Origin of the sequence: Rhizobium fabae, from assembly GCF_003985135.1 — a bacterium.
In the GTDB taxonomy this organism is placed as follows: Bacteria; Pseudomonadota; Alphaproteobacteria; order Rhizobiales; family Rhizobiaceae; genus Rhizobium; species Rhizobium pisi.
In genome coordinates this window covers 1-115,343 of the sequence record NZ_ML133647.1, presented here as the reverse complement: position 1 = coordinate 115,343, position 115,343 = coordinate 1, and the positions used below count along the sequence as shown (strand labels likewise).

Sequence of the window (115,343 nt, the reverse complement as noted above, 5' to 3'; positions counted from 1 at the left end):
TCAACCTCATCTGGATCTGGGGTCATCCGGAGGTCTACATTCTCGTGCTGCCGGCCTTCGGCATCTTCTCGGAAGTGGTCGCCACCTTTTCCGGCAAGCGCCTGTTCGGTTATGCTTCCATGGTCTACGCCACCTGCGTGATCATGATCCTGTCCTACATCGTCTGGCTGCACCACTTCTTCACGATGGGCTCGGGCGCCAGCGTCAACTCCTTCTTCGGCATCACCACGATGATCATCTCCATCCCGACGGGGGCGAAGATATTCAACTGGCTCTTCACCATGTATCGCGGCCGTATCCGCTTTGAGGTGCCGATGCTGTGGACGGTCGGCTTCATGGTAACCTTCGTCATCGGTGGCATGACCGGCGTCATGCTGGCCGTGCCGCCGGCCGACTTCGTGCTGCACAATTCGCTGTTCCTCATCGCCCACTTCCACAACGTCATCATCGGCGGCGTTCTCTTCGGCATGTTCGCCGGCGTGAATTACTGGTTCCCCAAGGCTTTCGGCTTCAAGCTCGATCCCTTCTGGGGCAAGATGAGCTTCTGGTTCTGGCAGATCGGTTTCTGGTTCGCCTTCATGCCGCTCTACGTGCTCGGCCTGATGGGCGTCACCCGCCGCATGAGCCAGTTCGAGGATCCGTCGCTGCAGATCTGGTTCATCATCGCCGCCTTCGGCGTCGGCCTGATCGCGCTTGGCATTGCCAGCTTCCTGATCCAGATCGTCGTCAGCTTCATGAAGCGCGAGGAATTGCGCGATGACAGCGGCGATCCGTGGGACGGCCGTACGCTGGAATGGTCGACTTCCTCGCCGCCACCGGACTACAATTTCGCCCTCACGCCTGTCGTGCACGACCATGACAGCTGGTACGACATGAAGAACCGTGGCTACGAGCGTCCGCTCGGCGGCTTCAAGCCGATCCATATGCCGAAAAACACCGGCACCGGTGCGATCCTGTCCGCCATCAGCGTCGCGCTCGCCTTCGGCATGATCTGGTACATGTGGTGGCTGGTCGTCGTCTCCGTCGTCGCCCTGCTCGTCGTCGCGATCGGCCATACCTTCAACTACGGACGCGACTTCTACATTCCCGCCGAAGAAGTGACCGAAACGGAAGGCAAGCGCACCGCGCTGCTTGCCGAGCAGGTGTAATGACCATGAGCGATCAAACTATCGACACGGCCGAAAAGCCTGAATTCTACCTCACGGAAGATCATCATCCGGAGAACAGCACCAATCTCGGCTTCTGGCTCTACCTGATGAGCGACTGCCTGATCTTCGCGGTGCTGTTTGCGACGCACGGCGTGCTCGGCCGCAATTATGCCGCCGGTCCGTCGCCGGCCGTTCTCTTCGATCTGCCGATCGTTGCCCTCAACACCTCGATGCTGCTCTTCTCCTCGATCACCTACGGCTTCGCCATGCTGCAGATGGAGCGGAACGCAAAGGCGGAAACGCTGTTCTGGCTCGCCGTCACCGGCCTGTTCGGCGCAGCCTTCATCGGGCTCGAGCTCTACGAGTTCATCCACCTGATCCATGAAGGCGCCGGGCCGACGCGCAGCGCCTTCCTTTCCTCCTTCTTCACGCTCGTCGGTACGCACGGGCTGCACGTCACCTTCGGCATCATCTGGCTGATCACGCTGATGGTGCAGGTCTCGATGCACGGGCTGATCGAGGCCAACCGCCGCCGGCTGATGTGCCTTTCGATGTTCTGGCATTTCCTTGACGTCGTCTGGATCGGCGTCTTTTCCTTCGTCTATCTGCTGGGAGTTCTCGGATGAGTTCGCAAGCACCTGCACATGAGGATGCCCACGAGGCTCATCACGGCCACAGCCATGGTCATCAGGCCGGCCACGGCACCTTCCGCAGCTATGTGACGGGCTTCGCGCTCTCCGTCATCCTGACCGCAATCCCCTTCTGGCTGGTCATGTCAGGCGTAATCGCGAGCCCGACATTGACGGCGGTGCTGGTGATGGGCCTCGGCGCGATCCAGATCGTCGTTCATATGGTCTTCTTCCTGCACATGAACCCGAGGAGCGAGGGCGGCTGGACAATGATGGCGCTGATCTTCACCATCGTTATCGTCGCCATTGCGCTCTCCGGCTCGCTCTGGGTCATGCATCATCTCAACACCAACATGATGCCGATGAGCCCTGAGATGATGAAGAACATGCCGTGACCGTGACGAAAGAGCGGCGGCAGCGCCGCCCGTAGCGGTTCAGCCAAACACCGGTTCACCATGAGCGAGGCTCCCTCGGAAAAATCGGAAAGGCGGCGTCACCAGGTAAAACGCGCGATCTTCGCCGTCTGCCTGCTACTGCTTGCCGCGGCACTTGCCGTGCTCGGCAGCTGGCAGGTGCAGCGCCTCGCCTGGAAACGCGATCTCATTGCCCGCGTCGATCAGCGCGTGCATGCAGCACCCGTGCCGGCGCCGGCCGACTGGGATAAGGTCAATACCGCCGACGACGAATATCGGCGGGTGACCGCTGTGGGGATGCTGGCGAACGACAAGGAGACGCTGGTCTATGCCTCGACCGCGCTCGGCCCGGGTTATTGGGTGATGACGCCGCTGAGGCTTGCCGACGGTACTTCAATCCTCGTCAATCGCGGCTTCGTGCCGACCGACCGGCGTGATCCGGCCTCGCGTCGCGAGGGCCAGCCGTCAGGCCCGGTCGAAATCACCGGGCTGATGCGGATCACGGAGCCGAAGGGCTCGCTGCTGCAGTCCAACAACCTCGCCGCCGACCGGTGGTATTCTCGCGATGTCGCCGCGATCGCTGAAAAGCGCGGCGTCAGTGCGATCGCGCCTTATTTCATCGACGCGGATGCCACTCCCAACCCGGGCGGCCTGCCGGTCGGCGGCCTGACCGTGATCCATTTTCCGAACAACCATCTCCTCTATGCCATCACCTGGTACGGGCTGGCGGCGATGGTGCTGATATTGCTGGTGTTCATTCTTCGCGCCGAGAGGGGTAGCCGAGATCCGGCGGAACGCTCACCGAACCGCTTATGAGGCGACCCGGCTGATCGCCTCGGCGAGTTGTGCCTGCGAAAAGGGCTTGCCGAGACGAGGCAGGTTTGTCACACCGGCGCCCTCTGGAAGCTCCGCGTAACCGGTTGCGAGGATGATCGGCATTTCAGGCCATTCGTCGCGGATCGCCTGGGCGAGTTGCGCGCCCGTCATGCGCGGCATGGCGTGGTCGCAAATCACCAGATCGACCGGTTGCTTATGCAGAATGTCGAGCGCCTCCGAACCCGCCATCGCCTCGAATACGGTGTGGCCGAGATCCTCGAGCATCAGCGTCGTATTCATCAGGACCAGGCCGTCATCATCGACAGCGAGGACACGCAGGCTGTCCGGCGCGCTTTGCTCACGCTGCGGCAGCTCGACAGTTGTTCGGGTCCGCCGTTCGACAATGGCGACCGGAAACCACAATTCGACCGTCGTGCCTTCGCCTGGCTTGCTCTTTAGGAAAAGACGGCCGCCGGACTGGGTCGTCAGCCCCTGCACCATGGAAAGGCCGAGGCCGGTGCCCTTGCCGACACCCTTGGTGGTGAAGAACGGGGTGACCGCCTGATCGAGTGTCTTTGCATCCATGCCCTCGCCTTCGTCCGTTATCGCGATGCGGACGTAGCGGCCGGGTGACAGCGGACTCTTGCTTGGCGGCGCCGGCTCCTCGGAAGCGCGCAGCACGATCCGGCCGCCTGATGGCATGGCATCGCGAGCGTTGACGACGAGGTTCAGGATGGCCATCTCCAATTGGTTCGGATCGGTGAGGATCGTCGGCAGCCTGACCGGAAAAGACGTATCGATTACGGTGAGGGGGCCGAGCGAACGGCTCAGCATATCCATCATGCCGCGGACCAGACCGGAGACGTCGATAGGCTCCACATGCAGTTCCTGCCTTCGGGAAAAGGCAAGCATGCGCTGCGTCAAGGCTGCGCCACGCTGGGCGCCCTGCATGGCGTTATCGACCAGCGACGTCAGCGAGAGATCCTGCGGCATGCGTTTCTTCAGGATTTCGAGGCTGCCGAGCACGGCCATCAGCAGGTTGTTGAAATCATGCGCGATGCCGCCGGTCAATTGACCGATCGCCTCCATCTTCTGTGACTGGAAGAGTTCTTCGCGAGCCTGCTCCAGCGCCCTCTGGGTCTCCATCTTCTCGGTAATATCACGGGTAATCTTCGCAAAACCAAGCACTTGGCCGTCGTCGTCCCGGATGACGTCGATGACGACGCTGGCCCAGAAACGGCTGCCGTCCTTGCGGACGCGCCAACCCTCCCTCTCGAACCGGCCCTCGGCGCGCGCGACCTTGAGCGCGGTATCAGGCACGCCGGCTTCCCGGTCCTCCGGCGTATAGAAGGTCGAGAAATGCCGGCCGATGATTTCCTGCGGCCGATAGCCTTTGATGCGCTCGGCGCCGAAATTCCAGCTGCTGACATTGCCCTCGGGGTCGAGCATATAGATCGCATAGTCCGAAACGCCCTGGATGAGCCGGCGGAACTGCTCTTCGCTCTGGCGGATCGCGTTTTCAGCCGCCCTGCGCTCGGTCAGGTCGCGGGTGATCTTGGCAAAGCCGATGAGTTCGCCAAAGGGATGGCGGATCGGGTCGATGATCACATGAGCCCAAAAGCGGCTGCCATCCTTGCGCTGGCGCCAGCCCTCACCCTCGAAGCGGCCGGTCTCCGCCGCCGTGGCGAGAGCCCGCTCGGGAATTCCCGCGTCGCGGTCCTCTTGCAGATAGAAACGGGAAAAATGCTCACCCAGAATTTCGGAAGGCTTGTAACCCTTGAACCGCTGAGCGCCGGTATTCCAGCTGATTATGATGCCGTCGGGGCTCAGCATATAGATAGCGTAGTCGGTGATGGCATCGACCAGAAGGCGAAAGCGTCCCTCTCCGGTAAGAGACGTATCATGTCGATTCAGCGCTTCCATCGGCCCCTCTTAACCACCAGCGCTTTATAACGCGACGACGGGCAGATGGTTCCGAAATGGCCGCCGATTTCAGACGGCTTTCACCTGCGGATAAAACCGTTCCCCCACCCGCTCGGCGGCGGCATAGGCCTGCGAGACGATTTCGGGCACGAGATCGATATCGGGCAGGCTGCCAAGGCCGAGCGGGCCGACGGCAAAGAGCCCGGCGACGGTCGAGCCGTCCTCCAGGAAAGGCTCGCCCCGCGCGTTGACCGCAAGCCCGAGCGAGAGCTCATCCGGCATGGCAAGGCCGGCGGAAATCAGGCTCTGCATCAGCGGGGCTGAAAGATCGGGCGCCTGACAGCGGCAATCGATGATGCGCTCGGCATGCATGACCTCCTCGACAGAGGAGCCGGCCGGCGTGAAGAACAGACCGCTCAGGCCCCGGCGGCCGGCCCGGCCGCGGCGCAGCACGGTGCGGCCTTCGGCAAGCTCGCGTTTCAGCCGCAAATGCATCGCCTCGGGCAGGCGGTTGCGGTGGCTGTCGTAGATTGCCCTGAGGTGCCGGTTGAACTGATGTTTGTCGCGCGCCGGCAGCGAGCGCCAAAGCAGGCGCGCATGTTTCCTCAGGCCGTTCATCACCGATTGCCAGCTTCGGCCCTCATCTTCCGCCTCGCGACAGGCCTGGCGGATAAAGCGCACGATGTCAGGCAGGCTCTGCGGCAGCGCTTCGGCCGGGAAGACCGGATCGGCGGAATTCGGCGTATGGCTCTGAGGCAGGAAGCCACGCCGGGAAATGATCGTAATCTGGCCAGCATAACCGGAATCGCGCAGCCGCAGCAACTGGTCGACCACGCGGATGCCGCTGCCGAGCAGCACGGCATGCGGCCGGGCGACGAGGCGCTGGGCCCTGACCGGCGAAACGTCCGGCCCGCCGGCGTCCGGCTCGGTCAGACCATAGCCGGTGGCAAGGATGACGGTATCGAACAGCGGATTGGCGGGATTGGCGCTTTCGAGCAGGAAACGGTTACCGTGGCTCCTGCGGATCGCCACGACAGGATCGTTGCAGACTTGGACGGTGATGTCCCGGCGGGCGGCGAGCGCTTCCGAAAAGCGCTGATAGACATAGTCGCTGAAGATTTCCTTCGGCACGAAGATCTGCCGGAAACCGGGAATGGCGGCCGGCACGGCGGCGCGGAAGGCGGCGTTGCTACAGAGCCAGTCGTTGAAATCGTCATTGTCGCCGAGCGAGACCGAGAGATCACGCACACGGGTATTGAGGATCGTCGAGGAGCGGACTGAGGCCAGCGCCTGGCCGCCGCTGACCGACGAATTCGGATCGAACAGTTGCAGGTGGAAGGGTGCGCGCACCGTCTTCATCAGCGCGATCGCCGTCATCATGCCGGAAAAACCGCGCCCGACGATCGCAATGCGCGGCACGGCAGAAATCTGCGCCGCCGCACTGGCTCTTGCGGAAAAAAGTCCCTGAACCGTCATCGCAACTCCTTTGCGGGTTCATCCGCACCGTGTGTCGATCGAGGTTTCAACGCATAAAAGCCGATCACGCGTTGTTGAGGTTCATGCGGCCATTCACAAACACTGCCGCTGCATCGGGGTCCGTACCAGCGGTCCCGCAAGGAAACTCGGCGAGCGATCACGCTCGTCCATAGTCTATTAAACTAGTCGTGTATGAAAGCGCTAAAAGCCTGATGTGGCAAGAGGGTTTGTTGCTTCGGTTGGTAAGCCATTGGGATAGCAATGGATTTTCCGCGAGAGAGGCTTCCAGCGGCATGGATCCCTCCGGTAATGGTTGCCTGACAGGGTCTCCCCACGCTGCAACCCACCCGTGTACCGGTTGTTCCCGAAGGGATGCGAGGCGGCCTCACGTAAAAATAACCAGATGGTGAATTGTTTACTTGAACCCCCCGGTCGAATCGGCAAAAGTGACGGTGCTATCAATCCCTTCATGGATTTGCCGTCTTTTCGGGCCAGCGTCCGAGCACCACATCTATTGGAAAAATACCGTGAGCAGCGAAGCGTTAACACGCGCGACGAAGCCTTCGGCTTCGATGGCGCTTGCAACTGCGGCAGGCTGGGGCCAAGGCCTCTACACACTGGTGCGCATCACCGTGATGGCCTTCCGACACCCCTGGCAGGCGGGCCTTGCCATCGGCGCTACCTTGATCGCCTCCACCTTCCAGCTTCTGATCCCCCGCCTTCTCGGCCAGGCCGTCGACCATACCCAGGTGGCGCTTCATGGCGGCACGATCGGACAACAGGCGCAGGATGCGCTGCTGACGACGGCGCTGCTTCTGCTCGGCGCCAGCGTGCTGCGCGGCATCTTCACCATGGTGCAGAACTACTTCAGCGAATCCGTCGGCCACCATATGGGATATGAGCTGCGACTAGCCTGCTACGAGAAGATCCAGCGCCTCTCCTTCAGCTTTCATGACACCGTGCATTCCGGCGACCTGATCACCGTCGGCCTGCTCGACCTTGAAGGCGTGCGCATGTATTTCTCGACGGCCCTCGTGCGCGTCTTCCTGCTTTCCATGCTGATCGGCATCGGCGCCTATATGCTGCTTTCGACCGACGTCGTGCTCGGCCTGCTGGCGCTCTCCTTCGTGCCCTTCGTCGGTTGGCGCTCGTCCGTCACCCAGCTTCGCCTGCGCGCCACCTGGCTCGATCTTCAGCAGCGGCTTTCAGTGCTGACCCGCATCATGGAAGAAAATCTCGGCGGCATCCGTGTCGTGCGCGCCTTCGCGGCGCAGGAGCACGAGCTTTCGAAATTCGAGAAGGCGTCGAAGAGCGCGCTGGAACTCGCCCATCAGCGCGTCGGCATCCGCGTCGTCAATACCAGCGCCATGACCTTCTCCTTCTTCATCGCCATGGGCCTGGTGCTGTGGGTCGGCGGCGGCAAGGTGATGTCCGGCGAGATCACCGTCGGCACGCTCGCCTCTTTCCTCACCTTCATGACCATCCTGCAGATGCCGGTGCGTCAGCTCGGCCTGATGGTGAACGCCTTTGCCCGCGCCTCGACCTGCGGCACGCGCCTCTTCGAGCTGCTGGACCTCGAAATCGCCGTGCGCGATGCGCCCGATGCCAAGGCATTGAAGGTGACCGACGGCACGCTGCGCTTCGAAAATGTCAGCTTCGCCTATCCGAGCTCGCCGATGCGCGAGGTGCTGCGCGATGTCAGCTTCGAGGCTAGGCGTGGCGAAACGATCGGCATCGTCGGCCCGCCCGGCAGCGGCAAGACGACGCTCGCGCATCTGATCCCCCGCTTCTATGACGCGACCGGCGGCAAGATCACCATCGACGGGCAGGATATTCGCAAGGCGACGCTGCAGTCGCTGCGCCGCTCGGTTGCCGTCGTGCAGCAGGATTCCTTCCTCTTCACGACGACGATCGAAAACAACATCGCCTATGGCGATCCCTGGGCCAAGGAAGGCCGCATCGAACGCGCCAGCGAAAGCGCGCAGTTGCACAATTACGTGCTCGGCCTGCCCACAGGCTACGGCACGGTCGTCGGCGAACGCGGCGTTTCGCTTTCGGGCGGCCAGCGACAGAGGCTTTCGATCGCCCGCGCGCTGATGCTCAAACCCGCCGTGATGGTGTTCGACGATTCGACTGCAGCAATCGATGCGGCAACCGAGCAGCGCATCCGTAGCGCGATGCGCCGCTATGCCGCCGACCGGGTGACGATCATCGTCGCCCATCGCCTGAGCTCGCTGATGCATGCCGACAAGATCTTCTTCATCGAGGACGGCCGCATCGTCGAACAGGGCACGCATGACGAGCTCCTGGCCCTCGGCGGACGATACAAGGCGCTTTACGATTTGCAGGTGCGACCGGGCGACGACGCTTTGAGCGCGTGAGAAACCGGCGCTGGAGGAAACAACATGGCCGAGGAACTGGAAGCCGAGCGTGCTGACGTTCGCGAGGATGGCAGGCGCCCGCCACGGGCGGTCGTCGGCTCGCAGCGCGTCGAAGAGGAGATCTTCGGCAAGGTCTTCGATTCCAACATCGTCAAGCGCATCTGGGCCTTCGTGCATCCCTACCGGCGCGATGTCGTCCTGTCGGTCATTTCGGTGCTTGTTTTCACCGGCATGCAGCTCCTCATTCCGCTGATCATCCGCTATGCCATCGACCACGGTATGCAGCCGGGCGGCAGCCATTCGGCGCTGACCCTGGCGATCGTCGCCTTCCTAATCGCCATCCTTATCAATTACGGCGCCAGCTATTTTCAGGAAACGCTGGTCGGCGGCGTGGCGGAAAACGTGCTCTTCGATATCCGCAAGGCGATGTTCTCGCATCTCCAGCGCGTTTCGCTCTCCTTCATGGACAAGACCGAGGTCGGCCGGCTGATGTCGCGCCTGCAGGGCGACGTCAATTCGATGCAGGAATTTCTCGAAACCTGCGTACTCTCGGTCGGCGATATCTTCCTGCTCTTCGGCATCGTTTTCGTGATGCTCTATCTCGACTTCAAGCTCGGCCTGCTGACGCTGTCCGTGCTGCCGGTGCTCTTTGTCGTGCGCCTGTTCTGGCTGCCGCTCGCCCGCAAGTCCTTCATGGCCGCGCATGAGACGAACTCGGTTGCGAACGGTGCGCTTGCCGAAGCGATCCATGGCGTCCGCGCCGTCCAGAGCATGGATCGGCAGGACGTCAACTTCACGCTCTACGATGACAAGGCGCATGCCAACCTGCTGACGCACCTGACGGCGGCGCGTTACGCCCAGATCATGGTGCCGATCGTCGATTCACTGACCGGCATCGCCATGGCGCTCGTCATCGTCGTCGGCGGCGCGCGCGTGTTGAACCAGGCGCTCGACGTCGGCGTGCTCGTCGCCTTCCTCTTCTACATCCAGCGCTTCTTCGACCCGATCCGTTCGCTGACCCTGCAATATTCGGTCATGCAGCGTGCCATGGCGTCGGGCCAGCGTCTGACCGATGTGCTCGACGTGCCGGTCGATATCAAGGATGCGCCCGACGCCGAGGTGCTGTCGGCCGAGATGGACGGCTCGGTGGAATTCCGCGATGTCGTCTTCGGCTATAATCCGAAGCATCCAGTGCTCAAGCATGTGAGCTTCAGGGTCAACCCCGGCGAGACGGTCGCCCTCGTCGGCCCGACGGGATCGGGCAAGTCGAGCTGCATGTCACTGATCCACCGCTTCTACGAGGTGCAGCAGGGGCAGGTTGTGGTCGGCGGGCATGACGTGCGCGAACTGACGCAGGATTCGCTCGGGGCACAGATCGCCATGGTGCTGCAGGAACCCTTCCTCTTCACGGGCACCGTCTTCGAAAACATCCGCTATCACAAGACGGAAGCGACGCGCGAGCAGGTGATCGAAGCCGCCAAGGCCGTTGGCGCGCATGACTTCATCATGCGCCTGCCGGAAGGCTATGACGGCATGCTCGGCGAGCGCGGCGGCAATCTTTCGCTCGGCCAGCGCCAACTCCTCTCCTTTGCCCGCGCGCTGGTGGCCGACGCCAAGATCCTCGTGCTCGACGAGGCGACGGCCAATATCGACAGCTATACGGAGATGCTGATCCAGCGGGCGCTGGTGAAGCTGCTCGAAAACCGCACCGGCCTCGTCATCGCCCACCGGCTTGCGACAATCCGCGAAGCCGACCGCATCATCGTGCTGCAGAATGGCGAGATCGTCGAGAGCGGCAATCACCAGCAGCTCATGAAAAACGGCAAGCTCTATTCGAAGCTCTATAACCTCAATTACGCATCCTTCGACGATATTCCCGAAAACGTACTCGAAGAGACGACGGTAACCGAATCGGCGACCTGATTTTGGGTGCCTGGGCTCGGCGAGGCCGATCCGAGGTGTTTGATGCCAAACGCCAAAACTGATGTCTCCTGCGCCGTTTTATGTATTCTCTGCAACAGCGGCGGTCGATTTGCCTTAAAAGGCGCAAAATTTGAACGAACAAACGCCGTGCTGCGGCATTTCTCCTTTATAGGGGGCGATGTGCCAGCCACTGAGGAGAATGTTATGAAGAGAATTATTAGCAGCCTGTTGATCGCAACGGCCCTTATGGGATCGGCCATTCAGCCCGCTGCCGCGCGTGACCATCACCACCATAACAACACCGGCCGCATTATCGCAGGCGGCGTTGCGGCAGGTGTCGTCGGCGGTCTGATTGGAGGCGCCCTCGCCAACAGCGGCCCTCGCTATGTTGATGGTCCGCGCTATGTTGAAAGCCCTCGCTATGTCGAACCCGCGCCGAGATGCTGGTATGAGGACCGCGACGTCCGCAACCGCTATGACGGCGGTTATCACACCGAAACGGTTCGCGTCTGCGAGTAGCGGGTCAGAAGACCACCTCGTCTCGCGGCTGATTTTCGTCTCCCGACCGAGGTTGCCTCCGGCAGCCTCGGTCTTCTCTTGCACTGAATTATTGTCCGCACCGGATGTCAACTTGCTGCCATCGCTCCGCCATGGAGCTGGAGCGTGCAGAATTGCCAAATCGCGTCAATCACAGTTCTTCCATGCTTGTTCCGGCACGCTTTTCATGCTGATCGTCGAGCATTCCTGAGGGCAGGTATTCTGTCGCGCGTGGAGCATTGAGGGAAAGTCGATGAACGATGGTCCGGTGAAGGACGGCAAGGCGCCGAAGAAAGAACGCATGCGCTTCGTCAGCGCCGAGCAGGTGGCGCAATTGGCGGGCGTTTCGCGCTCGGCCGTTTCGCGCACCTTCACCCCGGGCGCAAGCGTTGCCCCGGCGACGCGCGAAAAGGTGCTGCGGGCGGCGCAAGACCTCGGTTACCACGTCAACGACCTGGCGCGCGGCGTGCTTGCCAATCAAAGCCGCCTTGTCGGCATCGTCGCGACGCGGCCGGAAGTGGGTTTTCGCGCACATCTGGCGGCCGCACTTGCCAAATTACTGATCCGGCGCGGCAGCATTCCGATCCTCATCAACACCGGCCAGACGGAAGACGAGCTGCTCGCCGCCCAGAAGATGCTGATCGGCCACCGGGCCGAGGCCATCATCATCCTGTCCGGCTCGCCGCCGGCGAGTTTCTTCGAACTCGCGCAGCGAAACGGCCAGCCGCTCGTCGTCATCGGCCGTTCGGAACCCGACGCCGACCATGTCCGCGTCGGCAACTCCGAGGCTTCGCGCAAGGCAGCGACGGCCTTTTACGAAAGCGGCAGACGACGGCTGGCGGTCATCGGCTCCAACACGGGAACGCCGAGCATCGTCGAGCGTGAAAGGGCTTTCCTTTCTGCGGCAGAGGCGCTCGGCGCATCCGTCGTCGTCGGACGCGGCGGAGATTCCGACTACGACGGCGGCGTTACCGCCGGGCGCGCGCTGTTTTCGGGGAAGACAAAGCCCGACGCGGTCTTCTGTGCCAACGACCAGATCGCCTTCGGGCTGATGGATGTCGTGCGCCAAGAGGCGCGGCTGCGCATCCCCGAGGATGTTGCCGTCATCGGCTTCGACGACGTTCCGGAATCCTCCTGGCTGAGCTACCAGCTGACCACTTTCCGCCAGGATCCGCTGACCATGGCGCTGCGCGCCGTCGAGCTGATGGAGCGACGGCTTGAAAATCCGGACGCGCCTGCGGGTTACGAACGCGTCATTCCGGAACTCGTCATCCGCCAGAGCTTCAGGCCCTAACCTCCCCCACGGCTTTTCGCAGGCGCAATCCTGTGGCAAGAAAGAGCAAATGCGAACCGACAGGGAGGAAAATCGTCGCAGATGAAGGGGATCCGCCAGCTTGCAGAGCATCTCGACATCTCGATCGGGACGGTGTCCCGTGCGCTGAACGGCAAGCCCGACGTCAACGACGAAACCCGCCGGCGCGTGCTCGCCGCCGCCGAAGAGCTCGGCTATGTCGCCAACCAGTCGGGCCGCAGCCTTCGCCAGGGCATGACCAACGTCATCGGACTGATGCTCGAAGTGAGCCGCGAGACGGTCGAAAACAGCGACGACTTCTTCCTTGGCGTTATCGACGGCCTGCAGAGCGTCTTTTCCCGCCACAAGCTCGATCTGGTCATGCTGCCCTGCCCCGATGACGAGGATCCGCACGAATATCTGAAGCGCATGGTGGCGCGTCGGCTCGTCGATGCGCTGATCATCTCGGCGACACGACGCACCGACCGGCGTATCGAGCTTCTGGAAAAGGCCCGCATTCCCTTCGTGGCGCTCGGCCGCAGCGCATCCGGCGGCAGCTACACCTGGATGGATCTCGATTTCGAGGGCGTGGCGGCGCGCGGTGTCGACCGGCTGGTCGCAAAAGGCCACCGGCGGATCGCGGTGGCCGCCCCCTCCTCCGACATCAATCTCGGCTATATCTTCCTCGACAGTTACCGCCAGGCGCTGAAGCGCCACGATATTCCCTTCGATCCGGCTCTCGTCATCCGTGTCAAGTCGAGCGAACAGGGCGGTTATCAGGCCGGCCACGAACTTCTGATGATCGAACAGCGGCCGACGGCGATCATCCTGATCCACGAACTGATGGCGATCGGGCTTTACCGGCGGCTTGCGGAAGGAGGCATCGTGCCTGGCCGCGACCTCGCCGTCGTCGGTTTCCGCGACGAGCCGCGCACCCATTTCCTGCAACCGACGCTGACATCCTTCCGCATGTCGCTGCGCGATCTCGGTGCCCAGCTCGGCGAAACCCTGCTCGCCACCATGCCGGCCTATGCCGAGCACTACCCGCAGGGCGCCCGCAACAGGATCTGGCCAATGGAACTCGTCCCCGGCGAAAGCGACGCTCTCACGATTAAAGTCTAGATCTAAGGGCTGTGGCGCACGACCGCACCCGGAGACCGGGTGCGGCCTGTCTCGATCATTCGGCGGCAGCGACGGCGGCGCGGCGGCCGATCGTTGCCTGCGTCAGCACGAAGGCTGAGAAGGCGCAGAGTGCGATGCCGGCGGCCATCGGAACCGCGGTACCATCGAAGAAGATGCTCGATATGACCATGGCGACGGCGGCGATCACGAAGTGCAGCGTTCCCATTAGCGACGAAGCTGTGCCGGCGATCTCACCATGGTCCTCGAGGGCGAGCACCGCGCTCGTCGGGATGACGAGGCCGAGGAAGCCGTAGCCGATGAACAGGAAAGTCGCCAGAACAGGCAGATGGTTGAAGCCCGAGGCCATCACCACCGCCATGACGACCATGGCAAGCGCAAAGGCGCTGACCGCAATGCGCATGACGCGCACGAGGCCGAAACGCTCGCCGAGCCAGCCCGTCGCCTGCGACACCGTGAAGAAGGACACGGCGTTGATCGAGAAGGCGAAGCTGTATTGGGTCGGCGTCAGCCCATAATGCTGGATCAGCACGAAGGGCGAGTTGGCGAGGTAGACGAGGAAGCTCGAAATGCCCAGGCCGCCGATGAAGGTCAGCGTCAGGAAATTGCGGTCGGTCAGCAGCAGGCGGTAGGCCGCCATGGCGCTCCTCAGACCGCTGCCGCTGCGCTCCTTGGTCGAGCGGGTTTCTTCGAGCTGGGTGGCAAGCAGGACGAGGCCGATAAAGGCGGCGATCATCACGGCCCAGAAGACGCCACGCCAGCCGTAGAACTCGATGACGGCACTGCCCGTCAGCGGGGCCAGGATCGGAGAGATCGAAAAGACCAGCATCAGCAGCGACATCAGGCGCGCGGCCTGCACGCCGGTGTGCATATCGCGGACGATGGCGCGCGGAATGACCATGCCGGCGGCACCGCCGATACCCTGGACAAAACGGAAGGCGATCAGCGTTTCGATGTCGGTCGAAAGCGCGCAGCCGATCGAAGCGACGGCGAAGAGGCCGATGCCGAGATAGAGCGGCAGCTTGCGACCCCACATATCCGACAGCGGACCGTAGACCAGCTGGGCGAGCGCAAAGGAGATGAAGAAGGCGAGAAGGGTCAGCTGGGTGACGCTGTTATCGGCATGCAGATCCTGGCCGATGGATGGCAACGCAGGCAGATACATGTCGATGGCGAAAGGCCCTATGGCCGAGAGAAGGCCGAGAATGAGGGCAATGCGAAAGAAGGGAGCCGTCATAAGGGTGATCTTTCATAAAAGCGCAGCGGAGGCGTCGGATGATCGCTCCGCCGCATTGCTCTCGGGTTGAATGATGATCATTCGCGCGAAGACGAAGTTGGGAGCTCATATCTCCAACGGCGAACCAAGAGTGTCAATAAATTTGGACACGCTTGTAAAATTAGACGCCATTGTCTAAAACGTCAAGACGTCTTATCTTCGTTCTCATGAAAGATCGCATGACACCCGCAGCCAGAATGACGGGGCATACGCAGCGCGGGCAATGCGCCAAGCGCATGTCGATCCTAGATGCCGCCGCCGACGTCTTCTGCAGCCAGGGTTTTGCCGGGGCCAGCATCGACGAGATCGCCGCCGCCGCCTGCGTTTCCCGCCAGACGATCTACAATCACTACCGCGAGAAAGAGACGCTGTTCGTCGCCGTCGTCGAAGACGTCATGAACCGCGCCAACACCATGCTCTTCTCCATGTTGTCGACCTTCCCCGACAGCGCCGACAATCTGGAGGACGACCTGACGGCCTTCGTCGTGCGCCTCAACAAGAACTGCATCTGCAACCACGACGGAAAATTCCTGCGCAAGCTCGTGCAGACCGAGGGCGAGCGCTATCCGCATCTCTTCGAGAGCTGGCGCCTGCATGGACCGGGCAAGCTGACGACGGCGCTATCGGCACTTTTCGCGCGGCTTGCCCACAAGGGAGCACTCGTCATCGACGATTTCGACGTCGCCGCCCGGCAGTTCGTGGCGCTCGGCAATGCCGATCTGCAGATGACCGTCCTTTTCGGCGGGGTGCCCACCGACGAGGAACTGGAAAAGGCGGCGCGAAACGCCGTCCGCACCTTTCTCAAGGCTTATGGCAGGCCGGCGGCGGAAAAGGCCGGCCCTCAATCGCAACTTGCCGTCATTTCGGGCTGATCCAAGCCCGTCCAATCAGGCAAAAACCGTCATCTGCTTGGGAACGACCGCGAACAAGCCGACACGGCGCGCGGCAAGATATTTCACCAGCTGTTCGACGACCGCAGGCATGACCGGCTTCTGAACCACGCCGACCGCACCCTTGACACCATGTGCGACAACCTCCGGATTGGCGGTCATGAAGACGACGGCAATGCCATGCTGTGCGGCCAATTGCCGGCCGATGTCAGGCCCGGTCGGACCATCGGCGAGGTTGACATCGACGAAGGCGATATCGGCAAGCGGCGCCAGCCGCAGCGCCTGCTCGCGATTGTGCGCAAGGCCGGCGACCTGCATGCCCATGCCTTCCACCGTCGCTTCGAGATCCAGTGCGATCAGGAATTCATCTTCGACGATCAATACTCTCTGCTTCATGAGTTCATCTCGTTGCCAGCGCCGCACGACATTGGTGGCCATGATACGTCCCCTTGTTACGCGCATACTTCGAAAGAGGGATCCGCTCCGGCAGCTGTCCCTGCTCGAAACTCATTGTTGTAACGGGCAACTTGACGATATGTTCCGCGCTGAAACGTGATTTTACCAATTTAAGATATTGTTAACATTGACGAATTCTTAATCATGAAGAAGCTGAGCGAAAAAAGGCGGCACCGTGACCGCCCTAAAATGCCAGGATCGATAAGGATTAATCAGCCCTTAGCCTTCCTGACGAGAACCGGCTGGCTGCGGTAGTCGGCGGGGAAAAGCGACTTCAGGTTCTCGATCTTCGGCAGGTCGTTGTAGACGATATAGGGATAGTTCGGATTGAGCGTCAGGAAATTCTGATGATAGGCTTCGGCGGGATAGAAGCCGGTCGTTTCGGTCACCTTGGTGACGATCGGCTGCGGGAAGACATGCGCCTTGTCGAGTTGGCTTATATAGCTTTCAGCAACTTTGCGCTGCTCCGGATCGGAGACGAACAGCGCCGAACGGTACTGCGTTCCTTGGTCCGGCCCCTGGAAATTCAGTTGCGTCGGGTTGTGCGCCACCGAGAAGAAGATCTGCAGCAACCTGCCGTAGCTCACCTGTTTCGGATCGAACCGAACCTGGACGGACTCGGCGTGACCTGTCGAACCGGTACTGACGGTTTCGTATTGCGCCGTTCCGGCGTCGCCGCCGGCATAACCGGAGACGGCGCTCTCCACACCTTTTACATGCTGGAAAACGCCCTGGACGCCCCAGAAACAGCCTCCGGCGAAAATGGCAGTCTCCGTGCCCGAGCTTGCGGCCTCGTCAACGGCCGGCGGCGGAATGACGACGGCATCCTCGGCGGCACTTACGGTACCCGGGCCGAACGAGAGAACGGTGGCTGCAAGGAGTGCGACAAGGCTCCCGCGGCTGAAAGATATGGACATTGCGCTACCTCCTGCGATCGCCCAAATCCTTGCTCATCCTCGCAAAAGCCGCAAATCACAAGGCGATCACTCACGCCGATGTGACAACTATACGAAAGGTTTTGTACGGAGATGAAACAACGCTTGAGTTGAGTTGACAATGTCGCGAGGAGTGAGGAGAGTGCCCGCCGGTCAGAGCCAGTATCCTGTGGGGGGAACCTATGTCCGTGCGCTCGTTCTTTGCCTTTGCCGTCATCGCATTTTCCACGATCGCCGTCAGTTTTCCCGCAGCCGCTGCGGACACCAAGCGCGACATCCAGACGATCAAGGACGCCGATTTCTTCGGCTTCGATCTTCGCACCGAGCAGAATGTTTCTCTCGATCAGTGCAAGACCTCCTGCATCGGCGACAAGAGCTGCAAGGCCTTCACCTACAATCCCAAGGTGAAGTGGTGCTTCCTGAAATCCGATTTCAAGACGATGAACGCCTTCCCCGGCGCCATCGCCGGCAAGATCGTCGAGACATCAGCCCAGCAGGAGCCGGATATCGGCGCCGCGCCGCGCCTGACCTTCCTGACGAACGACCTCATCCAGCAGGCCCATGATTTCAAGGACAATCTCGAACTCGCCGACGACCAGCAGGGCCAGGGCGTCGACAGCCTGACGGCCAATGCCCGCATCGATCTCACCGGCAATAATCTTGCCGACGCGCTGAAGTCCTTCCATGGCGCGCTGTCGATCACGCCCGGCGATGCCGATCTCTGGCTCGAAACCGCGCGTGCCGCAGCATCGCTCGGCAGCACCGAGAACAGCACGACGGGACAGGCCGTGCTCGACGCCCTGAACGGCTACGAGCTGACGCGCACCACGGCCAAGCGCGCCGAGGCGCTCGCCGTCCTCGCCAACGCTCTGGAGCGAAACGCCAATTACCGCCCGGCGCTCGACGCTTACAAGGCGAGCCTGGCACTCGTCAGCGCCAAGGACGTGCAGGCGGCCTACCTGCAGCTGAAGTCGACGCAGGGTTTCCGCATCACCGAACACACGGTCGATGCCGACAGCGCTAACCCGCGCGCCTGCGTCACCTTCTCCGAGGCACTCGTCAAGACCACCGACTACACGCCTTTCGTGACGCTGAACGGCGCAGCCCCCAAGGCGCTCGAAACCAAGGACAAGCAGATTTGCGTCGAGGGCCTGACGCATGGCGAGACCTACAAGATCGCGTTCCGCACCGGCCTGCCGTCATCAGTCGACGAAGTACTCGAAGCCCCCGTCAGCATCGACGTCTACATCAAGGACCGCACCCAGATGGTGCGTTTCACCGGCGACAGCTTCGTACTGCCCTCGACGGCGCGCCGCGGCATTCCGCTTGTCTCGGTCAACCTGACCTCGGCCAATCTCAAACTCTACCGCATTGGCGACCGGGGCATCGCGCCGCTGCTCACCAACTCCCAATTCCTCAGCCAGCTCGACGGCTACAGCGCCCAGAATATTGAGGATCAGAGCGGCGAACTCGTCTGGCAGGGTTCGATCGACATCGCCAACGAGCTGAACAAGGATATCGTCACCAGCTTCCCGGTCGATGAAGCGCTGCCCGAGCGCAAGCCGGGCATCTATGTGATGGTCGCAACGCCAGCAAGCGGCCCGGCGCAGGAGTGGGATTCGCAGGCGACACAATGGTTCCTCGTTTCCGATATCGGTATCACCACCTATGCCGGCACGGATGGCCTCAACGTCTTCACCCGTTCGCTCGCCTCGGCAAAGCCGATCGCAGGCGTCGAGCTGCAGCTGCTCGCCAAGAACAATGAAGTGCTCGGCACCGCGACGACCGACGAAAACGGCCGCGCCACCTTCACCGCCGGCCTCATCCGCGGCACGGCGGCGCTCACACCCGCCGTCATCACCGCCAGGAACGGCACGTCGGACTATGTCTTCCTCGATATGACGCGCGCCGGTTTCGACCTGTCCGACCGCGGCGTGACCGGCCGCGCCGCACCCGGCGCGATCGATGTGCTGCCCTTCACCGAACGCGGCATCTACCGCGCCGGTGAAACGGTGTATGCGCAAGCGCTCGCCCGTGACACCGACGGCAATGCGATCGAGAACCTGCCGCTCACCTTCATCTTCAGCCGCCCCGACGGCGTCGAAGACCGGCGGATCGTCAGCCAGACCAGCAATCTCGGCGGTTACACCGTCGATTTCCCGACCCAGGAAAACGCCATGCGCGGCACCTGGACGATGAACATCTATACCGATCCCAAGGGCAGCGCGATTGCCACCAAGAGTTTCCTCGTCGACGATTTCGTGCCGGATCGCACCGACATGGAGATCAAGACCGAGGCCAAGGAAATCGGTCCGGATACGCCGGCGACCATCACCATCTCGGGCAAGTATCTCTACGGCGCCCCGGCCGCAGGCCTGACGCTCGAAGGCGACGTCGTCGTCAAGCCGACGCGCGAAAGCGCCGCCTACAAGGGCTTCCTTTTCGGGCTTGCCGACGAAGAGGCGAGCGAGGATTCGCGCCTGCCGATCGACGGCCTGCCGGAACTCGACGAGAACGGCGAAGCCTCGACCGACCTCACGGTCGGCGACCTGCCGGCAACGACCCAGCTGCTCAACGCCACCGTCTATATCAGGATGCAGGAGGCGGGTGGCCGCGCCATCGAGCGCTCTTTGACCATCCCGGTGAAGAACCAGGGACCTTCGATCGGCATCAAGCCCGAATTTTCCGACGACCTGCCTGAGAACGCGATTGCCAACTTCACGGTGATCGGCGTCGATGCCAACGGCCAGAAGCAGGAGACGAAGGGCCTTCGCTGGAAATTCTACAGCCTCAACCGCGAATACCAGTGGTATCGCGAGGGAACGGCCTGGAAATACGAGCCTGTTTACACCGCCGAGCAGGTATCAACCGGCAGCGTTGATGCGACGACGGATGGCGGCAAGATCTCCGTGCCGGTGACCTGGGGCCGCTATCGCCTCGAAGTCGAAAGCCCGGATGCCGACGGCCCGACCTCCAGCGTCGAATTCGACGCCGGCTGGTTCGTCACCTCGACCTCGACCGAGACACCCGACGGGCTGGAGATCGCCCTCGACAAGGACAGCTACAAGATCGGCGAGACGGCGAAGCTGAAGGTTACTTCGCGTTATGGCGGTGAACTGATGGTCACGGCCGGAACCGAAAAGCTGGTCGCCGTGCAGAACGCCACAATCGGCGAGACCGGTGGCGAGGTCGACATTCCCGTCACATCAGATTGGGGTGCGGGCGCCTACGTGACCGCGACGCTCTTCCGCCCCGGCGACGCGCAGGACAGCCACATGCCGATGCGCTCGATCGGCATCAAATGGCTGAAGGTCGATCCCGAGCAGCGCGCGCTGCAGGTAAAGCTCGACACGCCGGAAAAGATGCTCCCGCGCGGATCGCTCGACATCAGCCTGCAGGTGGCCGGCGCCGGCGCCAATGAGGACGCCTATGTGACGGTCGCTGCCGTCGATGTCGGCATTCTCAACCTGACGCGCTACGAGCCTGCGAATCCGGAGGACTGGTATTTCGGCCAGCGCCAGCTCGGTCTTGAAATCCGCGACCTCTATGGCCGCCTGATCGACGGCTCGCTGGGTGCGACCGGCAAGCTCAGGACCGGCGGTGACGGGGGTGCTGTGGCGCTGCAGGCAAGCCCGCCGACCCAGAAGCTCGTCGCCTTCTTCTCCGGTCCGGTGAAGCTCGACGCCGAAGGCAAGGCCAAGGTCTCCTTCGACATTCCGCAGTTCAACGGCACGGCGCGCGTCATGGCGGTCGCCTGGTCGAAGAGCGGTGTCGGCCACGGCGTGAAGGACGTCATCATCCGCGATCCTGTGGTAGTGACCGCGAGCCTGCCGAAATTCCTGGCTCCTGGCGACAAGGCCAATCTACGCCTCGACATCGCCAACACCGATGCACCGGCCGGCGATTACAAGCTGCAACTGACCGGCAATGACGCCGTTGGCATCGAGCAGGCTTCCGCCTCGCAGACGATCCGCCTCGAAGCCGGCGCGAAATCCGAGCTGACGCTTTCGCTCATCGGCAAACAGCCGGGTAGCGGCAGCGTCTCGATCAACCTCTCCGACGCCTCAGGCCTTTCGCTCGACCAGACCGTCGACGTGCCGGTGCGTCCGTCATCGCTGCCGATCACCGAACGGCGGGTACTGGCGCTGAAGCCGGGAGCAAAGCTTACCATCGACAAGAACCTGCTGGCCGACAGCGTGCTGCCCGGCGCCTCGATCAGCGTCAACGTCACCCGCTCGGCGGCGTTCGACATTCCCGCACTGCTGATGACGCTCGACCGCTATCCCTTCGGCTGCGCCGAGCAGACGACCAGCCGGGCGCTGCCGTTGCTCTACCTCGCTGAAGTGGCGAAGCAGGCGGGCATCGAAAACGACGACGACGTGCACAAGCGCGTGCAGGATGCGATCTACCGCGTGCTCTCCTATCAGGCTTCGGCCGGCAGCTTCGGCCTCTGGGGACCGGATTCGGGCGATGTCTGGCTCGATTCCTACGTCACCGATTTCCTGACGCGAGCCCGCGAGATGAAATACGACGTGCCGGAAAGAGCCTTCGTGCAGGCGCTGGAAAACCTGCAGAACACGCTGTCCTATACGACAGACATCAAGGGCCAGGGCGACCAGATCGCCTATGCCGTCTATGTGCTCGCCCGCAACAAGAAGGCCGCGATCAGCGATCTGCGTTACTATGCCGATACGATGATCAACGACTTCCCGACGCCGCTCGCCAAGGCGCATATCGCCGCCGCACTGGCGCTCTACGGCGACGCGCAGCGTTCAAAGAACATCTTCCTCGACGCACTGCAGATGTCGCAGCAGTCGATGGTATCCCGCGTAAACCTCTCCCGCACCGACTACGGCACGATCCTGCGTGACGGCGCGGCGATCCTGGCGCTCGCCGCCGAAAGCCGGCCGGTACCGCCTGTCATCCCGGAGCTTGCTAAGGCCGTCACCAAGGAATGGGGCCGCAGCAAATATAAGAGCACCCAGGAAGAGGCCTGGATGCTACTCGCCGCCCGCGCCATCCAGGGCGGTGACGACGGCCTCAAGGTCGACGTCAACGGCGCGCCCCACACCGGCGCCTACATGGCAAAGATGATGGGCGATGCGCTGAGCGATCATCCGCTGACGCTGACCAACCAGACGAACGACGCGGTTTCCGCCGTTGTCACCACGGTTGCCGCGCCCACCGTGCCGTTGCCGGCCGGCGGTGACGGCTTCACCATCGAGCGCAGCTATTACACGCTCGACGGCGAGGAGGCGAATGTCAGCGAGGCGAAGCAGAACGAACGCTACGTCGTCGTCATCCATGTGCGGGAAAGCAACACCTGGCCGTCGCGCATCGTTATCACCGACCTTCTGCCGGCCGGCTTCGAGATCGACAATCCGAACCTCGTCGACAGCGCCCAGATGACGAATTTCGACTGGATCGGCGAGATCTCGGCTGCCCATACCGAATTCCGCTACGACCGCTTCGTCGCCGCCTTCAACCGTTCCGAAGGCGACGACCGTGAACTCAATGTCGCCTATGTCGTGCGCGCCGTCACCCCCGGCACCTACGACCATCCGGCCGCAAGCGTCGAGGACATGTACCGGCCCGAGCTTTCGGCTCGCACGGCGACCGGCAAGATGGAGGTCGTAACGGCGCAATAATGAGGCTGTGGCGTAAGTTTGCGATCGGATCCGCCGCCGGCGTCATTCTCGCCGGTGCGGGTCTCTTTGCGCTCGATGCCGCCGACCGGGCCTTTCCGCCACCACTCGAGAAGGCGGATCTCGTCTCCGCCGAAGTGCTCGATGCCGACGGGCAATTGCTGCGTGCCTTCGCGACGTCGGAAGGCCGCTGGCGGCTGAAGACGACGGTTGCCGACGTCGATCCGCAATTCGTGCGCATGCTGATCGCCTATGAGGACCAGCGCTTCTATGACCATGGCGGGATCGATCCCTGGGCGCTCGGTCGCGCGAGCCTCCAATTCATCAGCAACGGCCGCATCGTCTCCGGCGCTTCGACGCTTTCGATGCAGGTGGCGCGGCTGATCGAGCCGCGTGCGGAACGCACGCTCTCGGCGAAGCTGCGGCAGCTCGCCCGCGCCTTGCAGATCGAGCGGCGGCTCTCGAAGGAGCAAATCCTCGACCTTTATCTGACCCATGCGCCTTATGGCGGCAATCTGGAAGGCGTGCGCGCCGCAAGCCTTGCCTATTTCGGCAAGGAGCCGCGGCGCCTGACGGTCGCCGAGGCCGCCCTGCTCGTCGCCCTGCCGCAATTGCCGGAACGGCGCCGGCCGGACCGCAATCTCAAGGCGGCGCAGGAGGCGCGCAAGCGCGTGCTCGATCGCGTCGCGGTGGCTGAAGCCGTCGGCGACGGCGAGGCGGAGCGGGCCGAGGCTGTTCCGGTTCCGCCGCGGCGCATGCAATTGCCAGCCCTTGCCGCCCATGTCGCCGAAGCCGCGCTTCGCAAGGAGCCTGATGTCATCAAGCACCAGACAACGTTGAAAAAGCAGGTGCAGCAAGGCTTGGAATCGGTCGCGCGGGCGGCGGCCATGAAGCTCGGGCCGAAGCTTTCGCTCGCCATGGTCATGGCCGATGCGCAAACGGGTGCGATCGTCGGCGAGGTCGGCTCGGCTGACTATTTCGATGCCAGCCGCTCTGGCTGGATCGACATGACGCGCGTCAACCGCTCACCGGGCTCGACGCTGAAGCCCTTCATCTACGGCCTCGCCTTTGAGCAGGGTCTCGTATCCCAGGAGACGATCATCGAAGACCGGCCCGCCGATTTCTTCGGTTATCGGCCGCGCAATTTCGACATGAGCTATCAGGGCGACGTCACCGTGCGCGAGGCGCTGCAGCTTTCGCTGAACGTGCCTGCTGTCAAGCTGCTTGACGCCGTCGGTCCGTCGCGGCTGATGGTGCGCTTCCGCCGCGCCGAAGTGCGCCCGGTGCTGCCACCGAATGAGACGCCGGGGCTGGCGATCGGTCTTGGCGGCGTCGGCATGACTTTGAAAGATCTGGTGCAGCTTTATACGGCGCTTGCCAATCGCGGCCAGCCGGCAAGGCTCGGCGACGGTGTCACCGGCACACCCGGCAAGATCGATGGGGAGCCACTGCTGGAACCGGTCGCGGTCTGGAATGTCGCCGACATTCTCTCGGGCGTCATTCCGCCGGCCGGCGCGCCGCAGCGCGGCATCGCCTACAAGACCGGCACGAGCTACGGCTATCGCGACGCTTGGTCGGTCGGCTATGACGGGCGCTATGTGCTCGGCGTCTGGGTCGGACGACCGGACAACAGCGCCGTACCCGGCCTGACCGGCTATGGCACCGCAGCGCCCATCCTGTTCGAGGGTTTTGCCAAGTCAGGCATCGCAACGACGCCACTACCCCGGCCGCCGGCGAGCGCCGTGCGCATAGCCCAGTCCGACCTGCCGATCAGCCAGCGCCGTTTCGCTGTCAATGCCAGTGGCCTGCTGGTCGCCTCCGGCCGCGAGCCCGCGCCTGCAATCGTCTATCCGCCCGAGGGTGCGCATATCGATCTCGGCGCCAGCGGGGGCGACCTCTCGCCGCTGATGCTGAAGCTCCAGGGCGGTCGCGCGCCCTTCCGCTGGCTCGCCAATGGCAAGCCGCTGCCCGACCTCTCCCGCCGGCGCACTCAGCAATGGCTGCCCGACGGTGGCGGCTACTCGAAACTGACCGTCATCGATTCGGCCGGACGCGCCGCAAGTGTGGGCGTTTTCATCGACTAGCGCATCGTCCTTTGCACGTCTGAAAAAGAGGCGCGGCGCTGTAAGGGAACAAAAAACCGGCCACAACCGTTGAGGAAAGTCTCCCTCCAACGTCAGACGGCCCATGACCCTTCCGACAGCGACCTACCGGATACAATTCCGCAACGGCATGACCTTCGATCGCGCCCGCGGCCTCCTCCCCTATCTCAAGACCCTCGGCATCAGCCATCTCTACGCCTCGCCGATCTTTACCGCCGTCAATGGCTCGAACCACGGTTATGACGTCACCGATGCCAACGAAATCGACCCCGCGCTCGGCGGCCGGGCGGGATTCGAGCGTCTGACGGAAAGTCTTGCCTCGGCGGGCATGGGGTTGATCCTCGACATCGTCCCGAACCATATGGCCGCCTCGCCGGAGAACGGCTGGTGGCGCGACGTGCTGGCATTCGGCCGGCACAGCGCCTATGCACACCATTTCGACATCGACTGGAGCGAGCCGCTGACCCTGCCGCAGCTCGGCCAGGATCTCGATGAGGCGCTCGCGGCAGGCGAGTTGCGGATCACACTCGACGAAACGCATGGCAATTTTTCCTTCGGTTATTTCGAGACATTGTTGCCGCTGAACCCCAAGAGCTACGGGGCAATCGCAAACCGGCTCGACGATCCTGTTGCAACGAGAATGGCGGAAGCTGCGGCCGTGACATCAGGCGAGGACTTCCACCGCGCGATGCGCGACATCCTCTTCGAAGGCGGCGATCGGGCAGTCCTGCGGCAAAAGCTTGATGACATCTCCTCCGATCGCGATTTCCTCGGGAGCCTGCATGAGGGACAGCATTGGCGGCTGACCCATTGGAAGGAGGCGGCGCAACGTCTGAGCTATCGCCGTTTTTTCGAGGTGACCGGACTGGTCGGCACCCGCGTCGAAGATTCTGATGTCTTCGACGATATGCACCGGCTGGTAATCGAGCTGGTGCACCATGGCAAAGTACAGGGCCTGCGCATCGACCATGTCGATGGCCTCGCCGAACCCAAGGCCTATCTCGACATGCTGCGGGCGGCGGCCGGACAGGACACCTATATCGTCGTCGAAAAGATCCTCGGAGTTGGTGAGATCCTTCCGGACAACTGGCCGGTCGCCGGCACCACGGGATATGAATTCATCGCCGCGCTGAGCGAGCTCTTCATTGACGGCGCCGGCCTGCGCATATTGGACGATGCCTATCGCGGCCTCGCCGGCGAAGCGGGTGATCTCGACGAGGGCCGGCGGATTGCCAAGCGACTGATGGTGGAACGCAATTTCGCCGGCGAGACCGGCAGGCTGACGGCGATGGCGGCCAGCATCTTTCCCGAGGAGAAAAGAGACGAGATCGCCGGCGCATTGCGCGAATTGCTGATCGCCTTTCCCGTCTACCGCACCTATGGCGACGGCGGCCCGCTCTCATGGCAGGATAAGGCAGTGCTCGCTACAACCGCATCGCAAGCCATGGCGCGGCTCGATGAGCGGCGTGCGCTCGACCATGTGCTGAAGCTTCTCGAAGGCAAGATTGAAGGCAACGCTGCCCGCGAGTTCCGCATCCGCTTCCAGCAACTGAGCGGTCCGGTGATGGCAAAGGCGACGGAAGATACGCTGTTCTACCGCTATAACAGGCTGCTTGCCGCAAACGAGGTGGGCGGTGAGCCCGGAAGGGCGCCGGGCGGTCCCGAGGAATTTCATCGTCGCATGGCGGAGCGGGCGCGGCTGCAGCCCCATGGACTGTCGGCAAGCGCCACCCACGACACCAAACGCGGCGAGGATGGGCGCGCCAGGCTCTATGCGCTGAGCGAGGGCGCTGATGTTTTCGTGCAGGCAGTGGCGCGTTGGCGTGAAATGAACCGGCCCTGGCTCAAGGATCTGCCGGATGGTCCCGCCCCGGAGCCGAATGTCGAATGGATGCTCTATCAGGCGCTCGCCGGCGCCTGGCCGGAGGATTTCGACAGAGGGCGGACGGAAGAGCTTCGCGAACGCTTCATCGATTATGCGCGGAAGGCAGTGCGCGAGGCGAAACTGCGCAGCGACTGGACGGAACAGAATGCTGCTTATGAGGAAGCGGTCACAGCCTATGCGGCGGCGCTGGTCTCGCCTGACAACGACGCCTTCCTCGAGGATTTCGAAAGGGTGCTGCAACCCTTCATCGCCGCAGGTTACCTCAACAGCCTGTCGCAGACGCTCCTCAAGCTGACGGCCCCCGGCATTCCCGACATCTATCAAGGCGCGGAGGCTTTCGACTTCAGCCTCGTAGATCCCGACAACCGCCGGCCGGTCGATCATGAACAGCTGATGGCGTGGCTTTCTGAAGTCGGACCGATCGCGAAGCTGCAGGCGGCGGCATTGAAGCAGCGCATCGTCGCAATCGGCCTGCAATTGCGCCGGCGGCAGCCAGCCCTCTTTGCCAAAGGCGATTATCTGCCGCTGAAGGCGACGGGCAGCCGGCGCGATCATGTCCTCGCCTTTGCCCGCGTGCATCAAGGCGATTTCACACTCGTCGCCACGCCGCGGCTGATGTTCGGCTGGCTCGACCCCGGCGTGCTCTTTGCCGGCCCGGAATTCTGGGAGGATACCGCGATCGCCGTCCCCTCCCCCCTTCACGGGCTGAAGGCGGATCTGGTGACGGGAAAGACGATCGAGCCCGGAGGCAGCATCTCCGTCGCCGCCCTGCTCGGGAGCCAGCCGGTCGGATTGATCAGCCCGATCTGAGTGTCGGACTTCGCATGCGGCTCAAAAATTCGATCTCGCCGAATTAGTGCTTGACCTTCCAGTTGCTGGAAGGTGGATAAGCTATCCAAATGCCCTCCGGGCACAGGAGATAGTCATGGATATCAAGCACGATCACGATCATCATCACAACCACGCCCCCGGCGACGATCATTGCCATTGCGGCCATGATCATCAGGAGAAGGCTGCCGATGCCGTAACTCGTGACCCTGTCTGCGGCATGACCGTCGAACCGCAGGCCGGCAAGCCATCACTCGATCATGCGGGCCGGACCTATCATTTCTGCTCGGAGGGCTGCCGGACGAAATTTGCGGCGGCGCCGCAGGATTATACCACCGCGAAGGACCCGGTCTGCGGTATGGCCGTCGATCGCTCGACGGCGAAACACTTCCTGAAATTCGAGGGTGAGAAATTCTACTTCTGCTCGGCCGCCTGCCAAGCGAAGTTCGAAGCCGATCCTGCGGCCTATCGCGACGGTAAGCGCCCGGCGGCAAAGCCCGCGCCGAAAGGCACGCTCTATACCTGCCCGATGCACCCGGAGGTGATAAGCGACCGTCCTGGCGACTGCCCGAAATGCGGCATGGCGCTGGAGCCGATGGGCGTTCCTCCTGCCGATGAAGGCCCGAACCCGGAACTCGTTGATTTCAGCAGGCGGCTCTGGGTGAGCGCTCTCCTTGCCCTGCCGCTGCTCGCACTCGGCATGGGGCCGATGCTTGGGCTGCCGCTTCGGGAAGCGGTCGGCGAACCGTTGGCGACGTATCTCGAACTCCTGCTGGCAAGCCCTGTGGTGCTCTGGGCCGCCCTCCCCTTCTTCCGCCGCGCCTGGGCGTCTGTCGTCAATCGCAGTCCCAATATGTGGACCCTGATCGGCCTCGGCGTCGGCACCGCCTATGTCTATAGCGCGATCGCCACGCTTGCGCCCGGCATCTTCCCAATGAGCTTTCGCGGCCATGGCGCGACCGTGCCCGTCTATTTCGAGGCGGCAGCCGTCATCGTCGCGCTCGTCTTCGTCGGCCAGGTCCTGGAATTGAAGGCGCGCGAGCGCACCGGTTCGGCAATCCGCGCCCTGCTCGATCTTGCGCCAAAGACGGCGCGGCGCATCGATGCCGATGGCAGCGAAAACGACGTGCCGGTGGACGAGATCCAGACTGGCGATCGGCTGCGCGTGCGTCCTGGCGAACGGGTGCCGGTGGATGGTTCCGTCCTCGAGGGCCAGTCGACGATCGATGAATCGATGATTTCAGGCGAGCCGCTACCCATCGAGAAGTCGAAGGGCGATGCGCTGACCGGCGGCACGATCAACAAGAACGGCACCCTCGTCATGTCAGCCGAGAAGGTTGGCGCCGACACGGTCCTGTCTCGCATCGTCGACATGGTCGCCAAGGCGCAGCGCTCGCGTGCGCCGATTCAGGGTGTTGTCGACCGCGTATCCGCGTTCTTCGTGCCTGCCGTGGTGGTCGTCGCGATCCTTGCCTTCCTCGCCTGGGCCGCGATCGGACCGGAGCCGCGCATGGCAAATGCGCTGCTTGCCGCCGTCGCCGTCCTGATCATCGCCTGCCCCTGCGCACTCGGCCTTGCAACGCCGATGTCGATCATGATCGCGACGGGACGCGGCGCTCGGGAAGGCGTGCTGATCAAGGATGCCGAGGCGCTGGAACGCTTTTCCAAGGTCGATACGCTGATCGTCGACAAGACGGGCACGCTGACCGAGGGCAAGCCGAGGCTTACCGACGTCATCGCCTTGGGCAGCCTCGAGGAAAGCCGCCTGCTGTCGCTGGCGGCAAGCCTGGAGCGCGGTTCCGAACATCCGCTGGCCGAAGCGATCGTTTCCGGCGCCGAGGAGCGCGGTGTCGCCTTCGTCGAGGTCACCGGCTTCGAGGCAAAGACCGGCAAGGGCGTCCAGGGCCTTGCCGGCGGCACGCAGGTGGTGCTCGGCAATGCGGCGATGCTCGCCGATCTCGGTATCGATCCAGCGGTACTTGCCGAGAAGACAGAAGCCTTGCGCGGCGACGGCAAGACGGTGATGTTCGTGGTGTTCGACGGCGCGCTTGCCGGCCTCGTTGCCGTCGCCGACCGGATCAAGCCGACGACGGCTGCCGCCATCAAGGCGCTGCATGAAAGCGGGCTGAAGATCATCATGGCAACGGGCGACAATGAACGCACGGCGCGGGCGGTGGCAAAAAGCCTCGGCATCGACGAGGTCCGCGCCGACGTGCTTCCGGAAGGCAAAAAGGCGCTGATCGATGAGCTGCGGGCAAGAGGCGCCATCATCGCCATGGCCGGCGACGGCGTCAATGACGCGCCTGCACTTGCCGCGGCCGATGTCGGCATCGCCATGGGCACCGGCGCCGACGTCGCGATGGAAAGCGCCGGCATTACCTTGGTGAAAGGCGACCTCAACGGCATCGTCAGGGCGCGGCGGCTGGCGGAGGCGACGATGCGCAATATCCGGCAGAATCTCGGCTTCGCCTTCGGCTATAATGCGCTCGGCGTGCCGGTCGCAGCCGGCGTACTCTACCCGGTCTTCGGGCTGCTGCTTTCGCCGATGATCGCGGCGGCAGCGATGAGCCTCTCGTCCGTCTCGGTAATTTCAAATGCGCTGAGACTGCGTTTTGCAAAGCTGTAGGAGATGGCGATGAATATAGGCGAAGCATCGGAACGATCGGGCCTGCCTTCGAAGACCATCCGCTACTACGAGGATGTCGGCCTCATTCGCCCCGAAAGAGGTGGAAACGGCTATCGCGACTATGCCGCGACCGACGTCCATAAGCTGCGCTTTCTGCAGCGCTCGCGCGGCCTCGGCTTTTCCGTCGAGGAATGCCGGCAATTGCTGGCGCTCTATGAGGACAAGGATCGGGCGAGCGCCGACGTCCGGGATATCGCCCAGACCAAGCTTGCCGAGATCGACCGCAAGATCCGCGAGCTGACGGACCTGCGCCGGACGCTGGAACACCTGGTGCATGCCTGCCACGGCAACGACAGGCCGGACTGTCCGATCCTCGAAGAGCTTTCGGACGGCAGCTGATCATTTCAAAAGAGCAGTCGTCGCGTTTCAGACGACCTGCATCAGGACAGCTGCGGCATGTTCTGGTTCGCCGCCTGCGAAGATTGAGCTCGCTCTTCGGGCTCCTCGTCTTCGCCATCATCCAGCACACCGTCATCCAGCCGATGCTTGATCGCCAGTGCATAGATCACGTCGAGAATATTGCGGTCCCTGAGATGAGGATCGGTCAGGGCGAGAAGCGAGGCCCGGACAATCTTTTTGCTGGTGGCTTTCGGACAACGCGCCTTGACGAAATCGTAGAGCGCCTGATCCGTCAGTCCTTCCATGGCGCCGTCCACGAGAGCTTCGTAGACCCGCTTCTTTTCCTTCATGCTTTATTTTCCCCTGCAAATCAGCGGCGCCATGATCTGTCATGCAATCGTCATAAACAATCGCCGATTTACGGCGCCTGTCCACTGAAGAAGAATGCTGATGACGATCAGGGCAGCATTTTTTTCGCCTCATCGACTTTTTTGCCCTCAGCCGGGAATAAAATCCGCCGCACGCGCGTATACTCAGTCATGGAACGCAAAGAACGCCCCTTCGACGTCATCGGACAGCTTGCAGCGCTGAGGCGCTATGCTCGCTCGCTGGTGCGCAATTCGGACGAGGCGGAGGATCTGGTGCATGATGCACTGGTGCGCGCCTATGAGAAGCGGAAGAGCTTCCGCAGCGGCGGCAACCTGCGCACCTGGCTTCTTTCCATTATGCACAACGCCCATATCGACCGTCTTCGGCGGAACCGGTCACTGACGCGCCGGCACGACGAGGCGGCGGTCGAGGCCGAGCAGTCCCTGCCGGCCGGTCAGGAACATGCCGTGCGCCTGCAGCAGGTGCGCGACGCCTTCTTCGATCTGCCGGAGGAACAGCGCGAGGCGCTGCATCTCGTGGCGATCGAGGATCTTTCCTACCAGGAAGCCGCCAATGCTCTCGGCATTCCTGTGGGGACGCTGATGTCGCGCATCTCGCGTGCCCGCGCCCAGCTGCGCGAATTTGAGGAGACGATGCCGCGCGTTTCGCATCTGAGATTGATCGGAGGAAACAGCAATGAAGGCAATTGATCCGATCATCGACACCGATCTCGACGCCTATGTGGATGGCGAGCTCGATGTCGCCCGCCGCATCCAAGTGGAATCCTATCTTTCCGAGCATCCGGCGATTGCCGCCAAGGTCATGGCCGATCTCAGCATGAAGGGCGAGCTGCGTCTGGCGCTCGCCGGTGAAAGCGCTTTCGGCCGTCCCGAAACGCGCGATGCCGCTCGCCGGCTGGAACGTGGCCTTTCCTACGGCCGCATCTTCCATTCCATGCAGCGCATCGCCGCAATCGGCATTCTGATCGCCGCCGGCTGGGTGGCGCACAATTCTTTCGGCGCCTTCTCGGCGACGGAGGTCGCGGCTTCCGTTCCGGCGCCCGCCTATGTCGAGGATGCCGTGCGCGCCTATCAGACCGCGGCGCTGCGCCAATCAATGCCTTCGCAAACATCAACCATCTACAACGCTGACGATATTCGCGCCGCCACCGCCATTGTGATGCCCGAGCTGCCGAAGGACTGGAAGGTGGCCGACGTGCAGATCTTCCCTTCCGAATTCGGCCCCAGTGTCGAGATGGCGATCGAGGAAACAAATGGAAAGCGGCTTTCGCTTTTCGCCGTCCGGCCGGGCGCCTTCGAGGTCCAGCCGGTCAGCCATCTCGCACTCGAAAAAACGGAAGCTGCCTATTGGCAGATCGGCGAGGTCGCCTATGCGCTGATCGCCGACGATAGGAGCGTCAATCTCGACCAGGCGGCCGAACGGCTCGCCCGCTCGCTTTACTAGTTCAAACCGAGGAGATCAGTATGAACCCGATCAACCCCCGCTACGGCGCTGTTGCCGGCTCCCAGGCCCTCTTCGACGAGGGCCTGCGCCAGCACATGCTGCGCGTCTACAATTATATGGCGCTTGGCCTCGTCATAACAGGCATCGTTGCCTTCATCGTCGGCTCGACGCCGGCGCTCTATGTGCCGATCTTCAACTCGCCGCTGAAATGGGTGGTGATGCTGGCGCCGCTCGCCTTCGTCTTCTTCTTCTCGTTTCGTATCCAGACGATGTCCGCCAGCACCGCGCAGATCACCTTCTGGGCCTTCTGCGCCGTGATGGGCCTGTCGCTCGCCTCTGTCTTCCTGGTCTTCACCAAGACGAGCATCGCACAGACCTTTTTCATCACCGCGACGATGTTCGGTGCCATCAGCCTCTACGGCTATGCGACGAAGCGTGATCTCTCGAAGATGGGCTCGTTCCTGATGATGGGCCTTTTCGGCATCATCATCGCCGGCATCGTCAACATCTTCCTGGGTTCGAGCGCGCTGCAGTTCGCCATCTCCGTGATCGGCATCGTCGTCTTCGTCGGCCTCACCGCCTACGACACGCAGAACATCAAGGAACAGTATTCGGAAAACTACGATCAGGAATCGAACCAGAAGCTCGCCGTCTTCGGTGCGCTCTCGCTCTATCTGAACTTCGTCAACATCTTCCAGCTTCTGCTCAACTTCACGGGCGAGCGGGAATAGGGACTGCGCTTCTGGGGGCAATGGAAGCGCAAGAGCGCCTGGTCTGCAATCCGTGACAGGATGGCGGATCGGGTGCTCACCTAAAAGGAAACGGCCGGGTCAACGCCCGGCCGTTTTCGTTTCAGATGATGCCCCAGGCGCGATAGCGGCCACGGCCGGTGATTTCGCGGATACCGATCTCGTTGACAAGGTTCAACGCGCCGCGCGGCGTGATGCGAAGATGGCGGGCGATCATCGCCGCCGAGACCATCGGCCGCGACAGGATGAAATCGGCAAGCTCCGGCAGACTGCTGTTCGAACGGCGGCCGCGAAAGCGCAGCTCCATTTGCGTGCGCGCTAGCGACAACCGGTCTATTTCCTTGAGGCCGGCCACGGCACCCAGATGCATCGCCTCCAGAAAGGCTTGCAGCCGTGTCGCTCGGTCGCGCGCCCGGCGGCGCTCATGGCGCACCAGCTTCAGCCCGCCATAAAAGGAAAAGAGATGCGAAGCGACCTTGCCGCGGGCGCGCAGATGGCTTGCGACCAGAAGCCCCCCAAGCCAGTGCTGACGCCGCAACGGCTCGATCCTTTCCCAGGCTTCGAAGAGGATGGCCGCTCCGAGAACCGGTGGAAGGCTATCGGCCAATGGCTGCACGCTTCGCCACTCTGCAAGCCGTTGTTCCTCGTCCCATTCGTCATCCCCGAGCAAACCAAGAGGATCTTCATTGCGCTTGGCTGGAGTAACGGCAACCGCCTCGCCTGCCGATGTTTTCCCCGTATGGATATCGAGCAGCTTTTGCGAGCGGGCAAGAAGCGCATCGATCTCCGCCATCTCGGCGGCAAGCGGCCCGCCCTCATCGTCGCTCTCCTCGTCGGCGTCCACTGGTACTGGGAGGCTCTTTCCTTCCTGCGCTTTCCCCTCCCCGAGCGTAGCGGTCAAGGTCGCAAGCCCCGACATGCCGAGTGCCCAGGAGGGTTCACCGGTCCAGATGCGCCGGCGTGCCCGCAGCACGGAATGAGCGATCGTCAGCTCGTGACTGGGAGCGCGACTATCCATATGCACATCGTGCAAAACGAGATCCTCGACATGCACGAGTTCGCCTGCCACCCAGAGTGCGCCGGCGGCATCGAAGAAATGGCTGCGTTCGGCAAACCCCTCACCGACCACCGAGCGCAATACCCGCTCGTCCAACCGCGCCATCGCATCCTCCGCCGCAGTAAGGGATGGAAGCAGGGTCTGAAGCATCACACCGTCGATAACGTAGCGCATTGTTAAGCTTTACGGTTTTTCACAAATGGAAGCAAAACGCAGGTTTTCTTCCGTCATGTATGACATGGTTAACGGCGTAATTCAAGAAAACTGCGAGGAAGGGAGAGGCCGTCAAGATGTCTGATTGCCCGGCCGCATATCTTCTACCCGCCGCAACTGGCGCGGAGCTTTCCCTCTTTGTTCATCCGGTTTTCCTCGCCGCCGGACCATTTGCCCGCATCAGCGCCATCAGCATCGGCCCGAGCGAGAACTCACCGCGCTCCGCCCGCCGCGACAGGTCGCGCAGGTAGCCGCCGGCCGAGTTGATATGTCCGCCTCTTTCCAGGATGCAGGCGATCACCGTGGCGGCAATTTCAGGCCCCATGATATCGCAGGCCTCCTGATAGGCGCTGGGGCTGACGCCAAGCGTGGAACGAACAATCACGGCCGCGGCCATCAGATCCCGCCAGCTGCCGATCCCGCCACCCGGCCCATAAGCGATAATCTCTGGGCAGGCCTGCAGCACCATGGCAAGGGGGAAGGATTTCGGCGGCTCCCGCCACGGTCGCGCTTCTTCCTCCGGCTTTGCGCCCTGCTTCGGTTCGAAGCTTGGTTCAAGTTCAGATATGGGGTGTGGGTTTGAATTATGTATGTGCCAACCGTTTTGGCCGTCATTGGCGTCTGTTTTTTCTGTTTTCGTCTTCAATTCCAGCGTCTTGACGATCGTCTCACGGAACGCTTCGAGATCCCCTAGCAGGCTTTCCATCTCGGCGGCGGACGGACGGCGTGGCAGGCTTGCAGAAAGCAGATTGAAATGCTTCTGCATCTCGATCCATTCGCCGGCAATTTCCTCTTCCAGTGCGATCTCGATCAGTTTGGCTATGTCACGCCGGCAAAGCGTCAGCCGCTCTCTCAGGCGCTTCCATTCAAGCCTGTCGGCCATCACCCGAGCCGCTTGTGCCTCGATCTCGCGGGCACGCACGAGGAGCGGCGCGATGCTGAAGCCGAAGGCCTCTCCCAATCCGCCTCCGCCGTTCCGGCGGGCAAACCGTTTTCCGTTCGGGCTATCCCTGCGGATGATCAGGCCGGCCTCCACGAGCATCGCCAGGTTCCGCCGCAGCGTCGTGCCGGCCATACCGTGCGTGCGCAGCGAAAGCTGCTCGTTTGAGGGAAAGACGACGAAGCCGTTGACCTCAGCAATCTCGTTCTTCGGATAGAACGTCAAGAGCGCATTGAGAACAGCCAGAGCACGATCGGATACGCCGATCATGTCCTTTGCTTCGCAGAGCGCGCGAAAGATTTTCCACTTGTCGATCGATGCGTCCGGATCGACCTTGCTGGCGTTTTCCTGACTTGCCAGCATGCCAAGCGTCATCGATCGCCGCCCAAAGGGCGTCGATACATATTGAGGCTCCATGTCCCTCACCTTTTTTCAAGGCAAAAGAAACCTACCACCCAAAAGGATGCCGAAGACGCTTGACAGTGATTCGAGGAAGTGCGATTCTCAGATTGTCCAGATATGAGAAAGGCTTCCGCGGCGGCAACGTTCGGAGGCTTTTTTCTTTTGCGGCCTACTCTCCTGCTTGCAACTTGCCGGCCCGATAGGCTTCGTAAAGCTCATCGAGACGGCGTGAAACGTAAGCGCCGAAATCCGGCGCATCGCCTGTTTTCAACGCGATCGTGAAGGAATTGCCGACGCTCTTGATTCGGCCGGCAATCTTGCCGCCGCTCTTCGGCTTCCAGTCATATTCCGTGGCTTCGGGTTTTGCCTCTTTCCTGGCCAGCTCGGCAACCAGAAGCTCGAAACGGCGGTCGCTCTCTTCCGTCAGGAAACCTTCCGAGGCGATGAGCTTTGTAAGCCGCGTCGCCGTCATCCCATTCCAGTCCTGGGCAAGCGCCATCCATTTGCGTCGCCCGATGCCGGGTGCAGCTCCGACCGACCTCACGATATCGGCCGGTATGGCCTTCGCGACGGATATCAGCTTCGACAGCTCCGTCTTGTCGGTCGACAGCGCCTTCATGATGACGGGACGCTCAAAACCCTTGAGCTCGAGATTGAGGGCAAAGACAGCACGCTCAATATAAGAAAGGTTCCGACGCGCCGAATTCTCGATGCCCTGCGCGATGACGACATCGGTATCGTCAAGCTTACGGACGATCGCCTGCACCTTGCGCCCAAGCAGCTTGATGGCCTGCAGGCGGCGATGACCATAGGCGATCTGGTAACGGTTCTCATCATCGGGATGGCGCCGGACGAGGACCGGCACTTCCTGGCCATTTTCGGCAATCGACTGCACCAGCTCGTCTTCCATATCGAGCGGCTGGTCGGCAAGGCGGTCGCGGACGAAAGAGGAATCGATCAGATCGGGGTCGAGCTCGACGATGCGTTCGCCTGACAGCAGGGCCTCCTGCATCGCCCTGCTCTCTTCTTCCATCCGGCCGAGGGTCAGCGCCATCGTCCGGACCGGACCAGCCGATCCGCGCGAAGACGTCTCCTCGTAGTTGGCCGCGGCCAACTCCTGCGCCGTGTCGTCGAAAAGACCTTTCAGGCGATCGCGTCTGCTCATGTGCGGCCCCAGGCTTTGTGAATGCCGGCAAGAACCTCGCTGTTGGCGGCGGTAACCGATTCCAGCGCCCGGTCATAGGTCGAGCGGCGCACCTGCCCCTTCTCGATTTCGTAGAGCGTCTGCTTGGTCAGGCCGGCATCGGCGATCGCCGTCGATTTGAGAATGGTCGCCGTCAGCACGTCGTCGCTGAACAGGCTGCGCAGCAGTGCGACGATCTGCGACTGCGGCGCATCGAAGGGCTCGTGACGGGTGACGATATATTTGATGAAGTCATGCTGTAGATCGCCGCCGGCCTTGCGCACGACGGAAAGCAGATCCGAAGTCATCAGCAGGAACTGCGACATGGAGGCGACATCGACCATCTGCGGATGGATGGTGATCAACAGCGATGTCGCGGCGCAGACAGCGCCGAGCGTGAGGTAGCCAAGCTGCGGCGGGCAGTCGATCACCACCACGTCATAATCGGCCTCGACCTCGGCAATGGCGACGCCGACGCGGCGGAAAAACAGCTCGGCCGGCTTCTGGCGATCGTTGAGCGCTCGCGGCGTTTCATGCTCGAACTCCATCAATTCGAGATTGCCCGGCACCAGATCAAGCCCGTCGAAATAAGTCTTGCGAACGATCTCTTTCAGCGGCTTGCGACCGGCATCATAGCGGATCGCGCCATAGAGCGTATCGCCATCGGAAAGATCGAATTCAGGCTGGACGCCCAGCATGGAGGAAAGCGAGGCCTGCGGATCGAGATCAATGGCGAGCACACGATAACCTTCCAGCGCCAGATACTGGGCCAGATAAAGCGTTGTCGTCGTCTTGGCGGAGCCGCCTTTGAAATTGGTAACGGCAACCGTCTGCAGCTTCTCGCCGGGGCGCCGCCATGGCAGATAGGAAAGCGCATCCTTCGGCTTTAGCTTGGCCATATAGTGGCGCAATTCATTGATCTGCCCGAGCGTATAGGAGCGTCGGCCATTCTGGGAAAGCTCCGGCTGTGGGCCCTTGCCATCCAGCGACAGCTGGCGAAGATAGCCGTCGGAAACGCCGATCATCTGAGCGGCCTCGCCTGAGGAAAATGTGCGCAGCGTCTTCTGCGAAAGCGGCGGAAACAGCTTGTCGCGGAGGAGCTTCAACTGCCGCGAAAGCTGGTTCGCATGCCGCTCGATCCGTACATCTGTCGTCGATACGCTAATGTTGTCCAAAACACCCAATCCTTTTCGATGCGCTTTTCTGTCAACATAGCGTCAAAAAGCGTATCGAAAATGACACGATTCGGGATTTGCAGCAACAATAGGCCCTGGAGGGTCCTTCCGGCCCGGTTGGCCGCGGCCAACTCACTGCCCTACCCTTGCGATGACGCTGCTTTTTCGGCAAGACCGCCAGGAATCACGGGGAGTATCGGCTTGAAGCACATCCTTATCATCGGCATCGGCACGGGCAACCCGGAGCACCTCACCATACAGGCGATCAACGCGATGAATGCGGCCGACGTAATCTTTCTGCCGGTCAAGGGCGCCGGCAAGGAAGAGCTCGCCGAGGTCAGGCGAGAGATCTGCGAACGCTATGTCACGCGGCCGGGCATCAGGATCACTGAATTCCAGGTGCCGCAAAGACAAACGGCCGAGCGAACTTATACGCAAAGCGTCGACGCCTGGCACGGCGAGATCGCACATATCTACGGAGAGCTGATTTCCAGCCTCCCGGATGACGGCAGCGGCGCCTTTCTCGTCTGGGGCGATCCCAGTCTCTACGATAGCACGATCCGCATCATCGAACGCGTGCAGCGGGAAGGCAGCCTGGATTTCGACTGTCGCGTCATTCCCGGCATCACCAGCATTCAGGTCCTGGCGGCCAGCCACAAGATCCCGGTCAATCTGGTCGGCAAACCGATCGAGATCACCACCGGACGCAGGCTGGCGCGGGACGGGCTCCTAACCGACAGCACGATCGTCATGCTCGACGGCGAACAGGCTTTTGCCAAGATCGACGATCCGGATGCGGAGATCTTCTGGGGCGCCTATCTCGGCACCAAGGATGAGATCGTGAGATCGGGACGGCTTGGTGATATCGCCGCCGACATTTTGACGTTGAGGGCCGAGGCCAGGCAACGGCACGGCTGGATCATGGACATTTATCTCCTGCGCAAAGGACGGGATTTCGAGGGATAGCCGGTCCGAACCGCTTCCATCATGCTTTGCCGCGCCGGGCATGATCATGTAAGAAATGGTCAGAGGATTGAGAATGAGGGTTAAGACCGCTGAGGCGAGCGACAGAACAAGCGAGGCGGATACGCACGGTCGCCCGGCGATGGAGATGCGCAGGCGCGGCGCCTGCCCCGCCCTTGCCGCACCGATGCCGACCGGCGACGGCTTGTTGGTGCGGCTGCGACCGGCCGCTGGCGCGTTGACGCTGCCGCAATTTGCAGGCCTTGCCCGCTCCGCCGCAGCGCATGGCAACGGCATTCTCGAGATCACCGCGCGCGGCAATCTGCAGATCCGCGGCCTGCGGCCCGAGACCGCAGGGCAGCTCGCTGCCAATATCGATGCCGCCGGGATCATTGTGCCGGACGGGCCGGCAATCGAGATATCGCCACTCCACGGCATCGATCCGGAAGAGTTGAGCGATCCGTCCGCAATGGAAATGACATTGCGTCGCACCCTCCACGATCTCATTGCCTCGCCGCGGCTCGCGCCGAAACTTTCGCTTGTCGTCGATGGCGGCGGATCCTTCGGCTTGTCAGCACTTTCCGCCGATATCCGCGTCGTCGCGCAATCCCCGGCAGATTGGCTTGTCGCAATCAATGGCGATGGTGAAACCGCAACGCCGGTCGCAATCGGTCCTGCGGAGGCGGCGATAACAGCCGTCGGCGACATTCTGAGCCTGTTGGCAGCCCTGGGGCAGGGCAGGCGGGCACGCGATATCGATCCGGCGCTTCTGCGGGCGCATTTTCCTGCGATGGATGGCATTCAGTTCACTCCGTCCCGGGCGGCGGGGGTATCGCTTTCCGGCCTGCATCGTCTGGCAGACGGCAGAACCGTGCTCGGCCTCAGGCCCGAGTTCGGACAAATGAGGGCGTCCGATCTTTCCGCTCTGCTCGATCTCGCAAAGGTTCATGGCGCAACAGCCATCCGACTTGCGCCCGGTCGCGGTTTCTTCCTTATCGGGCTTCCGGCAGATGCAGTGCCGGCTATGCAGATCGCCGCAGCCAGACTTGGCTTCAGCGCGCAACCCGGCGAAGACACCGAGCACATCGCCGCCTGCGCAGGCGCCGGTGCCTGCGGCTCGGCCTTCTACGAGACGAGAACTCTGGCGCGCCGCCTCATTGCCGCAGCGCCCGCCCTCTTTGACGGTTCGTTGACGCTGCATCTCTCCGGCTGCGCCAAGGGCTGCGCGCATGCTCGGCCCGCCCTGACCCTGACGGGCTCGGCTGAGGGTTACGGCCTCATCCTCAACGGGCTTGCTGCCGATCAGCCGGATGAACGGATCGCTGGCGGTCGGATCGATTTCGCTATAGAGAGGCTCGCCCGAGCCATCGAAGACAACAGAGATGCTGGCGAATCGTCCGCCGCCTGCCTTACACGGCTTGGCACAACCGGCGTTTCCAAGGCGCTGCGACAGGAATAGGAATGCCAGACTACGATTATATCCGCAGCGGCGACGCCATCTACGAGCGTTCCTTTGCGATCATCCGCGCCGAGGCCGATCTTTCGCGCTTTACCGAAGATCAAGCCGAAATCGCCGTGCGCATGATCCATGCCTGCGGGCTGGTCGAGGCGGCGGAGCATTTCCTGTTCTCGGCCGATTTCGTCGGTGCGGCGCGTGATGCACTGAAGAGCGGCGCACCGATCTTCTGTGACGCGGAGATGGTATCCCAGGGTGTGACCCGGGCGCGGCTGCCGGCACTGAACGAGGTGATCTGCACGTTGCGCGATCCCGCCACACCCGAACTGGCGCGTGAGACCGGCAACACGCGCTCGGCAGCCGCCATGCATCTCTGGCTCGACCGGCTCGGCGGAAGCGTTGTCGCGATCGGCAATGCACCGACGGCGCTCTTCCATCTCCTCGAACTGCTGCGCGACGGCGCCCCGAAACCGGCGGCGATCCTCGGCATGCCTGTCGGCTTCGTCGGCGCGGCGGAATCAAAGGATGCATTGGCGGAGAATTCCTATGGCGTACCCTTTGCCGTCGTGCGCGGCCGGCTCGGCGGCAGCGCCATGACGGCTGCGGCCATCAATGCACTGGCGAGGCCAGGCCTATGACGACCGGTCGTCTCATCGGCGTTGGCACGGGTCCCGGCGACCCGGAGCTGCTGACCCTAAAAGCCGTGCGCGCCGTCGAAGGCGCTGACGTGATCGCTTATTTCGCCAAGCAGGGCAGGGGCGGCAATGGCAAGGCAATCGTCGAACCGCTGCTGAGGTCTGGGGTGACGCTACTGCCGCTTTACTATCCCGTGACGACAGAGATCGACAAGAATGACGAACGCTACCAGAGCCTGATCACCCAATTCTATGATCACTCCGCCAAGTCTGTCGCCGGACATCTCGATGCCGGATTGACCGTCGCCGTTCTCAGCGAAGGCGATCCGCTCTTCTATGGCTCCTACATGCACCTGCATGTCAGACTTTCCCATCGCTACCCCACCGAAGTGATCCCCGGCATCAGCGCCATGTCGGGCTGCTGGTCGCTGGCGGGCATGCCGATCGTCCAAGGCGACGACGTGCTTTCCGTACTGCCCGGTACGATGGCCGAGACCGAGCTGACGCGCCGTCTTGCCGATACGCAAGCCGCCGTCATCATGAAGGTCGGCCGCAACCTGCCGAAGATCCGCCGGGCGCTGGCGGCAGCCGGCCGGCTTGCGGAAGCCGTCTATGTCGAGCGCGGCACCATGGCGAATGCGGCAATGGAAAAACTTGCCGACAGGAGCGATGGCGATGCGCCGTATTTTTCGCTGGTGCTGGTGCCGGGCTGGGAGAACAAGCGATGAGCGGCAGGCTTTTCGTGATCGGCACCGGTCCCGGCAATCCGGAGCAGATGACGCCGGAAGCCCTGGCGGCCGTCGATGCGGCGACGGATTTCTTCGGTTACGGCCCTTATCTCGACAGGCTGCAACTCCGCCACGATCAGCTGCGGCACGCCTCGGACAATCGCGAAGAGCTCGGTAGGGCAGGGGCAGCCCTTGCCATGGCGGCTGACGGCGCCAAGGTCTGCGTTGTCTCCGGCGGCGATCCCGGCATCTTTGCCATGGCGGCTGCCGTCTGCGAGGCGATCGAGAACGGCCCTGCAGCGTGGCGCTCGGTCGATCTCACCATCTTGCCCGGCATCACTGCAATGCTGGCTGTAGCGGCAAGAGCAGGCGCCCCGCTTGGCCACGATTTCTGCACCATATCGCTGTCTGACAATCTAAAGCCTTGGAATATAATCGAAAAACGCCTCGAACTGGCTGCAAAGGCAGGCTTCGTGATTGCGCTTTACAATCCCATCAGCCGGGCGCGACCATGGCAGCTCGGCGAGGCCTTCAAGCTGTTGCGCGACCATCTGCCGGCTGCAACGCCAGTTATTTTCGGGCGTGCGGCGGGAAGGCCCGACGAGCGCATCGCAGTGCAGCCTCTGTCGCAAGCGGATGCATCGATTGCCGATATGGCAACCTGCATCATCATCGGCTCAGCCGAAACGCGGATCGTCGCACGGCCCGGCAAGCTTGATTTGGTCTACACGCCACGGTTCATGGCAGGGGGAAACAGGTGATCGATCACCGCCAGTGCCGCCTCAGCTGTCTCGACCGCCGTGACGATGGGTGCCGGTGCGCGCACGACCATCATCACCTCGATACCGAGCAGGCGGGCGGCCTCGATTTTCGCATAGGTAGCGGCGCCACCACTGTTCTTGGCAATGATGACGTCGATGTGGTGCTGCTTCAGCAATTCGCATTCGCCCTCCAGCGAGAACGGACCCCGATCGAGGATGTATTCGACATTCGCAAGCGCAAGCGCCGGTTCGACGGGATCGACGCTGCGGATGAGATAGTGATGTTGCAGCGTCGCTTCCGCATGATGCGCGCCCTGTCGGCCGATCGCCAGAAAGACATGGCGGGGGGAGGGGCCGAGCGCTTCGATGGCAGCCGGAATGCTTTGCACCTCTTGCCAGCGATCGCCGGCCACGCGTTGCCATTCGGGACGGCGCAGAGCGATCGCTGTGATACCGGTGGTCTCCGCGGCAAAGGCGGCATTGGCCGAAATTCGCTCGGCGAAGGGATGCGTGGCGTCGATCAGCAATCCATAGCCGCCGGTTTTCAGGAAATCGGCCAGCGCCGAAGCACCGCCGAAACCCCCAACGCGAACCGGAACAGGCTGTGCGGCCGGTTTTTCAGTGCGTCCAGCGAGCGACAGCAGAACATCGCAATCACCCCGCGCCGCAAGCGCCTCGGCCAGCAGGCGCGCCTCGCCGGTGCCGCCGAGGATCAGGATGCGAGGTCTTACCATGTCTGATGTTTCTCCTGCATCCGGCCAGCGCTGGCTGACTATTATCGGCATCGGCGAAGATGGTCCAGAAGGGCTGGGCGAGGAGGCGAAGAGGCTGATTACATCAGCACCCGCCGTCTTCGGCGGAGCGCGGCATCATGCGCTCGCCGCGTCGCTGATATCAGGCGAGAGGCTTTCCTGGCAAAGCCCGTTCGAGCGCTCGGTCGATGCCGTTCTCGAGAGGCGCGGCACGCCGGTTGTCGTCCTCGCCTCCGGCGATCCCTTCCTTTACGGTGTCGGGGCAACGCTCTCCCGCCATGTGGCGGCGGAGGAGATCCGCACCATTCCCGCGCCCTCGGCCTTCAGCCTTGCCGCATCCCGCCTCGGCTGGCCGCTGCAGGAGGTCGCGACGATCTCGCTGCATGGACGGCCGATTAACCTCGTCCGACCGCATCTGCACCCCGGCCGGCGGATCATTGCACTGACCTCGGACGAAAAGGGGCCTGGGGATCTGGCTGCCCTGCTTGCCGGCGCTGGCTTCGGTCAGTCAGAGCTTACCGTGCTCGAGGCGCTCGGCGGTGCTCGGGAACGGCGGAGAAGTGCTCTAGCGGCGAATTTCGATCTTGGGGATATCGATCCCCTGAACGTCTGTGCAATCGATATCACGGCAGGGGAGGGGGCTCGTATTCAGACGTTCACCGCCGGCCTCGAAGACGACTTGTTCGAGCATGACGGGCAGATTACCAAACGCGAAATCCGGGCGATGACGCTTTCGGCGCTTGCGCCGCGCCACGGGGAACTGCTCTGGGATATCGGCGCGGGCGCGGGCTCGATCGGCATCGAATGGATGTTGGCCGATCCCAGCCTGAAGACAATCGCCATCGAACAGTCGCCGGAACGGACCGCGCGGATTGCTCGCAATGCATCCGCCTTCGGCGTGCCGCATCTCGCCATCGTCGAGGGTTCAGCGCCCGATGTACTGAAAGGCCTGCCGGAACCGGATGTGATCTTCCTCGGTGGCGGCGGCAGCGAAGCGGGTGTTATCGACGCTGCGATTGCCGCGCTGAAGCGGGGAGGGCGGCTCGTTGCCAACGCCGTGACACTGGAGATGGAAGCAATGCTGCTCGGCGAACATGCAAAACGCGGCGGCTTCCTCACGCGGATCGAAATATCGCGCGCACAACCCGTCGGCGGCATGAGCGGCTGGCGGCCGGCCATGCCCGTGACGCAGTGGCGCTGGACGAAAGGATAACGAGATGACTGTGCATTTCATCGGCGCAGGGCCAGGTGCTGCGGATCTGATCACCGTGCGCGGCCGCGATCTCATCGCCCAATGCCCGGTCTGTCTCTACGCCGGCTCGATCGTCTCGCCCGAACTGCTGCAATATTGCCCGCCGGGCGCGCGCATCGTCGATACCGCATCGATGTCGCTTGACGAGATAGAGGCGGAATATCTGAACGCCGCTGCAGCCGGCCAGGATGTCGCGCGGCTGCATTCCGGCGATCTCTCCGTCTGGAGTGCCGTGGCCGAGCAGGTCCGCCGTCTTCAGAAACACGGCATCGCCTATACGATGACGCCGGGCGTTCCGGCCTTTGCTGCTGCTGCCTCAGCCCTCGGGCGCGAGCTGACGATCCCCGCGGTAGCACAGAGCCTGGTTCTGACCCGCGTTTCCGGCCGCGCGTCACCGATGCCGAACGACGAGACGCTCGCCAAATTCGGTGCGACGGGGGCCACGCTGGCAATCCATCTGGCGATCCATGCGCTGAAGCAGGTGGTCGAGGAACTGACGCCCCTTTACGGCGCTGACTGCCCCGTCGCGATCGTCGTCAAGGCCTCCTGGCCGGACGAGCGCGTCCTGCGCGCCACGCTTGCCGATATCGAGGCAAAGGTTGCGGCCGAGCCGATCGAACGCACGGCAATCATCTTCGTCGGCCCTTCGCTCGCTGCGGAGGATTTCCGCGAGAGCTCGCTCTATGATCCGGCCTATCAGCGGCGGTTCAGAGGCCGGGAATAACTTCCGATGATTGGCCGCCGCGGGCGGCCAATCATCGCGACAATCGCTAAGCGGCGCTCCGCCCGGTTCTCAAACCCGCGCTGACAGGTAATCCATGCTGGTACGAAGCGCACCGGCAGGGTCCTTGACCGCATGCACTTCCGCTGCAAAGGGTTCGAAGGAGAACGGACCCTGATAGCCCGCCTGCAGCAACGCCCTGATCTGTCCAGCATTGTCGAGCCGGTCGTCGCCGTCCACGAGCACGCGATGGGAATCGCGCATATCGGCAACGGAGACGGAAGGATCGCTGACGCCGGAGATGTGCACGAGGCCGGCCAGCTCAGGGAAGGTCGCGGCTTCGCCGGCAAGGTGATGGTGGAAGGTGTCGTGAACGAGCTTGAAGGTCGATTGCGCGCCGAGCTCCCTGATTGCCTCGGCCGCCTCGGTCTTCGAGCGCAGCGAGCAGATTTCGAAACCGAGAGGCTCGACGAGACCGATAATGCCGGCTTCATCCAGCATTGGCTTCAGTGCCGACAGGGCTTGGCGCAGATTAGCCTGCCGTTCGCCATCGGCGCGGCCGGTGCCATCGTTCTTCGGAACGAGGACGAGCGCCTTGGCGCCAGATGCGCTGGCATAGTCGATCAGTTCCTGCGCTTCTCGTGCGCGGGTTTCATTCCATTCGTTGAAACGCTGCAAGGCGTTGATCGAAATGATCGTCAGGCCGTGACGGGATGCGGCGTCCTTGATCGTTTCCGGCTTGGTGCCGTCGACAATCGCATTACCGGAAAGATCGTTGCGGATCTCGACGGCGTCGATGCCGAGCGACTTTGCCAGTTTGAAGAAATCATCGATAGTAAGCGACGGGGCGGCCATATGGTTGAGCGCAAAGCGGATCGAAGTCATGACGGAAATATCCTCCTCGTCTCCGCGCCACGGCGGAGCGGTTCCTCGTGAATGGGCAAGCGAATCTCTATCCGAATTCGCCCGGCAAACCATCCGTCATCGCCGGCGCCTGCTTTCATTGCTGAGAGAATTTCAATCGAGATGATGGAATTCTATCATTCTCAGATGTTCTCGGAGATATAGATATCGAATGGCAGGAAGGACTGACCGGGAACGGCAGCCTCACCATGCTCGATCGCACCGACCATCAGCGATAAAAGCTCCTTGCAGAGAGCGGGCAGCGGAGTGGCGACCACCATGGTGACGATATCGTCGGCAAGGCCGGCCTTGCTCTCCGGCGTCAGCTCGTTGACCACGAGCACGATCCGACCGGCGACACCCTCTTCGCGGAAGGCGGAAATCGCCCCCTCCATGCCGCCGCCGCAGACATAGAGGCCAACGAGATCGGAATGTTTCTGCAGAAGCGTCAGCGTCGCCTCGTGGGTGATTTCGGCAGTCTCGAGGTTGATCAGCGTATCGACGACATCGAATTCCGGGGCATTCTCGCGAAAATAGGAGCGGAAGCCGATCTCCCGCAGCTCATGGCCGTGGAAGCGGTGGCTGCCGACGAAACACGCGACCTTGCCGGGCTTTTTCGCCGTCCGCGCAATCGTCCATGCGGCGGTGCGTCCGGCCTTGCGGTTGTTGACGCCGACATAGGCGTCGCGCACCCCTGTGGCGAGATCGGAGAGCAGCGAGAAGACCGGGATGCTGCGCTCCTTCAGCTCCTCGACCGCGGTCGTCACCGCCGGATAATCAGGACCGACGACAGCGACGGCCTGGTTGCGGGCGCCGAGTGCCTTGATCTTTTCGTTGATGGCGGCAGGCGTCGTCGCCGAGGGGTACTCGATCTGGATCTGGAGACGGGCGGTGGTGACCGCGCGCGCCGCCGCTTCGATTTCGCGAGCGAAGGTCTGGTAGAAGGATTGGGTCGGTTTCTGCAGTAAAAAGGCAAGCCGGTATTGCGGCAGATCCTCAAAGACCCGCTGCCTGATGAGGCCGACGGCATGATAGCCGATCGCCTGCGCCGCATCATAGACCCGTCGCGCCGTCTCCTCCCGCACGCGATGGCGAGCATTGAGAACGCGGTCGACGGTGGCGACGCTGACGCCGGAGGCACGGGCGAGATCGGATATGGTGGGGCGGCGCATGGACGTTCCTGATGGATTCAGTCATTGATGCAAGCCATTCATGATGGCTTTTGATAGATTATATCAAGCCTGCATTGAGCGCCTTTCAAAGTCAACCTATCCTCCTCGGCAATAGGCATAGCGGGAGGCGGATGATGGCGATCCAGACAAAGAAACGTGACTACGACCTGCTCGGCGAAAGCGGTCGCACCGCCGTCGAGACGGGGCTGGCGGCAGCCGAATGGTATCATACCGACATTCCGCGCAAGGAGATGAAGGCACTGATGCAGCGCTCCGATGCGCCGGCGATCCGGGACACGATCATCTGGCTCGGCAGCATGGCGGTGCTCGCCGGGCTCGGCATCTATTTCTGGGGCTCTTGGATCGCGATACCCTTCTTCCTCGCCTATGGCGTGCTCTACGGCTCAGCCTCCGACAGCCGCTGGCACGAATGCGGTCACGGCACCGCCTTCAAGACGCGCTGGTTGAACGATGTCGTCTACCAGATCGCCTGCTTCATGATCATGCGCAATCCGGTGACCTGGCGCTGGAGCCATGCCCGCCACCACACCGATACCGTCATCGTCGGCCGTGATCCCGAGATCGCCGTCATGCGGCCGCCGGATCTCTTCCGCCTGATCCTCAATTTCTTCGGCATCCTCGACGCCTGGCATGCGGTCATCGACATGCTGCGCAATGCCTTCGGCGGCGTCAGCGCGGCGGAAAAGACCTTCATTCCCGAGATGGAGCAGCCGAAGGCGATCCGTTTCGCCCGCATCTGGCTGGCGATCTATGTCGCGACGATTGCCACGGCGATCGCCATGGGCTCGATCCTGCCGCTGGTGCTGATCGGCCTGCCGCGCCTCTACGGCGCCTGGCACCATGTGCTGACCGGACTGCTGCAGCACGGCGGCCTTGCCGACAACGTCATCGACCACCGGCTGAACAGCCGCACCGTCTACATGAACCCGATCAGCCGCTTCATCTACTGGAACATGAACTACCACGTCGAACATCACATGTTTCCGATGGTGCCCTACCACGCGCTGCCCCAGTTGCACGAGATGATCAAGCATGACCTGCCGGCACCGAACCCGTCGATCTGGTCGGGCTATCGCGAGATGATTCCGGCCTTCCTGCGCCAGCTGCGCAACGAGGATTATTTCCTGAAGCGCGAGCTGCCGGCAACCGCGCGGCCTTATCGCGAGGAATTCCACAACGAACTGGCCCCGGCGGCACAATAATCACGATCAAGGGAGGACAAGATGAGCGGCAATTGGATTGAGGTTTGCGGCAAGGACGAAATCGACGAAGAGGATGTCATCCGCTTCGATCATGACGGGCGCACCTTCGCTGTCTATCGCAGCCCTGACGACGAATTCTTCGCCACCGACGGGCTCTGCACACATGAACATATCCACCTCGCCGACGGGCTTGTCATGGATGAGATCATCGAATGTCCGAAGCATAATGGCCGCTTCAACTACAAGACAGGCGAAGCCAAGGGTGCACCGGTCTGCGTCAATCTCAAGACCTATCCTGTGAAGGTCGAAGGCGACACCGTCTTCATCTCGGTCTGAAGGAGGCGGACGGTGGTTCATTTCGTCATCCTGGGTGCGGGCGAATGCGGTGCGCGCGCTGCTTTCGCCCTGCGCGAAAAAGGCTTTGCCAGCGAGATAACGCTTGTTGGAGCCGAACCCCTTCCGCCTTATGAGCGGCCACCTCTTTCGAAGGCCGGTCCCACCGATGCCGGCGATCCGAAATTCATCGCCGCGTTCGAAAAATATGCCGACAGCGGCATCCGGCTGCTGACCGGCCTGGAGGCGAGGGATCTCGATACCGTATCCAGGGCCATCACGCTTTCGGACGGTACCGTGCTCTCCTACGACAAGCTCCTGCTCGCAACGGGCGCAGCCGCGCGTTCGTTCCCTGGCGCTCCTTTGGGAAGCCCGCGTATTCGCGCGCTGAGAACGCATGACGATGCGGCGGCGCTGCGCGATGCCATGAAGCCGGGACGGCATATCGCCATCATCGGCGGCGGCTTTATCGGGCTGGAACTTGCGGCAACAGCTCGGCAGCTCGGCGCCGACGTCACCGTCATCGAGGGGCTGGAACGCGTATTGAAGCGCGGCGTGCCGGAGGCGATCGCCCATCTGCTCACGGAGCGTCATCGCGCCGAGGGCGTCGATATCCGGTGCGGAGTCTCCATCGAAGCGCTGACCGAGGAAAACGACAAAGCCCGGATCCGATTGTCGAGCGAAGAGGTCATAGAAGCCGATCTTGCCCTCGTCGGCATCGGCGCGCGGCCGAATGTCGAGATCGCCGAAAGGGCAGGGCTGACGATCGACAATGGCATTGCCGTCGACGCCTATCTGCAGACCTCCGCACCTGATGTCTTTGCCGCCGGCGACTGCTGCTCCTTTCCGCTGTCGATCTATGGCGGCCGCCGGGTGCGGCTCGAATCCTGGCGCAATGCTCAGGAACAGGGCACATTGGCCGCGGCCAATATGCTCGGCCTCGAGGAAGCCGCTTCATCAGTGCCGTGGTTCTGGTCCGATCAATACGACATGACGCTGCAGATATCAGGCCTTGCCGAAGGCGCCGTCACCCATCTGCGCCGTGATCTCGGCGCAGGCGCCTTCATTCTCTTCCATCTCGATGCAGACGGGCGTTTGATCGCCGCAAGCGGTATCGGTCCGGGCAATGCCGTGGCGCGCGACATCAGGCTCGCCGAAATGCTGATCGCGGCGCGCGCCCACCCAGACCCGGCCGCGCTGGCAGCCAGCGATATCAAACTGAAATCCCTGTTGGCCGCCTGAGCCACCCTCTATTTTTCAAAGGAATTTGACGATGAAGAAACATAAACGCGCGACGGTCGCCGATCTGCTTGCGGAAAAAGGCAAGCGCCAGCTCACCATGTTGCGCGTCACCACGCTGGAGGAGGCCGAAGCCGCCGAAAAAGCGGGGATCGACATGGTTTCCGTGCCGCCCTCGCTGCTTGGGCCGGTCTTTCGCGAGGTCGCCCCCACGCCTTTCGCCATTCCAGGGCTCGAATATGGCGACCATGTCTCGGCGGAAGACTATCTCCGCGCCGCCTTCGCGGCCTTGAAGGCGGGTGGCGATGCGGTCTATTGCGCCGCAAGCCTGCAGACGATCCGGCGCCTGCGGGACGAAGGCATTCCCGTCTGCGGTCATCTCGGGCTGATCCCTTCGAAGGCGACCTGGACGGGCGGCTTCCGCGCCGTCGGCAAGACGGCGGCGAGTTCGGCAGAGATCTGGCGCCAGACCAAGGCGCTGGAAGAGGCCGGCGCCTTCGCCGCCGAAATCGAAGTCGTGCCGGGAGAGGTCGCCGCCGCCATCAGCGCCAGCACCTCCATGCTGATGATCTCCATGGGAGCAGGCAGCGGCTGCGACGCCCAATATCTCTTCGCCGACGACGTGCTCGGTGCCAATCGCGACCACTATCCCCGCCATGCCAAGGTCTATCGCAACTTCGCCGCCGAACACGACCGGCTGCAGCGCGAGCGCATCGCCGCCTTTACGGAATTCGCCGACGACGTCAGAAGCGGCGCCTATCCGGAAAAGCGCCATCTCGTTGGCATCGATGAAGCGGAACTGAAAATTTTTCTGGACCAGTTGAAGACAGGCAATCGCTAAGCACAACCGCGTTCCGTGCCTGGATGATGTGGGAAGCGCCGCCAAGGCGCTTCTCCTCCATTGGCTTCGGCCATAGCCTGTGCCAGGAATGATCCGTTCGATTCATTCGGAACGGAGTATTCAGTCCCCTGTGACGATCGGCTTTGCGCATGCGGAATTGATTGCTGTGCTCGTCGCGGTGACGGGGGACGAGCCGCGCGTCATGACCATCCGCTCCGGCGACGCGCTGCCTTCAGGCCCCTTCGAGATGGGGCACCGCACCCTGCAATCCGGCCTGCGCGAATGGGTGCAGGAGCAGACGGCACACCCTGTCGGCTATCTCGAACAGCTCTATACCTTCGCCGATCGCGACCGGAACAACGACATCCCGGGCGGACGGACGATCTCGATCAGCTATCTCGGTCTCGTCAACGAGCAGTCGGGCGCCGGACGGCCGGGATGGCACGGCTGGTACGAATATTTCCCCTGGGAAGACCATCGGCACGGACGGCCGGCGGTGCTCGATGAGATCATGGGGCGCCTGAAGATCTGGGCCGATGCCGATCCGGCCAGACGCGACCATCGCCATCGCCGGGCGGATTTCACCTTCGGCCTCGACGGCGGCGGCTGGAACGAGGATCTGGCGTTGCAGCGCTATGAACTGCTTTACGAAGCAAGGCTCGTGGCGGAAGCCGGATGCGGGGCTGACGCTAATCTCGGCCGCGCGATGTTTGCCGATCACCGCCGCATTCTCGCGACCGGGATCGCCCGGCTGCGCGCCAAGATCAAATACCGCCCTGTCGTCTTCGAACTGATGCCTGACAGTTTCACACTGCTGAGGCTCCAGCGCACCATCGAGGCGCTCGCCGGGCTGACGCTGCACAAGCAGAACTTCCGCCGCCTCATCGAACAGCAGGAACTGGTCGAGGAAACCGGCGAGACGGAAAGCGAAACCGGCGGCCGGCCGGCCAAGCTTTTCCGCTTCCGCCACACGGTGCTCGAGGAACGGGCGCTGGCCGGAACGAAATTACCGCTCTCCCGCAATTGACATATGCTCACCGTGAGAATATCTCTTTGCCTATGATATGCTCAAAGAGAGCATAATTAGGAGCCGGTCATGAATCACCCTGTTTCCGCATCCTCGCTCTACGATCGCGTCAGCCGCGTCATTCCCAAAGCCGAATGGATGACGTTCGAAAACGACGTCGACGCGATCCTCGAGCTCAAGCGCCGCCGTAACGCCGTCATCCTCGCGCATAACTATCAGACGCCGGAGATCTTCCACGGCGTGGCCGATATCGTCGGCGACAGCCTGGCGCTCGCCCGCAAGGCGATCGAGGTCGATGCCGATATCATCGTGCTTGCCGGCGTGCATTTCATGGCCGAGACCGCCAAGCTCCTGAACCCAGAGAAAACCGTGCTGATCCCCGATCTCGGTGCCGGCTGTTCCCTAGCGGATTCGATCACGCCCGAGGATATCGCGCTGCTGCGCCATGCCCATCCCGGCGTGCCCATCGTCACCTATGTCAACACCTCGGCCGCGGTGAAGGCCGCCTCCGACATCTGCTGCACCTCGGGCAATGCAAGACAAGTGGTGGAATCGCTCGGCGTACCGAAGGTGCTGATGATCCCGGACGAATATCTGGCGCGCAACGTCGCCCGCGAGACGGATGTCGAGATCATCGCGTGGCACGGGCATTGCGAAGTGCATGAACTCTTCACCGCCGAGGATGTGCGCCAGCTGCGTGAAAACCATCCCGGCGTGACGGTGCTCGCACATCCTGAATGCCCGCCCGACGTGGTGGCGGAAGCCGATTTCGCCGGCTCGACCGCCGTGATGTCGGATTATGTCGGCAGGCAGAAGCCGGCGCGCGTCGTGCTGCTCACCGAATGCTCGATGAGCGACAATGTCGCCGTGCACCATCCCGACGTGGAGTTCATTCGCCCCTGCAATCTTTGCCCGCATATGAAGCGGATCACGCTCAGCAATATCCGTGCAGCACTGGAGGAAAACCGTCACGAAGTCACCGTCGATCCGGCGATTGCAGTGGCCGCGCGCCGTGCTGTCGAGAGGATGCTGGCGATATGACCGAGATCATCGAGCACCTTGCCGGGCGCACGGTCATCGTTGGCAGCGGGCTTGCGGGCTTGATGACCGCGCTGACGCTGGCGCCAGAACCCTCCGTCCTCGTCACCCGCGCATCCCTCGGTACCGAGACGTCAAGCGCCTGGGCACAGGGCGGCATTGCCGCCAGCATGGGCGCGGATGACAGCGCCGAACTACATCTTGCCGATACGCTTGCCGCCGGCGACGGCCTCTGCGATCCCGCGGTCGCCGGCGGCATTATTGCCGGGGCGCCGGCAGCGATTGCCGCGCTGGAACAAGCCGGCGTGCGCTTCGACAGGAATGCCGAGGGCGAGCTTTCGCTCGGGCTGGAGGCCGCGCATTGCCGCCGCCGCATCGTCCATGCCGAAGGCGACGGCTCCGGAGCGGCGATCATCGCCGCGCTGGTGCGGGCGGTGATGCAAACGCCTGCGATCACGGTGCTCGAGGGCTTCGAGGCTCGGCGGATATTGATGGACGGCGAGCGTGTGGCGGGCCTGCTCTGCGCCACCGCGAAAGGCGCCGCCATCCTGCCGACCTCCAAGGTGGTGCTCGCCACCGGCGGCATCGGCGGGCTTTATGACGCAACCACCAATCCGATGGGTAATTTCGGCCAGGGGATCGCGCTTGCGGCAAGAGCAGGCGCCGCGCTCGCCGATATGGAATTCGTCCAGTTCCACCCGACCGCGCTCGACTCGCGCCGCAGGCCACTGGCGCTCGTCAGCGAGGCGGTGCGCGGGGAGGGGGCCTTGCTCGTCAACGAACAAGGCGAACGTTTCATGGCCCGCACATCAGGCGCAGAGCTGGCGCCGCGCGATGTCGTCGCGCGCGCGATCAGCGCCGAAATCGCCCGCGGCGGCAGGGTCTTTCTCGATGCCCGCAATGCACTCGGCAGCCGGTTTGCCGCGCGCTTTCCCGTCATCGCAGCCCTTTGCGGCGAGGCCGGCATCGATCCGGCCAATGACCTTATTCCGGTGCGCCCGGCCGTTCACTATCACATGGGCGGCGTTGCAACGGATGCAAACGGCCGCAGCTCGGTTTCCGGTCTCTGGGTCGCCGGAGAGGCGGCTTCAACCGGCCTGCATGGCGCCAACCGGCTCGCCAGCAATTCGCTGCTGGAGGCTGTTGTCATGGGCATCCGGGTAGCACACGACATATCTGGCATGCCCGCAAGTGCCGCAGGCACCATCTTCGCCGAGAAACTGCCGGTGGCCGCCGATGCGTCGCTTATCCGGCCGATCGTCTCGCGCCATGTCGGCGTGCTGCGCAATGCCGGCGCCATTCAGGGAGCGATTGCAGCACTTCTGCCGCTTGCCGAAGGCAATGGCCCGGCCGCCGATCCAGCCACTGTCGCGTTGCTGATCGCCGTCTTCGCCAGCCTGCGGATGGAATCGCGCGGCGCCCATGCCCGCACCGATTTTCCGCTGAAGCTCGCCGACGCCAACCGGCGCCGCATGTGCCTTTTCGACGTTCTGGAGATCGCCCGCGCGACCCCGCCCTATGCCCTTGCAAGGAGTGCCTGAGATGAGCCTCGTTCCCCTTCCGCGCCTGATCGTCGAGCCGCTGGTGCGGACAGCCCTGCTCGAAGATCTCGGTCTTGCCGGCGATATCACCTCGGCATCGGTCATCCCCCAAGATCATCGCTCGACCGTGGTGATGGCCGCTCGCCAGCCGGGCGTCATCGCCGGCCTCGATGCTGCCGAACTCGCCTTCACCCTCGTCGATCCCGAGATCGTCATGCGGCGAAATCTCCGGGATGGCGACGCGGTCAAACCGGGCGACGTCATCGCCACCATCGAAGGCCCGTCGCGTGGCCTGCTGAGCGGTGAGCGCACCGCGCTGAATTTCCTCGGCCACCTCTCAGGCATTGCAACCGTCACGGCCGAGATTGCCGCCGCCATTCAGGACAGCAAGGCCTCCGTCGCCTGCACGCGCAAGACGACGCCGGGGCTGAGAGCGCTGGAGAAATATGCGGTGCGGGCGGGCGGCGGCATGAACCACCGTTTCGCGCTCTATGACGCGGTGCTGATCAAGGACAATCACGTCGCCATCGCCGGCGGCGTCACCGAGGCGATCCGCCGGGCGCGAGCCGGCGTCGGCCATATGGTGAAGATAGAGGTCGAGGTCGATACGCTCGATCAACTGCGTGAAGCGATGGAGACCGGCGTCGATGCCGTTCTGCTCGACAACATGACGCCGGATCAGCTGCGCGAAGCCGTCGCCATCGTCGACGGGCAGGCAATCACCGAGGCATCGGGCCGCGTCACGCCGGCAACGGCCGCAGCCATCGCGGCTTCCGGCGTCGATCTCATTTCTGTCGGCTGGCTGACACATAGCGCGCCGGTGCTCGATATCGGGCTCGATTTCGTCAAAGCGGCGACGGACGCGGTTCCGAGACGGATTGCGCAGGTACTCTGATCACTCTTCGCCGGACGAGGGTGCAATCCTCAGGCTTCACGGCAATCCTCCCGGCTGGCACTCTATCGACGGCCAGTAACTTAACGTCTCTATATGAACGATGACGTCCGCCTGGGGACCGCGGTGAGATAAATAGCGTGCCGAAATGGCACGCATTCGCATTCGACGGAAAGTGTCGGCAAAGCATTTCCTCGCAAGGCAGCTTGAGAATATGCAAATATTAGATGAAAATTCTTCTTTTTAAAGCAAAGCGGCTATGCGTAGCGGCATTATAGCTCTAACATGCTTTTGACCGCAGGTGCGTTCGCGCGCCTTGGCTTTCAGGGGTGAGAACCGAGATGCAACGGACATCCGGGCAAACGTCGACGAACAGGCTATGCCTGCTCGGAAGACCGCGATTGCTGGCAGCGGGGAGGGAACTTCCCTTGCCAGAGAAGTCGTATTTTCTCCTCGCCATGCTCGCCGCCGAAGCCAATCTCGAACTTGACCGCGAAACCATCAGGCGGCAGCTCTGGCAATCCGAATTGCCGGAAAAGCGGGCGGGCAGCCTGCGCCAGCTGCTCGCGCGCATCGAGCAGAGCATCCCAGCCGATCTTCCACCGCTGCTTGCCGCAACGCGAACCCATATCGGGCTTGCGGACGGCTGGGAGGTCGACGTCCATATTCTGAAACAGAAGGGGCCGCTTGCCCCTGGGGACAGCGAAATCCTCAACGGCGAGTTGCTCGAAGGCGCCAAATCGCCGACGCAGGGCGCCGAGGACTGGCTGACCTACGAACGCCAGCGTGTCGACGAACTGCGCTCTACCCACCTCACCCGGCTGGTCGAGGCCGCCGACGACAGATCTGACGAAGAGCAGGTCGCGCTTGCCAGGCGCCTCCTGGAACTCGACTCCGCCAGCGAGACGGCGTACCGCGCCTTGATGCGCCTCCACGTCGGGATGAACGATCCTGCGGCGGCGCGTCAGGCCTATCTCAAGTGCAAGAGCCAGCTGAAAGACGATTTCGATACCGAGCCGGAGGAGAGCACTACGGCGCTCGCTCGCGAGCTCGGCCTGATACCCCCAGCGCAGGCCGCCGCACCGGAGCGCCCGGCAGCGCCCGGCATGTTCGTCGATCCGGTCGGCCAACCGCGCATCATCATCCTGCCGCCGGAAAGCATCTTCACCGATCCGCTGATGGAGCGCGTCGGCAGGGCGCTTCTCGAAGACGTCACCATCGGCCTCAGCCAGCAGCGCGGCTTCAAGGTGATCGCCGCGCATACGAGCCTTGAGATCCTCAGCCGTGCGGTCGATCCTACGCGCGCCTTGCCCGGCCCGCTCGACCTCAGCTTCGACTACGCTGTTTACGTCAGCATCCAGGGCCGCGACGAGGATGTCTATGCCACTTGCCGCCTAACGCGGACGACGACATCGGAAGTGATCTGGGCCATCGAGCTGCCGCTCGTCATGCAGAAGATCAGCGAATCCTTCGCGCATCTGACGCGGAGGATCGTCTCTTCGCTTGCCGACACGATCGAGCGCCATGAACTGGCGATGCCGATCGGCGAGGCGCCGGCATCCGCTTACCGTCTCTACCTGGAAGGCAAGCGGCTGATCGCCCAGACCGACCTGCAGCATCTGCGCCAGGCTCGCAAATGGTTCAAATCCTCGCTCAACCGTTATGAACACTTCTCGGCCGCCCATGCCGGCGTCTCACGCGCGCTCGGCATGGAATGGCTGATCCGCGGCATGCAGGACACGGAACTGCTCGACGAGGCGAACAGTGCCGCCCGCCTCGCGCAGCAGTCCGACCCGAACAGCGGCCGGGCCTATCGCGAGCTCGGCTTCGTGGCGCTTTATCGTCGCCGGTTCGACGAAAGCCTGGAGCATTTCCAGCAGGCCCAGGATCTCAATCCCAACGACGCCGACATTCTTGCCGATTTCGCCGACGCGCTTTCTCATGACGGCGATTTCGATCGGGCGCTGGAACTCAGCCGCGCGGCCTTCAAGCTCAATCCGCTGCCGCCCGACTATTATTACTGGAACCTCGGCGGCATTCACTTCATGCGCGAAGAGTATGGAAAAGCGATCGAGGCGCTGGAACCGGTAAAGACGAAGCAGGCGACCGCCCGCCTGCTCGCCGCCTCGCATGCCATGGCGGGAGATACCGGCAAGGCTGGGAACTACGCCCGGGTGGTGCTGGAAAACTTCCCGGATTTCCGCAGCGAGGATATCCGCCATTTCGTTCCCGATCGCGATCCCGCCTATACGGAACCGTTGATAAAAGGCCTGCAACTTGCTGGTCTTCCCTAATTGCATGGCCTTTTAACGAAGCCTGTAACGCTTAAATGACGCAGGCAATGTTTCCCTCCGATGGTTAACGGCAGCAAGGCGCTGCCAGCACCAATCGGAGATGGACCATGAAGACGAATGCTGAAACCACCGCAGTTCAGACACAGTCGCTGCGCTTCTCTGCAGCTGCCAGGGCAGCCCTGAAACAGGACGAACTCAACGTTTCCGCCAATGCACTCGAGAGCCTGACGCATGCGCTAAGGTTCCGCTGAGGACCATATCAGCATGTCCGCTTTCACCGACCTTGAAACGCTTGCCGGTGACCTGGAACGATCATCGGCCGGTGTCAGCGACTATCACGACCGCGCGGTCACACCGGCCCAGACGCTCGCGGCGATCAGGCCGCACCTGCGCGAATTCGGCATCACGCGCGTCGGTCTCCTGACCGCGCTCGATGTCCTGAACATTCCCGTCGCCTTCGCGACGCGGCCGAACAGCCATACGCTCTCGGTCTTCCAGGGCAAGGGCATCGACAACGACGCCGCCATGACCTCAGCGGCCATGGAGGCCATCGAGACGCGGATCGCGGAAATTCCGCCGGCCGACCTGACGCAGGCGACGGTCGAGAGCATGCGGGCGGAGCGTGCCGCCATGATCGACCTCGACAATGTCGCCCGCTGCGCGCCCGACGAGATCGGCAGTCACCCCATTCCCTGGTGCTCCGGCCTCGATATCCTTTCGGGCAGCAGCGTTTTCGTGCCGTGGTGGCTAGTCGGCCTCGACCATCGCGGCGAAAGGCCGCCGGGCTTCGAGCAGTCGAGCGACGGGCTTGCCTCCGGCAACACGCCCGCAGAAGCGGTCCTTCACGGACTTTGCGAACTGGTGGAGCGCGACGCCTGGGCTCTGACCCAGCTCAAATCGCCGGAACGCCTGAAGGAGAGCCGCATCGACCCGGCCTCCTTCGGCGATGCGGTCATCGACATCATGACCGACCGGATCGCACGCGCCGGCATGCGGCTGCTGCTGCTCGACATGACGACCGATATCGGCGTTCCCGCCTTCCTGGCCGTCATCATGCCGGGCAATCTTTCCGACCGTGTCGATGCACGCTGGTCGCATGTCTGCGGCGGCTGCGGCTGCCATCCCGATCCCGTGCGCGCCGCGCTGCGCGCCATCACCGAAGCGGCGCAGAGCCGGCTGACCGCGATCGCCGGCAGCCGTGACGATTTCTCGCCCCGGATCTATCAAAGACTCGACCGCAGTGCAGCCATGCAGGAAGTGGTCGAACTCTGCGAGGGCGATGGCCGGATGCGCGCGTTCCAGACCCGTGATCGCCGCCCGGCAACGATCCAGGATACCATCCGCCATATCGCCGGCCGGCTGACGGCGACCGGCATCGAGCAGATCGTCGTCGTGCCATTTGCGCACCGGACCCTGCCGGTCTCGGTCGTCAGGGTGATCGTGCCCGGCCTGGAGGTCGATATTTCAGGCCAGTACATCCAGCTCGGGATGCGTGCGGTCAACACGTTGAGAGGAGCCCAATCATGAAGGTGATGTTCGTCGGTCCGAGCCTTGGCATCGATCTCGCCGCGGCAAGAGCGATGTCTCCCCGCATCGATTTCCGGCCGCCGGCCGCCTGCGGCGACATCCTGAAAGCGGTTGAAGATGGCGCGACCGCGATCGGCCTCGTCGACGGTTATTTCGGCGATCTGCCTTCGGTCTGGCACAAGGAAATCCTCTATGCCCTCGAACGCGACGTCGCGGTTGCCGGCGGCGCCAGCATGGGGGCGTTGCGGGCGGCCGAATGCGCTCCCTTCGGCATGGTCGGCCTCGGCGCGATCTTCGAGGATTACGAGGCCGGCCGGCTGATCGACGACGAGGCCGTCGCGCTGGTGCATGCGCCGCAGGAGCTCGGCTGGCTGCCGCTTTCCGTCCCCTGGGTCGATTTCGAGCCGACGATCGAAGCGCTTCACGCCCATGGCGAGATTTCGCCCGGCGAACGCAAGAAACTGCTGCTTGCCGGCCGTTTCCTGCATTTTTCGGAGCGAACCTATGCGAAGGTGGTCGACGAGTGCCACTTCGCCCGCAAACCACGCCGCGACCATATCCTCGCAGCCATCCGCAAGTACCGCGTCGAGCGTAAGCGCAACGACGCGCGGCTGGTGCTGGAGTGGCTACGCCGCGACGAATTCCTCCCCGTCAACCGTGACTGGCGCTTCGCCGCCACCTCCCACTGGGAGCTTCTGCACGCCGAAGTCACGCGCAGCGTGACTCCTGTAACGGTAGAATAACGGTCGCAGCGGAAAGATGCACTGATGATGGAATCGTAGGTTTCACGACCAAGAGGGCGGAAACGATGTTTGAACAATATGCCGAAGGTACAGGCAGTGAATACGCAAGGATCTTCCGGCTGCTGTCGGCAGCCAAGGAGGAGGCTGAAAAGCTTCAGCTGCGTAATCTGATGCACCTGACGAACATGGCGCTGCTGCAGGTCGTCATCGATTGGGACGGCATAGATCCCGACAGGGAGCTAGACGTCAATCTCGAGAAGCTGCTCGGCAGCAAGGCCAAGATCGCAATGAAGGACGCCAGCGAGAACCTGATCCTGATCGATCGTCATTGATCTCGATCGATAACAATTGATCCCGATCAGTCGCTATTGGTCCTTATGCGGTCCGTTGGAATCGCGTGACGGGTTGCCGGTCTATTCGGCCGCGTCAGCTTCCAACTGTTCGGTGTGGGCGATCGCCTGAACAAGCTTCAGGATCTTCTTGCGAAGAGCTTCGTTCTTGATCGAGAAGAAGGCAGCATTGAGAAGAACGCCTTCACGCGAAATGACGAATTCCTCGCTCGGAGCGGGGTTGTCGTTGGCCGTATCCGGCGTCGACAGATCGTCGAAAAACGTCCTGACATCGACCTTCAACGCGCCGGCGATTTCAACCAGCATGCTGGCGGAAACGCGATTGGAGCCCTTTTCATATTTCTGAATCTGCTGGAACGTCACGCCAACACGATCTCCCAATTCCGTCTGGGAAACTTTCCTCAGTAGACGCTGTATACGGATGGTCTTTCCGACGTGAACGTCCACTGCATGCGGTTCTTCTTTCATTTTATTTTCCCTCCTGAGGCCAGCGGACATGAGGTTATTCGTCATATCCCTGCCTGACAACTTTTACCCGAGATGTATAAAGCTCGCAATTGCTTGGTTGTAAGTCGTCTCAAACCGAAACACTGCAATGCTTCATTCAGTATCCAGCAAAAAACATGCCAAAGTAGCACTTTTGTAAGGCACATCACGTTTTTCGCGATGCCGGAGCGTTTGCGCGACAAATTGTGCGGCGGCTTCCTGTCAGGAATTGCGTAAACTAGATCAGAGTGACCAGAGGCGCTGCGCATTGGCGAAAAGCAGCTTGGAGCGCTCAGCCTCGCTGCTGGAGGAAAGCACGGCTTGGGTCGCGGCCACCCAGGTGGAAAGCCCGCCGCCGCGCGTGCAGACCGGCCAGTCGCTGCCCCAGACGACGCGATCCCAGCCGAAACTTGCAATCACATGTTCGATGTAAGGCCTCAGCGTCTCAGCCGTCCATGTCTCGGCATCGGCATAGGCGACGACGCCCGAGACCTTGCAGATGACGTTCGGCCGCCGGGCGATCTCCGATACACCGGCCTTCCAGGGCTCGAAGGCATCCGAGCGGATATCGGGCACGCCGCAATGATCGAGAACGAACTGCACATCCGGAGCAAAATCGACGAGGGCGGCCACGCGGCCCGCCTGATGCGGCAGCGTGCAGAGGTCGAAGGTCAGGCCGCTGCCGCCGATCCGCCTGATGTTTTCGCGAAACAGCGCCCCTTCGGACACATCGTCGGGCACAACATGCAGTACGCGGCGGAATCCCTTGACGAAGGGATCGGCCTTTTGCCGCTCGAGATAGGCGGCAAAGCCTTCGTCTTCCGGCCGGCAGGAAACGATGGCGCCGGCAATCATGCTGCCTGCCCGTTTAGCAATGCCGGCGACATGATCGGTCTCGGCCTGCATGACGGCGGGATCGACGTCGACTTCCATGTGCAGCACCGTCGTGATGCCACAGCGCCGGGCCTCGGCCGCATAAGTCTCGTAGAGGAAATCGTGATCGAGGTCAGGCTCGCCCGAAAGCCAGGGATAACGCAGCGCCGACCGGTCGATGATATGCAGATGGGTATCGATGAGCACGCTCTTTTCCTCCGGGGAGTGGCCTTCCGGCAACCTATCTTTGGTGAATGGATTGTTCAAATAGAAATTCTCAGCTGTCGGTGGGGTTGGCGACGTCGGCGCCGGCCAGCAGCGAAAGCTGGGCTGCGGTCTTCTGCACCAGCAGGATCGTCTGGCTGATATCGGGTGCCGAAGGCGCATTCACGAGAGCAATGAAGGGACAGGTGAGGGCGGCGATGCATCGCCGGTCCGGCCCGAGAACGGGAGCGGAAAGATTGTAGACGCCTGATGTCTGGGCGCTCGCCATCATCTCGTAACCGCGCTCGCGGATCTGGTTGAGACGGTCGTAGAATTCCGCGCCGAGTTCGACGTCCGAACGGCTGCGCACATGTTCCAAGATCATCATCTCCCGTTCCTCCTCGCTGCGGAAGGCGAGAAGCACATGGCCAGAGCCGGTGTCGAAGAGACTGATATGAGCGCCGACACGGATCGAAAATCCCCAGTAATCCGGCGCCTCCTGCTGGGCGATGACAACAGCCGCGCCGCGGTCGAAGACGGCAAGGTGATTGGCCTGGCGCGTACGCTGGGCAAGATCGCGCATCAGCGGCGTAGCATAGGAAGCAAGCCGGCGCACCGGCGCGTGCAACTGGGCAAGACCGAAGAGTTTCAAGGTCAGCGAATAACGGTCGCCGTCCAGCCGGGTGACGTAACCGCGGCGCACCAGACGGTCGAGCATGCGGTAGAATTCATTGGGGCTGCGGTCGAGCCGCTTGGCGATCTCCGCCTGGGTGAGGCCGCTGTCGACGCCGGCAAGCAGCTCCAGAATATCGAGGCCCTTGTCGAGGGCAGGAGCGCGGTAGCGGTCCGACTCGTCGATCTCCATTCCTTCCTCCTGTGAATATCGTCCTGCATATACGCAGAACCGCAGCCGGAAAAGGAAAACTTCGCACTTGACCCTTGGCCAATCGTCTGTTTGTCTATAAACAGACAAATCATAGCTGAAGACATGCTGGGAAGGCGAAAGCCTGGAGACGTCCAAACGGCGAGATCACGAACAAGCCGTGGACAGGGAGGAAGACCATGCAACGCATGGGAATGACCATCAGCCCCGGAGCCGGCCCGAACGCAAGGCGGCGTGCTGCGCTGACCTTGCCAGAATCCGGTCGAAGCGCGCAAAGAAAGCTGAAGCATGTCGCGCAAAACCAGGGACCTGAAGCGTGGCAAGCGAAATCTGAAAGATCGCGATACACTTTAGTGATAGACGGCGACGGGCGAGCTTCATGGCTGAGCCTTCGCCTGAGACGCATTGGCATACCATCGTCCAGCGTGGACAAACCAAGAAGAGGCCCGTGACATGACAAACAGACTTTCCGGCAAGACCGTTCTCATCACCGCCGCCGGTCAGGGCATCGGCCGGGCGACGGCAATCGCCTTTGCCGCGGTCGGCGCCAAGGTCCACGCGACCGACATTAACACTGATGCGCTGGCCGCCCTTGCCGCCGAAACCGGCATTTCCACCCACAAGCTCAACGTGCTCGAAGAGGACGCGGTCAACACCCTCGTTACCGAGATCGGCGCCGTCGACGTGCTGTTCAACTGTGCCGGCTTCGTCCATGCGGGCTCGATCCTCGAGATGAAGGATTCCGATCTCGAATTCGCCTTCGACCTCAACGTCAGGGCGATGATCCGCACGATCCGCGCGGTGCTGCCCGGCATGCTCGAGCGCAAGGACGGGGCGATCATCAACATGGCCTCCGTCGCCTCCAGCATCAAGGGCGTGCCGAACCGCTTCGCCTATGGCGTCACCAAGGCGGCGGTCATCGGCCTCACCAAATCCGTCGCCGCCGATTATGTCGCTCAAGGCATCCGCTGCAACGCCATCTGCCCCGGCACGGTGGAAAGCCCGTCGCTGCAGGACCGCATGCGCGCCCAAGGCGATTATGATGCAGCACGCGCCGCCTTCATCGCCCGCCAGCCGATGGGCCGGCTCGGCACGCCGGAGGAGATCGCCGATCTCGCTGTCTATCTCGCCGGCGCAACCTACACGTCGGGCCAGGCGATCGCCATCGACGGCGGCTGGACGATCTGATTTCAGCCGATCATGCCGCCGGCAGTCCTGCCGGCCGGCCACGGCCATCGGCCCATATGATCGGCCCTCCATAATTATAATCGGGAGGAACAACCATGACCCGCATCACCGACCTTCGCGTCTTCGACCTTCGCTTCCCCACATCGCAAAGCCTTGATGGCTCCGATGCGATGAACCCCGATCCGGATTATTCGGCCGCCTATGTCATTCTCGATACGGATGCGCCTGATCTTGCCGGCCACGGCCTGACCTTCACCATCGGCCGCGGCAACGATATCTGCTGCATGGCGATCGAGGCGATGCGCCACCTCATCGTCGGCGCCGACCTCGCCGAAATTCTCGCCCATCCCGGCAAGTTCTGGCGGCATCTGACGAGCGACAGCCAGCTGCGCTGGATCGGTCCGGAGAAGGGCGCCATTCATCTGGCGACCGGCGCGGTCGTCAACGCCGTCTGGGATCTGCTTGCCAAGCAGGCCGGCAAACCCGTCTGGCGGCTCGTCGCCGAGATGTCGCCGGAAGAGATCGCCGATATCGTCGATTACCGCTATCTCACCGACGTGCTGACGCGCGATGAGGCGATCGAGATCCTGAAGCGGGCGGAGGCGGGCAAGGCGGAACGCATCGCCACCCTCGAAAAGGAGGGCTATGCCTGCTACACGACCTCGGCCGGCTGGCTGGGTTATGAAGACGAGAAGCTGCGGCGCCTTTGCCAGGAGGCGATCGACGCCGGCTTCAACCATATCAAGATGAAGGTCGGCCGCGACCTGGAAGATGACATCCGCCGCCTCAGGATCGCCCGCGAGGTGATCGGTCCCGACCGTTACCTAATGATCGACGCCAACCAGGTCTGGGATGTCGACCAGGCGATCGACTGGGTCAAGGCGCTTTCCCCAGCCAAGCCCTTCTTCATCGAGGAACCCACTAGCCCCGATGACGTCGCCGGTCACCGCAAGATCCGCCAGGCGATCGCGCCGGTGAAGGTCGCGACGGGCGAAATGTGCCAGAACCGCATCATGTTCAAGCAGTTCATCGCCGAGGGCGCGATCGATATCGTGCAGATCGATTCCTGCCGTATGGGCGGGTTGAACGAGGTGCTCGCCGTGCTGCTGATCGCCGCCAAATTCGACCGACCGGTCTGGCCGCATGCCGGCGGCGTCGGCCTCTGCGAATATGTGCAACACCTGTCGATGATCGACTATATCGCGGTCTCGGGCACCAAGGACGGCCGCGTCATCGAATATGTCGATCATCTGCACGAACACTTCCTCGACCCCTGCCGGATCGAGAACGCGGCCTATATGCCGCCGACCCTGCCGGGCTTCTCCATCGAGATGAAACCGGCGTCGATCGGCAACTATACGTTTCGAGGCTAAGAAACCGCCATCGGAGCTGACGTATCCAATGCCGGCCGCATGATAATTTCTTGATTTTTACAGTCTTTCCTGCGGCCGGCGGGCTTCCAATCTGACGGGGCTGCTCCAATTCACTTGGGGGCGGCGAAGCTTGCTTTTTAGGGCGCCGAGGAATATTTTTGAAACGTGAATGCGGAGGGGGTCCGGCACCAGCGGGCCAGCAAATTTTATTGAGCAGAAACAATAGAATGTTTGCGATCCAGCCATGCCCAAGTTTCACGCCGTCAGGAGACTACACGCCTATCTGCTGATCGTCGCGGCAATACTGCTGTCGATCGGCACGGCTCATGCCGCCATGACCGAGGAGAGCGGACGCCGCGTTGCCCTCGTCATCGGCAATTCGGTCTACAAGACGCTGCCCTCGCTTCCCAATCCGGCCAATGATGTCGAAGAGGTCGCCAACACGCTGCGCGCGGCCGGTTTCGACGTGACGATCGGCGTCAATGTCGACCGCATCGGGCTCGAAGACACCGTGCGCCGCTTCCTGCGTTCGACCAACAATGCGGAAGCCGGCCTCATTTATTACTCGGGCCATGGCATCCAGGTGGGCGGGCAGAATTTCATCGTTCCGGTCGATGCGACGCTGGAGACGCCCTATGACGTCGAGACGCAGACCATGCCGCTCGACCTGATCCTGAACCATCTCAAGCAGAATTCGCGCGTGCAGCTGATCTTCCTCGACGCCTGCCGCAACAATCCCTTCAACGCGCAGAAATTCTGGATGGCGGAAAAGCTGGAACCGGTCGGCGCCACGCGAGGGCTTGCGCGCATCGACAGCGATCTCGGCAGCCTGATCGCCTTTTCCACAGAACCGGGCCAGGTGGCGCTCGACGGCACCGGGGCGCTGAGCCCCTATTCCGAATCCTTTATCAAGCGCGCCAGCGAGCCCAACAAGGAAATCCGCCAGGTCCTGACCGATGTGCGTCGCGATGTGATCGCCATGACCGACGGCAAGCAGATCCCCTGGGAAAATTCCTCGCTGACGGACAGCTTCTATTTCATTCCGGCGCCGCCGCCGCCGAGCGTCGAGCCGATGCAGCAGGCGAGCGTGCCGGAGGGAGCCGCGGCCACGAAGCTGACGATCGCCCCGCCGCATGACGAGACCGGCTCTGCCCTGCTCGTGACGATCAACCAGCTCCCGCAGACGGGCAAGCTCAGCTTCGACGGCAAGCCGATCGAGCAGGGCGCGAAGCTTCCCGCCGCGGCGCTGACGGCGCTGACCTATGATTCCACGGGCGTTGCCGCCGGGACCATCGGTCTGATCGGCTATACAGTCAGCGATCCTTACGGCCAGGCGACCCAGGGTGTGGTCGCGATCACAGTCTCGGCCGATGCCGGCGTCAAGCTCGCCCAACTCGAGCAGGAAAAGCAGGTGCGGCTCGCCGATGCCGGCGCTTATCTGAAGGAACTGCCGCGCGATATCGACGCAACGATCGGCGTCGGCCCCGTCAAGGCCGGTCTGCCGATCGTTCCGGCGTCGACCGCCGAAATGACCTTCAAGGTCGCCGCTCTGCCCGACAAGGGCACGCTGCGCGCCGGAGACCGGGTAATCGGCCTCGGACATGTGCTTGAGGCCGCCGATATTCCGGCCCTTTCCTATGAGCCACAGATCGGCACGGAAAACCAGGCCTTCGCCGTGACGCTGCAGGCCGCCAATGACGACCTGGCGCCCGCAACTGTCACTTTCAAACCGACGCTCGACGCCTGCGACACAGCAGCCGCAGCCCCCCTCGACCTGCAGGGCATGACCGCAGGCAAACTGCCGAACGAAATCGACCCGAACGTTGCGCTGCCGGCTTGCACGGAGGCGATAAAGGCCTACCCGGAAGTCGCGCGCTTCGTCTACCAGCTCGGCCGCGCCCAGCTTGCCAACCGTGACACGAAGACGGCTTTTGCGACGATCAAGAAGGCGATGGATGCCGGGCATGTGCGGGCGATTTCGGAGGTCTCTGCGCTCTATCTCGTCGGAGCGTCTGTACCGGCGAACCTCGAAAAATCTAGCGAGATAGCCGCCATGGGCGCGAAGAAGGGGGATCCCTATGCGCTCTATGCCTATGGGAAAAGCCTCTACTACGGCAGAGGTGCCAAAGCTGATATCCAAGAAGGCCTGAAGCTAATGCTTCAGGCGGCCGATTTGGGCCATACCTACGCAATGAACGAACTTGGCTACATCTTCTTCAATGGGGTCAACGTTCCTCCCGACATAGACCGTGGTATTCGCTTCTACGAGTCGGGTCTCAAGCGAGACGACATATATTCAATGAATAGCCTCGGGATGATTTATCGCGCGGGCAAAGCCGTGCCGCAGGATCTCGAGAAGGCACTCGAGCTTTTTAGAAAGGCGGCGGAAGGCGGCCAGCCTTATGCTCCGCGAAATATCGGCCTTATGTACAGAGACGGCTTAGGAGTGCCTAAAGACGAGGCCACTTCTATTACGTGGTTGGAAATGGGCGCCGAGCGCGGTGATTATTGGAGTGCGTTCGAGCGGGCCAAGATGGCCAAAGGCGACGGTTCAAACACAGAGAGCCTAGTCACCGCAGCTCATTATTTTGCTCTTGCAAGCGCGCTCAACAGACCTGGCACCGGCGACCCTAAGAAACAGTCGGACAAAGAGCTCGCATCCTTAGCTGATTCTGCAAAGAAGAAGGCAGCAGAGGCTTTTTCGAGCGAACTGACTCCGCAAGAACTCAAGGCCCTTCCGAAGACCAAATCGCTGAACGAGAGGCTGACGCTTCTTGCGAAGGCGACGTGGGTGAAGCGAAATCCGAGATACGATCTCTTCTAAAACGGCGATCTGGGGGCGCCCTACATGACCAGCAAACTCTTCATCCGTATACTCCTGTGCTCGACTTTCATCGCTGGTTCGGGCGTAGCCCTGCAGGGCTGCATCTTTAACCCGGGAGCCAAGACTTTATTCGCCGAACAAGAGCCGACTCGCGAAAAAACGCCAACTGTTAAAAAGGTGGCAGCAAAGAGTAATGAGACGACGTTCGCTCGTTCGGATAAAAGTTCGGGCTCAGGCAGCTCTTCGGGTATGGGTGGCAGTTCCAGCGGCAGCAGCTCTAGCAGCGGGAGTTCCAGTGGCGACACTGGCGGTAGTGATCCCGGCGGCAGCGATCCCGGGTGGAACTCAGATCGCCGTTTGAAGACGAATATTTGTCGTCTTGGTACTTCCCCTACCGGCATTCCGATTTATGCGTTTCGTTACATATGGGGCGGACCACTCTTCGTCGGCACAATGGCGCAGGATCTTCTGTTGATCAGACCCGACGCAGTAATTCAGGGCGCAACTGGATATTACAAGGTGGACTACGATATGCTGGACGTCAAAATGATATCCATATCGGAGGACATCTCGCTGGCTCCCGCAGAAGCACGCGCCATTGTCGTTGCATTGGCGGTGGATGCTGCAAAAGCACAACCTCTGACAAAACTTCCGACGACGATATCGCGAGAACTTGTCCGGCTGGCAATGTGATCGGAGAAGCTCATTACGTTCGATATTCACGCCGGTTGCGGCTGGCTCGCGACCCGTGGCGTGAGACCACTTACCCGTTGAGCCCCTTGAAACGCACCGGCTGGTAGCCGCGCATCAACAGGCTGCCGAGCGAATAGGTGTTGCGGCAGACGCGGCCCTTGCAGGCGTTCGGCGAGGCCTCCATCACCTCCACCTTGCGGTCGTCGGTGAAGCGCATGAACAGCAGGACGTGCGAGCCCGGCTTGTTCAGCGCGTCGCCCGGTTGCATCGACCAGGGGTCGGAGAGGCGCTTGGCGATGCCGGGAATGGCGCGGGTCGATACATGCATTTTCAGGCCCCAGGCATCGCTGACGAAACCGGAGCAGTCGACGCCGAGGATGTTGGATTGCGGCGCGCTCTTGGTGCAGACGTTGCCGGCGGTCTGGCCTTTTTCCACGCCGCCGACGAAATCCTCCAGCGGCGTCTTGCAGCCCCAGCAATAGGGAACGCCCTTCACCGTCTGCCCGCGCTTGCCGATCAGGTAGATCGGGCGGCGCAGCCGGTTCATGTTGGCGCAGCCCGGTCCGGGATCATTGCCGTAGGCGGCCGGCGTCACCAGCCAGTTCAGCGTCTCGAAGCCGATCGCCCGCTCGATGACGTCACCGCGTGATTTCGGCACGATCGCGACCTTCGGCGTCTTGCCCGGCTTGCCCATGTTCAACGGCTTGGCGGGCTTGGCGACGGCGAGCTTGCGGCCGGGCTCCCGTCCGTCGAGTTTCAGCACCTGTGCCCGGCTTTCCTGAGAGCGGAGATAGAGCACGTCGCCGCGCGGACCGATCGCCACGAAGCGTCTCGAGAACACCGTGCCAGGGTCGATCGGCAGGTCGTAGACGCGATCCACCGTCCCGTTCGGCGTGAAGCGAACCACCAGCATGCCGGTACGATCAGGTTGGTCGGCGGGCACGAGTTCGACCAGCGCATAGGGCCTGCCCGTGGTGTCGATGTCGAGAAGTTCGACGGTGCCGATGCGCCCTTCCGAAGTCAGCTGCAAAGAGAGGAAATTCTCCTCCGAGCTGCTGCGCCGCAACAGGATTTCCGCCTTGTCGTTTGTCGCCGAGACTTCCGCAACGATGTCGCCGAGCCCGCGGCTCGGCACGTACTGGACGACCGGCGGGCGAGCTTCGGGCCGGCTGGTGCTGCGGCCGATCTCGTCGATGATGCTGTTCAGCGGACCCGGCGGTGCCGAGCCCATGGAGGCGAAGACAGAGCGGGTATAGTCGTCGGCATCGCCGCCGTCGACTGCGCGCAGCGTCTGCGACCGGCCGTCGGCGTCGGTGGAGCGTTCGAGCGGCACAACACCGTCCGACCAGAGGTAGAGTTCGTTGTGAACGACAGCGAGGTCCTCCGGCGCGGCATTGTCAGGCAGCGGCAGAACCTCGGGATCGGCCTGCGAGCGTTCGGCGTCGACGGCAAGCACGCGGCCGTTGTTCTGGTCGAGGATGTAGATGGTGCCGTCGTCACCGACGGTGATCGCCGCAGGCCCTGATGCCTCCACTTCCTCGCTGGACGAGATGATGCCGACCGAGCGCGCGCCGTCGCCACCGCGAAGCTCTATGATCGTCGTGTCTTTGGCGAGAACCGGCGAAGCGACCGCAAGTGTCGCGGCAAACAGAATATGCGACCCCAAACCACGCATTGCCTCGACCCTCAAAGAGACCGTCAAGTCTTTAAAAATGGTAGGATAGATGCGCCCTGTCAGCAAGCTATTGCTTTCCAAACGATTTGGAGATCTGCGCGGTCAATAGTACAAGATCATCGTCTCGAAGCTTTGCGGGCAGGGAATGCTTATGCTGGAATGGAACGGTGATGAACTGGCGCTTGATATAAGCTTGCTGGAGCAGGTTCGCGCAGCGAGGATAAACTTCTCCGATCGTGTCTGCGCGGCCTCGGCTAGCGCGGACGAAAAGCACCTGGCGCAGTTGCGCTCCGAGCCGACCTATCTGATGGCCGAGTTCCTTTATTCGATGAAGGTCTTCGGCATCAACACCGCCGAGGATATCGAACGCTTCGCCGATCTGCATAATGACTATGTGGTGTCGCTTACCCGCGATCCCGCCAAGCTGCAGCGCCTCGGGCTTTCACAGGACCGCGCGCTCGCCTCGATGTTCACCGCCGACACCAAGCCGCGGCTGATCCAGAACTGGGCTGATAAATCCGGCGCGATCGACCAGTCCAACCTTGCCCGTTTCCTTGTCGCCGTCATGTCGAGCGAGACCTGCCGCAAGACGCTGATCGATTTCGAGATGGCGGGCTTCATGCAGCGCACACGCTCGCCCTACGGCACGATGGTCGTCTGGTCGACCGGCAAGATCGAGGAAATCTTCGGTGAAATGCTGCGCAATCTCCGCCTCAGCCTGCAGGAATTGAAGATCCTCTAATGCATGTCACCCGGAAGTGTGCAGCGGGGGGTCAACGACATACATAAAACAAAGAGCTAAAGCGCCGCTGCCAATCGATTTCAACCCTCCCAATCGATTGGCGCCGATCGCCGTTGCCTTCCTTCCGGCCCCTCCCTATTGTCGGGGCGCTTGTCGCGTAATGGTGCCAATAGGACGGACTTGACGACGATGACGAAATCCTGGCTCACATCCCTGTCGATCGGCCTTCTGCTGGCGCTGCAGGTCGCGGAACCTGGTTATGCCGGCCCGGCCGAGGATGCGCTGGCGGCGCGAAACCCGTCGCTGGCGGCGCTGCGCCAACACGATGAAAAGGCCTTTGCCGCCGCAGCCGCGATCATCACAGAACACGAAAGCGCCAACGGTCTGACACCAGGCGAGAGCAAGCTTCCCGATACGACTTCGCCCGGGCGCGACATGGGCTCGGCGCCCGGCAAGGAATTCACGGTCGACAATCCGGATATTCTCTGGCTCTACAATTCCTCGCCTGAGGGAATGAGCGATCTGATCTCGATTTTGAAATCGGCCGGGCAGAAACCCAAGAACTGACAGCATCCTCCGCGCAGTCGAACGGACTATATCAGCCGGTGGATATTACCGAGCCTGAGTCTTGCTCACGTCTTTGCCTAGGTGGTTTCTTCGTGGCTCCAAATAATTTGTAACCCTCCCTCCGGCAAGACAGGCGCGGCCATCCCAATTTCGCCGGTCAGTGCTATTCTCATCTTCAAGACAGTGTGAGATTGTTCGAAGAGGAGGTTTTCCAATGCCAAACCGTAAAGCCATCCTAGCCGCAGCCACATTCCTTTCGCTTTTCCCGATGGCTCCCGTCGTCGAGGCGCAGAACGAACGCACACTGACCGAAGCGCCGACGCAGACCGGACCCGTGAGCATCACCTTCGATCGCGCGGAGGCCAAATACGCCATTGGCGAAGTCGTCGGCCTCTTCATCCAATCGACCGAGAACGCCTATGTCACGGTCTTGAACGTCTCGCCGAACGGCTCCGTGGTGAAGCTTTTTCCGAACAAATATCAGACCGATGCGCTCGTTAGCGCCGGCAAGCGCGTGCAGGTGCCGGACCCGGCAAGCGGCGCCAGGCTGCAGGTTTCCGGCCCGGTCGGCCAGGAGCAGATCAAGGTCTTCTATTCCTCCAAGCCGCTGACCATCTTCGCCGATCTCGGCAGCAGTGGCGGCGGCATGTTCCGCTCGATCGACGGCGGCATGGAGGCCGTTTCCCGTAGTCTCGAAGAAGCCCGCAGCCTCGGCACCAAGATCAGCAGCAAGACGGTGATGCTGACGACGGTCGACAGCCCGGCGGCCCTGCCGCCCTCCGCCGTCCCGCCCGTCGCTGCCGCCCCTGCGGCAAAACCCGCACCGGTCGAACAGGCTGCAAAGCCGCCCGTTGCGTCGCCGAAACCTCCGGCCGCTCCGAAGCCGAAGCCTGTCGTGAAACAGGAGGTCGCCAAGGAGCCGGAACCGGTGATCGAAAAGCCGAAGAAGCCCGCTCCGAAGCCCGTCGAGCAGGCGACGTCGCAACCGCCGAAGAAATACAAGATCGTCACCAATCTAGCGCCCGGCCAGGAGCTTGCCGCCGATGAGCTGGAGTTGATCGGCCCTGCCACCGGCACCTCGTCCAACCGGCCGACGCAGTCGTCCCAATCCTATCAGGCGTCCCAGCCGAAGATGCCGAAACTGCCGATGCCGCAGCTCAAGATGCCGCAATTCAAGCTCCCCGGCGGTTTCAGCATCAAGATGCCGCAGCTGAACCTCGGCCGTTCGGCCGAACCTGACCAGGCCGGCGAGGAGATCGAGACGGCCAATGCCGATACGCCCGCTTGCAACGCTCTTCTCGACAAGCTGAACACCGCCGTTGCCGCCAAGGATATTCCTGCTGCCGCGACGGAAGCCGATGCAATCGCCGTCAGCGCCGACTGCGGTCAGTTCCAGGTGAATGCCCAGCGCCGTGTCGCCGCCCTCAGGCTTGCCAGCGCCCAGGAGATGATGGCCGCCAACAAGCCGGTCGCCGATTACGAGCCGCTGCTTATCGCCGCCGACGGCCCGCAGGTGCTCTGGCAGGCCTCGGCCACGCTCGGCGAGATCTATTTCTCCGCCCGCCGCTTCGCCGATGCCGCCGCCGACTATCAGCAGGCAATCGAGATCATCAAGAACGAGACCCGCACGCCGAAGGCGCCGCCGGCCGACACGATTTCCGATCTCATCCAGCGCGCCGCCCAGGCTCGTATCCTTGCCGCCAACCCGACGACCGACAACCCGCAAGGCAGCTTCGTGCCGGCCGAGAAGGATCACCGCAGCGGCGTGCTCGGCGGCATCTATTCTGAGAATGTGCGCGGCATCGTGCCGGTTTCCATCCCGGTGCCGATCACCTTCGACTTCGACAAGTCGAGCTTCACCTCGATCGGCACGGAGGCCGCCCAGGAATTGCTGGAAGCGCTGAAGGAGCAGAAGCCCGGCCGCATCATCCTGATCGGTCATACCGACCGACGGGGCGCCGACGACTATAACCAGAAGCTCTCGGAGCGCCGCGCCCGGGCCGTCGCCGATTTCCTGAAGAGCAACGGCATCGACGCCACGATCGACGCCGAAGGCCGCGGGGCTTCCGAGCCGGTGGATGTCACCGCAACCGCAAACCTTACCGAAGACGATATCGACGCGCTGAACCGCCGCGTCGAATGGCGGCGCGAATAGCTGGGCGAGGGGAGGTTTGGCCATGTCCGCATCCGTTTCCATGGCCGCAACACTCGCCTTCCTTGCTCTGGCGACCACCGACTGCCTGGCCAGGACTATCGAGGCACCGGAGCGCGGCACAGTGAGGGCGGTCCTGATCGGAATCGATCTCTACCGTAACGTTCCGCCGCTGCACGGCGCCGTCGCCGATGCCGAGGACCTCTCGCTGTCGCTGCGCTCGGTCGGCGTCGAAGACATGACGCTCTTGAAAAACGGCGCGGCCGACCGCGAAGGCATCTTCCATGCGATCGAGGCCGTCACGGAAAGGGCCGGCTCCGGCGATCTCGTCGTGCTCGGCATTGCCGGCCACGGGTCGAGCGAGCCGGAACGCGTCAGGGGCTCGAAACCCAGCGGCCGCGACGAGGTCTATGTGCTCGCCGGCTTCGATACCCGGCTGCCCGGATCGCGCGAGCGCATCTTCGGCGACGAATTCAAGGTGCTGATCCACAAGCTGGAGGCCAAGGGAGCCGATGTTCTCTTCATCGCCGATACCTGCCATGCCGGCGGCATGACCCGCGACGTCGATCCGCGCGGCGCCGGGATCACCTGGCGCCAGGCGCCTTCCTATACGATCGAGGAGGATGACCTCGCGCCGATTTCGACAACGGCGGACGCGCTCTCCACCGGCTTTGATTACAAACGGCTGACCTTCCTCGCCGCCGTCGACGAGAACACCAAATCGCCTGAGATATCAATTCCCGGCATTCCGCAGAAGCGCGGCGCGCTGAGCTATGCGACGGCTCGTGCCTTCGAAGGGGCCGCCGACCGCAACGGCGACGGCGCCGTCAGCCGCCGCGAACTCTTCGAATATGTGCGCCAGTCGGTCTATCAGTTCACCGATCAGCGGCAGAATATCTTCACGCAGAGCCCGCCCGGAACCGATCTCGACCGTGCCGTCGTCTATGACTACGACGGAGCGGGCACGACGACGGACGTCGAAAAATCCAGCTCTCCACCGCCACCGGCCGAGCCAGCGCCGATCACCGTCGGCGCCCTCGGTTCCGATCCCGTGCTGCAGGGGATCGAGCCGGCCGTCACGCCGTTCAAGCTGTCGGGAGGCGCGGATGCCGAACTCGTCTTCGATCCCGAAAAGCACGAGGCGATTGCCGGTGGCGATGTCGTCGCCTCCAGCATCGGCGCCGGCGACATGCCTTTCGTCGTCGACCGGATGGCCGCGCTCGACACGCTGAAGCGGCTGTCGGAGACGAACCCGCAGACCGTGCGCGTAACGCCTTCCGACACCGTCCATCGCGAAGGCGAGCGCGTCGGCGTCACCGTTTCGGATATATCGGGCCGCAAGCTCGTGCTTTTCGACATCACCGGCGATGGAACCGTGCAGTTCCTCTATCCCGGCGAAAAAGACGCGGATGCGCCGATGCCGGCGGCCTTCGATCTCGATCTTTCCGTCGTCGCACCGTTCGGCACGGACCTGCTCGTCGCCGTCACCTCCGAAACCCCGATGCCTGATCTGGTGGAATTCCTGAAGCAGAACGACAGGCGCCGCACCGCCGGCAACATCGCCAAGCGCCTCGGCGAAGTCCTGCCCAAGGGCGCGCGTGTCGGATTCACGGTCCTCTATACCTCCGCCGGAGCCAAGCTATGAGCACGTCGATCAGCAGGATCCTCAACGTTGCGGCCGTCATGGTTCTTCTCGCCTCTCCGGCGCTCGCGCAGCAGGATACGGATTTTGCCGGCGAGGATGGCGGGCGCGTCATCGGCGGCCAAGCGGCGAAAAAGGGTGAGTGGCCCTGGCAGGTGAAGATCCTGGCGCCCGATCCCGAGCAGCGCGGCCGCTTCGGCGGCCATTGCGGCGGTTCGCTGATCTCGCCGCGCTGGATATTGACGGCCGCCCATTGCGTCACCAGCGGCCGCTCAGGCAAACAGGATCTCTTCGCCCGCGACCTCCTGATCGTCGAGGGCAAGTCGAAGATCGACAAGGTGATATCAGTCGACGGGCCCGACAAGCCGGGCCTTGAGGTGGAAGACGTTGTTATCCATGAGGATTTTGACCGCAAGGTCTTCGCCAACGACATCGCCCTCATCAAGCTTGCAGAACCCGCGGTTTCGAAACCTGTAATCCTCGCCTCTACCTCGGATGACGCAGTCGAAGCCGCCGGCCACACGGCCGTCGTCACCGGCTGGGGCTACACCAAGGCCGATCACGGTTGGGACGACAAGTACCTGCCGACGGAATTGCAGGAGGTCGAGCTGCCGATCGTCTCGCGCGAGGATTGCCGCGCCGCCTATCGCGAGAGCTCGATGCGCATGAACCCGATCGACGAGCGCAATGTCTGCGCCGGTTATGCCGAAGGCGGCAAGGACGCCTGCCAGGGCGACAGCGGCGGGCCGCTGGTCGCCCAGCGCCCCGACAAGAGATGGATCCAGCTCGGCATCGTCAGCTGGGGTGCGGGCTGCGCCGAGGCGGAACATTACGGCGTCTATACCCGCGTCGCCGCCTTCCGCGACTGGATCGCCGCAAAGACCGACGGCGACGTGCCGAACGCCTCGATATCGGCCGACGGCGACCAGGTGGCGGCGGTTGATACGAAGCGCAAGTCTCCTGGAAGCGACATCGCGGCGGGGACGAAGCAGAAACAGACGCCGGCCGGTCAGCTTGAGGCCAATCTTGCGATCACCACGCCGCCCGGAAACACCACGGAGGCGCCGGCCGCCAACACGCCCGCCGGCAATCAGCCAGAGGTGCAGGCACCGGTCGTCCAGACGCCCGCCGTCGAGAGCTCTCCCGGCGACCGCGCGCTCCTGATTGGTATCGACGACTACGAAATGCGCGAGGCGAAACTGACCGGCTCCGCCAGCGATGTGAAGGCGATGCAGCTCTTCCTCGTCAAGACGCTCGGCTACCGCCCGGAGCAGATCCACACCCTGACCAACCGCAGAGCGACCCGCGAGGCGATTCTTGGCGAAATCGACGACTGGCTTGTGCGCCAATCGCAATCGGGCAGCCGCGTTTTCCTCTATTTCAGCGGCCAAGGCTCGGAAGAAATGGGCGCCGAGGCGACGACGAGCCCGACGCTTGTGGCAGCCGATGCCAAGCTGGTGCGCGATGGCGGCAAGGTGACCGTCACCAACCAGATCCGTGAAACCGAAATCGCCGCACGACTGAACAGCCTCAAGGATCGCCGCGTCACGCTGCTGATCGACGCCTGCCATGTCGGCCCCGGCAGCCGCAGTGCCGTCGCGGCCCCTGCGGGCGGCACCGTGCGTTGCCTCGGCCCTGCATTGGCATCGCTTGAGCCGCCGAACCGATCGGGCAAGGAAGCGAAATTTTCCTTCGGCGGCGAAACGGCGATGGTCTGGTCGGCCGTCAATTCAGGGCAATGGGCGCTCGTCGACCAGGAAGCCAAACCGCCGCTCGGCGTCTTCACCCGCCGCTTCATCGAAGGCGTAGAGGAAGGGGTGGCGCGCGCCGCCGACAAGCCTGTTGTCAGCAATGCGGCCCTCCTCGATTACGTCCGGCGCAAATCGGACGAATATTGCCAGGCGCATGCGGGAGATTGCCGCTTCACGCCGGTGCCGCAATTCTACGGCCTGCCGGATGCGCTCGGCCGTGACGTCGTCACCGGCGAGGAGGCAAAGACGCCGGCCGCCGCCGTCGAGAACACGCTGAAGAGCGACAACGAAGCGGGTGTGGCGGTCGACGTGCTGCCCGGCACCTCGGTCAGCATCGGCGACAAGGTGGCGATGCGCGTCTCCACCAAGAAGCCCGGCTACCTGATCCTGGTCGATATCGACGCCTCGGGCAAGCTGACGCAGCTTTACCCGAACAAGCGCTCGATGGGCCTGAAACCATCAGCCAAGGGCGGCGACAACCGGCTCGATCCGGCGAGGCCGGTGGTCGTGCCGGACGCGCGCAATCCCTATATCGGCTTCGAATATGTGGTGGAGGGGCCGGTCGGCGTCGGCATGGTCGTCGCCATCCTCAGCGACAAGCCGATCGAAGTCCTCGACTTGCCCGATGTCCCTACGCCACTCGTCGGCCAGCGCGCCGCCTTCAACTATGTCTACGACCTAGCCCGAAGCCTCAGGATCGTCGGCGACGACGAGACCGGCGCACAAGGCAAATGGTCGTTCGATTCCAAATTCTATCGCATCCGCTGAACAGGAGCGAACCATGTCGAAATCCATTCTGCTGGCGGGCCTTGCCGCTTCCCTGATGGCGGCTGCGCCGGCCCGTGCCGGCGATGTCGCCGACAGCAAGGCGATCCTTGCCGCGCAGGCCGGGCTTGCCGTCGACCTCATCGATCGCACGCTGGCGACGGAGAGGGCGGCAAACATCGTGGTCTCGCCGGCAAGCCTTACCGCGGCCCTCGGTCTGGCAAGCCTCGGCGCGTCGGACGAACGCAAGGCGACGATCGCCAAAGGCCTCGGCTTCGGCAACGCGGCGAAGGGACCGGAGAAGGTGCTCGACGAGATGACGCCGGAGAAGCCGCAGGCAGCGGATGCGCCGCTGGCGACCGGCGTGGCGATCGTCTTCGACGACAAGCTGGTGCTTGTCCCCGATGCCCTCTCCATGCTCGCCAGCCACCGCATCAAACCCACGATCGAGGATCTGGACGGACCGAAATCGGTCGAGCACATCAACGGCTGGGTCAAGGACGCCACGAGAGGCGCCATTCCGGCAATCCTCGACGCACCGCCCGGCGGCGGCTTCGTCAGTCTCTGCGCGCTCTCCTTCAAGGCCCGGTGGAAGGCCTCGTTCGAGAAGGAAAGTCCGGCCGCCCCCTTCCGGCGGCCTGATGGTTCGACGATCTCGGTGCCGATGATGCATCTCGCCGGCGACGAGCAGAAATTCCGCTTCGATGACAATTTCGTCGCCGTCGACCTCCCCTATAGCGGCGAGACCTACCGCATGGTGGTGATCGCGGCGCGCTCCAGCGGGGGCATCGGCGCCCCCGACCTGAAGGCGCTTGCCTCCTGGCTTCAGGGCGAGAAATTCGAAGCCGCCAAGGGCGAAATCTTCCTTCCCCGCTTTTCGCTGAACGACGGGCGTGATTTGATGCCGGTGCTCAACGCGATGGGGCTGGCGCCTGAAAAGGCCAAGGATGCGGCCTTTCCGGGTTTCACGCGGGAAAACATCAGCTTGTCGCGCGTCCTGCAGAAGACGATGATCAAGATCGATGAAAACGGCACGGAAGCGGCGGCAACAACGGCTGCTATCACCGAGCGGAGCATCGATCCCAATCTGGTGCGTGTGACCGCCGATGCCCGCTTCGTCTTCGCGCTCCGGGATACCAAGACCGGCCTTCTCTTGGCCGCAGGCCTTATCGGGGATCCGCTTCTGGCGGGCGAATAGAATTCGGTTTTTATAAGTACAGCAATCGCAGGGGGATAAGTGCATGAGAAGTGATCTGATCGCCCGCTACACGATCGGCGAGCCGATCTACGAGAACGAGTTCATCGTCTATCCCGCCGAGGACAAGCGGATGGATCGTTCGGTCTTCATCGTCGCGCCCGATGTCGCGCTGAAACTTGATAAAGCCCGCTTCGAGCGGGTCTGGACCTCTGTCAACGAAGCGAAATCGCTGACCGCGCGGCGTTTCGTCGAAATCGAGGACCTCATCCCGCCGTCCCCGGAAGACGACAATTTCTATATCGTCGAGAAACGGCCGTCGAAAACGCTGCACCAATATCTCGACGAAACGGAAATGGTGGCTTACGAGCGCGCGGTTGAGATCGGCCGCCACATCCTCGAGGGGCTGGCGACGCTGCATGGCGCGGGTTACGCCCACAATGCTCTGACGGATCAGTGCATCTACGTGTCGGAGGACTATTCCGGCCTTTCGGTCAGGATCGGCAACCTGCATCTGATCTCGAAAATCGGCGAGCACATCATCCCGCCCTATGCGCCGGAATTCGGCGCGCCGGAGATTTATGCCAGTGGCACCTTCTCTGCCTCCTCAGCCCTCGACATCTATGCGATGGGCATGATCGCTTACAAGCTTTTCCTGCCGCGACAGACCTATGCCAGCGTCTTCGACAGCGTCATGGTCTGGGAGGACGAACACCAGCGCGAGCAGAGCTGGAAGAACATTCATCTCGACCCTTCCAATATCTTCCCGCGGCTCGACGTGCTGATCCCCGGTTTTCCCGAAGGGCTTGCAAGCCTGATCGAAAGGATGCTGAGCCGCGACCCGGCCCAGCGCCCGCGCATGGGCGCCGATGCGCTGGGCGAATTCACCCGCGTGACGACGGGTATCCAGCCGATGTCGTGGGATCCGCGCGGCGGCATGCCGCAGCAACCGGAACCGCCGAAACCGAAGAAATGGACACTTGCCAGGCTCTCGATGATCGGCGCGCTTGTCCTGATCTGCATCGGTGTGGGCGTCGTCACCATCCCGAAAATCCTCCTCCCGGATCCGAAGCTCGTCGCCGACGTCGGCGTCTGGAAGAAAGAGGCCGAAAGCCGCAGGGAGAAAGCGATCGCCGCCAAGGCACCGGAGCGCCCTTCCGGCGACGAGGCGAAGCTTTCCTATGATGTCGGCGCCTCGGCGCTGACCGAGGCCAATGCGCTGCTCAAGGACGAAGATTATAAAAAGGCTCTTCCAGGTTTCCAGAAAGCCGCCATCAGCCTCGGCAAGACGCTGATCGCCATTTCGAAGGAAAATGCGGAGAAGGCCAAGGCCGCGGCTTCCGCCGCCGGCGGCGACAAGGCGCCCGGTTTTGCCGAAGCTGACACGAAGATGAAGGCGGCCGCCGACAGCGCCGCCGCTCAGCAGATGCACGGCGCGGTCGAAAACTATGACGCTGCGAAGGCGGCTTACGACGATCTCTCCAAGTCTCTGAGCGCGCTGACCGCAGCCGAAAAGGACGCGGCGGCGAAGCGCGATACCGCCAATCGCGTCGGCGCCGGCGACAGCCCCGACTTCACCAAGGCGAACGGTCTGATGGCCGATGCCAAAACCAAGGCCGAGCAATGGCAGATGCCGGCGGCCATGACGGGTTACGGCGACGCAACCAAGTTGTTCGATGCCCTGATCGCCAATGTCATGGCGGCGAAGGGCGAGGCGACGGCGCTGAAGCAAAAGGTCACCGATCTCTATGCCTCGATTACGACTCGCGCCGGCGCCGCCGATCCGACCCTTGCGGCAATCCAACCGAAGCTCGGCGAGGCCGATGGCCGCTACACCGCGGAGGCCTACAAGCTTGCGATCGCAGCCTACCAGCCGATCCTCGCCGATCTCGAGGCGCTGTCAGCGCGCGGCTTCTGCCCGGTTTCGCAAACTCTCGCCTTCGAGACCGTCCCGGCGGGAAGCTATTCGCTGGAGAATGTCCGACTGATGACCTCCTCGATGAAGGAGCTCGGCGGCATGCTCGGCGTTGCCAATGGCGCAGTGAAGATCGACAAATCCTTCTGCATGCAGACGAAGGCCGTCACCCGTGCCGAGATGGCGGAATATTACACCGCCAATTCCGATCCCGCCGCAGCACAGACCTATGCCGACAATCCGCAGCAGCCGGCCGACGACGTGCCGCTTGCCGTGGCGCAGAACTATACGGCCTGGCTGTCAAAGCAGTTGAACGCGCCCGTCCATCTGCCGTCGGCGACCGAATGGATGGCAAGTGCAGCGAAGATCCCCACGGAAAAATTGCCCGATAACGGCGATATCATCCTGCAGTGGAGCGCCACCCCCTGCGAAGCCGGCGGCAACGTCGCCTTCATGGCGCAGGAAGGCTCGACCTTCGTCGTCTGCTCCGATGCGTCGGCCGGCGGCATCTTCCGCGTCACCGCCGAATTGCGTTGAGCGATCTGAAGTGTGGAGACGGAATAGGGGAGCGGTGTGCCGCTTACACCGGCGCGGGGTAATCTGTCGCTAACCCGTAATGCGTCCATCAGTGCAACACTTGTCGACGCAGCGCAGGGCGCCTCGACATAAGGTTCTAGAGCACCCTTTATTCTTCATCCGGCAGTTCGCGCTCAAGCGGTGCGGCTCGATAGTTTTCAATTCCAAATTACAGAATACGCGCGTATATTGAACGTGGGGACTGCGGTACCCGTGCCTTGAGGGGTCGAGGACAATGTGCTGGAATACATCATCAGCATTCACGCCGGTCGGATTTGCTTTGCGAGGGCGGCCGGCATCTCGCAAGATCGTATGGACGCTGGGCGACGCGGCGCGTCTCCTGATCAACGATTGGCCTTGCGATGACGGCGAGGAATATGTGGCTGCAGTGAAAGCCTGCGTCGACGCGTTGAGCGGGAAAATCGCTCCGGAACAATTCCGGGAAGCGCTCCTGCGTGCGGCCGATGAGGCGGGTATCGCTGCTCTATCGCTCGTCCCGCAGGGAATTGGAGAACGGCGGCCGGACCTTCCCCCAATGATGCAAACATAGGCCTATTTCCAGGGGCCATCCGCTTTTCGACGTCAGGTTTGCACCAATAGCGGACGGCTATCCGATTCTTCAGCGCTGCTGGAGAGCCAGCCTGACGCCCAGAGCGCAATAAATGCCCCCTACGACTTTACCTTGCCACTTCGCCACTGCCGGGTAACGGCGCAGGAGGCGCCCGAGGCTTCCCGCGCTACACGCGAAAACAATCGTGCTCAGGAACCCGATGAACGCGAAAAGTACACCCAGGATGCTCAATTGCAGGAACACGGCCCCATTCTCCGGGCGAACGAATTGCGGAAGAAACGCAAGAAAAAACAGCGCGGTTTTTGGATTTAGAACCTCAGCCAGAACCCCGTGCTGGAAAGCTTGGCTGGCAGTCAGCCGACGTTCGATCGGACCAAGCAAAGATGCATCTTTTGTCAGAATAGCTTTGGTTCCCAGATACACCAGATAACCTGCGCCGACGAATTTGATCACAGTAAACAGGGTCGCTGACGCGGCAATGATTGCAGAAATACCGACAACGGCAAACGCCGTATGGATGATGTCGCCCGCCGTGATACCCGCTCCGGTGGCAAGTCCAACTCTGGTTCCCGAAGTCGTAGCTCGCGCCACCGTCAGGAGCGTAGCTGGCCCCGGAATGAAAACGAAGCCGAGAACGATTGCGCAATAGGTCAGTAGGGTTCCATGGTCGATCATTCAGGTTCTCCTTGAGGCGCTTGCTTACATACAAATCAAGACGCTGTGGGTTTGCAAGAGCCTAATTAGCGCGATGAACCTTCAGCGCGGCCAGTTCTGAGTATGTTTAAAGACCGCTTAGGGCCAAACTCCGCCATGGCTCAGATACAGGAAAAGGCAAATTCCGCGCGAAGTTTGCTGCCCCCAGGCCTGCACGCAGGGTGATACAGCCAGTGAAGTCAACCGGCCGCCTGCCCGGCCAGCACGGGAGCCGAGTGCCGGCTCCCTACCCAATACCATGACGGCGTCCCGCAGCTCGAGCCTTCGACACTGCGGCTCGTCTCTCAAGCCTCGGATTTCAGCTTGCCGCCGACCGCCCAGGAGTCCTTTGCGATCTCCGTTATCAGGATTTCCACCGACTCGGGCGGGCACGCCAGGGTTTCGACGGCGGCCTTGGTCGCTTCGCGGGCGAAGGCGCGCTTCTGATCGTCGGTGCGGCCGGGATGCATCTGCAGGTGAAGAATGGGCATGTTTTCTCCTTGGTCACGTTGGCAATGCCCGTCGCCTTGGCGCGGGCATGACGACTATGTTGTAAATGTTCAGGTTGATAAATAAGCTTTGGGTTTCGTCATTCGAAACCTGCAGGTAGGTAATTATGGACAAGCTGGCCGGCATGGCGATGTTCGTCAGGGTCATCGACAATGGTAGTTTCGCGGCCGCCGCAGAGATCGCGCAGGTATCGCCGGCCATGGTTGCCAAGCACATCAAGACGATCGAGACCCGGCTCGGGGCGAAGCTGATCCATCGCACGACGCGACGCCATCAGCTCACAGAGGTCGGCCAGCTCTATTACGAGCGCTGCAAGCGCGCGCTTTCCGAAGTGGCGCTGGCCGAAGCTTCGGCGAGCGAACTGCAATCAGCGCCCCGCGGCCGCCTTCGACTGGTGGCACCCGTCAGCTTCGGCACCCAAGTCCTGGTGCCGACGCTGATCGATTATCAGAACGCCTATCCCGACGTCAGCATCGAGTTGTCACTCGATAACAATGTCCATGACCTCATCGGCGAGGGTTTCGAGCTCGGCATCCACATCGGCCCGCTCTCGGACAGTAGCCTTGTCGCCCGCCCGCTCACGCCCTACCGGCGGATTCTCGCTGCCTCGCCGGACTATCTTGCCCGCCATGGCCGGCCGGTCTCGCCGGAGGCTCTGGCGAACCATCTCTGCCTCGGCCACTCCTATTGGCGCTTGCAGGATCGCTGGCACCTGGTCGGGCCGGGAGGCGAAATGCGCGATGTGTTGATTTCCGGAAAATTCTCGACCAACCAGGGGGCGGCGCTGCGCATGGCAGCGCTCAGCGGCGCGGGTATCGTGCTTCAGCCGGAACTGCTGCTCGCCGCCGATATCGCCGAAGGACGGCTCGAGCAGGTGCTGCCGGAATGGTCCTACAAGCCTGTACCGATGTCCCTCATCTATGCCCCGAACCGGCGGCCGACAGCGATGTTGCGGACGGTGATAGATTTCCTGGTGGAACGGTTTGGCTGACGATGCCTGAGCTCTGTCCCCACCTCAGGTCTGATTCCGCGGCGGTTAGGTGGGCGCTCAGGCAAAAGCGGCGATCAACGACGGGCGGGGGGCTTCGTGGCGGCTCGCCGCTGCAGGGCAAAACGTGCGGCCGAGCAGTTGACGTCGGGAACGAGATCGTAGGTCTGCTGGTAGAGACTCTGCGCCAATGAGTTATTGCCGCGATTTTCCGAGGCGAGGGCTGCGAGCGCCGTGCGCTTGTAAGCCTCGATAATCGGCTCGGCGGCCTTTGCGAGCGCCGCGTCGTCGGAGGGTTCGGACGCAAGGGAAAGAGCGGCATAGGTTGCATCGCCATCCCTGCCGACACGGCCGCCGACGGCGCCGTTGAAACTGGCTTCCGAGACTTGGCGCATGCGCCGGGCATTCTTGATGCATGTCGGGATGCGGCCGGCTTCCGCATTGATGCGCTCTGCCGTCGGACCGCTCTCAGCGCTACCGCCACCGGAGAGGATCACGTAGCCGATGATGCCGACGATGGCGAGGTATGCCACGCCCATGCCGGCGAGGAAGGCCGGCTGCTTGAGCAGTGGCTTTTTCGGCTTGCCGTCGCTCGCCTTGGACACCACCTTCTTCGGCGCCTCCTTGGCGGGCGCCTTTTCGACGAACTGGAATTCGACGTCCTTGCCGAGACGGAAGCTGTCGCCTGCTTTCAGCGAGGCCGTCTGCAACAGCGCTTCGCCGCGCAGCATAATCGGGTTCAGACCCATGCGGCGGATGATGAAGCCGCCGTCGCTCTGCTTTTCGATGCGTGCATGGATCGGCGCCAGAAAGGGATCGTCGACGACGATATCGGCATTGGCCGCCCGCCCGATCGACATTTCGGGCCGGTCGAGCACATGGCTGCGGCTCTGGCCACCAGGACCGGTCTGCAAAAGGCTTGGTTTGTTTCCGCGAAAGAAGGAAAAGGCCATGATCAGAACATCCCACTCGACATCATCTCGACAATTGCCGGCGCCAGAACCAGAAGAAGGATCGATACGACGATCATCATCGCCGGCATGACGATCTTGGCTTTCAGCTTTTCACTGGCCCTGTCGGCCTTCTCCCAGCGGCGGAAGCGCAGGTCGCGCGCATGTTCGCGCAGCAGCTCGACTCGGTTGCTGCCTTCGACTTCGCCCTGGATGACGGCGCGGATGACGCGCACGACCTCCTCGGCGGTCATGCGGCGCTCCAGCCGTTGCAGCGCCTCGATCATGCCGGTGCCGAGCGCCACATCCTTCAGCGTCTGTTCGATCTCCTCGCTCATGACCGTGCCGGGTGCGGCTTCGGCATAGAGCCTAAGGCTTTCCGGCAGGGTCGCCTGCGCCTGCTGCGTCATCACGACGAGATCGAGAAAGTAAGGAAATTCGCGTGAGATGCGCTCCTTGCGATCCTGCGCCTTGTCGTCGGCGACGACCCAGAAATAGATAGCGGGGACGAGGCCGAGTATCAGGCCGGCCACCAGACCACCGATCACGCTGCCGCTGGCGATGCCGAACAGCAGGCCGAGCACGATGAAGCCGAACAGGCTGAGAACGACGAGAAGCGCGATATATTCCCGCCCGGTCACACCGCCGAAAGGCCGGCCGCCATAGATCAGCTTCTGCTCGAGCTGCGCGCCGTAATCGGCCAGGAGCGGCTCGAAATGCTTCAGCACGAATTCGACCGGCGTGCGCATGCCGATGCTGTCGACGATATTCGGCGGCGGACCGTCACCTCCATGGGAGCGGCGCACGACCTGGATGCTGCCGAGCATGTCGCCGATCCACCAGACGAAGAGGGCAGCCGTAATGCCGGCAAGGAGGATGACGATGGGGCCAAGAGGTATATGCGACATCATACCGACACCTTCATCATCGCGCGCATCCAGAAGAAGCCGGTGGCATAGAGAATGGCGCCGACGATGGCGATGACGATGCCGATCGCGTTGCCGAACACCTTATCGATCAGTTCCGGCTGGCCGAAGAAGATCATCAGGATCATGAACAGCGCGCCGCCGTTGACGACGCGGAAATTCATGCGCGCCTGCGACGACGAGGTCGTGATCTTCTGATCGAGCTTCCAGATTTCCTTGAAGGATTTCGACATTTCCGTCAGCGGCTCGGAAATGTCGCCGCCCTGGCGGGCAAAGAGGCCGAGCGCCGCATCGACCATCTTGAAATGCAGGCTCGGCACATTGCGGCCGTGGCGGTCGAGTGCCTCGACCAGGCCGATGCCGAGCTTCTGTTCGCGGGCGATGCGCTCGAACTCGCGCGAGGCCGGCATCTGGCCTGTATCGGCCACCGCATTGACGGCGATGGCGAGCGGCTTGCCGGTGCGCACCGCCGAGACGATCTGGTCGACGGCGTAGGGAAGCTGCGATTCGATCTGCAGCCAGCGACGCTGGAGGAAATAACGGATCACGCCCTTGGGCAGGAAGAAGGCGACCGGGATCGCGATGACGAGGCCGAAGATCGGCCCGAAGATCAGCGAAACCACTGTGAAAACGACGACCGCCGTGATGATGTAGGCGAGGATCATCGTATAGGGCGGAACGGCGTCGCGCCCGAAGACCTGCGCCGCCTCGCTGGCGAGCGCGATGTCGCGTTCGGTTGCGCGCAGCAGCGGCGCTGGCCAGCGCACCGGCGCGCCCCAGACGAGCAGCCCCGCCGTTATGGCGCCGAGGGCGACCGTAAAAATCTGCAGAATGCTGATATTCATGGTTTTCCCCTCAGACGAACATGTCCAATTTTTCGATTTCGCCGTCGTCGTTGAACTCGACGAGTTCGGCGACGAAGCTCGGCAGATAGCCGGTGAAGGCATGCACGGCCTGCCCGCCGGCGCGGCCGACGAGATTGAAGATCGGTTCGACGATGATGAGGCCGGTGTCGGGATCGATGCCGATCACCTCCGATATCTCGGTGACGGCACGCCGGCCGTTCGCCAGGCGGTTCAGCTGCACGACGAGCTCGACGGCAGCAACGATCTGCTGGCGGATCGCCATGACCGGCAGCGAGCTCTGGCCCTGCAGCACCATCACCTCCAGGCGGGTCATCATGTCTTGCGGCGTATTGGCATGCGCCGTCGTCATCGAACCGGCATGGCCTGTGTTCATCGCCTGCAGCATGTCGATCGCCTCGGCGCCGCGGCACTCACCGACGATGATGCGGTCAGGGCGCATGCGCAACGCGTTGCGCACGAGGTCGCGGATGGTGACGCTGGTTTCGGACTCCGCCGTCTTCGGCCGCGATTGCAGGTAGACGACATGAATGCCGTCGAGCTGGAGTTCGGACGTGTCTTCGACAGCGACGACGCGTTCGCCCACAGGGATGAACTGCGACAGGCTGTTCAGCAGCGTCGTTTTGCCGGAGCCGGTGCCGCCTGAGACGACGATGTTCTTGCGGGCGCGGACGGCGGCTTCGAGGAAGGCGCGCATCGGCTCGCTCAGCGCACCAGCGGTGACCAGCTTGCTGATATCGAGCCGCGACTTACCGCCGAATTTGCGGATGGTGAGGCAGGCGCCCTTAACCGCAAGCGGCGGAATGACGGCGTTGACGCGCGAACCATCCGGCATGCGGAAGTCGGCCATCGCCTCGCTCTCGTTGATCGAGCGGTTGGAATCGACGGCGATGCGCTCGATCACCTTCATCAGCTGCCGCTCATTGGCGAAGGCGAAGGGATAGCGTTCCAGCAGGCCGAATTTTTCGACGTAGATCTCATCATAGCGCGTCACCATGATTTCCGAGATGACGTCGAGATCCATCAGCTCCGAAATCGTACCCCAGCGATACATCAGCTCCTCGATATTGGAGCGCAGGTGCATATGGGCGATCTCGTAACGGTCGCCGGCGTTGAAAAGGGCCTGCCTGGCCTGGAAGGCGGCACTGAAACGGGTGTCGAGCTGGGCGAAATCCGAGCGGGTGGATTCGAAGTTCAACTTGAGCTGCAAGGTTGAAATCAAAGCCTTGCCGACATCGAAGAGGCGGCGATTGTCCTGGTCCTCGCGCGCGAGGCTTGCGGTATTCGACGAGGCGTCCCGCCGCCCGGTGCGGGCGATGCGTTTTGCCAGCCACCGATAGACGGCGTTCTTGATGACGAGGACGACGAGGTCCTGGGGGGCCGCGTCAAGCGCCTCCTTGATGAACATGTCGAGGCGCTCGCGGATGCGGGTTCGCGTTTCCTCGCGGCCGAAATCGGAGGATTTTACCAGCCGGTCATACTGCGTGTCCTTCAGCAGGCGCTCGTGGATTCCCATCTGCAAAGCGAGCACGCGCTCCTGATCGGGAAACTGCGTGACCGCTTCCGGGGCCGCGGCGGGCTCGACCAACTCGATCGTGACGTTCGGCACCCAGATCGACATGCCGGCCGACACCGCAACCGGCGTGCCGGCTCGAAGCGGCTGATCATCGACGCGCGTCGGATTGCGGCCGTGATGCTGCACCGACCAGCCCTGGCCAGACTTCCGCAGCACGAATTGCGGCGAGGAGACATGGCTGCCGCGCAGACGGACGACGCCCGCGCCGGCGGGCAGCGTCAGCGTGCTGCTTTCGCCGACGAAATAGGTCTCGTTCGCCGAAAGCGGGATCACTTCCCGGCCGCTGCCGTCCTCATAGGAAATCTTCAACAGCATGGCTCATTCCCCCCGCGACGGTCACATGCGCGTCCAGTTGATGCTCGGCAGTTCCTCGACACTATTATCTGTCGGATTGCGCAGAACGAGGTTCAGGCTGCCGTTCGACTGACCCAGGGCGAAGATCAGCATTTCGGCTTCCGAGGGCGTCACTTCGACAGTCACGTTGTTGTAAGTGCTATTGGCCTTGGTGACGGCGCCTTCGGCAGTCGTCGCCGCGCCAACGGCCAGAACCTTGACGTTTTGCAGGAAGGTGCGGGTAACGACGCGGGTGCGTGAGCTGATGCCGAGTTTATAGTCCTGCGCCTGCTTGCGGTAGGCGTTGACGTCATTCTCGTCGGCGCCGGGATATTGGGTGAGATAGTTCTTCAGCATCTGCTCGACCGGCGATGCGGGCTGAGCCGGAGCGGCCGGCTGCGCGGTCGCGGCAGGCTGCCCCGGAACGGCGGGAGCCTGGCCGGGGGCTCCCGGCTGGGTCGCGGCGGCCGGCGCCACGGGCTCGACCGGTTCATCCACAGTGCCGAGGATATCGACATAGCTGCCGGGCTCGACGAAGTGGCCGACGGCCGCGGTCGCGTTGACGGGAAGGGTAAGCGCACGCTTGCCGGGTGCGATCATCGTTGTCAGGCGTCCGCCGTCGGTATCGTCGAAATACTGGAAGAGCAGCACCGAGCCGGCCGGAATGTCGGCTGCCGCCGTCCTGTCCTTCAGCCACTCCCTGTAGGCGCTGGCAGCGGGAACCGCGAGCTTGGCCAGCGGCCCGAAGCTTTCCGGCAGCATGACCGGTTCGGCGAGCATGTCGGGCGTGATCGCCTGACCTCTCGTCACCTTCCTGTCGGGCTGGAGGCGCATGAAGGCATAGGCCACCTGCTCATTCTTGACGCTCTCCGTCCAGAAGTACAGCAGAACGCCCGTGATGAGCCCGACGATGACAGCCGCGATGAGCTTCCAGTTCATGGTGTTATTCCTTCGACGAAGGGTTGCCTGATTTGAACGACCTCGACGGTTCTGCCGTCGGTCCTGCTCCTGGTGTAGAGAACATTGGCCTCGACGCTGCCGCGCCGGCCGTAGAGGGCGGTGACCCCGCCGCGCTCAGCCGGCGGTGCCTCGATGGTGAAGCCGTCACGGGCAAGAAGATCGGCGCGCTGATCGGACCAGCGCACGGCGGACAGCGTGCCTTTCGATACGACCGTGCGCGACATGTGGCCCTTGTCATGATCGCCGATATCGCTCAGCACCTCGACACCGGCCGGCGGACGCAGCGACTGAGGCAGCTTGCTGACATCGGCCGGAGCCGCAAAGGCCGGCAGCGTCGAGCCGACATCCTCGAAGCGGCTCATCAGCACCTCGGTCATCGGAGCATCGGCGGGACGACGGATCAAGATCGAGACACCAGGTATCGGCGGCTTTGCCGAGGGGTTTGCCGGGTCCTGCCGTCTGAGATAGTCGAGTGCCGCCTCGCCGTCGCCGTCGAAGAAGCGCACCACCACCGCGAGATCATCGCGGATGCGGCTGGTCTTCGGCACGATCAGCATGTTGGCGGCGATGACGGCTGTCAGCTCTTCCTTGCTGTTGCTCTTCGGAAGGGCAGGCCGGGTATTGGCGGCCAGCACCCGCAGCCATTCATCGGTGATATCGGAGATGCTGCGGTCGCTCTGGTAGGGCGTGAACTCCAGCGGCTGGCCGTTGATGACGAGATCGCGCGGCGAGCGTTCCGGCGCGCCGAGAATGCTTGCCAGCATCGAATTCAGCGTCACCCTGAAATCCTTGTAGATCTCGGCGCGGCCCGGTGTGGCCACCGCGACGGCGAGCCCGATGACGAGCGCCATGCCGGTCAAATGAACGAAGATGCGCGAACCCTGTCTCATCTCACTTCGCTCCCGGAAAGACGCCGTCGAAGAGATCGCCGGAATCGCTCGCCACATCGCGGATTTCCCGGCGCAGCGTCGGATCGTAGCCGCGGCTCGTCGTATCGTTGTTGTGGGAGGCAAACAGCGTGGAATCGTCCACCGTGAACGCATCCTTCCAGCGGATGCTCCTGATCGTATCGAGATCGTCGGAATCCCTGAACTTGTAGATGCGGTCGGCGGTCGCGGTGACGAGCTGCGGCTTTTCATTGGCGAGGTCGCCGACGATATCGCCGAAATCGCGGCCGTCGCTCTTGATGGTATTCTGCACGTCGTCCCAGACAAAGGTGCGCTGAGGATCGCCGTCGCCTTCATGAGACGGCGTGCGCGAGCAGTTCATGGCGTCCCCTCCGGGGAGCGCCGGCAACGCCGGGATCGGAAAGACGTTCGAGAAATCGGAGGTGCAATCCAGCCCGTTCGCCTCGGCAAAGGCCGCATTGCGCATGGCGAGCATGGTTCCGACTTTCTTGGTGGAAATCCTGTTTGCATGAATCATGAAAATCACGATCAGCAGAATGACCGGCGCGGCGAGCACGAATTCGATCGAAGCGAGACCGCGCCTGTCGCGATGCAGCCTCATCAAGAGGCCGCCACCCGTAGGCTCAGTGGGTGTTGACGGCAGCCCAGGCATTGGCTCCTCCCTTGTCGAAGACGCGCGTCAGGCCGGTATAACTGTCGGCGGCCGGGCTCTGCTTGATAGTGTTCGAGACCTCACCGATGTCGTCGGCGAGCGTGGCGGGCGCTAGTGATGCGAGCCAGTCCTGCGTGTAGAGGTCGAAGGCCGTGTAATTGTGCACCCAGCTCTGCGCCAAGGCATAGGCGGAGGGCGTCTTGTCCTTGAAGATACGGACCTGGAGCCTGGCGCGGGGCGCGCGTGAAACGATCGCCAACGTCTGGTAGTCGGTGAGCTGGTCGCCGCCAAAGGGCGTGAAGTTGAAGGGCGCGCGTCCCTTCAGCCAGTAAGGCTTCGGGAAGGAGACGACCGGCAGGCTCGCACCAGCCACGGAGATCGCGCCACCGGCCGGGCCGCAGACCTGGTTCCAGATCATGTCGAACTTGCGGGTGAAGTCGTTCTCGTCCTTCGTCTGCGAGTCGGAATAGCGCGGCGGCACGTCGATCGGCAGCTGGAAGGGGTTGGTGATGCCGAAGCCGACACCGAAGACCTTGTCGGCGATCCAGAAGCTGGCATCGAGCGCCAGTTCCTGCCACCAGCTGAGATCGCCTGCATATTGCTCGACAATCGCCTTGAACGGGACCTTGCTCAGATAGGCCGGGCCGAAGGCTTCATAGAAGATGTAGAATTCCACCAGTTGATTGTCGATGCCGCTTTCGTGGTTGACCCAGTCGCGGATATGGCTGCCGTCGACACCGCCCGCCGTCAGCGGACCCTTGCCGTTGGGGAAGCCGCGATTGGCGAACTCGCCGCGCATGAGGAGCGGATCCTGCCCCTGGGTGCCATAAGACATGGCAAGGCACATTTCGGTATAGGCAGCGGCTGGATTGACGCCATCACGGTCCACCGGCAGGTTGCCGCCGGCACCTTCTCCAGCCTGGCCGCAGTTTTCGCACGGCGGATGAAACACGACATGGTCAGATTTGTTGAGGCGCACCAGATGCAGGGCCTCGTTGCCGACGCGTTGCGGGAAGCTTTCCACGAGGTAATCGTTCAGGTCGTTCATCGCATCGATGATGTCACTGGACTTGTTGATGAGGCCCCAGGGATCGTATTTGACCTGCGCCGCGACCGTATATGCGATCGCTTTGGTGGCTTCAGTCGCCCGGAACCCCTGAAACGCCAGGCAAGCGCCGTAGATGATGCCGCCGACGATCGGGACTTTTTGCCAGCCGGGGCAATAGGGCATCGGCGGAAGCGGCGGCAGAAGCGATGCCGGCCCGAAGCCCTCCGTGAAGGAGTATTCGGCCAGTTTCGCCAGAATGACACCCGAGCGCAGCGCCAGTTCCGCCGTCGTGAGCTGGAAGGCGACCGAGGTCGCCATGACGACGGTTGCCTGCGAGGAAGCGACGTTGTTCATCGCCATGATGTTGAGATAGCGCGCTTCCCAGTCGGCGTGGACGAGAGCGGCGGCATCGGCGGTATCCTGCGTGCGCTGCTTGTCGTAGATGACCTGCCCGGTGTTGAGGATCCAGACGATCATCAGGGCGAGCGCGATCGTCATGTAAAGGATGATCGGTGACAGGAAGCCGCGTTCGTCGCGGTGCAAACGTTTGATGAAGGTCGGGGTCATAGCAGGTTCACCTCCGCCGTCGAAATCGTGTAGTAGCGGCCGTCCTTCCTCTGGCCGCGGGCAAATACCCAGCCGGCATATTCGAGCAGCAGGAAGCGCGCTTCCACCCTGGCGGTAACAGGTACGTGCGGCGAGCGATTGATGGCGGCATAGAGCGCCATCGGCGCGCGGTCGACGGTCACGGTGACGTTCTGCGGATCGAACATGTAGCGGGCCTGGTTGCGCATCGCGCGCCAGTTCTTCGAAAGGCCCGAGGCATCGGCAAGGTTTTTCAGCGCATCCTCCGGCGGCTGGCAGGCGCCGACGCATTTCAGCTGGTCGTAAGGAGCAGCCGGGATCAGCGCCAGGCGGGCGGCGAGATCGGCCTTGCCGGCGGCGGCATCGTCGTCACAGGTCTTGACGTCGATTATGCTCCGGATGGTGATCGGCAGGGCCGGGCAGAAATAGACGCGGGCGCTGCGGGCCGCCGCATAGGCGGCATAATGGGTGAAGAGGTGGTTTTTTGCGAGGATCGCGAACTGGAAGACCACGAACATGAAGAAGACGAAGACCGGCGTGACGAGCACGAAATCCATCATCGTCGTGCTGCCCGAGATATCGCCGTGCAGCTCCGATATCCGGCGCCGGCGGGCGGAAAGCCGCGGCAGCAGCAGCATCGAGGCAAGCAATATCATAGCGATCGATAAGGTGCCGAGAAGCGCGCCGTGATCCTGCGGAATCCAGAAGGTGCGGGAGTGCAGGATAGAACTCCAGAAGGCACCGTCGAAGATGGGGCGTTCGAGTTCGGGGCGCATTGCCGTTACCTCACGAGTGAAAGAGGGGTGAAACCAGGCATGAAAAGGCACCAGAGAAGACCGAGGGCAGCGGCAACGCCGAAGCGGACAGTATGATGTGTCTCGCGCGGCTTCAGCACCGAAGCGGCATCGCGGAAACCTGCGGGCAGGAGCAACGCGAACAGTCCGACCGTCCGCAACAACACGCCCCACTGAACACGCCGCGCCATGGAGAAAACGGCGATCACGCCGCCGACCATCAGCGATGCGAGGGTGACGTCGATGGCGGGCCAGAGGCCGAGAATGGCGCCGAGCGCCGCCATCAGCTTGACATCGCCGCCGCCGCAGCTTCCGGCTGCGAAGGCGACGAAGAAGATCATGCCGGCCGCAAGCAGGCCGGCAAAGGCAAGGCCGATCCCTGCCAGACCGCCGCTGACGGCTGCCAGCATGAAGCCGGCAAGCAGGCAGGGATAGGTCACGGCGTTCGGGATGTGACCATGGCGGTGATCGAGCACCGCCGCGGTCATGGTGCAGGCGACGGCAAGAGCCGCCGCTGCAGGCATCAGGGTCAGATCATAGGTGGTATCCATGATCCCGGCCCACTTATTGGCCCGGCTCAGGAATTCTCTCGGCATCCGAGAGGGCCGTGTTCTTTTCGTTGAACCATTCGCCGATCTGTTTGCCGAATGCCAGCAGAAGCAGCATCAGCGGAATGACGATCAGGGCGACGGCAAGAACGATCTGGGCCATATCGCCGCGCTCGTCCTTGTGAAGTGCAATTGCGAGAGTCTTGAGTTTGCCGAACATGTGAGTACTCCTCGTTCTCAGGTTTGTTTCGGATCAAATCCCTGGTGAAGATGAACCAAGCATGCGCTATCGCTCCGAACGAGCACGTTGCTCGTTCCAATGATATTTTCTGCTTCAGCTTAACTTCCCCGGCGGCCAACGTTTGTTGAGCAACACCATTAAGACCCAAGAGTGCGCCCAAGGCCAGCCCTCCGTCAAGCAAACGAAACGAAGGGTTCCAATTGTCTTGGAGGCATCGTTTGACAAAACCGAGTTGACGCCGGATTTTTTCAACTAAACACCTGAATCGTCTACAGTTTTACCTGCGGATATGAAGTTTTGGACGACCTCCCGAGTCCTCGTCTACTGCTCCATAATTGGTCAATTCTTTCAAAGCGATAGAAGAAACGGCGCATTGCGGTCAGAATGGCCGTCCGCGCGGGACGCGGCCATGGCGTTGTTTGATGATCTGGATTAAGCTTTCCTGAAATCGTGGGTATGGTCCCGCCAGTCGATCCGGAGAGAAAACGATGGAAACGATGAGCAGCATCTTGATACTTGCACTGGTCCTCATTCCACTGATGATGTTCTTTCCGACCGCGGTTCAGATGATGGCGACACTGTTCGGCATGAGCTCGGTCCTGGTCGGGATGCCGCTCTGATGAAAGCCGTTTCCGACGACGCTGCCGAACAGGCAACCTTCCAGGTCCTGACCCGGGCGCTGGACAAGCTGCTCGGGCCGATCCGTTTCCTCCTCGAAGATCCGAGCGTTTCCGAAATCCTGATCAACGGCACATCCGACATCTTCGTCGAAAGGCGAGGCAAGCTCGAACGCGCCGATACGCGTTTCGCCAGCCGCGAGGATCTGGAATCGGCCGCGCGCAGCATCGCGCAATTCTCCGGCAAGCGGCTGACCCCGGAGGAACCGAGCATCGAGGCCCGTCTGCCGGATGGCTCACGCGTGCAGATGATCCAGCCGCCGGCCGCCCGTACCGGGCTCTGCATCTCCATTCGCCGCTTTCTGAAGGAACATCGCAGCATCCGCGATCTCGTCACCCAGGGCAGCCTGACCGAGGAGTCGCTGTCGCTGTTACAGGCGGCTGTCGGCCTGCAGAAGAACGTCATCATCTCCGGCGGCACCGGCACCGGCAAGACGACGATGCTGAACGCGCTGTCGGAAGCCTTTGCCGACCACGAGCGCATCATCGTCATCGAGGACACGTCGGAACTGCAGATCCGCAAGGAACACGTGGTCTATCTTGAAGTGACGAAGCCCGACCGTTTCGGCCGCGGCGGCGCCAGCATCCGCGACCTGTTCCGTTCGTCGCTGCGCATGCGGCCCGACCGGATCATCGTCGGCGAATGCCGCGGCGGCGAGGCGCTCGACATGATCCAGGCGATGACCTCAGGCCATAGCGGCAGCCTTTCGACGGTGCATGCGAACACGCCCTACGACGCCCTGCATCGGCTGGAGACGCTTGCGCTGATGTCTGACATCGACATGCCGCTCCGGCCGCTGCGCGCCCAGATCGCCTCGGCGGTCGACGTCGTCGTGCAGATCGCCCGCTTCAAGCGCACCGGCCGGCGCCGGGTGATCGAGATTTCCGAGATCAAGGGCCTGAACAACGACGGCCAGTACATCGTCGAAAGCATCTACCGGCTGGAAGGCGACGGCCATTCCAATTCCGATGGCGCACTGCTCTGGACGGGCGTCGTCCCGAGCTTCGCCACCGATGCGATGGAAGAACTGCAAGGCGCCGAGCGCGCGGAGTGGATGAAGGCGGAAACCGGCGTGCAGGCAACGGCTTGAAACCTGTTGGCGAACGCTAGCTGGGGACTATCTGCCCCGCATGGTGCATTCGAGGGAAGGCAAGCCTAGTTGCCTTCCCCGGTGTTTACTGGCGCTTCTTGCGCCAGGGCGCGCTCTTCTGCCAGTCGCCTGCCATGATGCTCCCGTAGGGGATCACCTCGTCGACCACTTCGGCGAGACCGTAGTGCTCGATCTGCGCCCGCACGTTCGCAGCGCTCTTGTAGGCACTCGGCAGTTCCGACACATCGGCGAAACCAGAGAAGAACCGCGCGTCGAGACCGCTTATTTCCTTCTCCAGAATAGCTGCGATGTTGTTCGGGCTCAGACCTCGCGAATCCGCTCCATAGTCCGCAGACAGCTGCCTCATATGCGCGCTGCGCGAAAAGTTGCGGCCAGCGCCATGCGGCGAGAAGCCGAGGCCATGGGCAGCGTTCGAGCCACGAACGATCAGGATCGGTTCCGCCATATTGAGCGGAATGATGGTCAGATCGGTCGCGTCATGCGCCCAGTTGTCGAAGGCAGGGGTGGCACCCTTTCCGTGGTAGAACAGCCCGTCAGACTTCCGGAAGACGAAATTATGCTCGTTCCAGAAGCGGTCCGCGACCTTGGCCGAGAGTTTTTCCGCCGCCATGTCGTGAAGGACATAGTGGTTTTCCCTGGTCCACTGCCGGATCGTCTGCAGCGCCGACCAGTAGACGTCACCTTCCTCGGTATCCGCCGGAATCCAGGCATTTTCCCTATGCGTCTCAGGCGAGATGCGTTCCCGAAACTGGTTGGCGACCTTCATACCCTTGTCGTAGAGCCGCGCCCCCGGTGCCCGCGATCCATGATGGGTCACAAGCGCGGTTTCGCCGGTCGACTTCATCGTCCCGACATAGGCGAAATGATTGCCGTCGCCCTGGGTCGCGAAGTGCTCGATGCCAGCGCTCAACGCACCGTCGCGCAGATAAGGGTTCTGCTCGAAGGCCGAAAGCGTCGCCACGGAAGGCTTCAACTGCGCGCCGCGCGGACGACCGCCGGGACCGAAATGCGTTACGGCATGCACGGCATCCAGAAGCGACTTCGGATCCACGCCAGGAAAGATCGAGATCGCCATCGAGCAGCAGATATCGGCCGAATGCATACCGGGATGAATCGCTTCGGACGCCACTACGCCGCCGACCGGGATCGTTCCCACAGGACCCGCCGGGCAAGCGTCAGGCATGATCGCCGCGGAGCGAACAACCGGCGTACGCACCAGCGCCCGCATCGTCGCGTTGACCTTCTCGACATTGTCCTGCTCGAAGGCGTTCTCGGCACGGATGTTGGAATAGATCTCGATATCGTTATCGGCCCTCAAGGCAAGCGTCGGACCCGGCTGGAAGCGCCTTGCCGCCTCCAGGGCATCCGCCACCGAGCCACCCTTGCTCAAAACCGCATTGGCCGCGTCGAGAGCCGGGCGAAACCACTTCCCCTGGCTCATGCCGGCATCGATCAAATCCTGTCCGCTCATTACCGCTATCATTGTCTTTTCTGCGTCTGCAGTCCTTCTTGTTCAGTTGCTTTTCTTCACACCACCTGAGCGACGAGCATTGCCGGAGATCTATCTCACCGCACGCATTCCATGGTCATGGCGCTATGCGGCCCCTGTAGTCACCGGCGGCATTCGCCCAGGGCCTTACCATCGTCCCGGCGACGAGATTTGGCAGGACAGTTTACTGAGCTACGCGCTCCTTTCGGAAGCGCGGGATGATTTGAACACCCGACCTGCCCGCCGGAAATCCGATGGGCCGCTCTACCTGTAGTCGTGCCGGCATTCGCCGAGTTATTCCGCCCCTGTGGAACAGGGATAGTGCATGCCATGCAGCGGCGACGAGGGTGGACGAAACCGGATGGCCCCGCTCGTGCCAGAGAGCGTATGCCCAGGAGGAGTCGAACCTGCCAGACCATCCAACGTTGGCGGCTGTAGTTCCATCCGGCATTCGCCGCTGCATTTGGCTATGGCGACAAGTGTTTAAGAAACTTCCCGCTACCAAGGGGACGTTTAATCCCTCGCAGGGTTCGAACCTGCCGCGGCAATGTAGTTCCTTTTGCATTCGCCGTTCATTTCAGCCATGGCGACAAGTGTCCGGGAAACAGCTTGCTCTACCAACTGAGCTACAGGACCAGGCCCTGGCGAGAATCGAACTCGCGACACAGATGTAGTTCCCCATGCATTCGCCATGTCATTCCATTCGTCCGTGACGACGAGGTGTGGTGAAACATCCTGCTCTATCCGCTGAGCTACGGGTCCATAAACTGGAAGACCCGACGGGATTCGAACCCGCGACCTGGAGGGTAACAGCCTGTAGTTTCATCCGGCATTCGTCACGGCCCTCGCGCCGTTCACGACGGCGCGAGGGGATTGCCTCCTGTGAGCCCGTCAGAGCTCGATCGCCTCGATGGCGTTCACCCAGCCATCCGCTCCTTTGCTATTGGCCGCGAAAGCCGTGATCACTCCATAGACGGCATCCGAGAAGCCACCGATGTTGAGCACGTCTTCACGCGTCGGCGCCTGTGTCGTGGCATGGGGCTGGATGTCGAGGCAGACCAGCTTCGCAGCCGGGTTGACCCGCTTGATCCTTGCCCATTCCGTCATCACCGCCGTCGGCTGGCCGCTCCCGCGCACATCCACCCAGGACTCATTGTCCGAGATGAACACCACGAGATCGACTTTGGCCTTCTCGTTTGCCAGCCTCTTCAGCGGCGCGGAGCAGTTGGTTCCACCGCCGCCGATTTTCGCCAGCTTACCGGCATTGGTCATCACCGAATCCCGCTTGTTGAGGCTGACGTGCACCACGTCATTCTCGAACGGCAGCACCCGCGCCTTCGGATTGCGCCGCAGGAACGCCGCGGTCATCAGACCGGCAACGTCGATGCAACGAACCGAGGACGTTGCGCCCTTCCGGTAACCGGTCACGGGCGAACCCATGGAACCCGACACGTCGGGGCAGAGCACAACATTGCCCATCAGGGACGGCACGTTGGCGATGGCGATATCCATCGCGTCCTGAAGCGCATCCCGAACGACATCCGGAACCTGGCCATCGACCATCTTCCACGCCATCATCAGCTGATAGGGGAAGACCTTTGCCTTGCGGATTTCCTCCGGATCGGCAAGCCGCGCCGCCAGCGCCTCGGCAAAACCCTCGACCTCGAACACGCCATTGCGTGCAAAGGTGTTAAGGTTCTGCCGCACCATCTGCCAGCCGCCCTTGCGGGCGATCTCGACCCAATGCTCCCGCGTCAGCGGCAGCGAGGTCAGCATCTGGAACGGGACGTCCGGCACCGGTGCCGTCTGGTCGCGTCGGAACGCTTCCAATGCCTTGATGAGCTCAGGCAGTGCCGCGTAGTCGTGCGGCTTGCCGATCGCCCAGGCATAAAGCGCCTTGCGCTCCTCCGTAGCCGGCTTCGGATGCACCATGCGGATGACGTCGGCGAGCGAAGGATCGTTTCCGACCATCGCCCGCAGGATCTGCGCGGTGCTGGCCCGTTCGAGCCACGCCTGCACCGCCTTCTTCGGACGTGTACCGAGCGACTTGCGACCCGTGGCGCCAGAGCGCATGACCTGCACGAAGCCGCGCAGCATCTTGCCACTCTTAATCACCCGCGGGAATGCACGGGCGAAGGCATCACTCTGAAGGCTGGAGAGCATGGCGAGCAACGTCACCGGCATATCCTTCATGTGACCCTTTTCAGCGGCGTAAACAGCCACCTTCGCGAGAAATTCCGGCTCGACCTGAAGGGCAAGCGTCTTTACCGCTTCGAGCTGCTCGGCCCCATCCGCATAGAAGGTGCCGTTGAACGTGCCTGTGACGGCATATTGCGCGAGCGCCTCGCGCGGCGTCAGCTGATAGGCCGGGGCGGCTTCATGATTTTTTGTGTCCGTTCCCGGAAGCAGTTTCCCGAGGTAGGTTTTGAAGATTGCCTTGTTGACCATGACAGCACCTCTTGGTTGGTTCGTGCCAGATACATTTCAAGACGCGTGCCAGTTTGGAGAAAAGTGCCCACCCCGTGTGTGTTTTTCTCTTATCTATATGTTTTTAAATATGAAATTTTTCCGCGCCTTCACGGGCAATCATGAATTGCGAAAATCCGCATCCCGATTATATTATCGCAGATTATAGTGCCTTATAATTTTGGATAAGACATGAAGCGCCGCGTCGCCATCAGCATATTGGGAACCACCCTGGATGCAGGGAAATGGGAAAATCGCTGGAGCCGCTGGCGGCCCAATGTTGCGCTCTGCCAGCAACCGGGCCTATTTATCGACCGGCTGGAACTGATCCACGACAACCACTCGCAAGCTCTCTGTCACCGCATCGTTGCCGACATCGAGACCGTGGCGCCGGCAACGGAGGTGCGGAGCAATGTCATCAACTTTCGAGATCCCTGGGATTTTTCGGAGGTCTATACGAGCCTCAGGGACTTTGCCCGCAACTACAACTTCGACCCCGACACGGAAGACTATCTCGTCAACATCACGACCGGCACTCATGTGGCACAGATCTGCTGGTTCTTGCTGACCGAAGCCCGCATCATTCCCGGCCAATTGTTGCAGCTCTCGCCGCCGCGCGACCGGGAACCGGAGCAGGATTTCGCCGGCACGCATCGGATTATCGACCTCGACCTTTCCCGCTATGACGAGATCGCCAAGCGCTTCGCCTCCGAGCGTGAAGACGCCGCTTCCTTCCTGAAGTCGGGGATTTCGACCCGCAGCGCCACCTTCAACAGAATGATCGGCGAGATCGAGAGGGTGGTGATCCGCTCAACGGCGCCTGTTCTCCTGACCGGGCCGACCGGTGCCGGCAAATCGCAACTCGCCCGCAGGATCTACGAGTTGAAGAAGAGCCAACGCAAGGTCAGTGGTCCGTTCATCGAGGTCAACTGCGCGACCCTGCGCGGCGACCAGGCCATGTCCACCCTGTTCGGCCATGTGAAAGGAGCCTTTACCGGTGCTGCCGGCGAGCGTGCCGGCTTGCTCAAGTCCGCCGACAAAGGCGTGCTGTTCCTCGACGAGATTGGCGAACTCGGCCTTGACGAACAGGCCATGTGCCTGCGCGCGATCGAGGAAAAGAAGTTCCTGCCCGTGGGCGCTGATCGGGAGGCGTCCGCGGACTTTCAGCTGCTTGCAGGCACCAATCGCGATCTTGGCGAGGATGTCCGAAAAGGAAGGTTCCGCGAGGATCTCTATGCCCGCCTGAACCTCTGGACTTTCCAGCTGCCGGCCCTGCGCGAGCGCAAGGAGGACATAGAGCCCAATCTCGACTTTGAGTTCAGGCGCTATCTCGAACGCGAAGGCGAAAATGTTACGTTCAACAAGGAAGCACGCGAACGCTATCTTACTTTCGCAACTGGTCCGCAAGCCGTCTGGAGCGCCAACTTTCGCGACCTGTCGGCTTCGGTTACCCGCATGGCAACCCTCGCGCCGCATGGGCGCATCACGACCGACGTCGTTGATGATGAAGTCCGACGGCTGAATGCATTTTGGCGCAGCTCGAGTGACGACGGCAGGGTAGATCTGATCATCGAAGAAATGCTGGGTGCAGAGACTGCTGCTAGCCTCGATCGCTTTGACGCAGCGCAGCTTGCCACTGTTCTTCATACCTGCCGTCAACATGCCACGGCAAGCGCGGCAGGCAGAGCCTTGTTTGCGATCTCGCGACTAGGGAAAAAGAGCAGCAACGACGCCGATCGCCTGAGTAAATATCTGGCGCGCTTCAGTCTCAGATTCGAAGACATCAAGAGACCCGGATAGGTGGTGGGAAATGGTTCACAAGCCGACCTAGATAGTCTTACAATGCCGACGCGAACATTCCAGTCGCGAAGAGACCGTTGCCTCGTTGGCCCGGCAGCAAAAGCAAGTTCCGCAATAAGGTAGTTGACATAATGAAATCGGCATTTTTCATATCTGGAAAAGTGTCTTCGGGAACCATTTTTAATGAATAAGAGTGCATTTTTAAAGCTTCTGGCCACGCATCTGTATCCGGTTCTACGTGCAGAGGGGTTCAAAGGAAGCGGCCAGACGCTGCGGCGAATTCAAGCGCCAGTCGTTCACGTCTTCAATGTGCAAAGCTCGCGCGATGGTAGTCACTGCTATCTAAATCTTGGAGCACATTTGACATTTTTGCCATGGGAAGGTGGGAGTTCTGGCGAACCCAACTTGATCTCTGAGGCGCATTGCGTGTTCAGGGATAGAATGCAACCTCCTCCTGGGCCAGGCCATGGCTGGTCTTATTGCTCGTCGCCGCAAGAAGCAGAAGAAAATGTCAGGTTCATAGTCAGTGAGTGGGAAAGAACCGGGCGGGCGTTTTTTCAACGCTATACCCACTATCCGGACTGCTTTAAACGATTGCTAGAGTCTGAATCTCCAGAAAGGATCAGTCCTCGCGCTGCACTTCATCTGGCTCGCATTGCAGTCGAGCTCTCGGATCAAGATCGAGCACGCACCTTTATCAAAAGTGGCCTTGCACAGGCCTCCGAACGTGCCACCATTCTGAAAAGCGAATTGATGTCTCTTGCTCAGAAAATGAGCTTGGATTTGGGAAGGCAAAACTGACCGCTTTTGGACAGGAGAGATGGGGCTGGGTCACATACTAGGTCATCGGTTATTTTGACGAGGGAGCGCGGTCATTCCGTCCCGTTACCGTCGTTCCCGATGTTGCCAGTACGGTCGCCTTTATGCGCCGTCCTTTTCGGCGCTCGCCGCCATATGGGCGAGATCGTCCCAGAGACTTTCGGCGAAGCTGCGCAGAACGGTGAGCTCGAAGCTGTCATCGCCTGTGCGGACGATCTGCACGGAGAGATGACCGACCATCGTCATGGCCGAATGGCCTTCCGGGAAGACGGACGGATCGAGATCGACGGCGGTGCCTTTCGAGAGAAGCACCCGCGAGGATCGGCCGGAAACGCCGATGCGCACACGCCCGTGGCTCTGGTCCATGACGTAGGCCTTTCCCGCCAGCGCCGCTGCGAGAGCGTCGAGGCTGGCCGGGACGAGCCGCTCGTCGCCGGCGACGAACCATTGGCGGAAGCCCGCCTTGCGGATCGAGCTCTTCGCAAAGCCTGCCTTTGCCAATTCCGCAGCGAGCGCGGATGGCTCGATCGCGCCGAGCACATGCAGGAGATGGCCCTCCGGCAGGGCTTCCAGCCGGATGCCTGCCTCCGAGATGCCGGTATATCTAGTCCCGGCCAGAACCGGCTTGTGTTGCGGAAGATCACGCATGGAGCTTCTCGTTTTCAGGATCGATGAAGACGGGATGGCAGAGCACCGCATCGGTGAATTCGTTGCGCAGGCCGTTCCAGACCGTCACCTTTTCGCCGATACGCTCCGGCCCGCGCCTGACAAGCGCCAAGCCGATCGTATGGCCGAGCCCCGGCGAAAAGGCGCTTGATGTCACGTAGCCCTGGTCGTTTTCGAGCGTCGCGGCAACGCCGTCGGCAAGAATATGCGAGCCGGTGCGGAAGCCTCTTGCCGGATCGAGCGGTTTGACGCCGACGAGACGCGGGCGTTCGGAATCCTGCAGGCCTTCACGGGCGAGCATTGCCTTGCCGATGAAATCCGGCTTGATTGATGAAACCATGCGGCCGAAACCGAGATCGCCTGGTGTCACCGTGCCGTTGATTTCGGCGTGGGTGACATGGCCCTTCTCGATGCGCATGACGCCGAGCGCTTCGGCGCCATAGGCGCAGATGCCATGTTTTTCGCCCGCCGCCATGATGGCGTCGGCAACGCCTTCGCCGTAGCCGGCCGGCACAGCCAGCTCGTAGGCGAGTTCGCCGGAGAAGGAGATGCGGAAGAGCCGGCCTTCGAGCCTGCCGCCGAAGAGAGAGACCTTGCGGGCGCTCATAAAGGGGAAGGCGGCATCCGATATATCTTCATCAACGATCTCAGAGAGGATGGCGCGCGATTTCGGCCCCGCAACGGCCATCTGGGCCCATTGATCGGTCGAGGAGGCGAAGCAGACATCGAGTTCAGGCCAGAGCGTCTGGGCGCAGAATTCGAGATGGGTGAGCACGCCGGCGGCGAGTGCTGTCGTCGTCGTCATGAAGAAATGATCGTCACTGAACCGGCTGGTGGTGCCGTCATCATAGATGAAGCCGTCCTCACGCAGCATGATGCCGTAACGCGCCTTGCCGACTGCAAGCTTGGCGAACCCATTGCAATAGATGCGATCGAGGAAGGTCGCGGCATCCCTGCCGAAGATTTCGATCTTGCCGAGCGTCGAGACATCGCAGAGGCCGGCATTCTTCCGGATGTTCAGCACCTCGCGGTCGACACTTTCGCGCCATGTCGTCTCGCCGGCGCGCGGGAACCAGGAGGAGCGGTACCAGAGGCCGGTTTCGACGAAGACCGCGCCGTTCTTCTGAGCCCAGCCATGCAGCGGCGATTTGCGTGCCGGCTGGAAATGTTTGCCGCGCGATGCCCCGGACAAAGCGCCGAAGGAAACCGGCGTATAGAAGGGCCGGAAGGTCGTCGTTCCCACTTCGGCGGGCGACACGCCGCGCGCTTCTGCGAGAATGCCGATAGCGTTGATGTTGGAAAGTTTGCCTTGGTCAGTCGCCATGCCGGATGTGGTGTAACGCTTGGCGAGTTCGACATGGCCGTAGCCTTCGCGTACGGCAAGGCCCAGATCCTTGAGGTGCACATCGTTCTGATAATCGACGAAAGCCTTGCCCTTCGAGCCCTTGACGGACCAGAGCGGCTTTGCGCGCTGAGCCGTCTCGACGGCAGATGCAAAGGCTGGTTCCGCTGCGAAGCCGATCGCCTTCAATGCGGCTGATGCCTTTGCGGCACCATCGCCGAGGCAAGCGTCGGCTTGTGCAAGGCCAGCAGCCGAGCCGGCAACGATAAGGCCTTCCTGCTGGACGGGCGCCAGAAATGCCGAGGCCTCGTCCGACCATTGCGGCTTCGCGCCACGATGGCAGGCAAGATGAATGATCGGGCTCCAGCCGCCCGACATGGCAAGCGCATCCGCCTCGATCCGACGGGTGCCGCCTGCGATTTCCACGCTGATGCCGCGCAGGCGCTTGCCGCCAAGCGCATCGATAATGCGGGCGCCCTTCAGCACTTCGGCGCGGCCCTGCCAGCTCCCAGCCGCATCCGCGCGGCTGTCGACGATCGCAGCGACTTCGAGGCCTGCGGCTTCGAGATCGGCGGCGGTGCGGTAACCGGCATCGTTGGTGGTGAAGACCACCGTGCGAGCGCCGGGCGCGACCGCTTGCCGGTTGAGATAGCTGCGCATGGCGCCTGCCATCATCACGCCGGGAACATCGTTGCCGCCGAAGACGAGCGGCCGCTCTTCGGCGCCCGTCGCAAGGATCGCCTGGCGGGCGACGATGCGCCACAGCCGTTCGACCGGGCGATCGGGATCGGGCATCGCCACATGCTTCTGCACGCGTTCGACCGCGCCTAAGACATTGTCGTCGTACCAGCCGAACACCGTCATACGCGGCAGGCGACGCACATTCTCCAACCCCTCCAGCCCGGCAAGCAGCTCGCTGAGAAGAGCGCTCGCTGGTTTGCCGTCGATAGTGCCGGTCTCGGACAGCAGGCTACCGCCGAGTTCGGGGCCTTCATCGGCGAGGATGACGCGGGCGCCGGCGCGGCCGGCGGTCAGCGCTGCTGCCAGACCGGCAGGGCCGGCGCCGATGACAAGCAGATCGCAATGCGCCCAGCACTTCTCATAGGTATCGGGATCAGCCTCATAGGAGGCCCTGCCGAGGCCCGCCGCCTTGCGGATGATCGGCTCATAGAGTTTTTCCCAGAGGCCGGCCGGCCACATGAAAGTCTTGTAGTAGAAGCCTGCGCTGAGGAAGGGCGAAAGTAACCCGTTGACCGCACCGACATCGAAGCCTAGCGAGGGCCAGCGGTTCTGGCTTTTTGCCGTCAGCCCCTGGTAAAGCTCGATCATCGTCGCGCGTGTGTTCGGTTCGGTGCGCCCGCCACTGCCCGTCGTCACCAGCGCATTCGGTTCGGCAGCGCCTGCCGTCAGGATGCCGCGCGGACGGTGATATTTGAAGCTGCGGCCGACGAGCTGGACGCCGTTGGCAAGCAGCGCCGAAGCGAGTGTGTCGCCCGGATGGCCTTCGAGCGCCCTGCCGTCAAAGGTAAAGCCGAGCATCGTGGCACGGTCGATGCGGCCGCCGGAGGAAAGACGGAAGCTCGTCATGCCGGTTCTCCGCCGAGCTTGGAAAGGGCGGCATCCCTGACGCCATGGATTGCATGGGTGACGGTGTCGCGTTCGACGATCAGCCAGCGACGGCATCCCGAGGAGTGGTGCCAGTATTCTCTATGCCGACCGCGCGGATTGTCGCGCAGATAGACATAATCGAACCAGGCATCCGCACCGGCATCCGGCGCCGGCCGGGTAAGACTCGCATCACCGCGGATCGAGAATTCTTCTTTGGGCCGGGCGCCGCAATGGGGACATGAAATCAGGCTTGCCATCGATAAATGTCCTCAGTGCAGATTGGGCTGGGCGCCGACGCCCTTTTCGTCGATCGGATAGCCGCGCGCGAAGCGGTCGAGCCGGAAGGCGCGGGCAGTCTGATGCGGCGTGTTGCGGGCGATCAGATGGGCGTAGCAGAAGCCGGAGGCAGGCGTCGCCTTGAAGCCGCCGTAGCACCAGCCAGTATTAAGATAGAGATTGTCGATATGGGTTCGGTCGATGATCGGCGAGCCGTCCATGCTCATGTCCATGACGCCGCCCCAGGAGCGCAGATAACGAACGCGCGACAATGATGGGATCATCGCGAGCCCGGCTTCGGCCACATGCTCGACCGAGGCGAGATTGCCGCGCTGGGCATAGGAATTGTAGCCATCGATATCGCCGCCAAAGACGAGGCCGCCCTTGTCCGACTGGGACACGTAGAAATGCCCGGCGCCGAAAGTGACGACCGTGTCGATGAACGGCTTCAGCCCTTCGGAGACGAAGGCCTGCAGCACATGGCTTTCGATCGGCAGCCGCAGGCCGGCCATATCGGCGACGACGGTGGAGTTGCCGGCCGCCGCAAGCGCCAGTTTGCCGCAGCCGATGAAGCCCCTGCTGGTCTCGACCCCGGTGACCTCGCCGTTTTCGGTGCGGATGCCGGTGACTTCGCAATTGGTGATGATATCGACGCCGCGGCTGTCTGCGCCGCGGGCATATCCCCAGGCGACCGCATCGTGGCGCACCGTGCCGCCGCGCGGGTGGAGCAGGCCGCCCATCACGGGGAAACGGGCATTGTCGAAATCGAGGAAGGGCAATTTCCGGCGCACCGCCTGCCGATCGAGAAGCTCGGCATCAACGCCGTGCAGCCGCATGGCGTTGCCGCGGCGCGTATAGGCGTCACGTTGCGCGTCGGAATGGAAGAGGTTGAGCACGCCGCGCTGCGAGACCATGGCGTTGAAATTGAAATCCTGCTCCAGCCCCTCCCAGAGCTTCATCGACAGCTCGTAGAAGGGATTGTTGCCAGGCAGCAGGTAATTCGAGCGGATGATCGTCGTGTTCCGGCCGATATTGCCGGAACCGAGATAACCCTTTTCGAGGACGGCGACATTGGTGATGCCGAATTCCTTGGCAAGATAATAGGCCGTGGCAAGACCGTGACCGCCGCCGCCGACAATGATGACGTCGTAGTGTGGCTTCGGCGCCGGATCGCGCCAGGCAGGCGCCCAATCTTTATTGCCGCGAAGGCCGTTCAAAAAAATCGAAAGAGCGGAATAGCGCATGGGTCACCCGGAATGAACAGGGCCATGATGCCAGAATGACGCGAGCGGACTTGCACAACAGGGACTAAAATAGCTAAGAAAGAGACATGTCATCGATTGACAGCAAAAATGTGCAGACGATCGGCTTCATCCTTATCCCGGGATTTGCGCTGATGTCCTATGCCTCGGCGACGGAGCCGCTGCGGGCTGCAAATCTTCTGGCCGGCCGCGAGATCTATCGGCTGCAGATCTTCTCGCCGGATGGCGCGCCGGCGCTCTCCTCCTCGGGCGTCAGCGTCCCCGCCGAACCTCTCCCCGTCAGGGGCTCAGGGCTCGGAACGGCGTTCGTCTGCGCCGGCGGTTCACCGCGCGACTGGCGATATCCCGGCGTGCTCGCCTGCTTGCGGCAGCTGTCGCGCGAAGGTGTCAGGATCGGCGGCATCTCGGGCGGTCCCTATCTGATGGCCGCCGCCGGACTGCTTGGCGGCCGCGACTTCACCATCCACTGGGAACATGCGGCGACCCTTCTCGAAGCCTTTCCAGAGCTCACGCCGCGCCAGGCGCGCTTCATGATCGATGGCAACCGGATCACCTGCGGCGGCGGCATCGCCCCGCTCGACATGATGCATGTGCTGATCGCCGAGCGCCTGGGACCGGACTTCGCCCGCCGGGTCAGCGATTGGTACCTTCATACCGAGGTCAACGAGCCTGCAGCGCCGCAGCGCGCCTCGCTGGCCGAGCGTTATGGCGTCCACCATCCCGGCCTGCTCAACGTTCTCGAACGCATGGAGGAAACGATCGAGATGCCGCTCGAGCGCGCCGCCATGGCGCGCATCGCGGGCGTCACCACCCGGCATCTCGACCGGCTCTTCTCGGTGCATCTCGGTACCACCTATCTCGATCAGTACCGCAGGATCAGGCTGCAGCACGCCCATCGCCTGCTGAAGCAGAGCCCGCTTTCCGTCTCGGAAATCTCGGTCGCTACCGGTTTTTCCAGCCTCAGCCACTTTTCCCGCATGTTCCGCAGCATCTACGGCATCGCTCCGCGTGACGCGCGGCGGGATTAGGTTTTCTTCACGGTTGAGGAAATTTCACTATCACGATAGGATTGCCGCTGGGCAAGACAAGGCGGCAGGGGAATCGATGAAATCAAAGCTTCAAGCGGCAGAGCAAGCCGAACAGCCACATGGCGGACGCTCGCCCTTTTCCCAGGATCCGCACGCCGTCCGGGAGCCGAAGGAAAACAACCTCGAAATGGCGATCGGCCATGAGGTGCGCGCCTACCGGAAGAAGCTCGGCATCACGGTGACCGATCTGGCGGCCGCGACCGGCATTTCGCTCGGCATGCTGTCGAAGATCGAGAACGGCAATATTTCGCCGTCGCTGACGACGCTGCAATCGCTGTCGCGGGCGCTCGGCGTGCCGCTGACGGCCTTCTTCCGCCGCTTTGAGGAAGCGCGCAATGCCGTCTTCGTCAAGGCGGGGCAGGGGGTCGAACTCGAACGGCGCGGCACGCGCGCCGGCCATCAATATAATCTGCTCGGTCATATCGACAACAATACCAGCGGCGTCATCGTCGAGCCCTATCTCATCACGCTGACGGCCGATTCCGACATCTTCCCCACCTTCCAGCACGAGGGAATGGAGTTTCTCTACATGCTCGAGGGCGAGGTTATTTACCGCCACGGCGACCAGCTTTTCCAGATGCAGCCCGGCGACAGCCTGTTCTTCGACGCCGATGCGCCACATGGGCCGGAGCAGCTGATGAAGCTGCCGAGCAAGTACCTCTCGATCATCAGTTATCCCCAGCAGAGCTCCAAGGGCTGACTTGCCTTAGAAGAAAAGTTTATTCCTCCCAGTTGATGTCGACAAACAGACCTGCTAGTCCTTTCTCAACACGAAAGGAGCGCGGCTATGTGCGGCATTGTTGGACTGTTCCTCAAGGACAAGAGCCTTGAGCCCCAGCTGGGAAACCTGCTCTCGGATATGCTGATAACCATGACGGATCGCGGACCGGACTCGGCCGGCATCGCAATCTATGGGGGGTCTGCCGAGGGCAAGGCAAAGATCACTATCCAGTCCGCCAATCCGGGCGTGGATTTCGAAGGCCTCGCGGCTGACCTCGAGAAGGCCGGCATCAGAGCCCACGTATGGGCCAAGAGCACGCACGCGGTCATCGAGCTGGAAGCCTCCAAGCTTGAAAATGTGCGCAAGGCGCTCGAAGAGATCCGTCCGGCAGTCCGCCTGATGGGATCGGGCGAAAGCGTCGAAATCTACAAGGAAATCGGCCTTCCAAAGGATGTCGTGGCACGGTTCGGCGTCCGCTCGATGAGCGGCACCCACGGCATCGGCCATACCCGCATGGCAACCGAATCCGCCGTCACCACGCTCGGCGCCCACCCGTTTTCGACCGGCGCCGACCAGTGCCTCGTGCACAATGGCTCGCTGTCCAACCACAACAACCTGCGCCGCGAGCTGATACGCGAAGGCATGACCTTCGAAACGCAGAACGATTCCGAAGTCGCGGCCGCCTATCTCACGGCCGAAATGGCCAAAGGCAAGGATCTCGGCCAGGCGCTGACGGGCGCCCTCGACGATCTCGACGGTTTCTTCACCTTCGTTGTCGGTACCAAGTCCGGCTTCGGGGTGGTGCGCGACCCGATCGCTTGCAAGCCTGCCGTCATGGCCGAGACGGACCAGTATGTCGCCTTCGGTTCGGAATACCGCGCGCTGGTCAACCTTCCCGGCATCGAGAATGCCCGCGTCTGGGAGCCGGAGCCGGCGACCGTCTACTTCTGGGATCACGACAAGGCCGCCTGAGCGATGCCGGAAAAGCAGGAGGCGGCTCAGCCGTCTCCCGACCAACGAGGATTAAATGCCCACATTCGATCTTTCCAACACCCCTCTTCGCGAACTGAACAGCGCGCTGCATGCCCTTTCCAAAGGCGCCAACGACACTGAATTCGAAGTCATCAACCCGCGCGGCAGCCATGCCGTTGCCGTTGGTATCAACAGCCCCGTTACGGTCGCCGTCAGAGGATCGGTCGGCTATTACTGCGCCGGCATGAATGACGGCGGCAGGGTGACGGTTCATGGTTCGGCCGGTCCGGGTGTTGCCGAAAACATGATGTCCGGTACCGTCGTCATCGAGGGCGACGCCAGCCAGTATGCCGGCGCCACCGGCCGAGGCGGCCTGCTCGTCATCAAGGGCAATGCGGCGTCGCGCTGCGGCATTTCGATGAAGGGCATCGACATCGTCGTTCATGGCAGCATCGGCCACATGTCGGCCTTCATGGGCCAGTCCGGCCATCTCGTCGTGCTGGGTGACGCTGGCGATGCGCTGGGGGATTCGCTCTACGAGGCCAAGCTGTTCGTCCGCGGCGAGGTGAAGAGCCTCGGCTCCGACTGCATCGAGAAAGAGATGCGGCCGGAACATCTGGACAAGCTTGCCGAGCTGCTCGAGCGCGCTGGGGTCACGGGCGTCAGGCCCGAAGAGTTCAAGCGTTACGGCTCTGCTCGCAAGCTCTACAATTTCAACATCGACAACGCCGACGCGTATTGAGGCGAGGGACACCCATGAGCTATCACAACCCTTACACCCCGCCACGCAAGTCCGCGACGTTCGATGACTATACGCTCGCCGAAATCCGCCGCGCGGCCGCGACCGGTATCTATGACATCCGCGGCGCCGGCACCAAGCGCAAGGTTCCGCATTTCGACGATCTGCTGTTTCTCGGCGCCTCGATCTCGCGTTATCCGCTCGAAGGCTACCGCGAGAAGTGCGACACGACAGTGGTGCTCGGCTCACGTTTTGCCAAGAAACCGATCACGCTGAAGACGCCGATCACCATCGCCGGCATGAGCTTCGGCGCGCTTTCCGGCAATGCCAAGGAAGCGCTCGGCCGGGGTGCGACGATCGCGGGCACGTCGACCACGACAGGCGATGGCGGCATGACGGATGAGGAACGCGGCCATTCGCAAACGCTGGTCTACCAATATCTGCCTTCCCGCTACGGCATGAATCCGAAAGACCTGCGCCGTGCCGATGCAATCGAAGTCGTGGTCGGCCAGGGCGCCAAGCCCGGCGGCGGCGGCATGCTGCTCGGCCAGAAGATCTCCGACCGCGTTGCCAATATGCGCAACCTGCCAAAGGGCATCGACCAACGCTCAGCCTGCCGCCATCCTGATTGGACCGGCCCCGACGATCTGGAAATCAAGATCATGGAACTGCGCGAGATCACCGACTGGGAAAAGCCGATCTACGTCAAGGTCGGCGGTGCGCGTCCATATTACGACACCGCTCTTGCGGTGAAAGCAGGTGCTGACGTCGTCGTTCTCGACGGCATGCAGGGCGGCACGGCGGCGACGCAGGACGTCTTCATCGAAAATGTCGGCATGCCGACGCTCGCCTGCATTCGTCCGGCCGTCCAGGCGCTGCAGGATCTCGGCATGCATCGAAAGGTGCAGCTCATCGTTTCGGGCGGCATCCGCTCGGGCGCCGACGTTGCCAAGGCGCTTGCGCTCGGCGCCGACGCGGTCGCGATCGGCACGGCGGCGCTCGTCGCGATCGGCGACAACGATCCGCACTGGGAAGAGGAATATCAGAAGCTCGGCACCACCGCCGGCGCTTATGACGATTGGCATGAAGGCAAGGATCCGGCCGGCATCACTACCCAGGATCCGGAGCTTGCAAAACGTCTTGATCCGGTTGCGGCCGGCCGCCGCCTCGCCAACTACCTCAAGGTCATGACGCTCGAGGCACAGACGATCGCGCGTGCCTGCGGCAAGAACCACCTGCACAACCTTGAGCCGGAAGACCTCGTCGCACTGACGATCGAGGCATCGGCCATGGCGCAGGTGCCGCTCGCCGGCACCAACTGGATTCCCGGCAAGGGAGGCTTCTGATTTCTACCGGCCGGGCAAAAGTCCCGGCCGTTTCATATCCATAACCAAAGTGTCTCCAAGAAATCCAAAGGGGAACGAAAATGACACTGGACCTTGCTGCTTTTGCCAGAGACAAAGGCATCAAATATTTCATGATCAGCTATACCGACCTGTTCGGCGGCCAACGCGCCAAGCTGGTCCCGGCAGAAGCCATCGCGGACATGCAGAAAGATGGCGCAGGCTTTGCGGGCTTCGCGACCTGGCTCGATCTGACGCCCGCCCATCCGGACCTGTTTGCGGTTCCCGATGCTTCCTCCGTCATCCAGCTACCCTGGAAGAAAGACGTCGCATGGGTCGCGGCCGACTGCGTCATGGACGACCGGCCTGTCGAACAGGCGCCGCGCGTGGTGCTGAAACGACTGGTCGCCGAAGCTGCGAAAGAAGGGCTGCGGGTAAAAACCGGCGTCGAGCCCGAGTTCTTTCTCATCTCTGCTGACGGTTCGGTGATTTCGGACCAGTTCGATACGGCCGAGAAGCCCTGCTACGATCAGCAGGCGGTGATGCGGCGGTACGACGTGATCGCCGAGATTTGCGACTACATGCTTGAGCTCGGCTGGAAGCCCTATCAGAACGACCATGAGGATGCGAACGGCCAGTTCGAGATGAACTGGGAATATGACGACGTTCTGAAGACGGCGGACAAGCACTCCTTCTTCAAATTCATGGTCAAGTCGGTCGCCGAAAAGCACGGCCTTCGCGCCACTTTCATGCCGAAGCCCTTCAAGGGCCTGACCGGAAACGGTTGCCATGCCCACATCTCGGTCTGGGACATCGAAGGCAAGGTAAACGCCTTCGCGGACAAGGAAATGCCCTTCGGGCTCTCCGCTCAGGGTAAGACCTTCCTCGGCGGCATCATGAAGCATGCCTCCGCGCTTGCCGCGATCACCAATCCGACGGTCAACTCCTACAAGCGCATCAACGCGCCGCGCACGACATCGGGCGCGACCTGGTCGCCGAACACCGTCACCTGGACGGGCAACAACCGCACCCACATGGTGCGTGTGCCGGGACCGGGCCGTTTCGAGCTGCGCCTGCCGGATGGTGCGGTCAACCCCTACCTGCTGCAGGCGATCATCATTGCGGCCGGCCTCGACGGCATCCACAGCCAGGCGGACCCCGGCCGGCACTACGATATCGACATGTATGCCGAGGGGCATCTGGTGAAGGATGCACCGCGCCTGCCGCTCAATCTGCTCGACGCGCTGCGCGCCTATGATGCCGACGAAGGCTTGAAAGAGGCGATCGGGGCTGAGTTTTCCGCCGCCTATCTCAAGCTCAAGCATCGGGAATGGAACGCCTACTGCTCGCATTTCACCCAATGGGAACGCGACAGCACGCTCGATATCTGAGCAGCCGGGCCGATGGCTTCGACAACAACCGACATGCCGGGGCGGAAAGCTCCCGGCGTGACCGGGTTTTCCACATCAGAATCGGCGAAAGAAGAGACAGCATGAAGAGCTTCGTACTGACCGTATCCTGCACATCGACGCGCGGCATCGTGGCGGCGATTTCGAGCTATCTGGCCGAGAAGGGCTGCAACATCATCGACAGCTCGCAGTTCGACGATCTCGATACCGGCAAGTTCTTCATGCGTGTCAGCTTCATTTCG

At 62.2% G+C, this 115,343-nt stretch carries 96 protein-coding genes, 1 tRNA gene and 1 pseudogene (1 of these 98 running past the window's edge); 61 read left to right on the top strand and 37 right to left on the bottom strand.

Features of this window, described 5'->3' with window-relative positions; all coding sequences use genetic code 11:
- The 4 genes in view from cyoB to EFB14_RS06420 are tightly spaced (at most 60 nt apart) and all read left to right on the top strand, a layout consistent with a single transcriptional unit that may run on beyond the window.
- On the top strand, positions 1–1,148 hold the 3' portion of the coding sequence (cyoB, locus tag EFB14_RS06435; protein WP_126823725.1) for a cytochrome o ubiquinol oxidase subunit I. The gene continues 856 nt to the left of window position 1, outside the view; only the last 1,148 of its 2,004 coding nucleotides appear in the window; the start codon falls outside the window, past its left edge; the stop codon is at positions 1,146–1,148.
- 5 nt (positions 1,149–1,153) lie between these two features.
- Entirely contained in the window at positions 1,154–1,774 is a 621-nt protein-coding gene (gene cyoC, locus EFB14_RS06430; protein ID WP_125845428.1) for a cytochrome o ubiquinol oxidase subunit III, read from the top strand.
- Positions 1,771–2,172, top strand: a complete 402-nt coding sequence (gene cyoD / locus EFB14_RS06425; protein WP_126823723.1) for a cytochrome o ubiquinol oxidase subunit IV — start codon at positions 1,771–1,773, stop codon at positions 2,170–2,172. Before cyoC ends, cyoD begins: the two co-directional genes overlap by 4 nt.
- 60 nt (positions 2,173–2,232) lie before the next feature.
- Positions 2,233–3,006 (top strand): SURF1 family protein, encoded by a 774-nt coding sequence (locus tag EFB14_RS06420; protein ID WP_126823721.1) that lies wholly within the window; start codon positions 2,233–2,235, stop codon positions 3,004–3,006.
- Here the strand turns inward: EFB14_RS06420 and EFB14_RS06415 are convergent.
- Together EFB14_RS06415 and EFB14_RS06410 are read right to left on the bottom strand one after the other, a co-directional pair.
- Positions 3,001–4,929: a hybrid sensor histidine kinase/response regulator gene (locus EFB14_RS06415; RefSeq protein ID WP_126823719.1), complete on the bottom strand. Its 1,929-nt coding sequence runs from the start codon at positions 4,927–4,929 to the stop codon at positions 3,001–3,003. The genes EFB14_RS06420 and EFB14_RS06415 overlap by 6 nt on opposite strands.
- A gap of 69 nt (positions 4,930–4,998) precedes the next feature.
- Positions 4,999–6,405 carry an FAD/NAD(P)-binding protein gene (locus EFB14_RS06410; RefSeq protein ID WP_126823717.1) on the bottom strand — a complete coding sequence of 469 codons (1,407 nt, stop codon included), beginning with the start codon at positions 6,403–6,405 and terminating at the stop codon, positions 4,999–5,001.
- A gap of 419 nt (positions 6,406–6,824) precedes the next feature.
- Between EFB14_RS06410 and EFB14_RS06405 the strand changes: the two genes are divergently transcribed.
- From EFB14_RS06405 to EFB14_RS06385, 5 genes are all read left to right on the top strand, one after another.
- Positions 6,825–8,786: an ABC transporter ATP-binding protein gene (locus EFB14_RS06405; RefSeq protein ID WP_183604848.1), complete on the top strand. Its 1,962-nt coding sequence runs from the start codon at positions 6,825–6,827 to the stop codon at positions 8,784–8,786.
- A 24-nt stretch (positions 8,787–8,810) separates the two neighbouring features.
- Positions 8,811–10,709, top strand: coding sequence for an ABC transporter ATP-binding protein (locus EFB14_RS06400; protein ID WP_126823715.1), 1,899 nt, complete (start codon positions 8,811–8,813; stop codon positions 10,707–10,709).
- A 204-nt stretch (positions 10,710–10,913) separates the two neighbouring features.
- Positions 10,914–11,228: a hypothetical protein gene (locus EFB14_RS06395; RefSeq protein ID WP_126824426.1), complete on the top strand. Its 315-nt coding sequence runs from the start codon at positions 10,914–10,916 to the stop codon at positions 11,226–11,228.
- 271 nt (positions 11,229–11,499) lie between these two features.
- Complete coding sequence (locus tag EFB14_RS06390; protein WP_126823713.1) at positions 11,500–12,540, top strand: LacI family DNA-binding transcriptional regulator; 1,041 nt, start codon at positions 11,500–11,502, stop codon at positions 12,538–12,540.
- An 81-nt stretch (positions 12,541–12,621) separates the two neighbouring features.
- Entirely contained in the window at positions 12,622–13,659 is a 1,038-nt protein-coding gene (locus EFB14_RS06385; protein ID WP_126823711.1) for a LacI family DNA-binding transcriptional regulator, read from the top strand.
- A gap of 55 nt (positions 13,660–13,714) precedes the next feature.
- Here the strand turns inward: EFB14_RS06385 and EFB14_RS06380 are convergent, their stop codons facing one another.
- The gene (locus tag EFB14_RS06380; protein WP_126823709.1) at positions 13,715–14,914 is read right to left on the bottom strand and encodes a multidrug effflux MFS transporter; all 1,200 of its coding nucleotides are present in this window, start codon (positions 14,912–14,914) and stop codon (positions 13,715–13,717) included.
- 170 nt (positions 14,915–15,084) lie between these two features.
- Between EFB14_RS06380 and EFB14_RS06375 the strand changes: the two genes are divergently transcribed.
- The gene (locus EFB14_RS06375; protein WP_126823707.1) at positions 15,085–15,825 is read left to right on the top strand and encodes a TetR/AcrR family transcriptional regulator; all 741 of its coding nucleotides are present in this window, start codon (positions 15,085–15,087) and stop codon (positions 15,823–15,825) included.
- A 15-nt stretch (positions 15,826–15,840) separates the two neighbouring features.
- Here the strand turns inward: EFB14_RS06375 and EFB14_RS06370 are convergent, their stop codons facing one another.
- Both EFB14_RS06370 and msrA read right to left on the bottom strand, forming a co-directional pair.
- Complete coding sequence (locus tag EFB14_RS06370) at positions 15,841–16,281, bottom strand: response regulator (protein WP_126823705.1); 441 nt, start codon at positions 16,279–16,281, stop codon at positions 15,841–15,843.
- Between the two features lie 230 nt (positions 16,282–16,511).
- On the bottom strand, positions 16,512–17,216 hold the full coding sequence (gene msrA, locus EFB14_RS06365) for a peptide-methionine (S)-S-oxide reductase MsrA (protein WP_126823703.1): 705 nt from the start codon (positions 17,214–17,216) through the stop codon (positions 16,512–16,514).
- Between the two features lie 200 nt (positions 17,217–17,416).
- On the opposite strand from msrA, the gene EFB14_RS06360 reads away from it, so the two are divergent.
- The 5 genes from EFB14_RS06360 to cueR all read left to right on the top strand — a co-directional run bounded on the left by EFB14_RS06360 (position 17,417) and on the right by cueR (position 30,719).
- Complete coding sequence (locus EFB14_RS06360; RefSeq protein WP_126823701.1) at positions 17,417–22,882, top strand: alpha-2-macroglobulin family protein; 5,466 nt, start codon at positions 17,417–17,419, stop codon at positions 22,880–22,882.
- Positions 22,882–24,963 (top strand): penicillin-binding protein 1C, encoded by a 2,082-nt coding sequence (pbpC, locus tag EFB14_RS06355; RefSeq protein ID WP_126823699.1) that lies wholly within the window; start codon positions 22,882–22,884, stop codon positions 24,961–24,963. Before EFB14_RS06360 ends, pbpC begins: the two co-directional genes overlap by 1 nt.
- 103 nt (positions 24,964–25,066) lie before the next feature.
- Positions 25,067–27,676, top strand: a complete 2,610-nt coding sequence (gene treY / locus EFB14_RS06350; RefSeq protein ID WP_126823697.1) for a malto-oligosyltrehalose synthase — start codon at positions 25,067–25,069, stop codon at positions 27,674–27,676.
- 115 nt (positions 27,677–27,791) lie between these two features.
- Positions 27,792–30,320: a heavy metal translocating P-type ATPase gene (locus tag EFB14_RS06345; protein WP_126823695.1), complete on the top strand. Its 2,529-nt coding sequence runs from the start codon at positions 27,792–27,794 to the stop codon at positions 30,318–30,320.
- A 9-nt stretch (positions 30,321–30,329) separates the two neighbouring features.
- A complete protein-coding gene (cueR, locus tag EFB14_RS06340; protein WP_126823693.1) occupies positions 30,330–30,719 on the top strand; it encodes a Cu(I)-responsive transcriptional regulator in 390 nt (129 codons plus the stop codon).
- A gap of 41 nt (positions 30,720–30,760) precedes the next feature.
- Here cueR and EFB14_RS06335 read toward each other — a convergent pair whose 3' ends face one another.
- Positions 30,761–31,069, bottom strand: a complete 309-nt coding sequence (locus EFB14_RS06335; RefSeq protein ID WP_126823691.1) for a hypothetical protein — start codon at positions 31,067–31,069, stop codon at positions 30,761–30,763.
- Between the two features lie 189 nt (positions 31,070–31,258).
- Here EFB14_RS06335 and EFB14_RS06330 point away from each other — a divergent pair, with 189 nt between their 5' ends.
- The 3 genes from EFB14_RS06330 to EFB14_RS06320 are packed head-to-tail and all read left to right on the top strand — an operon-like array spanning position 31,259 to position 33,283.
- Positions 31,259–31,798 carry a sigma-70 family RNA polymerase sigma factor gene (locus tag EFB14_RS06330; protein WP_125845447.1) on the top strand — a complete coding sequence of 180 codons (540 nt, stop codon included), beginning with the start codon at positions 31,259–31,261 and terminating at the stop codon, positions 31,796–31,798.
- The gene (locus EFB14_RS06325) at positions 31,785–32,552 is read left to right on the top strand and encodes an anti-sigma factor family protein (protein ID WP_126823689.1); all 768 of its coding nucleotides are present in this window, start codon (positions 31,785–31,787) and stop codon (positions 32,550–32,552) included. Before EFB14_RS06330 ends, EFB14_RS06325 begins: the two co-directional genes overlap by 14 nt.
- A 20-nt stretch (positions 32,553–32,572) precedes the next feature.
- Positions 32,573–33,283, top strand: coding sequence for a Bax inhibitor-1/YccA family protein (locus EFB14_RS06320; protein WP_125845449.1), 711 nt, complete (start codon positions 32,573–32,575; stop codon positions 33,281–33,283).
- A gap of 121 nt (positions 33,284–33,404) precedes the next feature.
- Here EFB14_RS06320 and EFB14_RS06315 read toward each other — a convergent pair whose 3' ends face one another.
- From EFB14_RS06315 to repA, 4 genes are all read right to left on the bottom strand, one after another.
- On the bottom strand, positions 33,405–34,532 hold the full coding sequence (locus EFB14_RS06315) for an RHE_PE00001 family protein (RefSeq protein ID WP_126823687.1): 1,128 nt from the start codon (positions 34,530–34,532) through the stop codon (positions 33,405–33,407).
- 181 nt (positions 34,533–34,713) lie between these two features.
- Complete coding sequence (gene repC / locus EFB14_RS06310) at positions 34,714–35,928, bottom strand: plasmid replication protein RepC (RefSeq protein ID WP_126823685.1); 1,215 nt, start codon at positions 35,926–35,928, stop codon at positions 34,714–34,716.
- A gap of 154 nt (positions 35,929–36,082) precedes the next feature.
- Entirely contained in the window at positions 36,083–37,078 is a 996-nt protein-coding gene (gene repB, locus EFB14_RS06305) for a plasmid partitioning protein RepB (RefSeq protein ID WP_126823683.1), read from the bottom strand.
- A complete protein-coding gene (gene repA / locus EFB14_RS06300; protein ID WP_125845453.1) occupies positions 37,075–38,271 on the bottom strand; it encodes a plasmid partitioning protein RepA in 1,197 nt (398 codons plus the stop codon). Before repA ends, repB begins: the two co-directional genes overlap by 4 nt.
- A gap of 201 nt (positions 38,272–38,472) precedes the next feature.
- Here repA and cobF point away from each other — a divergent pair, with 201 nt between their 5' ends.
- From cobF to EFB14_RS06275, 5 genes are all read left to right on the top strand, one after another.
- Positions 38,473–39,237, top strand: a complete 765-nt coding sequence (gene cobF / locus EFB14_RS06295; protein WP_126823681.1) for a precorrin-6A synthase (deacetylating) — start codon at positions 38,473–38,475, stop codon at positions 39,235–39,237.
- Between the two features lie 73 nt (positions 39,238–39,310).
- The gene (gene cobG / locus EFB14_RS06290) at positions 39,311–40,693 is read left to right on the top strand and encodes a precorrin-3B synthase (protein ID WP_126823679.1); all 1,383 of its coding nucleotides are present in this window, start codon (positions 39,311–39,313) and stop codon (positions 40,691–40,693) included.
- Between the two features lie 2 nt (positions 40,694–40,695).
- Positions 40,696–41,328, top strand: coding sequence for a precorrin-8X methylmutase (locus EFB14_RS06285; RefSeq protein WP_126823677.1), 633 nt, complete (start codon positions 40,696–40,698; stop codon positions 41,326–41,328).
- Positions 41,325–42,053, top strand: a complete 729-nt coding sequence (locus EFB14_RS06280) for a precorrin-2 C(20)-methyltransferase (RefSeq protein ID WP_126823675.1) — start codon at positions 41,325–41,327, stop codon at positions 42,051–42,053. The genes EFB14_RS06285 and EFB14_RS06280 overlap by 4 nt, the downstream gene beginning before the upstream one ends.
- The gene (locus EFB14_RS06275) at positions 42,050–42,814 is read left to right on the top strand and encodes a precorrin-3B C(17)-methyltransferase (protein WP_126823673.1); all 765 of its coding nucleotides are present in this window, start codon (positions 42,050–42,052) and stop codon (positions 42,812–42,814) included. The genes EFB14_RS06280 and EFB14_RS06275 overlap by 4 nt, the downstream gene beginning before the upstream one ends.
- On the opposite strand, the gene EFB14_RS06270 is transcribed toward EFB14_RS06275, so the two are convergent.
- Positions 42,778–43,548, bottom strand: coding sequence for a cobalt-precorrin-6A reductase (locus EFB14_RS06270; protein ID WP_126823671.1), 771 nt, complete (start codon positions 43,546–43,548; stop codon positions 42,778–42,780). The two genes, EFB14_RS06275 and EFB14_RS06270, sit on opposite strands and share 37 nt — an antisense overlap.
- Here EFB14_RS06270 and cbiE point away from each other — a divergent pair.
- Both cbiE and cobM read left to right on the top strand, forming a co-directional pair.
- Entirely contained in the window at positions 43,547–44,779 is a 1,233-nt protein-coding gene (cbiE, locus tag EFB14_RS06265; protein WP_126823669.1) for a precorrin-6y C5,15-methyltransferase (decarboxylating) subunit CbiE, read from the top strand. The genes EFB14_RS06270 and cbiE overlap by 2 nt on opposite strands.
- A 4-nt stretch (positions 44,780–44,783) precedes the next feature.
- Positions 44,784–45,542, top strand: a complete 759-nt coding sequence (cobM, locus tag EFB14_RS06260; protein WP_126823667.1) for a precorrin-4 C(11)-methyltransferase — start codon at positions 44,784–44,786, stop codon at positions 45,540–45,542.
- 69 nt (positions 45,543–45,611) lie between these two features.
- Here cobM and EFB14_RS06255 read toward each other — a convergent pair whose 3' ends face one another.
- Together EFB14_RS06255 and EFB14_RS06250 are read right to left on the bottom strand one after the other, a co-directional pair.
- A complete protein-coding gene (locus tag EFB14_RS06255; RefSeq protein WP_126823665.1) occupies positions 45,612–46,424 on the bottom strand; it encodes a TIM barrel protein in 813 nt (270 codons plus the stop codon).
- Between the two features lie 161 nt (positions 46,425–46,585).
- The gene (locus EFB14_RS06250; protein WP_126823663.1) at positions 46,586–47,614 is read right to left on the bottom strand and encodes a LacI family DNA-binding transcriptional regulator; all 1,029 of its coding nucleotides are present in this window, start codon (positions 47,612–47,614) and stop codon (positions 46,586–46,588) included.
- Between the two features lie 134 nt (positions 47,615–47,748).
- Between EFB14_RS06250 and EFB14_RS06245 the strand changes: the two genes are divergently transcribed.
- From EFB14_RS06245 to EFB14_RS06190, 13 genes are all read left to right on the top strand, one after another.
- On the top strand, positions 47,749–48,837 hold the full coding sequence (locus tag EFB14_RS06245) for a fatty acid desaturase family protein (protein ID WP_126823661.1): 1,089 nt from the start codon (positions 47,749–47,751) through the stop codon (positions 48,835–48,837).
- A 21-nt stretch (positions 48,838–48,858) separates the two neighbouring features.
- Complete coding sequence (locus EFB14_RS06240; RefSeq protein WP_126823660.1) at positions 48,859–49,173, top strand: MocE family 2Fe-2S type ferredoxin; 315 nt, start codon at positions 48,859–48,861, stop codon at positions 49,171–49,173.
- Positions 49,174–49,185: 12 nt separating this feature from the next.
- On the top strand, positions 49,186–50,412 hold the full coding sequence (locus EFB14_RS06235; protein WP_126823658.1) for an NAD(P)/FAD-dependent oxidoreductase: 1,227 nt from the start codon (positions 49,186–49,188) through the stop codon (positions 50,410–50,412).
- A gap of 31 nt (positions 50,413–50,443) precedes the next feature.
- Positions 50,444–51,250, top strand: a complete 807-nt coding sequence (locus EFB14_RS06230) for a 3-methyl-2-oxobutanoate hydroxymethyltransferase (RefSeq protein WP_126823656.1) — start codon at positions 50,444–50,446, stop codon at positions 51,248–51,250.
- A gap of 130 nt (positions 51,251–51,380) precedes the next feature.
- The gene (locus tag EFB14_RS06225) at positions 51,381–52,277 is read left to right on the top strand and encodes an NUDIX hydrolase (protein WP_126823654.1); all 897 of its coding nucleotides are present in this window, start codon (positions 51,381–51,383) and stop codon (positions 52,275–52,277) included.
- A gap of 69 nt (positions 52,278–52,346) precedes the next feature.
- A complete protein-coding gene (gene nadA, locus EFB14_RS06220) occupies positions 52,347–53,318 on the top strand; it encodes a quinolinate synthase NadA (protein WP_126823652.1) in 972 nt (323 codons plus the stop codon).
- Positions 53,315–54,856, top strand: coding sequence for an L-aspartate oxidase (locus EFB14_RS06215; RefSeq protein WP_126823650.1), 1,542 nt, complete (start codon positions 53,315–53,317; stop codon positions 54,854–54,856). The genes nadA and EFB14_RS06215 overlap by 4 nt, the downstream gene beginning before the upstream one ends.
- Positions 54,834–55,751, top strand: a complete 918-nt coding sequence (nadC, locus tag EFB14_RS06210; RefSeq protein WP_126823648.1) for a carboxylating nicotinate-nucleotide diphosphorylase — start codon at positions 54,834–54,836, stop codon at positions 55,749–55,751. Before EFB14_RS06215 ends, nadC begins: the two co-directional genes overlap by 23 nt.
- Positions 55,752–56,089: 338 nt before the next feature.
- The gene (locus EFB14_RS06205; protein ID WP_126823646.1) at positions 56,090–58,042 is read left to right on the top strand and encodes a BTAD domain-containing putative transcriptional regulator; all 1,953 of its coding nucleotides are present in this window, start codon (positions 56,090–56,092) and stop codon (positions 58,040–58,042) included.
- Between the two features lie 107 nt (positions 58,043–58,149).
- The gene (locus EFB14_RS32810) at positions 58,150–58,293 is read left to right on the top strand and encodes a hypothetical protein (protein WP_164737489.1); all 144 of its coding nucleotides are present in this window, start codon (positions 58,150–58,152) and stop codon (positions 58,291–58,293) included.
- Between the two features lie 13 nt (positions 58,294–58,306).
- A complete protein-coding gene (locus tag EFB14_RS06200) occupies positions 58,307–59,569 on the top strand; it encodes a YcaO-like family protein (RefSeq protein WP_126823644.1) in 1,263 nt (420 codons plus the stop codon).
- On the top strand, positions 59,566–60,312 hold the full coding sequence (locus EFB14_RS06195; RefSeq protein ID WP_126823642.1) for a TfuA-like protein: 747 nt from the start codon (positions 59,566–59,568) through the stop codon (positions 60,310–60,312). Before EFB14_RS06200 ends, EFB14_RS06195 begins: the two co-directional genes overlap by 4 nt.
- Before the next feature lie 65 nt (positions 60,313–60,377).
- Positions 60,378–60,644, top strand: coding sequence for a hypothetical protein (locus EFB14_RS06190; protein ID WP_125845475.1), 267 nt, complete (start codon positions 60,378–60,380; stop codon positions 60,642–60,644).
- A gap of 81 nt (positions 60,645–60,725) precedes the next feature.
- Here EFB14_RS06190 and EFB14_RS06185 read toward each other — a convergent pair whose 3' ends face one another.
- The 3 genes from EFB14_RS06185 to EFB14_RS06175 form a co-directional block, all read right to left on the bottom strand.
- Positions 60,726–61,130 (bottom strand): helix-turn-helix domain-containing protein, encoded by a 405-nt coding sequence (locus EFB14_RS06185; protein WP_008531490.1) that lies wholly within the window; start codon positions 61,128–61,130, stop codon positions 60,726–60,728.
- Positions 61,131–61,391: 261 nt separating this feature from the next.
- Positions 61,392–62,228, bottom strand: a complete 837-nt coding sequence (locus EFB14_RS06180) for an amidohydrolase family protein (RefSeq protein WP_126823640.1) — start codon at positions 62,226–62,228, stop codon at positions 61,392–61,394.
- Positions 62,229–62,298: 70 nt separating this feature from the next.
- On the bottom strand, positions 62,299–63,090 hold the full coding sequence (locus EFB14_RS06175) for an IclR family transcriptional regulator (protein WP_126823638.1): 792 nt from the start codon (positions 63,088–63,090) through the stop codon (positions 62,299–62,301).
- 471 nt (positions 63,091–63,561) lie between these two features.
- Here EFB14_RS06175 and EFB14_RS06170 point away from each other — a divergent pair, with 471 nt between their 5' ends.
- From EFB14_RS06170 to EFB14_RS06155, 4 genes are all read left to right on the top strand, one after another.
- Positions 63,562–64,296 carry an SDR family oxidoreductase gene (locus EFB14_RS06170; protein ID WP_126823636.1) on the top strand — a complete coding sequence of 245 codons (735 nt, stop codon included), beginning with the start codon at positions 63,562–63,564 and terminating at the stop codon, positions 64,294–64,296.
- 95 nt (positions 64,297–64,391) lie between these two features.
- Positions 64,392–65,669, top strand: a complete 1,278-nt coding sequence (locus EFB14_RS06165; RefSeq protein ID WP_126823634.1) for an L-fuconate dehydratase — start codon at positions 64,392–64,394, stop codon at positions 65,667–65,669.
- 244 nt (positions 65,670–65,913) lie between these two features.
- Positions 65,914–68,493 (top strand): caspase family protein, encoded by a 2,580-nt coding sequence (locus EFB14_RS06160; RefSeq protein ID WP_126823632.1) that lies wholly within the window; start codon positions 65,914–65,916, stop codon positions 68,491–68,493.
- A gap of 24 nt (positions 68,494–68,517) precedes the next feature.
- On the top strand, positions 68,518–69,186 hold the full coding sequence (locus tag EFB14_RS06155; protein WP_126823630.1) for a tail fiber domain-containing protein: 669 nt from the start codon (positions 68,518–68,520) through the stop codon (positions 69,184–69,186).
- 70 nt (positions 69,187–69,256) lie between these two features.
- Here the strand turns inward: EFB14_RS06155 and EFB14_RS06150 are convergent, their stop codons facing one another.
- Positions 69,257–70,861, bottom strand: coding sequence for an NHL repeat-containing protein (locus EFB14_RS06150; RefSeq protein ID WP_126823628.1), 1,605 nt, complete (start codon positions 70,859–70,861; stop codon positions 69,257–69,259).
- 151 nt (positions 70,862–71,012) lie between these two features.
- Between EFB14_RS06150 and EFB14_RS06145 the strand changes: the two genes are divergently transcribed.
- From EFB14_RS06145 to EFB14_RS06110, 8 genes are all read left to right on the top strand, one after another.
- Positions 71,013–71,603, top strand: coding sequence for a hypothetical protein (locus EFB14_RS06145; protein WP_126823626.1), 591 nt, complete (start codon positions 71,013–71,015; stop codon positions 71,601–71,603).
- A 189-nt stretch (positions 71,604–71,792) separates the two neighbouring features.
- Positions 71,793–72,170 (top strand): hypothetical protein, encoded by a 378-nt coding sequence (locus tag EFB14_RS06140; RefSeq protein ID WP_126823624.1) that lies wholly within the window; start codon positions 71,793–71,795, stop codon positions 72,168–72,170.
- Positions 72,171–72,384: 214 nt separating this feature from the next.
- Positions 72,385–74,325, top strand: a complete 1,941-nt coding sequence (locus EFB14_RS06135) for a DUF4384 domain-containing protein (protein ID WP_126823622.1) — start codon at positions 72,385–72,387, stop codon at positions 74,323–74,325.
- A 22-nt stretch (positions 74,326–74,347) separates the two neighbouring features.
- Positions 74,348–75,967, top strand: coding sequence for a caspase family protein (locus tag EFB14_RS06130; RefSeq protein ID WP_126823620.1), 1,620 nt, complete (start codon positions 74,348–74,350; stop codon positions 75,965–75,967).
- The gene (locus EFB14_RS06125) at positions 75,964–78,483 is read left to right on the top strand and encodes a trypsin-like serine protease (protein ID WP_126823618.1); all 2,520 of its coding nucleotides are present in this window, start codon (positions 75,964–75,966) and stop codon (positions 78,481–78,483) included. The genes EFB14_RS06130 and EFB14_RS06125 overlap by 4 nt, the downstream gene beginning before the upstream one ends.
- 13 nt (positions 78,484–78,496) lie before the next feature.
- Positions 78,497–79,678: a serpin family protein gene (locus tag EFB14_RS06120; RefSeq protein WP_126823617.1), complete on the top strand. Its 1,182-nt coding sequence runs from the start codon at positions 78,497–78,499 to the stop codon at positions 79,676–79,678.
- 43 nt (positions 79,679–79,721) lie between these two features.
- Positions 79,722–82,127 (top strand): protein kinase domain-containing protein, encoded by a 2,406-nt coding sequence (locus EFB14_RS06115; RefSeq protein ID WP_126823615.1) that lies wholly within the window; start codon positions 79,722–79,724, stop codon positions 82,125–82,127.
- A 274-nt stretch (positions 82,128–82,401) separates the two neighbouring features.
- Complete coding sequence (locus tag EFB14_RS06110) at positions 82,402–82,716, top strand: DUF982 domain-containing protein (RefSeq protein WP_125845489.1); 315 nt, start codon at positions 82,402–82,404, stop codon at positions 82,714–82,716.
- Positions 82,717–82,785: 69 nt separating this feature from the next.
- On the opposite strand, the gene EFB14_RS06105 is transcribed toward EFB14_RS06110, so the two are convergent.
- Positions 82,786–83,412 carry a LysE family translocator gene (locus EFB14_RS06105; protein ID WP_125845490.1) on the bottom strand — a complete coding sequence of 209 codons (627 nt, stop codon included), beginning with the start codon at positions 83,410–83,412 and terminating at the stop codon, positions 82,786–82,788.
- Positions 83,413–83,735: 323 nt separating this feature from the next.
- Positions 83,736–83,921, bottom strand: a complete 186-nt coding sequence (locus tag EFB14_RS06100; protein WP_003594927.1) for a 4-oxalocrotonate tautomerase — start codon at positions 83,919–83,921, stop codon at positions 83,736–83,738.
- 125 nt (positions 83,922–84,046) lie between these two features.
- Here EFB14_RS06100 and EFB14_RS06095 point away from each other — a divergent pair, with 125 nt between their 5' ends.
- On the top strand, positions 84,047–84,931 hold the full coding sequence (locus EFB14_RS06095) for a LysR family transcriptional regulator (RefSeq protein ID WP_126823613.1): 885 nt from the start codon (positions 84,047–84,049) through the stop codon (positions 84,929–84,931).
- Between the two features lie 74 nt (positions 84,932–85,005).
- Here the strand turns inward: EFB14_RS06095 and EFB14_RS06090 are convergent, their stop codons facing one another.
- Genes EFB14_RS06090 through EFB14_RS06040 form a run of 11 tightly spaced genes read right to left on the bottom strand, consistent with a single transcriptional unit; the run spans position 85,006 to position 95,291 of the window.
- The gene (locus EFB14_RS06090; protein ID WP_126823611.1) at positions 85,006–85,881 is read right to left on the bottom strand and encodes an FHA domain-containing protein; all 876 of its coding nucleotides are present in this window, start codon (positions 85,879–85,881) and stop codon (positions 85,006–85,008) included.
- Between the two features lie 2 nt (positions 85,882–85,883).
- The gene (locus tag EFB14_RS06085) at positions 85,884–86,789 is read right to left on the bottom strand and encodes a type II secretion system F family protein (protein ID WP_126823609.1); all 906 of its coding nucleotides are present in this window, start codon (positions 86,787–86,789) and stop codon (positions 85,884–85,886) included.
- Positions 86,786–87,649, bottom strand: a complete 864-nt coding sequence (locus EFB14_RS06080; protein WP_126823607.1) for a type II secretion system F family protein — start codon at positions 87,647–87,649, stop codon at positions 86,786–86,788. Before EFB14_RS06080 ends, EFB14_RS06085 begins: the two co-directional genes overlap by 4 nt.
- A 10-nt stretch (positions 87,650–87,659) precedes the next feature.
- Positions 87,660–89,558, bottom strand: coding sequence for a TadA family conjugal transfer-associated ATPase (locus EFB14_RS06075; RefSeq protein WP_126823605.1), 1,899 nt, complete (start codon positions 89,556–89,558; stop codon positions 87,660–87,662).
- A 21-nt stretch (positions 89,559–89,579) separates the two neighbouring features.
- On the bottom strand, positions 89,580–90,515 hold the full coding sequence (cpaB, locus tag EFB14_RS06070; RefSeq protein ID WP_126823603.1) for a Flp pilus assembly protein CpaB: 936 nt from the start codon (positions 90,513–90,515) through the stop codon (positions 89,580–89,582).
- The gene (locus EFB14_RS06065; protein ID WP_126823601.1) at positions 90,512–91,426 is read right to left on the bottom strand and encodes a hypothetical protein; all 915 of its coding nucleotides are present in this window, start codon (positions 91,424–91,426) and stop codon (positions 90,512–90,514) included. The genes cpaB and EFB14_RS06065 overlap by 4 nt, the downstream gene beginning before the upstream one ends.
- A 1-nt stretch (position 91,427) precedes the next feature.
- Positions 91,428–92,096, bottom strand: a complete 669-nt coding sequence (locus EFB14_RS06060; protein ID WP_126823599.1) for a TadE/TadG family type IV pilus assembly protein — start codon at positions 92,094–92,096, stop codon at positions 91,428–91,430.
- A complete protein-coding gene (locus tag EFB14_RS06055; RefSeq protein ID WP_126823597.1) occupies positions 92,068–93,711 on the bottom strand; it encodes a Tad domain-containing protein in 1,644 nt (547 codons plus the stop codon). Before EFB14_RS06055 ends, EFB14_RS06060 begins: the two co-directional genes overlap by 29 nt.
- On the bottom strand, positions 93,708–94,505 hold the full coding sequence (locus tag EFB14_RS06050; protein WP_126823595.1) for a TadE/TadG family type IV pilus assembly protein: 798 nt from the start codon (positions 94,503–94,505) through the stop codon (positions 93,708–93,710). Before EFB14_RS06050 ends, EFB14_RS06055 begins: the two co-directional genes overlap by 4 nt.
- A gap of 5 nt (positions 94,506–94,510) precedes the next feature.
- The gene (locus EFB14_RS06045; protein WP_126823593.1) at positions 94,511–95,074 is read right to left on the bottom strand and encodes an A24 family peptidase; all 564 of its coding nucleotides are present in this window, start codon (positions 95,072–95,074) and stop codon (positions 94,511–94,513) included.
- A gap of 13 nt (positions 95,075–95,087) precedes the next feature.
- Positions 95,088–95,291 carry a hypothetical protein gene (locus tag EFB14_RS06040; RefSeq protein WP_018246152.1) on the bottom strand — a complete coding sequence of 68 codons (204 nt, stop codon included), beginning with the start codon at positions 95,289–95,291 and terminating at the stop codon, positions 95,088–95,090.
- A gap of 477 nt (positions 95,292–95,768) precedes the next feature.
- Between EFB14_RS06040 and EFB14_RS06030 the strand changes: the two are divergent.
- A pseudogene (locus tag EFB14_RS06030) lies at positions 95,769–97,080 on the top strand (TadA family conjugal transfer-associated ATPase).
- An 85-nt stretch (positions 97,081–97,165) separates the two neighbouring features.
- On the opposite strand, the gene EFB14_RS06025 reads toward EFB14_RS06030, so the two are convergent.
- The 3 genes from EFB14_RS06025 to EFB14_RS06020 form a co-directional block, all read right to left on the bottom strand.
- Positions 97,166–98,572: an RtcB family protein gene (locus EFB14_RS06025; protein ID WP_126823591.1), complete on the bottom strand. Its 1,407-nt coding sequence runs from the start codon at positions 98,570–98,572 to the stop codon at positions 97,166–97,168.
- A 654-nt stretch (positions 98,573–99,226) separates the two neighbouring features.
- A tRNA-OTHER gene (locus tag EFB14_RS32805) sits at positions 99,227–99,352 on the bottom strand.
- Positions 99,353–99,481: 129 nt separating this feature from the next.
- A complete protein-coding gene (locus EFB14_RS06020) occupies positions 99,482–101,038 on the bottom strand; it encodes an RNA-binding protein (protein WP_126823588.1) in 1,557 nt (518 codons plus the stop codon).
- 210 nt (positions 101,039–101,248) lie between these two features.
- Here EFB14_RS06020 and rtcR point away from each other — a divergent pair, with 210 nt between their 5' ends.
- Together rtcR and EFB14_RS06010 are read left to right on the top strand one after the other, a co-directional pair.
- Complete coding sequence (gene rtcR / locus EFB14_RS06015; RefSeq protein ID WP_126823586.1) at positions 101,249–102,856, top strand: RNA repair transcriptional activator RtcR; 1,608 nt, start codon at positions 101,249–101,251, stop codon at positions 102,854–102,856.
- A gap of 183 nt (positions 102,857–103,039) precedes the next feature.
- The gene (locus EFB14_RS06010; RefSeq protein WP_126823584.1) at positions 103,040–103,657 is read left to right on the top strand and encodes a DUF4304 domain-containing protein; all 618 of its coding nucleotides are present in this window, start codon (positions 103,040–103,042) and stop codon (positions 103,655–103,657) included.
- Between the two features lie 120 nt (positions 103,658–103,777).
- On the opposite strand, the gene EFB14_RS06005 is transcribed toward EFB14_RS06010, so the two are convergent.
- Genes EFB14_RS06005 through EFB14_RS05990 form a run of 4 tightly spaced genes read right to left on the bottom strand, consistent with a single transcriptional unit; the run spans position 103,778 to position 108,811 of the window.
- Positions 103,778–104,323, bottom strand: a complete 546-nt coding sequence (locus EFB14_RS06005) for a sarcosine oxidase subunit gamma family protein (RefSeq protein ID WP_126823582.1) — start codon at positions 104,321–104,323, stop codon at positions 103,778–103,780.
- A complete protein-coding gene (locus EFB14_RS06000; RefSeq protein ID WP_126823580.1) occupies positions 104,316–107,270 on the bottom strand; it encodes a sarcosine oxidase subunit alpha family protein in 2,955 nt (984 codons plus the stop codon). Before EFB14_RS06000 ends, EFB14_RS06005 begins: the two co-directional genes overlap by 8 nt.
- Positions 107,267–107,548 carry a sarcosine oxidase subunit delta gene (locus tag EFB14_RS05995; protein ID WP_126823578.1) on the bottom strand — a complete coding sequence of 94 codons (282 nt, stop codon included), beginning with the start codon at positions 107,546–107,548 and terminating at the stop codon, positions 107,267–107,269. The genes EFB14_RS06000 and EFB14_RS05995 overlap by 4 nt, the downstream gene beginning before the upstream one ends.
- Before the next feature lie 12 nt (positions 107,549–107,560).
- Positions 107,561–108,811 (bottom strand): sarcosine oxidase subunit beta family protein, encoded by a 1,251-nt coding sequence (locus EFB14_RS05990; RefSeq protein WP_126823576.1) that lies wholly within the window; start codon positions 108,809–108,811, stop codon positions 107,561–107,563.
- Positions 108,812–108,897: 86 nt separating this feature from the next.
- Here EFB14_RS05990 and EFB14_RS05985 point away from each other — a divergent pair, with 86 nt between their 5' ends.
- The 7 genes from EFB14_RS05985 to EFB14_RS05955 all read left to right on the top strand — a co-directional run.
- A complete protein-coding gene (locus EFB14_RS05985) occupies positions 108,898–109,857 on the top strand; it encodes a GlxA family transcriptional regulator (protein ID WP_126823574.1) in 960 nt (319 codons plus the stop codon).
- Between the two features lie 76 nt (positions 109,858–109,933).
- Complete coding sequence (locus EFB14_RS05980) at positions 109,934–110,617, top strand: helix-turn-helix domain-containing protein (RefSeq protein WP_126823572.1); 684 nt, start codon at positions 109,934–109,936, stop codon at positions 110,615–110,617.
- An 87-nt stretch (positions 110,618–110,704) separates the two neighbouring features.
- Positions 110,705–111,610, top strand: coding sequence for a class II glutamine amidotransferase (locus EFB14_RS05975; RefSeq protein ID WP_126823570.1), 906 nt, complete (start codon positions 110,705–110,707; stop codon positions 111,608–111,610).
- Between the two features lie 55 nt (positions 111,611–111,665).
- Positions 111,666–112,352, top strand: a complete 687-nt coding sequence (locus EFB14_RS05970; RefSeq protein WP_126823568.1) for a GltB/FmdC/FwdC-like GXGXG domain-containing protein — start codon at positions 111,666–111,668, stop codon at positions 112,350–112,352.
- Positions 112,353–112,366: 14 nt separating this feature from the next.
- Positions 112,367–113,695: an FMN-binding glutamate synthase family protein gene (locus tag EFB14_RS05965; RefSeq protein ID WP_088683612.1), complete on the top strand. Its 1,329-nt coding sequence runs from the start codon at positions 112,367–112,369 to the stop codon at positions 113,693–113,695.
- A gap of 80 nt (positions 113,696–113,775) precedes the next feature.
- Positions 113,776–115,083, top strand: coding sequence for a type III glutamate--ammonia ligase (gene glnT / locus EFB14_RS05960; protein ID WP_126823566.1), 1,308 nt, complete (start codon positions 113,776–113,778; stop codon positions 115,081–115,083).
- A gap of 101 nt (positions 115,084–115,184) precedes the next feature.
- Positions 115,185–115,343: ACT domain-containing protein (locus tag EFB14_RS05955; protein ID WP_281015389.1), on the top strand; the 159-nt coding region annotated here is incomplete at its 3' end.

Excerpts from the sequence above, each read along its gene's own strand:
- EFB14_RS06285 (WP_126823677.1), top strand. The coding sequence starts at position 40,696 with ATGCCAGACTACGATTATATCCGCAGCGGCGACGCCATCTACGAGCGT.
- EFB14_RS06040 (WP_018246152.1), bottom strand. The coding sequence starts at position 95,291 with ATGTTCGGCAAACTCAAGACTCTCGCAATTGCACTTCACAAGGACGAG.
- treY (WP_126823697.1), top strand. The coding sequence starts at position 25,067 with ATGACCCTTCCGACAGCGACCTACCGGATACAATTCCGCAACGGCATG.
- EFB14_RS05985 (WP_126823574.1), top strand. The coding sequence starts at position 108,898 with ATGTCATCGATTGACAGCAAAAATGTGCAGACGATCGGCTTCATCCTT.
- EFB14_RS06140 (WP_126823624.1), top strand. The coding sequence starts at position 71,793 with ATGACGAAATCCTGGCTCACATCCCTGTCGATCGGCCTTCTGCTGGCG.
- EFB14_RS06205 (WP_126823646.1), top strand. The coding sequence starts at position 56,090 with ATGCAACGGACATCCGGGCAAACGTCGACGAACAGGCTATGCCTGCTC.
- EFB14_RS06100 (WP_003594927.1), bottom strand. The coding sequence starts at position 83,921 with ATGCCCATTCTTCACCTGCAGATGCATCCCGGCCGCACCGACGATCAG.
- EFB14_RS06085 (WP_126823609.1), bottom strand. The coding sequence starts at position 86,789 with ATGATGTCGCATATACCTCTTGGCCCCATCGTCATCCTCCTTGCCGGC.
- EFB14_RS06060 (WP_126823599.1), bottom strand. The coding sequence starts at position 92,096 with ATGCCTGGGCTGCCGTCAACACCCACTGAGCCTACGGGTGGCGGCCTC.
- cpaB (WP_126823603.1), bottom strand. The coding sequence starts at position 90,515 with ATGAACTGGAAGCTCATCGCGGCTGTCATCGTCGGGCTCATCACGGGC.
- EFB14_RS06090 (WP_126823611.1), bottom strand. The coding sequence starts at position 85,881 with ATGGCCTTTTCCTTCTTTCGCGGAAACAAACCAAGCCTTTTGCAGACC.
- EFB14_RS06115 (WP_126823615.1), top strand. The coding sequence starts at position 79,722 with ATGAGAAGTGATCTGATCGCCCGCTACACGATCGGCGAGCCGATCTAC.
- cyoC (WP_125845428.1), top strand. The coding sequence starts at position 1,154 with ATGAGCGATCAAACTATCGACACGGCCGAAAAGCCTGAATTCTACCTC.
- EFB14_RS06395 (WP_126824426.1), top strand. The coding sequence starts at position 10,914 with ATGAAGAGAATTATTAGCAGCCTGTTGATCGCAACGGCCCTTATGGGA.
- EFB14_RS06280 (WP_126823675.1), top strand. The coding sequence starts at position 41,325 with ATGACGACCGGTCGTCTCATCGGCGTTGGCACGGGTCCCGGCGACCCG.
- EFB14_RS06125 (WP_126823618.1), top strand. The coding sequence starts at position 75,964 with ATGAGCACGTCGATCAGCAGGATCCTCAACGTTGCGGCCGTCATGGTT.
- msrA (WP_126823703.1), bottom strand. The coding sequence starts at position 17,216 with ATGTCCATATCTTTCAGCCGCGGGAGCCTTGTCGCACTCCTTGCAGCC.
- EFB14_RS06045 (WP_126823593.1), bottom strand. The coding sequence starts at position 95,074 with ATGGATACCACCTATGATCTGACCCTGATGCCTGCAGCGGCGGCTCTT.
- EFB14_RS05980 (WP_126823572.1), top strand. The coding sequence starts at position 109,934 with ATGAAATCAAAGCTTCAAGCGGCAGAGCAAGCCGAACAGCCACATGGC.
- cyoD (WP_126823723.1), top strand. The coding sequence starts at position 1,771 with ATGAGTTCGCAAGCACCTGCACATGAGGATGCCCACGAGGCTCATCAC.
- EFB14_RS06200 (WP_126823644.1), top strand. The coding sequence starts at position 58,307 with ATGTCCGCTTTCACCGACCTTGAAACGCTTGCCGGTGACCTGGAACGA.
- EFB14_RS06335 (WP_126823691.1), bottom strand. The coding sequence starts at position 31,069 with ATGAAGGAAAAGAAGCGGGTCTACGAAGCTCTCGTGGACGGCGCCATG.
- EFB14_RS06360 (WP_126823701.1), top strand. The coding sequence starts at position 17,417 with ATGTCCGTGCGCTCGTTCTTTGCCTTTGCCGTCATCGCATTTTCCACG.
- EFB14_RS06020 (WP_126823588.1), bottom strand. The coding sequence starts at position 101,038 with ATGGTCAACAAGGCAATCTTCAAAACCTACCTCGGGAAACTGCTTCCG.
- cobG (WP_126823679.1), top strand. The coding sequence starts at position 39,311 with ATGAGGGTTAAGACCGCTGAGGCGAGCGACAGAACAAGCGAGGCGGAT.
- EFB14_RS06160 (WP_126823632.1), top strand. The coding sequence starts at position 65,914 with ATGCCCAAGTTTCACGCCGTCAGGAGACTACACGCCTATCTGCTGATC.
- EFB14_RS06420 (WP_126823721.1), top strand. The coding sequence starts at position 2,233 with ATGAGCGAGGCTCCCTCGGAAAAATCGGAAAGGCGGCGTCACCAGGTA.
- EFB14_RS05975 (WP_126823570.1), top strand. The coding sequence starts at position 110,705 with ATGTGCGGCATTGTTGGACTGTTCCTCAAGGACAAGAGCCTTGAGCCC.
- EFB14_RS06050 (WP_126823595.1), bottom strand. The coding sequence starts at position 94,505 with ATGCGCCCCGAACTCGAACGCCCCATCTTCGACGGTGCCTTCTGGAGT.
- EFB14_RS06185 (WP_008531490.1), bottom strand. The coding sequence starts at position 61,130 with ATGAAAGAAGAACCGCATGCAGTGGACGTTCACGTCGGAAAGACCATC.
- EFB14_RS06025 (WP_126823591.1), bottom strand. The coding sequence starts at position 98,572 with ATGAGCGGACAGGATTTGATCGATGCCGGCATGAGCCAGGGGAAGTGG.
- EFB14_RS06110 (WP_125845489.1), top strand. The coding sequence starts at position 82,402 with ATGTGCTGGAATACATCATCAGCATTCACGCCGGTCGGATTTGCTTTG.
- EFB14_RS06005 (WP_126823582.1), bottom strand. The coding sequence starts at position 104,323 with ATGCGTGATCTTCCGCAACACAAGCCGGTTCTGGCCGGGACTAGATAT.
- rtcR (WP_126823586.1), top strand. The coding sequence starts at position 101,249 with ATGAAGCGCCGCGTCGCCATCAGCATATTGGGAACCACCCTGGATGCA.
- EFB14_RS06385 (WP_126823711.1), top strand. The coding sequence starts at position 12,622 with ATGAAGGGGATCCGCCAGCTTGCAGAGCATCTCGACATCTCGATCGGG.
- EFB14_RS06255 (WP_126823665.1), bottom strand. The coding sequence starts at position 46,424 with ATGACTTCGATCCGCTTTGCGCTCAACCATATGGCCGCCCCGTCGCTT.
- EFB14_RS06065 (WP_126823601.1), bottom strand. The coding sequence starts at position 91,426 with ATGAGACAGGGTTCGCGCATCTTCGTTCATTTGACCGGCATGGCGCTC.
- EFB14_RS32810 (WP_164737489.1), top strand. The coding sequence starts at position 58,150 with ATGAAGACGAATGCTGAAACCACCGCAGTTCAGACACAGTCGCTGCGC.
- EFB14_RS06055 (WP_126823597.1), bottom strand. The coding sequence starts at position 93,711 with ATGACCCCGACCTTCATCAAACGTTTGCACCGCGACGAACGCGGCTTC.
- cbiE (WP_126823669.1), top strand. The coding sequence starts at position 43,547 with ATGTCTGATGTTTCTCCTGCATCCGGCCAGCGCTGGCTGACTATTATC.
- repB (WP_126823683.1), bottom strand. The coding sequence starts at position 37,078 with ATGAGCAGACGCGATCGCCTGAAAGGTCTTTTCGACGACACGGCGCAG.
- EFB14_RS06230 (WP_126823656.1), top strand. The coding sequence starts at position 50,444 with ATGAAGAAACATAAACGCGCGACGGTCGCCGATCTGCTTGCGGAAAAA.
- EFB14_RS06325 (WP_126823689.1), top strand. The coding sequence starts at position 31,785 with ATGAAGGCAATTGATCCGATCATCGACACCGATCTCGACGCCTATGTG.
- EFB14_RS05970 (WP_126823568.1), top strand. The coding sequence starts at position 111,666 with ATGCCCACATTCGATCTTTCCAACACCCCTCTTCGCGAACTGAACAGC.
- EFB14_RS06330 (WP_125845447.1), top strand. The coding sequence starts at position 31,259 with ATGGAACGCAAAGAACGCCCCTTCGACGTCATCGGACAGCTTGCAGCG.
- EFB14_RS06415 (WP_126823719.1), bottom strand. The coding sequence starts at position 4,929 with ATGGAAGCGCTGAATCGACATGATACGTCTCTTACCGGAGAGGGACGC.
- pbpC (WP_126823699.1), top strand. The coding sequence starts at position 22,882 with ATGAGGCTGTGGCGTAAGTTTGCGATCGGATCCGCCGCCGGCGTCATT.
- EFB14_RS06000 (WP_126823580.1), bottom strand. The coding sequence starts at position 107,270 with ATGACGAGCTTCCGTCTTTCCTCCGGCGGCCGCATCGACCGTGCCACG.
- EFB14_RS06130 (WP_126823620.1), top strand. The coding sequence starts at position 74,348 with ATGTCCGCATCCGTTTCCATGGCCGCAACACTCGCCTTCCTTGCTCTG.
- EFB14_RS06170 (WP_126823636.1), top strand. The coding sequence starts at position 63,562 with ATGACAAACAGACTTTCCGGCAAGACCGTTCTCATCACCGCCGCCGGT.
- nadA (WP_126823652.1), top strand. The coding sequence starts at position 52,347 with ATGAATCACCCTGTTTCCGCATCCTCGCTCTACGATCGCGTCAGCCGC.
- EFB14_RS06145 (WP_126823626.1), top strand. The coding sequence starts at position 71,013 with ATGCTGGAATGGAACGGTGATGAACTGGCGCTTGATATAAGCTTGCTG.
- repC (WP_126823685.1), bottom strand. The coding sequence starts at position 35,928 with ATGGAGCCTCAATATGTATCGACGCCCTTTGGGCGGCGATCGATGACG.
- EFB14_RS06270 (WP_126823671.1), bottom strand. The coding sequence starts at position 43,548 with ATGGTAAGACCTCGCATCCTGATCCTCGGCGGCACCGGCGAGGCGCGC.
- EFB14_RS06320 (WP_125845449.1), top strand. The coding sequence starts at position 32,573 with ATGAACCCGATCAACCCCCGCTACGGCGCTGTTGCCGGCTCCCAGGCC.
- EFB14_RS06215 (WP_126823650.1), top strand. The coding sequence starts at position 53,315 with ATGACCGAGATCATCGAGCACCTTGCCGGGCGCACGGTCATCGTTGGC.
- EFB14_RS06345 (WP_126823695.1), top strand. The coding sequence starts at position 27,792 with ATGGATATCAAGCACGATCACGATCATCATCACAACCACGCCCCCGGC.
- EFB14_RS06155 (WP_126823630.1), top strand. The coding sequence starts at position 68,518 with ATGACCAGCAAACTCTTCATCCGTATACTCCTGTGCTCGACTTTCATC.
- EFB14_RS06150 (WP_126823628.1), bottom strand. The coding sequence starts at position 70,861 with ATGCGTGGTTTGGGGTCGCATATTCTGTTTGCCGCGACACTTGCGGTC.
- EFB14_RS05995 (WP_126823578.1), bottom strand. The coding sequence starts at position 107,548 with ATGGCAAGCCTGATTTCATGTCCCCATTGCGGCGCCCGGCCCAAAGAA.
- EFB14_RS06190 (WP_125845475.1), top strand. The coding sequence starts at position 60,378 with ATGTTTGAACAATATGCCGAAGGTACAGGCAGTGAATACGCAAGGATC.
- EFB14_RS06380 (WP_126823709.1), bottom strand. The coding sequence starts at position 14,914 with ATGACGGCTCCCTTCTTTCGCATTGCCCTCATTCTCGGCCTTCTCTCG.
- cobM (WP_126823667.1), top strand. The coding sequence starts at position 44,784 with ATGACTGTGCATTTCATCGGCGCAGGGCCAGGTGCTGCGGATCTGATC.
- EFB14_RS06390 (WP_126823713.1), top strand. The coding sequence starts at position 11,500 with ATGAACGATGGTCCGGTGAAGGACGGCAAGGCGCCGAAGAAAGAACGC.
- EFB14_RS06105 (WP_125845490.1), bottom strand. The coding sequence starts at position 83,412 with ATGATCGACCATGGAACCCTACTGACCTATTGCGCAATCGTTCTCGGC.
- EFB14_RS06195 (WP_126823642.1), top strand. The coding sequence starts at position 59,566 with ATGAAGGTGATGTTCGTCGGTCCGAGCCTTGGCATCGATCTCGCCGCG.
- EFB14_RS06010 (WP_126823584.1), top strand. The coding sequence starts at position 103,040 with ATGAATAAGAGTGCATTTTTAAAGCTTCTGGCCACGCATCTGTATCCG.
- EFB14_RS06240 (WP_126823660.1), top strand. The coding sequence starts at position 48,859 with ATGAGCGGCAATTGGATTGAGGTTTGCGGCAAGGACGAAATCGACGAA.
- EFB14_RS06165 (WP_126823634.1), top strand. The coding sequence starts at position 64,392 with ATGACCCGCATCACCGACCTTCGCGTCTTCGACCTTCGCTTCCCCACA.
- EFB14_RS06095 (WP_126823613.1), top strand. The coding sequence starts at position 84,047 with ATGGACAAGCTGGCCGGCATGGCGATGTTCGTCAGGGTCATCGACAAT.
- EFB14_RS05965 (WP_088683612.1), top strand. The coding sequence starts at position 112,367 with ATGAGCTATCACAACCCTTACACCCCGCCACGCAAGTCCGCGACGTTC.
- glnT (WP_126823566.1), top strand. The coding sequence starts at position 113,776 with ATGACACTGGACCTTGCTGCTTTTGCCAGAGACAAAGGCATCAAATAT.
- cueR (WP_126823693.1), top strand. The coding sequence starts at position 30,330 with ATGAATATAGGCGAAGCATCGGAACGATCGGGCCTGCCTTCGAAGACC.
- EFB14_RS06080 (WP_126823607.1), bottom strand. The coding sequence starts at position 87,649 with ATGAATATCAGCATTCTGCAGATTTTTACGGTCGCCCTCGGCGCCATA.
- EFB14_RS06275 (WP_126823673.1), top strand. The coding sequence starts at position 42,050 with ATGAGCGGCAGGCTTTTCGTGATCGGCACCGGTCCCGGCAATCCGGAG.
- EFB14_RS06250 (WP_126823663.1), bottom strand. The coding sequence starts at position 47,614 with ATGCGCCGCCCCACCATATCCGATCTCGCCCGTGCCTCCGGCGTCAGC.
- EFB14_RS06400 (WP_126823715.1), top strand. The coding sequence starts at position 8,811 with ATGGCCGAGGAACTGGAAGCCGAGCGTGCTGACGTTCGCGAGGATGGC.
- EFB14_RS06245 (WP_126823661.1), top strand. The coding sequence starts at position 47,749 with ATGGCGATCCAGACAAAGAAACGTGACTACGACCTGCTCGGCGAAAGC.
- EFB14_RS06370 (WP_126823705.1), bottom strand. The coding sequence starts at position 16,281 with ATGGCCACCAATGTCGTGCGGCGCTGGCAACGAGATGAACTCATGAAG.
- EFB14_RS06120 (WP_126823617.1), top strand. The coding sequence starts at position 78,497 with ATGTCGAAATCCATTCTGCTGGCGGGCCTTGCCGCTTCCCTGATGGCG.
- EFB14_RS06135 (WP_126823622.1), top strand. The coding sequence starts at position 72,385 with ATGCCAAACCGTAAAGCCATCCTAGCCGCAGCCACATTCCTTTCGCTT.
- EFB14_RS06315 (WP_126823687.1), bottom strand. The coding sequence starts at position 34,532 with ATGCGCTACGTTATCGACGGTGTGATGCTTCAGACCCTGCTTCCATCC.
- EFB14_RS05990 (WP_126823576.1), bottom strand. The coding sequence starts at position 108,811 with ATGCGCTATTCCGCTCTTTCGATTTTTTTGAACGGCCTTCGCGGCAAT.
- EFB14_RS06175 (WP_126823638.1), bottom strand. The coding sequence starts at position 63,090 with ATGGAGATCGACGAGTCGGACCGCTACCGCGCTCCTGCCCTCGACAAG.
- EFB14_RS06410 (WP_126823717.1), bottom strand. The coding sequence starts at position 6,405 with ATGACGGTTCAGGGACTTTTTTCCGCAAGAGCCAGTGCGGCGGCGCAG.
- nadC (WP_126823648.1), top strand. The coding sequence starts at position 54,834 with ATGCCCTTGCAAGGAGTGCCTGAGATGAGCCTCGTTCCCCTTCCGCGC.
- EFB14_RS06075 (WP_126823605.1), bottom strand. The coding sequence starts at position 89,558 with ATGCTGTTGAAGATTTCCTATGAGGACGGCAGCGGCCGGGAAGTGATC.